Below are 115343 nucleotides of genomic sequence, written 5' to 3'. Positions count from 1 at the left end.
GTACTGGTATTCCATTTTCTTTTTACAGAAAAAATGAAAAAGCATCCAGAAACTTTGAAATTATAAAAATAGGACTGGAGCGGCCAAGAGAGGAATTATATGAAAGAATAAATCGCCGGATGGATTTAATGTTGGAAGCCGGACTGGAAGCAGAAGTGAAGGCATTAATTCCATATAAAAATATGAATGCATTACAAACAGTAGGATATAAAGAGGTTTTTGATTTTTTTGATGGAATTTATGAACGGGAAGAAATGATTCGTTTGTTGAAGCGGAACTCCAGAAGGTATGCGAAACGTCAGTTAACCTGGTTTAAAAAAGATAAAGAATATCATTGGTTTAACCCCGCACAGAAGGCTGAGATTATTGATTTTATTAAAGCAGAAAGCGGAATGCTTAAAACTTAAAGTGAATCATTATAAGGTTTTGAGATGCCATTCATAGCGTCTCTGAGAGTAACAAAAAAGCCCCCGACAGGTCAGGGGCTTTTTTTTATTATAAAATTTCTCTTTCTATGTTATGGTATTTCCTGCCATTTAAAATTTCAACTATACGAATGAGCTCTTTGTTAATTGGCTTTTTCTTAGTAATAGTATCTTTGAATGGAGTGTAGCACAATGTTCTGTTGATTACCCCAGCCATCACATTGGTTTTTCCTTTTATTAATCCTTCAACAGCGCCAAGTCCTAATCTGCTGGCTAGCACTCTATCTGCAGCTGTAGGCGCTCCACCTCTTTGTACGTGACCTAAAGTTGTAACTTTGGCATCAAGTTCAGGTAGTTCTTTTTTTACTTTATCAGCTATATTCTGAGCTCTTCCCACTTCATGGCCTTCTGCAACTATGATAATGTGAGACGCTTTTGACTGGCTTGTTCCGTGTTTTAACTTCTGGATTACCTCTTTAACTGAATTTTTAGTCTCAGGCATTACAGACATTTCAGCTCCACCTGCAATTGCAGATCTTACTGCAATATAACCTGTGTCACGACCCATAACTTCAATAAAGAATATTCTTTCGTGAGCATCCGCTGTATCTCTGATTCTGTCTATTGCTGAAAGAGCAGTATTAACTGCTGTATCATAACCGATAGTAAAATCCGTGCCATAAAGGTCGTTATCTATTGTTCCAGGAGCTCCAACGCAAGGTATCTGATATTCATTGTAAAAAATTTCCGCACCGGTAAATGTTCCGTTTCCTCCAATTCCAACTAATCCGTCGATACCAAATTTTTTAATATTCTCGTAGGCTTTCTTTCTTCCCTCAACAGTTCTGAATTCTTCACTTCTGGCTGACTTTAAGATGGTTCCACCTCTTTGGATGATGTTACTAACCGATCTGTCATCCATTTCGATAAGGTTACCATGGATCATTCCGTCATAACCTTTCAAAATTCCATATACTTCTAAACCAAAGTAATGCGCTGATCTAACTACAGCTCTTATACAAGCGTTCATACCTGGTGCATCACCACCGGAAGTGAAAACCGCAATTCTCTTCATACTTTATAACCTATATTTTCTGGGTCAATTTTAAGAAAAAAAATTATGTTTTTAAAATCCTTGTAATATAACAATCGATAAATCTGAAATTTCATAGCAATTATATATACACAAGGTCTATTTTTTAAGCCTCAACGAATGTGTTTAAATAAAATTGAAAAATCAAGCTATTCATAAAAAATAAGATAAGTGAATGATTTTGTGATTTTGCCTCCGAATTTAATCTTCATTTTATGAAAAATGCTCTCAATTATTCATGAATTATGGATATTGATTCATTATTTTCTTTTTTTCAGGAAATGGATACTATTTAAAATTTCCCAAAATGCTTCTTGATTTCTTAAATAGTTGGTAAGTAATAATTTAATAATTTTTGCTGATTGGTTTTATCGGGATGTATAGGATTCAATCTTTTCTAATGAAAATTTGGAAAGGCGTTTAATGACTAAATCGGCAATAACCTTTGAGTAAAATGTAAAATATATATTATCTTTCGGGGATTAAATAATATAATTTTTTGTTAAAATAAGATTCAACGGAAGTCTTTGTTAGATAATATTATATGGTATCCTTCAAAATAGTCCGTCACACTAAGGCTACTGAAGCTTAGGTATAATTAGAAGCTCTATTCTGAAATTTAGTAACAAAGACAAGGAAAAGTAAATAAAGTATTGAATATGAATATAGCGGTGATTACGGGCTCTGCCGGATTGATTGGAAGTGAAGCGGTTGGTTTTTTTAGCGATAAATTCGATCTTATAATAGGAATAGACAATGATATGAGGCAGTATTTTTTTGGCAAAAATGCTTCTACCAATTGGAACAGACAAAGACTAGAAACTACGTACCACAATTACACTCATCAGTCTCTTGATATAAGAAATCAGGAAGAATTAGATAAGCTTTTTGCTCAATATGGCAAAGACATTAAACTGGTTTTGCATACGGCCGCACAGCCAAGCCACGACTGGGCTGCAAAAGAGCCATTTACAGATTTTACTGTAAATGCCAATGGTACCTTGAATATGCTGGAGATGACCAGAAAATATTGTGCAGAGGCGGTCTTTATTTTCACTTCCACCAATAAGGTATATGGTGACACTCCAAATTTTCTTCCTCTTGTGGAATTGGAAAATAGATGGGAAATAAGCGAAGAGCATCAGTATTTCAAAAATGGTATAGACGAGCAGATGACTATTGACCAGTCTACTCATTCTATTTTTGGAGCTTCAAAAGTGTCTGCTGATATATTGGTTCAGGAATATGGAAGATATTTTGGAATGAAAACCGGTGTTTTCAGAGGAGGCTGTCTTACTGGGCCAAATCACTCTGGCACACAGCTCCATGGATTTCTTTCCTACCTGATGAAATGTGCAATCACCGGCGAGCATTATACAATCTTCGGATACAAAGGAAAACAAGTCAGAGACAATATACACAGTTACGATCTGATTAATATGTTCTGGCATTTTTATCAAAACCCTGGTCAGGGAGAGGTATATAACGCAGGGGGGGGAAGGTTTGCCAATTGTTCAATGAAAGAAGCAATTCTGATTTGTGAAAAAATCACTGGAAAGAAAATGAATTATTCATATTCCGATACTTCACGGGTCGGTGATCATATCTGGTATATAAGTGATTTATCTAAATTTAAGAATCACTATCCGGCCTGGAATTATAAATATGATCTGCCCAATACGCTGGAAGAAATCTTTAATGGTCTAAAAAGCAGAGTTTAATCACCGGTGATAGCGGATTATATGATCCGCTATTTCCTGATAAGCTGATATTTCCATTTTATGTAACTGATCAGCAAGTATTATTGAGTCTTTTTTCTTTCCAAGTACTTCTTCCGCTGAAATATTCTCAATAAAGTTTGTCAATTGATTTTTTAAATCTTTATTAATATCAACCAGCCAGGATGCATTGCGAAGCATAAACCATGTGTCAGCTTCTTCATTTCCGTAAAATAAAACAGTACCTCCGGTACATATTGAACTGATTGCTTTTGAAGGAACAGCAGTATGATTGAACTCAGGAAGCAAACTCACAAGATGGATATCTATATAATGTAGCTGACTTCTTGGTACATTTTTAAGCATTGTTATACCAACTTTCCCTTTTGCATACTCTTGTATTTCAGAAGCTTTTGGTCCATAGACAGCAAGGATTAAATGTTGTGTTTCCGGATTAAACGTATCAATGAATTCTTTCAGAAATTTTTTCGAATGTGGAGCTCCGAGATTCCCGCAATAACCAAAATAAATTTTGCCATCATCTTTTTTCCATTCAGGAATTTGTTCGTCTTTTTCATAATCTGTAAAGACGCCACATGGTAACACTGTAACAAGAGGGGGCCTTTTATAATTTGTCAGGATATATTCTGCCTGCTTGGGCCCTAATGAAACCAGCAACTCTGGTTTGTTGTTATAAGTAATGGATCTGATAATTCTATAAAGGAAAGAATTACTTTTCATTTTCCTGTTTGCTACAAAAGCTTCAGGAAATAAATCCATTGACCAGAAAATCCATTTTATACGAAATATTCCAAAAAAAATGGAAGCCCAAAATGGTAACAATGGAGGGCTGGTCATGCAAATTACAGGTCCTTTTTTCACAAAAAGGGTTTTAATAATCAGAAATAAACCATCAAGAAAACCTGCAAGAGATTTTAAGCCTTCATTTTTACCTTTGTATAAAGTTGGAATTGAAACGATTTTTCCAATAGGGGATCTGACTGCACCTCCGCCATCATCATTTCGTAGAACATGGACTATTTGTACATGAATATTGTAATGGTCTATCAGATATTTAGCGAGGTCCCAGGCCGATTCACCAGTTATGCCAGGATTGGGAGGATAATGTCTGTTTACAATTGTTACCCACTTCTCTTTTCTACTATTATCAGGCATAATTAATTTAATGTACTTTTGTAACTTACCATATGAGACTGAAGGCAAAGGTAATACATTTACTTAAAAGTAATTTAAGTAATGAAAATCGTCGAATCTGCTTTCCTGTATTCCAATTCGTTTTTACCTGCCCCAAAGAATTGAATTCTATGGGGAATAAGAGAAGAAGAATTATTTAAATCTGAATAGAAGAGCGAATTTTATTCAAAATTTGTAAGTTTACTCTCTTACAAAGGGTGAACTTATGGAGGATTGAATTCCTTGCTTAAATTTGAAACTATCACATTTGGCAGAGAGTTCACCTTAGGTCTAGATAAAAATTTTTGAGTCAATAGTTTAAAGACAAAATGGAGTTAAAAAACAAGAAAGTCCTGATTACGGGAGCAGACGGGTTTATCGGAAGTCACCTGGTGGAAAAGTTATTGGAAGAAGGTTGCAAGGTCAGGGCATTTGTATATTACAACTCATTTAACTCCTGGGGATGGCTTGATGCATTTCCTAAAGAAAAACTTGCTCAACTTGAAATAATTGCAGGAGATATAAGAGATCCGCATGGAGTAAAAAATGCAATGAAAGATATCGAAGTTGTTTTTCACCTTGCAGCACTTATTGCTATTCCTTACAGTTATCATTCTCCGGATACTTATATCGATACTAATGTAAAAGGTACTCTTAATATTGTTCAAGCTGCTAAAGAACTTGGTGTTGAGAGGGTATTGGTAACTTCAACTTCAGAAGTGTATGGAACTGCTCTTTATGTTCCTATAGATGAAAAACATGCCCGCCAGGGACAATCACCATATTCTGCCACCAAAATCGGAGCCGATTACATAGCAGATTCATTTTACAGAAGCTTTGGAGTACCTGTAACTGTTGTTCGTCCATTTAATACTTATGGTCCCAGACAGTCAGCAAGGGCTGTAATTCCTACAATTATCACTCAACTGCTTGCAGGTAAAAATGAGATCAAGCTTGGCTCCCTGCATCCGACAAGAGATTTGTTATTTGTTAAGGATACAGCAAAAGGATTTATTGAGATTGCAAAGGCTGATGCAACCATTGGTGAAGAGGTGAACATAGCAATGCAGGAAGAGATTTCTGTAGGAGATTTAGCGCAAAAGCTCATCAGTCAGATCAACGGGAAAGCGAAAATTATTACTGACGAGCAGCGTTTCAGACCTGAAAAAAGTGAGGTAGAGCGCTTGTTCGGTAGTAACAAGAAAATTAAGGAACTAACCAATTGGAAGCCTGATTATACCTTGGATTCCGGATTGGCAGAGACTATTAAATGGTTTTCGGAAGCATCTAATCTGGCGAGATATAAGATTGATATCTATAATATTTGATTTTAAACTAAGTAAATTGAAAAAGCTTCTTTGAAGCAATTCTAAAAATGATCCCTCTTTCAGTACCAAATATTTCAGGAAATGAATGGACATACATCAAAGAATGTCTTGATACCAATTGGGTATCTTCTGTTGGCAGTTATGTAACTAAATTTGAGAAAACTCTTGCTGAATATACCGGAGCAAAGTATGCTATTGCTACTTCCAACGGTACTGCAGCGCTTCATATAAGTCTCCAGTTGGCCGGTGTCGAGAGAGGAGATTTGATTATCATTCCTAATATTACTTTTGTCGCTACTGCCAATGCAATAAAGTATACTGGGGCTGATCCTGTCATGATAGATGTAGACAGCAACACCTGGCAAATGGATCTCGGATTGCTTGAGGAATTTCTTCAAACGCAAACTGAAATAAGAGAAGGATTTAGTTACCATAAAAAATTAAACAGAAGGATTAGTGCAATTGTACCTGTTCATGTGCTGGGCAATATGTGTGACATGGATCAATTTATCAGAATCGCTCAAACATACAGACTGATAATTGTTGAAGATTCAACTGAAGCTTTAGGCAGCAAGTTTAGAGGCAAACATGCTGGTACCTTTGGTTTATTCGGAACCAGTAGCTTCAATGGTAATAAAATTATTTCTACGGGAGGAGGAGGAATGATCCTTACCAGTGATGAGAAGCTTGCAACAAAGGCAAAACATCTCACCACTCAGGCAAAAGCTGACCCTAATGAATATTATCATGATGAAACCGGATATAACTACAGGCTTGTAAATATTCTGGCAGCCATGGGAGTTGCCCAAATGGAGCAATTAGATGTGTTTATCCAAAGGAAAAAAGAGGTAGCTCAGATGTATAAAAATGAGTTGTCTTTTATTCAAGGATTTAAAACTCAGGAGGTAATTGAAGGAGTGGAGCCCAATCATTGGTTGTTTACTGTCAAAGTTCCGCATAAAGCAGAGCTAATAGCTTATCTAAAATCAAAAGGTGTAGAAGCAAGATCATTTTGGGTACCAATGAATCGATTGCCAATGATGGAAAAAGATCTTTATTTTACCCATAATGATATTTCACAGGATGTTTATCGGGCATGTGTGAGTCTTCCTTGTTCAACATCCATTAAGAATGAAGAGGTGAGTCAGGTTATTCAATTTGTTAAAGACTTTTATTCGGGATTATAAAATTTGAAAAAACTTATTCTCATAGGTGGCGGAGGTCATTGCAAATCTTGCATAGACGTGATAGAATCAGGCGGAAGCTATGAGATAAAAGGTATTCTTGAAAAGGATTTTACTAAAGGAGAGACTATTCTAGAGTATCCTATTTTAGGTGGAGATGAGCTTATTCCTGAACTGGCACAAAAGGGATTTGAATTTTTAATTACAATTGGGCAGTTCAAATCTCCGGCATTAAGAATTAAACTTTATAATTCGATAAAACAAGAAGGTGGAAAACTAGCCACCATTATAGCTGCAACAGCAATTGTCTCAAAGTATGCTAAAATCGGGGAAGGTACAATTGTAATGCATGGTTGTATATTAAATGCCTCTTCAGAGATAGGAGATAATGTAATAATTAATACAAGGGCAATAATTGAACATGACGTGAAGATTGGAAACCATTGTCATATTTCAACCAATGCTGTGCTGAACGGAGGTGTTAAAGTAGGGGATAATTGTTTTATTGCAAGTTCGGTAATGGCCTTCCATGGCATTTCAATTGCATCGAATATAGTGGTCGGAGGGCATTCTACGGTAGTTAAGGATCTGCTTGAGGAAGGTGTTTACATAGGAAATCCTGCAGTTTTTCATAAATGAGTATTACATTTATTTTATTAAATGAAACCATCAATTTTAATCATTGCCGAAGCAGGAGTTAATCACAACGGAAGCATAGATATTGCTAAAAAACTCATTGATAAAGCTTTTGAAGCCGGTGCTGATATAATAAAATTTCAGACTTTTAAGGCATCAACGATTACAAGTAAAAAATCAGAGAAAGCCGAATATCAGAAGAAAATGACTGGTTCAGATGAAGGCCAATATGAAATGCTAAAGAGGCTTGAACTGAATGAAACACACCATCATATTTTACAAGAATATTGCGAGACCAAACCAATTCAATTTCTTTCTACCCCTTTTGATTTGCAAAGTATTGACTTGTTAAAAGATCTTGGAATTAATATTGGTAAAATACCTTCTGGTGAATTAACAAATCTGCCATACCTCAGGAAGATGGCTAAAAACTTCGAGAAGATCATTCTTTCAACGGGGATGGCAAATCTTGAGGAGGTTAAAACTGCTATGGAAGTTTTGTTGAGCAGTGGCCTTAAAAAGGAGCACCTTACCGTTCTGCATTGCACAACAGAATATCCTACACCAATGAAAGATGTCAATTTAAATGCAATGCTAACAATCCAGAAAGAGTTGAATGTAGCTATAGGATATTCTGACCATACCAATGGTATTGAAATTCCAATTGCTGCAACAGCCCTTGGTGCGACCATTATAGAAAAGCATTTTACACTGGATAGAAATATGGAAGGCCCGGATCATCAATCTTCCCTTGAACCGGAGGAATTGAATGCGATGGTCACTGCTATAAGAAACATTGAAATAGCTCTGGGAGATGGAATTAAAACACCTTCTGAATCTGAAAAAAAGAACATCGGAATTGCCAGAAAAAGCATTCATATTTTGAAAAACCTGCCTGCTGGTCATGTACTTGAAGAAGGGGACTTAATTATGAAAAGACCTGGAGATGGTATCAGCCCGATGGAAATGGATAAAGTGATTGGAAAAAAAATACTGAAGTCTATGAGCGAGGATGATAAATTAAACTGGAAGGATATCGGATGAAAATAGCTGTACTCACCAGTTCCAGAGCCGATTATGGCATCTATTATCCTTTGTTGAAATTATTAAAGGAAGATCCTTTCTTTGATCTTGAAATTATAGCTTTTGGAACACATTTGTCTGTTGCTCATGGATATACGCTTAGCTGCATAGAAACAGACGGATTTGAGGTAAAGCATCAGATTCCTACCGTTCCTGAAGGTGACAGTCCCTCTGATATAGCGTTTTCCATAGGTGATACCATAGAAAAGTTTTCTAAGCTTTGGAGTGAGCATAAATTTGATCTTGTATTTGCATTGGGAGACCGATATGAAATGTTTGCAGCTGTAAGTGCTACAACTCCCTTTAATATCAAAGTTGCACACATATCCGGAGGAGAAACAACGCTTGGCGCAATAGATAATGTTTATAGGCATTCTATTACATTAATGTCTACATTTCATTTTGTGTCTACAGATATTTATAAGAAAAGAGTTATCGAAATTACAGGTTCAGAAGAACATACTTATAATGTAGGTGCTCTAAGCATAGACAACCTGAAAAATATGAAACTCTTTTCTCCTGAAGAGTTTAAAGAAAAATTCAATATAGATCTGTCCAAACCTACAATACTTATAACATTCCATCCAGAAACAGTTTCTTTTGAAAAAAATGAAATTTTCATCAATGAGGTTATAAAGGCCTTGGCAAATTGTAGTAAATACCAATTGGTCATTACCATGCCCAATACTGATACAATGGGAAATATGATCAGGTCTAGGTTAAAGGATTTTATTGTTCACGCTGAAAATGCAATAGAGGTGGAATCTTTCGGAGCATTGGGATATTTATCTTGCATGAAGCATTGTGCTTTTATGCTGGGAAATACATCTAGTGGATTTGTCGAGGCTTCATTTTTTCCAAAATACGTTATCAATCTCGGAGACAGGCAAAAGGGAAGGCTTGTAACTCCTAATATTTTAAATGTTCCTGTCGAACATGAAGCAATAGAGTGTGCTATAAAAAAAGTAGAATCTTTGAAGCCACTTGAAAATCTTAATGTTTATGGAACAGGAGATGCTTCCGGGCAGATAGTAAATATCCTTAAACAGCTTTAAAAAATAAGTTGCTGTAATGTCTTATAAACTTGAATTTGAAAAATATGTAATCTCCGAAACGTGCACTCTTTTGCAGGCATTGGAGAAGCTTAATGCGAACGATAAGCTGACTTTAATTGTATTAAATAGTAACGGTGAAGTTGTTGGTACAATTACGGATGGCGATATACGCAGGGGTATCTTAAAGGGAACATCCCTTGAATCTCCTATATCAACTTTCATGCATGGCAATTTTATTTTTCTGAAAAACGGACAGCCAGATTTGGCACTGATTGATTCAATAAGAAAAAATAATATAAGGCTCTTGCCTGTGCTGAACAACGAAAGGAAGCTTGTTAAACTTTTCGATCTTACAAGGCAAAAGTCATTGCTTCCTGTAGAAGCTGTTTTAATGGCTGGAGGCAAAGGAGAAAGACTGAGGCCATTGACAGAAAAAACACCAAAGCCTCTATTGAAGCTGGGCAATAAAGCCATTATTGAATATAATATCAATAACCTAAGTAAATTCGGAATAGAGAATGTCTACATCTCTGTTAAATATCTTGCAGACCAGATCATCGATTATCTTGGGAATGGTGAAAAGTATGGATTGAATATACAATATATCAGAGAAGACGAGCCACTCGGGACATTAGGAGCTGTGACTCTTGTAGATAATTATGAATCAGATACAGTGCTTGTAATGAATTCTGATTTGTTTACAAATCTTAATCTTGAAGAGTTTTATAAGCATTATCTGGAAGTAGGAGCAGATATGGCAATTGCATCTTTTCCTTATGTGGTTTCAGTACCTTATGGAGTACTTAACATTGATAATTCTTCCGTTACTTCAGTTGCTGAAAAGCCAACTTATACCTACCACGCAAGTGCGGGTATGTATCTTATAAAAAAGGAATATTTTAATCTTATTCCTAGAAATACTTTCTACAATGCGACAGATCTAATGGATCTACTGTTCTCTATGCAGAAAAAGATTACTTATTTCCCTATTGTTGGATATTGGATAGACATTGGTAAGCCCGATGATTATAAGAAGGCTCAGGAATATGTAAAATATCTGGAATAAATGAAAACCTTGTTTCTTATTCCTGCTCGTGGAGGCTCCAAAGGTATTCCCGGCAAAAATATTAAAAAATTTAATGGAAAACCTCTTATCTATTACAGCATAGATCTGGCAAGAGCGTTTGCTGATGATAAAGATATTTGCGTTTCTACAGACAGTCAGGATATTGCTGAGACCGTCCGAGCATATGGGTTGGAACCTCCATTTATAAGACCTGAGGAATTCGCGACAGATACAGCTTCAGGGTATGATGTAATTAAACATGCCATTCAATTTTATGAAGGAAAAGGCGTTCAATATTCTAGAATTATTTTATTACAGCCTACTTCTCCTTTGAGAACCATTAAACATCTGAAAGATAGTCTGGAACTATATAGCGATGATGTGGATATGGTTGTGAGTGTGCAGGAGATGTATAATCCAATATACCTTTGCTATAATGAAGATGAAAATGGATTTCTTAAAAAGGCAGCAGAGAATACTTTTACGAGAAGGCAGGATATGCCAAAAGTATATAAGTACAATGGAGCGATTTATATTATGAAAGTGGATTCTCTGAAAAAAATGTCTATCTCAGAATTTACTAAAATAAGAAAGTATGTAATGGATGATACGGATTCTGTTGATATCGATACTCCTTTGGATTGGGAAATCGCAGAACTTATTTATAATAAGAAAATAAAGGGAGAATAATAATATTAATCTCAATAGAGATTATTCAAGTTCAATGAGTACAATTAAAAAACAATCCTTACACAGTGCTATCTTTTCATACCTTGGGGTTGCAATAGGATTTATCAGTCAGGGATTACTTATCCCTAATTTGCTGACCAAAGATCAGAACGGACTTTTGGGATTACTTTTATCCTTTATGTATATATTCGTGCAGTTAGCCAGTCTTGGAGTTAACTATGCAGGTAGCCGGTTTTTCCCGAGGTTTAGTGAAAGAAAGGGATATGGTGGCTTTGTTTTCACCGGACTGAGTATTTCCATGTTAGGTTTTCTGATGACATCTGCTTTAGTATTCTTATTGAAACCTTTATTTCTGTCTTCCTCTACGGAAGGATCAGCTATACTAGACCAATATTTTTATCTGCTACTTCCTATTTCCTTAGGCACTATACTGTTTAATTTTTTTGATAGTTATTCAAGGAATTTATTTGAAACAGTATCCGGAACCTTTCTGAATCAATTTGTACAAAGATTGATAATTTTAATAGGTCTCGTGCTTATAGCTGTGATTGGAATAAGTTTTGATGTCTTCATTTGGATTTGGACCTCAGCATTTATAATTCCCACAATATGGATGATAATAAAATCCATGCAATTAAGTGGATTTTCTCTTATTCCTGATTTCTCAGTATTCACTCCTAAGTTCCGGAAGGAATTTATTAATTACAGCCTTGTTACAATATTGGCCGGGTTTTCTTCTATGATTATTATGTACATAGATAAGATTATGCTGACTTATTATGGCGGTTTGGAAGACACGGGTGTTTATAACACTGCATCTTTTTTCGGAAGTATTATGGGAATGTCTTTAATTGCCATGAGCAAGGCTGCTATCCCTGTTATTGTAAACGCATTTAAAAATAATGATCTTCATACAATACAAACTATCTATCGAAAAAGCTGTGTCATGCAGCTGATAATTGGATGTCTTATATTTGGCGGCATACTTATAAATTTAGATTCCTTTTTTGAACTTATTCCGCAAGGTTATCAGGAGGGAAAATGGGTTATCATAATTCTTGGTTTGGGTAAACTCTTTGATCTGGCCACGGGATTAAACGGAATTGTAATGGCTATGTCAAAATATTACAGATACGATTTAGTTATTATGATCAGTCTGATTTTCCTGACCATTATTGCTAATATGATTCTTATACCGGAGTACAAACTGGTAGGAGCAGCATTGGCTGCCGCTTTTTCAACATTTTATTATAACTCAATAAAATATTGGCTGGTCTTGAAGAAATTGAAAATGCAGCCTTTTGATATTAACATTCTTAAAGTTATTATAGTGTCATCGGTTATCATTGCTGCGGCCTATTACATACCTTTAATAGGAGGAAGTGTGTTTAATAACCTTTTGGATATGGCTATCAGATCAAGTATTTTTTCTGTTGTGTTTATTGTAGTTATATATAAAATGAGGGTATCATTAGAAATGAATGATATTATAAACCGAGTATTAAAACCCCTGTTAAAGTCATGAGTACTTTCACCTCTGTAAGCATGTACTTAAGTGATTTTTTAACCAAAGGGATTCAGACTTGTATTTCCTTAGTAAGGGTTTTGCTCATGTCAAGACCTGTCACTCATTTGCCATCTCCTCAAAATAAAATTTGCAGTATTTTAGGAAACGGTCCTTCTCTGAGTACATCTCTTGAACAGCATCTGAATATTATGAAGGATACGGACTTAGTATGTGTTAATACCTTTGCAACATATGACTATTTTGAGCAATTAAAACCTGAGAATTATGTAATAATTGATCCTTTATTTTTTTCTGAGGAGGGGAGTAAAAGCGAAGTTATAATTTCCACTTTTAAATCATTAAAAGATAAAACAACCTGGAATTTAAATTTATTCGTTCCTTTAAAAGTTAAAAAATCAGCAATACTTCAAGAACTTCTGGCTCAGAAACCAAATATTAAAGTTGTGTATTTTAACTATACAATATTTGAAGGATTTGATTTTATAAAACATTTCTTTTTTTCAAAAGGGCTAGCAATGCCTCAGTGCGAAAATGTAATGATAGCTACTTTATATTTGATGATTAACAGAAATTATGAATACATATATCTATATGGAGCAGATCATTCCTGGCATGAGCACATTAGTATCAGAGAGGATAACATACTTACAATAAAGGTCCTGCACTTTTATAATCCGGATGCAGCTAAGGAAAAAGAGATGCCATTATATCATCAAGACAATAAAAGAAAAACAATGGCCAATCAATTTTTATCTATTTCAAAAGCATTCAGAGGGCATGAAATACTAAAAGTATACGCAGATACTAAAAAAACTAAAATTTTCAATGCAAGTACAAAAAGCTATGTGGATGCATTTGAAAGAGTTAAATTCAATTAAATATTAAGAAATGTTCGCGTTAAAATATCTCTTTAAGAGTGTATATAGAATACTGAAGTCTTCAATGGGCCGTCATTTACTCTTATTGATGGCCAAATATGGAAATGTTCCCAGGTATTCTCAAAGGAAAGTATCATTTTTAAAATACGAATTCCTGGTTCCCGATTGTTGGTCTTTCTTGTTTCAATTTCAGGAAATTTATGTGGAGCAATATTACAAGTTTGAAACAAAGGAAAAGACCCCTGTAATTTTTGATTGTGGTGCCAATATTGGTACCAGCTGCCTTTACTTTAGTTCTTTATATCCAGCATCTAAAATTATAGCATTTGAGGCAGACCCAAATATTGCCTCTATTTTAAAGAGTAATCTTGATAAGAATAATATCAAAAATGTAGATATCCTAAATAAGGCTGTGTGGATTGACAATAACGGAATTGAATTTTCAATTGAAGGGGCTGATGGGGCTTCTATCTTTGGTAATGGGAAAAAAGTAAAAGTTGAATCTGTGAGACTACGAGACCTATTGTTGCAAACTCCTAAAATTGATATGTTGAAGATGGACATCGAAGGGGCGGAGTCGGCAGTGTTAAAGGATTGTTCAGATGCTTTAACGAATGTAGAGAATATTTTTATAGAATATCATTCATTTCCCGGACAACAACAGGAGTTAAATGAAATACTGAATGTACTTTCAAAGAATAATTTTCGATATTATATAGATTCAGCTCAGGGACGTCAATCTCCTTTGGTTAACCATTTCTACAGAGACAATAAAATAATGGATTTACAGCTTAATATTTTCGGTTATAAAAATTAATTGCATCTTCAGTCAAAATAATGCGGTTCAAAATATTCTTTTTAGTCAGGACTGTAATATGAAAGTTTTAATTTTAAGCACATTTGATACTTTTGGAGGGGCGGGAATTGCAGCCTTACGTCTTCATAAAGCTTTATTAAAAAGTGGCCTGAAGTCTGAAATGCTGGTGCAGGAAAAGAAAGCCAATAACAAGAATGTTCACAGCATTGCGAATACCTGGGTTCAGAAGAAACTTGCCCTATTCCGATTTGCAGCAGACAGGCTGCAATTTTCTTTTTATGAGAAAGATAAATCTGCTCGTTTCATTTTTTCTCAAGCCGAAATTGGTGTTGATCTCAGTAATAATGCACTTGTAAAAGAAGCAGATGTTATTCACCTTCACTGGATCAATTTTGGATTCTTGTCTTTAGACTCAATACAAAAACTGATAGCAACAGGCAAACCAATCATAATAACCCTCCACGACATGTGGACCTTCACTGGTGGCTGTCATTACAGCAAAGATTGCACAAATTACCTCAGAGCATGTGGTAATTGTCTTCCTTACTTAAAACATCCTTATGAAACAGATTTGTCCAGAAAAAGGTGGAATAAGAAAGCTGAAGTTTTCGGTCAAAAAAATCTGACAATTGTCTCTTGCAGTGAATGGCTTGGATCCAAAGCGAGACAAAGCAGTTTGCTGAAAGATAAAAAAGTGGTATCTGTTCCCAATCCAATAGATGTATCAGTGTTTACGCCAGAGGATAAAACTAATGCAAGAAAATTCTTTAATCTGAATCCTGATAAAAAGTATATACTTTTTGCAGCCATGAAAGTAAGTGATGAAAGAAAGGGCTTTGCTTTCTTCAAAAATGGACTAGAGATACTGGCAAAGCAATTTTCAAATGAACTTAAGGATACAGAATTATTAATTTTTGGTCTGTATGATGAGCAGGATTTTTCAGGAATACCTTTTAAAATAAATAGTCTGGGAAGATTGTCTGATATGTCAACCATTGTCAATGCATATTCTGCAGCATCAGTATTTGTTATACCTTCTTTGGAGGATAATTTGCCCAATACAGTGATGGAGTCACTTGCTTGTGGGACACCTGTGGTAGGTTTTAATACGGGAGGAATTCCCGAAATGGTAGAACATAGGAAGACGGGCTATGTAGCTGAATATAAATCATCAGAAGATTTAGCTGCTGGCATTTATTGGACATTGTTTCAGGCTCCTTACGAAACATTGTGTATGCAATCAAGAGAGAAGGCCATTAGGGATTATTCAGAAGAATCCGTAGCAGAAAAGTATACTCATTTGTACAAAGAGGCAAAAGGAAATTAGTCAGTTAAAAATAAAAAAGGCACTTGATTTAAGTGCCTTTTTTATTTTTTATTCTTTCTTTTTTACTGAAGAAGATAGCTGGACACCAAGTAATCCTACTATTGATAATACCAATATCCAGGAGCCTATTCTTGAAATTTTTTCACCTGTAATATAAGACTTAGGTTCAAATCTGAATGAAACGGTGTGTTCTCCTGCAGGAATTTTCAAAGCACGCAGAATATAATTTACTCTGATATGCTCTACAGGTTTATCATCAATATAAGCATTCCACCCTGGCTGGTAGTAAACATCTGAGAAAACAACCAATTGGTCCTTCTTGGATTTTGATTCAAATGTAAGATGGTTAGGATGGTAATCTTTAAGTACAATAGACGCGGTGCTGTCGATTGAAAGATTTAAATCTTTCACATAGCTTTCAAATACCTTATCCACAATTGCTGTCCTTGCAGGATCAAAATTACTCAATCCTTTAAGTTCTTCATCAGGATTCGGAACAATTCTTACACTATCTACAGCCCAGGCATTTCCTAAAGCTCCGGGATTTCTTTGTACAGTTGGTTGATTGGTTTGTTTGTCTGGAACAATAAAATACCTGGTATTAAGCATATTCAAAACAGCCATATTGTTTTTGCTCAATTGTGCGTCAATAAGATCCTGATATCTGCCCAACTTTATCGCACTATATCCTCCGATTGATTTGTGGAAATAAGATGTTATTGCATCAGCAAACGGATTTGTCGTTACATTGAAAACTCTGAAATATGGATCTTTGTCTTGAGCAATGATATTATCAGCAGGACTTGGTACAAATATGGTTTCTTCAAAGTTTTCTTTGTTTTTGAAGTCTTTTGAATTCAGATATCTTTTATCTACAGTCCAAAGATCAACTAGGATAAGTACGGTAAGTAGTACATAAAAAACATTCTCCTTTAATTTATCATTGATAACTGCCCAAATCATTCCAGCAGTTGCAGCTACAAAAAATAATGATCTCAACGCATCTATTCTTAGTGCAGAAGCCCGGTCTTCCTTTAGAGAGTCAATTAACCAGGTTGGCAGCTGAGCATCAGAAGCACCGTTAAAATCAAAAAATGCACCACCTAAAATGGCAAAGAAAAGCGCAAGCCCCCCGGTAATACCGAAAGAGATTTTAAGCCCTTTCATAATTTCTTCTTTTGAAAGCTCACTATCCAATACCTTTTTCAACACAACAAACCCAAGCAGAGGAAATGTAATTTCAGCAACAGAAAGAATCATAGTAACACTTCTGAATTTATTATAAAGTGGTACGTAGTTAAAGAATAAGTCTGTAAGCAGTTCAAAATTTTTCCCCCAAGAAAGGACAATGGATAAGATTGTTACAGGGATTATCCACCATTTCAAAGGACCTTTTATAAGAATCAACCCCAAAATAAACAAGAAGCAAACGATGGCCCCAAAATAAATTGGTCCTGAAGTAAATGGCTGGTCTCCCCAGTACATTGGCATACTCTCAATATATTCCTTTGCCTGACCTTTAGCGATTCCATTATTCACCATAGTTTTGAATGTCTCAGATCCGGTGCTTAACTGTTCATTTGAACTTCCTCCATAAAATGAAGGAATCAGTATGGTCATAGTTTCAGCTATACCATTGCTCCAGCTTAATGCATAGTCCCTGTCAAGGCCGGTTCCCTGGTCTTTTTTAGCCAATAAATCTGATCCACCTCTAGGAGTTGCTTTTGAATACTCAGACATGGTCCAAAGTTTGGCCACATTAGGGGCGATACTGATAATGACACAGAACAATAACACAACTGAGCCAGTTAAAAATCTTTTAAGATTATTACCTTTCAGGGCATAAATAAATTCGGCGATTATAATGAATACCACCATGATCAGCAGATAATAAGTAATCTGCACGTGACCATAATATATCTGGAGGGCTAAGGAGATAATTGTTAAGGCCGCTCCGGTAATCATATTTTTGCGGTATGTTAATATAATACCAGCAATAACAGGGGCCATCAGCATCATGTCATAAACTTTGTTAATATGACCAGCTTCAATACTTATTAAATTATAACTGGAAAATGTATAAGCCAGAGCGCCTGCAAAGCAAAGCCATGCATTCAATCCAAATACGTGTAATAGTATATAGAATCCCGTAAACCCGAAAAGGCAAAGGAGTACAGGGTTTGGAATAAAACTATTCAAAAAGGTATTGACATAGTTTAAAATATTGGCTCCTGCTCCTCTCCAAACAGGCATACCACTGAAAGTGCTGTTTGACCATAGAATTTCCTCATTTGAGCTTTTGGCAAAGTCTGCAGATTCTTTTAAGGCTCCAAGTGTTTGGACCATATCGTTTTGAGCCAAACTTTTACCATTCAGGTAAGGGGAGAAGTAAACTAATGAGATAATTAAAAATATGACGAATGCTAAAAGGTGAGGTAAAACCTTTACTTTAAAGTTGTTTATATTCATGTGGCTTTTATTGAAAAATTATTTTTAAACCACTGCAAATATAGATTAATTCTCCTATTCCTTACATATTATACAATTTAGCAACTGCTAAAATTATATTATGTAATTATAAAAGGATGATGAGTTAATAAATTTGGGATTTATGAAGCTGAAAGAGGGAGAATAAAATCTAATTACCTTTTCGGATAATTTTTAGCTTTATGCTTGTGAGGAGCTAACTTGTGGTGCTTCAGTGAGTCTTTGTGGGTGACGTTCAATTCATCTAGTTCTGAAGAGGGGGAAGTGATTTTAGGGGAAAAAAATATAGAAAATGCAAAAATTGAAATTAAAGAAACTGCAATGGAAAGATTGTTGAAACGGTTTAATTTTAAATAAACAGGCTTTTTATGGAGCGCATCATAAATTTTATCCCAAGCATATGGATCCGGAGAGGTTTCCATCTCCTCCAGCTTATTTTTTATTAGCTCATATTTTGGATCTAGCTTTTCCATTCCCTTTCAGGGATAAATTTTTTAAAAATAATTTTCTTTTTAAAAAAGTGAACAATCAAAAAAGATGTCAGGTTCTCTTTAATTAAAACTCCTTATTACTAGATGCTTTTTTTGAGAAAAAGGTTGTATCAGTTGATTAAAGTTTTCTTTAAAAAAAGAAAAAGTGTCTAAAATTCAATTAATCAACTGAAAATTACTTCTTAAATTCTGACAGAATTCAAGGTATTTCTTAATTTTGTGGTTCAATACTGATAAAATATGTTCGAAAGTTTAAGTTCAAAAATTGATAAAGCCTTAAAAACGCTTAAAGGGCAGGGAAAAATAACTGAAATTAACGTAGCTGCTACAGTTAAGGAAATCAGAAAGGCGCTTATCGATGCCGACGTAAATTATAAGGTTGCAAAATCTGTAACAGATAGTATCAGAGAAAAAGCATTAGGCCGTGAGGTGCTTATCGCTGTTTCTCCTGGACAGCTTCTTGTTAAAATTGTCAGTGAGGAGCTTACCGAACTGATGGGAGGCACCAAAGAGGATATCAATACCAAAGGAGATCCGGCTGTTATACTAATAGCAGGTTTGCAAGGATCAGGTAAAACTACTTTCTCCGCGAAACTTGCCAGTTATTTAAAGAAACAGAATAAAAATGTATTACTGGCAGCCTGTGATATATATAGACCAGCGGCGATTGATCAGCTTAAAGTTCTTGGGGAGCAGGTAGGAGTGGAGGTTTATTCAGAGCCTGAAAATAAAAATGCTGTTCAGATTGCTAAAAATGCAATTGAACACGCAAAAAAGAATAATAAGAAACTTGTAATCGTCGATACTGCCGGTCGTCTTGCGATAGATGAGCAAATGATGAAGGAAATTGAGGAAGTAAAAGCTTCTGTTAAACCTTCGGAAACTCTATTTGTCGTTGATTCCATGACTGGTCAGGATGCTGTAAATACAGCTAAAACCTTCAATGAGCGTTTAAATTTTGATGGCGTAGTTCTAACCAAACTTGATGGTGATACTAGAGGTGGTGCGGCATTATCAATCAGAGCAGTTGTAGACAAGCCTATTAAATTCATCAGTACAGGTGAGAAAATGGAGGCGCTAGACCTTTTCTATCCTGACCGTATGGCTCAAAGGATACTGGGAATGGGAGATGTGATTTCACTTGTGGAAAGAGCACAGCAGGTTTTTGATGAAGAGGAAGCGAAAAAGCTGAATCAGAAAATAAGAAAAAATCAATTTAGCTTTGACGATTTCTTAGCTCAGATTCAGCAGATTAAGAAGATGGGTAGTATTAAGGATCTGGTTGGAATGATTCCTGGTATGAATAAAATGATGAAGGATATAGATATTGATGATAATGCATTTAAACCTATTGAAGCTATCATCAGAGCTATGACTTTAGAGGAAAGAGAAAATCCGGATATCATTAATGGTAGTAGAAGAAAGAGGATTGCGGATGGTAGTGGTACTTCTATTCAGCAGGTCAATAATCTTATCAAGCAATTCTCTGATATGAGAAAGCTAATGAAGAATATGAATAAGATGGGGAAAAAAGGAATGCCTAATATGAATGCATTCGGTAGATAGATAACTAAAATTTAATTATGAAATAAAAAGGGCCTCTTAATTATTAAGTGGCCCTTTTTATTTCATCAGTGACTTAATTATATAATTTAATTATTGTTAAGTGCTTGAACCCTTGCCATTCTGTTTCTTAAGATTCTGGTATACTTCAAGGCTAATTTAACATTATAATCTTCATAAGCTTTTTGAGCCCATTTCATTGCTGAATCTAGGTCACCATTTATTTCATGAATTATAGCATAATTGTAAGCAGCTCTTCCAGCAATTTTGGGGTCAGAATTTGAACTTTCAGTTTTCCAAATTTCTGCAGCTCCATCCCAATTGCCGGCTCTGGCTTTTCTCGTCGCAATTTTTAAAGCATTATTACCTCTTATATAATAGTCTCTGGAAACACGTGTCCAATATGGAAGTAACCTATCTGCATAAATGGTACCGGATTCTCTACCCAGACGTGTTACCACCTCTTTTCTATTTACTAATGCTTTTACAGCTTCCATTGGATTTACTCCTTGACTGTGTGAAACAAAATTTCTGTCCAGGTGATATTCATCCATTATGACTAGTGAACCCTGTGGATCATAAATGCGCCATCCTGTTTTTACAATCGTGTTCAATGTTGCGTTATGGACAATTCCCGGAACATTTCCTAAAGGGGTTGGAATAGTTGTGTTCGCTACATTAACAGCCAATTTTGAATCTGTATCAAAAAACTCAAGAGATAAAATTGCATCAACTTGATATGTCTGACAAAGTTGAGAAACAGTTGAAAGTGGAAGTGAATTTGGAAAAACTCCGGCACCCAAGGTTTTTAGATCATTTTTGTCGATTGGAACCACATTGAATCTATCACCTGCAAGTTCATTTTGGACAGCTGTGAAGCTTGCATCTGCCCCTTCTTTGTCCATATTCATGCCTTCAAGGGTTAATAACTTTTCTAAATCGTCTAGAGGTTTAGTTTTTTGAGCAGGTAGTGTTCTGTTTATTACTCCAAGCCTTTTTATGGCAGGATGTACCCTAACTACTGCCGGCTCAAGCACATTCATGGTTATAATGCCCTTTTTGCTGCAGGACGAAATTAAGACCAGAGCTAAGAGTAGGTAAATGGTTCTCATTGATAAGTAAAGTTTTATAGGGAAAGGTAATAGTTAATCTACTTAAGATTGACTAAAAAATAAATACGATGATTTGAAAATTTGGTTAGCTGGTAATATTTAAAAAGGATGGTATACAATAAAACAGGCTGCCTTTGGGGCAGCCTGATAATTATGTGATATAGAAAAACCTACTATCTGTATAATACAGACTTTGCAGCTTCTACAGTTCTCTTAACGTTTGGAAGAATTACTTCAATCAGAGTTGGTGCATAAGGTAGAGGAAGATCTCTGTTGGTCACTCTTCCGACAGGAGCATCCAGGTAGTCAAACGCATATCTTTGTACGTGGTATGCAATTTCAGATGAAATACTCGCAAGCGGCCATGCTTCTTCAACAATAACTAATCTATTTGTTTTTTTAACAGATTCTACAATTGTTTTATAATCAATTGGCCTTACAGTTCTTAAATCTACAACTTCTGCAGAAATACCTTCATTAGCAAGTTCTTGAGCTGCACTGAGGGCAACTTTCATAAACTTTCCAAATGACACAATAGTAACATCAGTACCTTCTCTTTTGATATCAGCAGTACCGATTGGAGTAAGATATTCACCTTCAGGAACAGCTCCTTTATCTCCATACATCAATTCAGATTCCATAAAAATAACAGGGTCGTTATCTCTGATAGAAGCTTTTAAAAGTCCTTTAGCATCTGCAGGAGTAGAAGGAACTACAACTTTAAGACCAGGGCAGTTTGCATACCAGTTTTCAAAGTTCTGGCTATGCTGAGAGCTAAGCATACCTGCGTTCCCTGTTGGTCCTCTGAAAACCATAGGAGCGGAATATTGCCCGCCAGACATTGACATTAATTTTGCTGCACTATTGATAATCTGGTCAATAGCGACAAGCGAAAAGTTGAATGTCATAAATTCCACAATTGGTCTTAAACCATTCATGGCAGCTCCTACACCGATACCTGCAAAACCAAGCTCTGCAATAGGAGTATCAATAACTCTTTTGGGGCCAAACTCGTCAAGCATTCCCTGACTCACTTTATATGCACCATTGTATTCAGCCACTTCTTCACCCATAAGAAACACTTTATCATCTCTTCTCATTTCTTCAGACATGGCTTCTCTTAAGGCTTCTCTAAATTGAATCTCTCTCATAGTTACTAAAATGTTTGCAACAAAAATAAAAATTTAAGGGTTTAAAACCCAATAAAATAACAAAAAGGTTATAAATATTACAGTCTGTTGTCCAATATTCCTCATAGGCCTTGATTTTAATTATTGATTTTAAAAAGGGGAATCCTTAATCATTTGGTTTACAGGATCTCGTTTGGTTAATATATGAGTAGGTGTAATTCTCAGAGAGGAATGACGGTGGATAAATACTTATTAAAATTAAGGGAATATGGGTCTTTCTTTAAGTAGAAAGATTCAGAATGAGCTATTAACAAAAAAGGCCACCATTTCTGGCGGCCCTTTTCAGTTTTCCACTTTATGCTTATTTAATAGCATTCTTAAAGTTTTCTGAGTTTTGATACTCAAGGAATTCTACGTCGTTAAGTGCTTTTTCAGTTAGTTTGCTGTCTAATTGAACCGCTCTCTTAAGATTTTTAGTAAGAGTTCCTTCGTCTTTTAATCTTGCAGCAGTAACTGCGGTTAGGTAGTATCCCCATGCGTTTTTGTCGTTACCTGCAGTTACAGCTTCGAAGCCTTTTTTCGCAGCATCGTAGTTTCTGCTTAATAGGTTAGCTAATGCAAGGTTGTATAGCACATCGTTAGTTTCGTTTGCTTTTGAAAGGCTTTGGATAGCATCATTGTATTTTGCTTGTTTGATTTCCAAAGTTCCTTTTACAGCATTGATACCTTTTTTAAGTTCTGTAGAAGCTTGAAGAGCATCAGCTTTTTGGATTTCTGCAGTTGCCTGATCTTTTAACCCTTTGATAAGATAAGCCACTGCTAGGTTTGTACGAGCTTCAGCGTTGTCTTTAATTTTTAAAGAAAGTTCAAGTTGGTTGATTGCTTTGTCAGCATTGGCAATCTTAGTTCCATTGTCAATAGCTTTTGCAGCCATTTCAAGATATACAGCTCCAAGATTGTTGTGAGCATCCCATGTATCTTGTTTTTTAATTAAAGCAGTATAAATAGCTTCTTTCTCAGTTAATATAGGAGTAAGAGTTGCAGCATATGCTAATTCATTGTAGTTAAGAGTGTCTGCATTTAAACCTTTTTCCGAGATTTCTTTAGCCAAAAGAGAAATCTGAAGATCAGTTTTCTTTGGTTTTACAGTTAATATCTCAGTTTTTGCAGTTCTTAGTTCAGGGTAAACTTTAGTGATAAGTTTCTTGAAAGATTTCAGTTTTTCAAGTTCTTTTTCTTTATCAAGAAAGTTTCCTGATCCACTGATGACTCCTAGTATTTCTGATTTTTCTTCAGCAGAAAGAGCTGTTGTAGAATCTAATTTCGCTTTCAGAGGCTCCCAATCCTGGAACACACTCTTAGTAACAAAGTTGATAGAATCTATTACATTTTTCTGGTTGAAATACTTCATTCTGTCTTTGTAGTATTTCTCAATAACCTTAGCTCTTTCTTCAGCCAATTTAGAGTTTTTAGCTTCAGTACCTTCAGGTGAGTGGTATCCAATAATTGTAACAGTTCTAGTTGCGTTTTTCTTAGCTATAAAAGCATCAAGGTTTTTTGCTTCAGAACCTTTGGTTTCTTTTTTAGTAAGTTTAGCACTTCCTTGTTCAAAGTAGAAGCCTACATTAACAGGAATTAACTCTTCTTTATTATTATATCCATGTTCAGCATAAGCTGAATAATAAATGTCTTTTACAAGTCTGGATGTTGTAATCAAACCTTTTGCAACTGGCATTTCAGCAGAGCTCTTAGATTTGCTTTTTGTAATATTTGAAGCAGTTCCTACTACAACAAGGTCTCCATTTCCGATTTCAGGTTTATAACCAAATGAAAATGCCTTGCTTACTTTTGGTTGCTCAGTTTTGGCATTCGGGAAATCAGTAGATTTAAACTCTACATCTGCTAAGTTGATTTTTTGATCTCCGTACTTGTAAGCAGTATTTAAAGTGTAAATTTTGTTCTTCTTAAGCATCTTAAGAGGAAGGGCGGCTGAAAGGTCAAATTTAACACTGTCACCATGTACCTCCAAAGGAGAAGGGGTCACAGTCAATTGTTGGTCTTTTGCCATCTTTACCATTTGCTTCAGGGCACAGCCATCTAAAAGCAAAACACCAGTCAAAAGCAATGCAACAGGAGCTTTTTTATTCAAGGTCATATTAAAAGTGTTTAATTTCATCGTTGCGAAAATATCGTTATAATTTAATTAATACAACATCTTCTTTAGGAAATTTTCATACTTATTCCAAGTTTTCAGATATTTTTTATTATATTTGAAATAGGTCAATAAAGATCAATTATATGATTAAAATTCTGGCATTCTTTGAGAAACAGGCTTTTGGCGTGTGTTCTGCTCTTGGGGAAAAATTGGGGATCGCTTCTTCCGCCGTTAGAATGTTTTTCGTATACGCCTCTTTCCTAACTTTTGGTTCTCCATTAGTAATTTATCTTTTCCTGGCATTCCTGGTCAATATACATAAATATCTTAGAAGGAAAAGAAGCACAATCTGGGATTTTTAGAAATTCAATTTCCCGAATTTATTCTTCCGATATAAAAAAAACTGCATTACCAGAGATTTTTTTAAAACAGTGGGGTCTTCTGACAGATACTGGTAACCTGCCTTTTTCAGGCGCACTCTCTTTACATATAGTTTTTTATACTGACCATATACACTGAAATGGGCTTTGATGACCGCGTTAAAATGCTTATAGGAATCAGAGAATAATAATTTAAATGCTGCTACGCCATCTAATAACATTCGGATGAAAATCGTTCTTAAAAAATGCTTTTCAGAATGATTTTTAATTAATAATGCAAGATTATTTCTGAAATTTAAATAAGTCTTTTGTGGGTTTGTCGCTGAAAGCGTACCTCCTCCTACGTGAAAGACTTCAGATTGTCCGCAATACATTATTTTATAACCCAACCTTTTCAGTCTCCAGCAGAGATCAATTTCTTCCATATGTGCAAAAAAATCGTCATCAAAGCCTCCTGCTTTATGAAAAAGCTCAGCCTTTATGAACATACATGCACCTGTTGCCCAGAAGATTTCGCGGTTGTCATTATACTGCCCTTTGTCTTTTTCCAATTTCTCAAATATCCGACCTCTGCAAAATGGGTAGCCTAAATAATCAATAAACCCTCCGGCAGCTCCAGCATATTCAAAATATTCCGGCTCTATAAATGATTTGATCTTCGGTTGGCAAGCTGCAATTAAAGGATCTGAGTCCATAAGGTCAATTATTGGTCTTATCCATCCTGAGGTTATCTGTACATCTGAGTTTAATAGTACATAATACTCAGCCTCGATTTGATTCAAGGCTGAATTATAACCTTTGCAAAACCCTTCATTTTTGGGTAATTGAATAACTTTTACTTCCGGATGATTTTCCTTGACATATTCAATACTTTTGTCAAATGAATTATTGTCAGCTACGTAAACAGTGGCTTCCGGACTATATTTTATTACGTCAGGTAAAAACTTCTTTAAAAATGTTAAGCCATTCCAATTAAGGATGACTACTGCTACTTTCATGTTAAATTAAATTTCCTAAATCCAATCCCGGTATATTTGGCAATAGGCCCTCTGTTGACTTTTTAAGACTTTCTTTGATCTTTTCTTCAATTTCTTCCATCCCTTTATTTACTGCTGCTACCACCAAGTCCTGAATCATTTCTTTGTCATTACCCTTAAGCATTTCCGGATCAATGTCCAGTTTTACTATTTTGCGGTGACCATTGATAGTTGCTTTAACCATTCCTGCTCCGGCTTCGGAAGTAACGGTGATGTTTACTAGATTGTCTTTAGCTTCTTTTACTCTTGCTTGTACTTCTTTTATTTTTCCAAGCATGTTCATCATATCAAACATGTCTATATCAATTTTTTTTCAAATCTAAGATTTTATCTTAACAATGTTACTGTTCCTTTATATACCTTTTCTCTTCCTCGATTATCCTTTGCTTTTATCAGATAAGCATAACTATCTTTTTGAGCAACATCTCCTTTATAAAAGCCATCCCAACCACTATTAATATCGGAACTGTGAAATACTATTTCTCCCCATCTGTTAAAAACTGTCATTTCAAATTCAGTAAAAAATTTACCTTTTGGTATAAAAATATCATTAATGCCATCTTTGTCTGGAGTAAATGCAGTCGGTGTGAATATCTGTATTTCGTACTTTACCGTTTTTAAATTAGACTGTGAAAAGGGGAGTAATTCAGTTCCTGCCGGCATTGCTTTTATGTAATAAGTAAACCCAACAGAAGTGTGAGGATCAATTTCCGTGTCTGTAAAAGAAAGGCTGCTACCAGCATCGATTTCTTTTACAATATTACCTGAAAGGTCTGATTTTACTATTATGTATTTTGAAACGCCTGAAATAAAACCTGAGTATGGTGTCCACTGCAGAGTGTTTTCAGTTTCTGATTCTTCCATATTGAGAATCATTGGACAAGTCTGGTTGCTCAACGGTGATTTATTTCCACAAGAGTCTGAAAATTCAGTTTGAAAACAAGCTGGATTCTGTAAATCGTATGTTGCTACGTAAAACGGAGCTTGTTTTACCTCCGCAATTTTTTCAAGTGTGCCACCATTGGTACTTTTTAATATGCTTATCTGAGGAATGGAGGAAATAGATGAACTCCATACTAATTTCACCTGGTTATTTTCAAAAGTTGAATTCAGGTTATCAATAGCAGGAGGTAGATTGGTGGAAACTCCTTTGGCACAAATGGAACCTGATTCTGATATTTTACCAGTGGAAAGATGTGTGATTAATTTATAACAATCTTCCTTGCCGCACTTGATGTCTGTATCATTAATGGATACAGTGCCATTTGCCGTAATAGTCGCTAGAGACAGGCTGTTTTTCAAGATTTCATAACTCTGAAAGTTGGGGCCATTGTATTGGCTCCAGATTATGTCGTTTACATTATTGGAAGCTGTTACAGAGAAAGTATTTGAACAGATGGTCTCGGACGAAGCAGTATTATTGCAGTCATCGAATGCTGTAATACGATAACAATATACGTCATTGGTGGTGTTAAGATTTCCATATACTATTCCTGCCGTTGAGCCATCAATAATAGTATCTATAGGGGTGAATGTTCCTGAATAATTAATATCTCTCTCTATCTTGTATTGATTAAAAGTTGGGTCCAGAGAAAGAGCCAGATTGATGCTGCCTTTAGTGGAGCTTAATTCTGTAACCGTCACTTTATTTAATCTGGGTAGAGGTAAAGCCATGTACGGCGTAACACTTTTAACAGCAGGAGCACCACATAAAGTAGGTCTGAATCTACCAGTTAAGGTAATAGCAGTTGGCCCTGATAATGTTACAATAAGCTCCTGCCCTGAATTAACAGCAACGGGGCCTATGCCATAATCAAGTAAATATTCATGATAATAAGTATCTGTTATACGAATTTTGACTTGATTACTGATACACTTGAATACTTCAAACTCAGGAAGTCTTTTATCCATAACAACTACAGTCTTCTTGGCAGTGTAGCTATTGATAATCTGATCTATGACGTATGTTCCGGATTTTTTGTAAGTATATGATTTGCAGGCAACATAATTATCATATGTAATGGCATTTGGAATGGTGCCGCAGGTGTCAGATTTTAATCCTTGAAAATTGTAATAAGTATTTGGTTTATTGTCGTCGGAAATTGTTAATAAATCTCCGACACAAATAGTGTCGGCAGATAAATCAAATTTTTCCTGTCCCAAACTATAAAAGTATTGGAAAAGTAAAACGACCATTAAAAAATACCTTACAATTTGAATCACCAGGATTTGTTATTTTAGTTTTGCGATTATCTCATCAATATTCAAAGATTCCTGTTCCCCGCTAAGCATATTTTTAATTGCAACTTTTCCCGTTTTAATCTCTTCATCACCTATAATTCCAACGAAAGTCACCTGTTTTTTATTGGCATAATCAAGTTGCTTCTTGATTTTTGCCACCTCGGGATAAATTTCACTATTGATACACTCAGCCCTTAATTTGGTAAGTAAAGGCAGCCCAAATTGTTGTCCTTTTTCGTCAAAATAGCATAGTAGAATTTTCGTTGAGTTCAGGTGTTCTTCAGGGAAGAGATTTAATTCTTCCATCACATCATAAATCCTGTCTACCCCAAAGGAAATACCCACACCGGAAACTCCCGGAAGTCCGAATACTCCTGTAAGATTATCGTAACGGCCTCCACCACTGATACTTCCTATTTGAACTCCGATTGCTTTTACTTCGAATATCGCTCCTGTGTAGTAACTCAAGCCACGAGCCAGAGTCAGGTCAAATTCAAGACTAGAGTTTGTCAATCCCATAAGATCAACTTTTTCAAGTACAGTATTTATTTCTTCAATTCCTTTTAAACCTGAGGGAGAATTTTTTAGGATCTCCCTCATTGCTTCAAGCTTTTCTTTGCTGCCACCCTGCAGATGAAGAATAGGTAAAAGCAATTCTACACTTTTTTCATCAAAGTCCTTTTCTCTTAATTCTTTCAGAACTCCTTCAATACCGATTTTGTCAAGCTTGTCAATTGCAACACAAAAGTCTGTTTCGCAACCTGGCTTGCCAATAATTTCAGTAATTCCCGACAAAATCTTCCTGTTATTAATTTTCAGAGCGAAGTTTTCAATTTTAAGCTTTTTAAAAACCTCATGAACCATCAGTACAATTTCAGCTTCGCATAGGAGTGAGTCGGTTCCTACGATATCTGCATCACATTGATAAAATTCTCTGTATCTGCCTTTTTGCGGCCGGTCTGCTCTCCAAACGGGTTGAATCTGATACCTTTTAAAAGGAAAAGTTATTTCATTCCTGTTCATAACTACATACCGAGCAAATGGTACGGTAAGGTCATATCTTAAAGCTTTTTCTGTTAGGACATCGGAGTTGATGTTTTTCTCCAGACTTTTATCAAATTCAGATTTTAGCTCCTCTTTATTTTTTGCTTCGTAAAGCCTGGAGTTCAGTATTTTAAAAATTAGTTGATCTCCCTCATCTCCATATTTCCCCGTGAGAACAGAAATATTTTCCATGGAAGGAGTTTCCAAAGGAAGAAATCCAAAGCGGGTAAATACTTCTTTAATAGTAGAAAATATATAATTTCTTTTGGCCATTTTTTCAGGGCCAAAATCTCTTGTACCTTTTGGGATTGAGGGTTTTTGATTACTCATAATTGGAATTTGCCGGCAAAAATACAAAAAGAGGTTAACAATTGGCCTTTTTTGATCGTAAATAAAGGCCTGGTTTGAGTAAAAATAAGTGTTATGAAAATTATTAAAAGCTTAGATTACATTTTAAAGAAAAGAGAAAATTACAAAATGTTATTGATTCCCATGCTGTTTCTGATTTTTGAATGCAGCGTGGCGTTATTGCTGAATTGGGAATTGTTCGGAGAACGATATAAAGTCAGTGAAAAGACATTTTTAACAGAAGCATCTACATCGGTCCATAATCCACTGATTGTAATAAAGCCTATTCATTCTGACAGAGTTACGAATCCATTTGGAATAGAGGAACATAGAGGTTTTATTAGCTTTCATAGTCCAAAGGCTGCAATAAAGGCTGTTGTATATATTCTAAGCTTGCTTTGTTCCTTCCTTGGAATATTCATTGCAATGTTGTGGATAAAAAGATTTTATGGTCAAAATTCAATAAACATCCGCTGGGAGCTATGGCCAGCAGCGTGCATGATGGCTCATGTTACATTTTACCTGATAGCCAGCGGAAATTTTAATAATATCTTTTAAAAAAGTTTTTCGGTTATAAGAAAAAAGTATATCTTTGCGGACTCAATTCTAATTTTAAGAACAATGGCAGTCACTAGATTAAAAAGAAAAGAAAAAAAGAATAAAACTGTTTCTAAAGCAAGAACTACAAGCATTAAAAGACTTACTGCTGTTCCTGTGATCAAGAAAATAGATCTAGAAGAGTTGAAAAAACAAGCTGGTGCATAATTAAGCATTCATAAAGTTATTATAAGAAAAGGTGAATTTAGGTTCACCTTTTTTATTTTATCCTCTTTTGCCTAATTCAATGGCCTTCACATTTTCCAGTTTTTTATTGTTGAGGTCAAATTTCATAATTGTTTTTATTTTGTGAAACCCTTGATTTCCAGCAGCTCCAGGATTTATTGAAATTAATTTAAGGTCAGGGTCGGAAATAACTCTCAGAATATGAGAATGACCGCAAATAAAAAGATCTGGTCTTTCCTTCATAAGTTGATCTTTTATTCCTTTGGCATAGTGCCCAGGATAGCCTCCTATATGAGTGATGAAGATTTTAAGTCCTTCTTCTTCAAAAATCAAATCTTTTGGAAATTCAAAACGAATGTCTTTGTCATCAATATTGCCATAAACACCTTTTAAGGGTTTAATTCTGGCTAATTCTAAAGCTACTTCAGCTGGTCCGAAATCTCCTGCATGCCAGATTTCATCTACATCTTTAAAATGATCAAAGACTTTTGGATCCAGAAATCCGTGCGTGTCCGAAATTAAACCTATTCTTTTCAAGGTGTTAAGACTATTTTGGGCTGAAATTCTAAAGCCTTTCAAAGTAGATCCATGTTAAATCCAGCTTCGAAAGGCTTTTTAAAATTATAAATATAAAATGATTATACTGACCATTTTTCCGGAGCTGTTCTCCAGGATTTTAATGTTTCCAGGTCGCTTTCTTTAATGTATCCAAGTTTAATCGCTTCTTTGAGCAATGCATTGTAATCTGTAAGTGATTTCAATAGAACTCCTTTGTCTTTAAAGTTTTTCTCAGCAAGATCAAAACCGTAAGTAAAAATTGAAACCATTCCAAGTACCTCAATTCCACCATCTCTCAAAGCTTCTACAGCTTTTAATGAGCTTCCTCCAGTTGATATAAGATCCTCAACGACAACAACTTTTTGTCCTGGTGTAACTTTTCCTTCAATAAGATTTTCCATTCCGTGATCTTTTGGCTTGGGTCTTACGTAAAGGAATGGCAAGTTCATCTTGTCCGCGATTAGAGTACCTTGAGGGATACCGGCAGTTGCCACACCGACAATAGCCTCTGCTTGGGGAAAATAATCTTTTACAAGAGAAACAAGTTCTTCTTTAATGATGTTTCTAACATCAGGAAATGAAAGAGAAAATCTGTTATCGCAGTAAATTGGTGAGTTCCAGCCTGATGCCCATTTAAAAGGATTTTCAGGACGAAGTTTTATCGCACCGATCTTAAGAAGGGATTCAGCTACTTTTTCTGAAGACATATAAATTTATTTGAAGGCAAATTTAGAATAATATTTAATAGCATGATACAATTCTATTTGTTACTTTGCATGATATATAATCAAAATTTACCATCCCAATTACCAATTTAAATGAAGCTTTTTTTGAATGACAAGCCTGTATGGATAGTGCAGCTTGGTGAGCAATTGGACAGCAGTGGTTATGATGCTGTGCTCGATGGCAAAAATGAGATTATTTCTAAAAACCTCGTAGGTAGTGTCATTATTATGGGAGCATCTCCTTCCCATATAGACCGTTTGCTTAAGCTTCTGGAGGTAAAAAAACTAAAGAAACTTAAAGAGATAACGTTTGCCGTTCCGGATAAAAAATTTGCTATTGAATTTGTCAAGGATCAATTTAAGATTGTCAAAGCGGCAGGTGGAATTGTTGTGAAGGAGGATAAAATTCTCATGATTTTCCGGCTTAAAAAATGGGATTTGCCAAAAGGAAAATTAAGAAAGAAAGAGGATACGGAAAAAGGGGCCAAAAGAGAGGTAGAAGAGGAGTGTAATATCAAGGTAGAGGTTAAAGAAAAAATTTGCAAAACCTGGCATACTTATGTACGCAAAGGAAGGAGAATTTTGAAGAAAACTACCTGGTATCTCATGGAAAATGTAAATGACACTATGATGCGTCCTCAGATTGAGGAGTATATTGAAGACGTCAGGTGGATGGATAAAAAAGACGTGAAAAAAGCTACCAAAAACTCCTACAGATCTATAGAAGAGGTTCTGGATAACTTTTATAAGGAAAAAACTATTTTGTAGGATAGTTTAATTCATAAGGCAGAAAATGATCTGCCTTTGCTCCATATCTGTGCAAGTCTCTTATAATAGACGAGCTTAATGCTGCTAGTTCAGGCGAAGTAATAAGGAATATAGTCTCCATTTCATTCCAAAGAAATTTATTCGCCTGGGCTATACCGCATTCGTATTCAAAATCTGTAGTATTTCTTAATCCTCTGATTAAAAATTTTGCATCTCTTCTCTTTGCAAAATCAGCAGTAAATCCCTCATAAGATTCTACACTTACCTGTGGATAGTCTTGAAATACACCTTTAATTTTTTCCTCCATAAATTCTAAAGGAAAGTACCTGCTTTTATTGGTGTTTTTTCCTATTCCTATAATTACTCTATCGAACAAACTGATACTGCGCATAACAATATCCAAATGTCCTTTGGTAAATGGGTCAAATGATCCCGGAAATAGTGCTGTTCTTTCCATTAGTTTAATTAGAGCTATTCACAAAGGTGCATGGTATATAGATCAAAAAACTTATGGTCGAAAACTTCATCAAAGTTATATCCAAAATGAAGGTTAGATGGTTTATCCCCGAACGAAATGTTTTTGATATATTTATAAAGCTTTTTATATAAGGTTGAATCAGGACTGATTTCTCCGAAAATAGTAACAGGTACTAATTCCGGATTGATCTGAAGCTGATCCATCACAAACATAGTGAAGTAAACAAAATCTTCTGGACTTATATAATTAAATGAATTACAATATTCGAGATTTTTACTGCGCTTTACCAGGATGGTCATGTATTGATTTTCTACATTGATCACTACTGATAAATCCTGCTTGTTGGTTCCGGTAAGTAAAACACCTTCAATCAATGGGCTTGTATGGTGTACAATCTTTACCTTTTTGGACGGGTACCTTAAATTAAACCACTCTATTATTTTTTTATCCGCAGAGAAGATGTTCACTGCATCCAGTCTGTTTTGACGATAATAATAAACTTCGTCATTATTGTCATCAGAGAAATGACAATTGATATGGAGATAGTCTTTTAAATATTGTTTCTCAAATAGGGAGAAAGGTATTAAAGAAAAGCAGGTATTTTTTATGGCTAGCCTTACATCCTTCCAGAATCCTGCTTGCAACAAAGCATGATCTTCATATAAAAGTCCCAATTGTTCAAGCAACTGATCAGGTGTGCGGATATTTTGTAATTGGTAATCTTCAAGCAATAGACATCTGTTTTTTACAGAATCAGTAATGCAAATTCTGAAAAGGTCTTTACTTACTTGAAGTGATAGGGTATACCTTGCAATCAAGTCCACATTGAACTGATCGTCTTTTATTCTTTTGTTTAACTTGTACTGTGCTGTTAGTTCTTCCATCTTAACAAGATATTCACATTGATTGGGGGATAATGTGGATAAATGGTTAATAATCTATTTCTCTTTAAAATTAACCAAATTTTTACTGTTGAAAATATTTTTTCCACAAAAATGTTAAAATGTGGAAAAACAATCGTTAAATATTACCCTTCTGAAGAAAATAGCCTTTTAGGTTTAATAGTTCCGTATCGGTTTTTCCCAGGCGAAAAATATTATGGAACAAACCGGCATCTTTTTTTTGAATCTCTGAAATGTTCCAGAACTTAACTTCTTCTATAATTTGATTGTCTGATTCCATCTCAGGATCTTTCCCCAATTTCAATTTTCCTCCAGTTTCTTCTATCTCGAAGAAAAGTTCCACCTCATGAAATGGTGGACTGAGGTATTCATGAGTGAAAAGAAATTTTTTGATCTTTACTCTAAGTCCAGTCTCTTCATAAAATTCCCGAATCAGAGATTCTTCAGCCGATTCGCCGAAGTCTATACCACCTCCAGGAGGAGCGTAATAGAACTTGTTTTCTCCTATGGTAAGGTGCTTGATAAGCAGTACCTCCGAATGGTCTCTGATTAACAAGCCTCGAACTTTAACCCTGGTTTTATTTCCATAGATATCGATAATATCCTGTTGAAGTTCTTTAATGTTTTCCATACCCTCTAATCATTCCCTCTTTGAAGAAAATAACCTTTTAGGTTTAATAGTTCAGTATTGGTTTTCGCCAGACGGAAAATATTATGGAACAAACAAGCATCATTTTTTTGAATCTCGGAAAGGCTCCAGAATTTAACTTCTTTGATAATCTGATTCTCCAGCCCCATCTCGGGATCTTTTCCCAATGTCAGTGCTCCTCCGATTTCTTCTACCTCAAAGAAAAGTTCTATAGCATGCAATGGAGGTTCTAGGTATTCATGGGTGAGAAGGAACGCCTTGATTCTTACAATTAACCCCGTCTCTTCGTAAAATTCACGGATCAAAGACTCCTCAGCAGATTCACCAAAATCTACTCCTCCTCCCGGTGGAGCATAAAAGAATTTATTTTTCCCAATAGTCAAGTGCTTGACTAATAGTATTTCGGAGTTTCTGAATAGTAACCCACAAACTCTGACTCTGATTTTATTTCCGTATGTACTAATTATTTCCTGTTGATGCTCTTCCATATTACTGCAATTTATCGGAAATTTGTATCCTGTGCGACCTTCAGCTTTAATTTCCTCTAACTTCCCATTTGAACCAACCTACGGTCAGCAAGCTGTATTTAAAATGCTTGATGATTTCCTCTTTTCAAGGCAATTGAAAAAGCCTGTTTTTCTTCTGAAGGGGTATGCAGGTACCGGTAAAACTACTTTGGTAAGTGCCCTGGTAAAAGCTTTGGATACTTTAGAGATGCCGGTAGTCCTAATGGCTCCGACAGGAAGAGCCGCTAAGGTAATGGGCAACTATTCGGGCCGAAAAGCTTTTACCATTCATAAACAAATCTATGTAAGGGAAGAGGATTCTGTCAGCGGAAACCTACAGTTCAGGAGAAAAAAGAATCTTTTTGCTAATACACTATTCATAGTTGATGAGGCTTCTATGATTTCAGACGATGGAGATTTTGGAGAAAGGAAGCTCTTGACTGATCTTATGGAATTTGTCTTCGAAAAAAAGTCTAACCGTTTAATGCTTATTGGTGATAATGCACAGCTTCCTCCAATAAAGAGAGAAATAAGTCAGGCGCTGGAAGGTGATTATCTTCAACACAATTTCGGGATAGATCTTGTTGAATACGAACTCAGTGAAGTGGTAAGGCAGGAGCAGGCTTCCGGTATTTTGTTCAATGCGACTTCTCTGCGTACTAAATTAACTAAAGAAAATTTCGATATCCGATTTACCACAAAAGGGTATAAAGACTTTTACCGAATGACAGGGGAGAAGCTGGAAGAGGGATTGAGGTATGCTTATGATAAGTACGGGGAAGAAAATACAGTCATTATTTGCAGATCTAACAAGTCAGCTACACAATACAATAATTATGTTCGCAGAGCTATACGCTTCTGTGAAAGTGAAATAGAGGCGGGAGATCTGCTTATGGTTGTCAGAAACAACTATACCGTACTGGAAGAAGGTACAACTCCTGGCTTTATTGCCAATGGCGATTTTGCAGAGATCAGGAAAATCAGAAGTATTATAGATGCTCATGGCTTTCGCTTTGCAAAAGTGGAACTCCAGCTGATTGATTATCCTGATTTACCAGCCTTCGAAACCCTTATCTTTCTAGATACTCTTCATAGTGTTACACCTTCTGTATCACAAGAGGAAAATAAAAAGCTATATGACTCTGTGCTTCAGGATTATCTTGACATTAAGAGTAAGAAGGACAGGGTTGATGCTATCAGGAAAGATCCATACCTTAATGCTCTTCAGGTAAAATTTGCTTATGCATTGACTTGTCATAAGTCACAAGGGGGGCAGTGGAAAGCAGTTTTTGTTGATCAGGGGTATCTTACAGAAGAACAAGTCAACAAAGAATTTGCAAGATGGTTATATACAGCAGTCACCAGAGCATCAGAGGAATTGTTCCTGGTGAATTTTAACAGTAAATTTTTCTGATAAATGGCAGGAAAATTGTTAGTTTTAAAAGAAAAAATTGGAATATGAATATGAAACCCTTTTTAATATATAGCCTTACACTCTTTTTAGCGTTAATTTTAAATTTTCAGGGGAGAGCTCAAACTGCCAACGGTGCGATCCTGGAATTTGCCGAAAAGTCATTTGAGTTTGGAGATATCGTTCAGGGGGATTCGGTAAAGCATGTTTTTAAGTTTATAAATACAGGAAATGCACCACTGATGTTGAGAGAAGTACTTACAACATGCGGATGCACAGTTCCCAAATTTTCTAAAGACCCAGTAATGCCTGGTAAAGAAGGGGAAATTCTTGTGAAATTCAATTCTGAGGGAAAAGAAGGCCGGTTAACCAAAGTGATTACTATACTGAGTAATGCAACTAACAATCCTGCGAGAGTTAATATTGTGGTTAATGTCCAGCCTAAGAAATAACCTTTACTTTATCAGAAGTTTTTCACGATACTGATCAAAGCAAATATCCATCCGGCAATCAGAAATAGCCCGCCGATGGGAGTTACTGCTCCCCATTTAGATACATTTGTAAGGCAAAGCACATAAAGGGAACCACTAAATATTATAACTCCCGTTATAAAACAATAACCTGAGTAATTAAGGGATTTGATATCTCCTTTAATCAAGAGCAACAGCCCGATAAATAACAGAGCAAAAGTATGGTAAAACTGATATTTTACAGCTGTTTCAAATACATCTGTTCTTCCAACTTTTAGGAGATAATCTTTTAATTTATGAGCGCCAAAAGCTCCGATCATTACAGATAAAGCCCCTGAAATGGAACCTGCCGCTAGGAATAATTTATGCATAATATTTCATTTATAAGTAATTTCTGGATCCGAATATAGCGCTTCCAACACGAACCATGGTACTTCCGGATTTACATGCTAATTTATAGTCAGAACTCATACCAATAGATAATTCTTCCATTTTTATCTGATCTGTCTGAAAAGAAGATTTAATCTTATTAAAGAGTTTTTGTATGTGCTGAAATTCTTTCTTTATCTGCTCTTCATTCTCTGTGTTACTTGCCATTCCCATCAAACCAGAAATTCTGACATTCTTAAGTTCTTTAAGTTCTTCAGATTGAATAGTATGTAAAAGTTCTTCTTCTGAAAAGCCAAACTTAGTTTCTTCCTGAGCAATATGTACCTGTAAGAGACAGTTGATAGTCCGGTTACTTTTTTCAGCTTCTTTATTTATTTCCTTTAATAATTTGAAAGAATCTACTGAGTGAATTAAGTGGATAAATGGCGCAATGTATTTGATTTTATTACTTTGCAGGTGGCCAATCAGGTGCCAACGGATTTCTTTAGGGAGAACTTCATATTTTGACATAAGTTCCTGAACTTTATTTTCTCCAAAATCTGTTTGTCCTGAGTTATAGGCTTCTAAAATAGTTTCGGAAGGATAAGTTTTAGAAACTGCAATCAACTTGGTTTTATATGGATCTAAAAAAGATCGGATTATCTGAAGATTTTCTGAAATACTCATTTGGGGTTCTTTTGCTCGTAAAACCACGTAATTTTACTAAAAAATAGATAAAAGTTTAAATTCTTCAATTTATCTTAGCATTATTATTGCAATGGGTTGGAGAGATAATTAGTTTAAGTTAAAAATCTTTTAAAAAAACTGGCAGGAATGGCGTTATTTGGTGCTATATTAAACAAAGGGATTAAGCTAGGCAAAAAGATTGAGAGTGAGCAACGTTCTGCATTTGAAATGCAAAAGAAAGAGCTGAAAAAGCTTTTGAAGAAAGCCTCAGAAACACAGTTTGGGGAGCATTATCATTTTCAAAGAATACTTCAGAGTTTTAACAACGAGGGAGAAAGTTTTTATACAGAATATAAAAAGAATGTACCCGTCTGGAATTATAATAAGTTATTTAATCAGTGGTGGCATAAGAGTAAGGCTGGAGAGCGCGATGTCACCTGGCCGGGAATAGTTAGATATTTTGCGCTAAGTTCCGGTACTTCAGAAGCTTCAACCAAGCATATTCCTTTAACAAAGGATATGATCAAATCCAATAAGCGAACTGGAATTCAACAGATCCTATCTCTTTCGGCATATGACCTTCCAAGTGAAGTTTTTGAAAAAGAAATTCTGATGCTTGGAGGAAGTACCGAGCTACTTAAAGCAGGTTCATATTATGAAGGGGATCTGAGCGGAATTCAGGCTAGTAAAATACCTTTGTGGTTTCACCTTTTTTACAAACCAGGTAGAAAGATTGCTAAAAACAGAGATTGGGATAAAAAGCTGAATGAAATCACTGAAAATGCCAGAAACTGGGATATTGGCTTTGTTGTAGGTGTACCTGCATGGATCCAGATCATGATGGAGCGGATTATCGAATACCATAAGGTTAAAAATATTCACGAAGTCTGGCCGAACCTGAAAATATTTGTACATGGTGGAGTTTCGTTTGAACCTTACAAAAAGGGATTTGAAAAACTGCTGGGAAAGCCTTTGATCTATATGGAGACCTATCTGGCTTCCGAAGGTTTTATAGCCTACCAGTCAGTGCCAAACAGTAAGTCTATGAAGCTTGCTCTTGATAATGGTTTGTTTTTCGAATTTGTCCCGTTTAACGAAAAGAACTTTAATCAGGATGGTGACCTGGTAGATAACCCTGAAACATTGATGATCCATCAGATAGAAGAGGGAATAGATTACGCTTTATTACTGAGTACAAACGCCGGAACCTGGAGATATCTGATCGGTGATGTGATCAAATTAGTATCCAAAGCCAAATCCGAAATAATCATTACAGGAAGGACAAAGCATTTTTTGAGCCTATGTGGAGAACACCTTTCTGTTGAAAACATGAACAAGGCGATACATCAAATTTCAGAGGAGTTCAATATTGAAATAAGAGAATTTACAGTTTCCGGTATCGAGCATGAATCACTATTTGCTCATCAATGGTTTATTGGTACTGATCAATCAGTGGATCATGAACAACTTAAACTTCGATTGGATGAGCATCTGAAACAATTGAACGATGATTACAGAGTAGAAAGAGGGCATGCACTGAAAGATATTTTTGTAAAAGTAATCCCCTCTGCTGTTTTCTATAAATGGTTCAAAAGCAAGGGTAAAGAAGGAGGGCAGAATAAGTTTCCAAGAGTAATGAAAAAAGCTTTGTTTGACGAGTGGTCAAAATTTGTAAAGCAGGAAACTGAAAACACTCATTGATGGCTGAAATAATTGCAAGTGCTTTAGGGTTTGCAGCTTTGCTTGCATTGCTTCCCGGTCCTGTATTCTTTGCTCTTATTCAGACAAGTATTCAGAAAACTTTTAAATATGCTGTTTTTTTCGCTTTGGGAGTTGCTTTAAGCGATGTATTTTTTATTCTCGCATCTTATCTGGGGATTTCAAACTTCATAGATAATGCACACTTCGAAAAAATTATAAAATCTGCAGGAGGTTCAGTTTTGTGTCTTTTTGGATTGTTTTATTTTTTTAAACCTGAAGATAAAAAGGTTGGCCTGGCGCCTATTCAAAAGGAATATAAAAAAGGTAACTTTATAATTAAAGGAATAGCGTTAAATTTCTTGAATCCTTCAACATTCTTTTATTGGCTTGCTCTTACCAGCGTTGTAAGTGTTAAATACAGTGATAATCAAGTTGACGTATTTACTTTTTTTTCTATTTTGATTCTTTCGATTTTCGGAATGGACGTGCTTAAGTCTTACCTCGCTAACCGAATTAAAAAGGTTTTTACCAATAACACAATTTTGATTTTGAATAAGCTGTTGGGAGGAATATTGATTTTAATCGGAGTGAATTTTCTGGTTTCCGCCTTTACTGGAAGAACATTTGTTTAATACATTTAATGTCCTAATCCTCTAGTGCATTAGAGATAAAAGTAGATTTTAAAAACAGCCATAACAGGTAAATTATCATTGCCCAGAATAAATAAACCTGATAGTAATCACGAGTATTTTTGAATCTGTTTTCCCTGATTATTCCTTTTTCGTAAGAATCTATAAGTGTAAAGGTTTGTTCCAAAGCTTTTCTATTCGAAGCTCTGAAAAATCTACCGTCGCTGATTTGGGCAATTTTTCTTAATGTAGATTCATCCAGATGAGAATCTACATATGCTTTTTTCCCTTTCGTATCTTTTCCCCAGGCAACCTTTCCTTCACGGCCTATTGCAATAGAGTATATTTTTATTCCGAAGGCTTTTGCAAGTTTAGCCGCCATGAGTGGGTTCAGGTTTCCTGCTGTATTCTCCCCATCACTAATAACAATCATCACCTTTGATTTTGATTGTGATTCCCGCAGTCTGTTTATTGCTACACCTATTGCATTTCCTATGGCAGAGCCTCCGCTTTCAATCATTCTCGAAGACAGTTCTGCAATGAAGCTCTGCACTAACTGATGGTCTGTTGTTAATGGTGATAAAGAAAAGGCATCACCTGAGAAAACTACAAGACCTATTCTGTCTTCCTTTCTTGATTCGATAAAGCGAGAAGCAATATTTTTTGCAGCTGAGAGCCTGTCAGGATGCAGATCCTCTAATTCCATTGATTCAGAAATGTCAAGGACTAGAACGATATCAATACCTTCCTTAAAAACTTCTGCGGTTTCGTTCGCCTTTTGCGGACGAGCCAATGCGATAAGCAAAAGCCAAATACTGATGATGATAAAAAAGTATGGAACAAACCTCAGCTTGCCGACAAACCAAGAGTAATTGAGATCCTTTAACGGAAAAGCAACATCCATCTTTTGCCTAAAACGATAGTAAAACGCCCATCTAAGTAAGACTAAAAGGGGAATCACCGGAATCAGATATAGAAAATAAAGAGACTCCCAGTGGTATGACTTCAAAGTGGAAGGAAAAAGCCAATTCCAGGAAAACCAGTCTGATATATCTTTTAAAAAATCAAACATTGCTCAATTTATTCTTTACTTCAAGAAATCTTTTATTGGTAAACTTTTTCAGGATAGTCAGAGACCTTGCAGGCGCGGCCGATACCAGCCCTCCGTAAATAGCCCGATCAATATCCTGCAATCCTTGCTGTAAATCTTCCTGCTTGTAAAGGTCAATAATTTCTGTAGTGGTATAAGTATTTACAGGAATATTTTCTAGTCTGGTAAGATAAACCTTCCATAGATTTAAAGCTCGTTCTACAATATCAGGATCATTTTCTGTTTTAAATTCTTTTTCATGTTTTTCAAAGTTTCTCAAAAATGTGAGATGTGCTTTTCTGATCACATAAAGTTTGTAACTCCTGACAATTGCCTTCCCAAAAAGCATATAGAACAGGAAGAGGAAAAAGAAAACAATTGCAGCTATTCCAAGAATCAACGGATAGTTAATAGTACGCTTTACGCTGGAATATTGTGTGTCACTTAAGAGCCTTTGATCTGCCAGTGTTTTAATGTTTTGAATGATTGCAACTGAGTCGGGCTGACTATACATCTTAACACTGTCGCCATTGCGGATGTAAAAAACCGGAAGGCTTAATTTTTGTATGCTATCTGTTTTAAATGTTTCAAAAATGTAAATGACACAATCTTTGCTGATCCCATTTAGGGTTTTAGTTGGAAAATAATTTTTCCCAATAAGCTCAAACGGTTTGAAATTGTAATTGGAGTCTGGGAATAAAACCTGTTCATTAGCATTATAGGAAAGACTTAGCGCGAACCTAAACGGAGAGCCTATCTGCACGGAGTCTTCCTGGAAGAATCCATCAGGAGGCAAAGTCTGACTCTTTAAAAACGATGGAAATATTATAATAAGAATTAACACCAAATACCTTTTCATCACTATCTTTTACTTCGCATTCTTCTTATTTTAAATAGCTGAACTAGTTTGGTTAAATAGTCTTCGTTTGTATTTACCCAAAGATAATTAGCTCCATTTCTCCTGCAAAATTGCTCAAGTTTAAGTTTGTTTTCAGCATATCCTTTATTAATTTTTTCTCTGAATTTGGAAGAAGAAGAATTAACCCAGATTGTCTTTTTGGTTTCTTTATCATAAAGGGGGATGATGCCTAAATTGGGAAATTTAATCTCTCTGGGATCATTGAGGTGAATAACAACCAGGTCATGCTTGTGTGCAAGAGCGGAAAGGTTGGTGTTATAACCCTCGTCTATAAAGTCTGAAATAAAGATTACCACGCTTTTTTTCTTTAGCATGGTTAATGTAAATTTTAAAGATTTCTGCAGGTCTGTTTTAATTGAATTGGGAGTCAGGTTAAAAAGGGTACCAATCATTTGATAGGCATGACGCATACCTTTATCAGGTTTTATGTATGCCTCTTTCTGATCACTGAAACATATCAGTCCAACACTTCCATTATCTTTGACTGCAGATAGAGCCAATACTGCGCATATTTCCCTGGCAATGTCAATTTTCCTGGTATTTTTTCCTATTTCCTGAGAAGCACTTACATCCAGAATGAAGAATACATTTTGTTCTTTTTCTTCCTTAAACGTCTTGACAAAAGTGCCATGGCCTTTGGCTGAAACGTTCCAGTCAATTGTCCTGACATCGTCTCCATACTGATAAGAGCGCACATCGTCAAATTCCAAACCTGATCCTTTAAATACAGAATGAAAATCACCATGCATGTGATTATTCACTGCTTTTCTTATCTGTATTTCGTATTTCCGTATTTTCTTCAGTAGTTCTTTCATTGCTGAACTTAGACAAGGGAAAGAGACTTTTTAAAATTAGCATTAAAATAAGTAATTTTCGACGTGAAAAAGTTTTTTTTGGTTTTATTATTGGCTGCTGCATCTTGCAAGGGGCCTGCAGAAGAAATTCCAGAGGATATTCTTCCAAAGGAAAAGATGGTTCAGCTACTTATAAGAATTCATATTGCAGAAGCTGCAGTAGGAATTAAAAATCTATCTTCGGACTCAGCTTCAAAGCTTTATAAGTCTTACCAGAATAAAATCTTTAAAGAAGAGGCTGTCGGGGACTCGGCTTATGCCAAAAGTTATTCCTTTTATGTGACCAGGCCTGAGCTGATGGATCAAATTTATGGTGCAGTAGTAGATAGTCTGAGTCTTCGGGAGACAAGAGGTAAACTGGAGTAGTTTACCTTTCTTTTTCCTGTTTCTGATTCTCAAGAGGTCTTTCCGAGGAATTATCTTCATTTTCGGAAATCCACATTGCAAGAAATACTACTAGGATAATCAGGATCAATCCAAGAAATTTTTTGTCTTTGTATAATGGTTTTACTGCCTTTTTATAGTCAGTCAGCTGATTATAATTTTTTATTAACTGGTCAAAGTTTTGATGGCCGGCAATTTTATCGTCAGAGGGTCGGGGTTTATTTTTGTTAATTTTAAATTTTCCCATGATCAGGCTTTAAATCTTTGATTAAGGATTTCCCTTAATTTATCTAATATTCTGTACGTTTTTACTTTTGCGTTATTTTCAGTTATTCCTAGAATATATCCAACTTCTTTGAACGATTTCTGATCAAAGAACCTCAGTTCTATCAACTGAATTTCTTTCTCATCCAGATATTCCATGGCTTTGAGCATTCCATCTTCAAGGTCTTCGGTTTTATCCAGGTGAAGCTCTTCCTTCAGTTCCAGGATATCAGCCTCTTCAATGTTAATAGAACGTACCGCTTTTGTTTTTCTGTAATACAAATTCACTTCGTTTGTGGCTATGCGAAAAAGAAATGCCGAAAAGGGGAGCCCTTTAAACTCATACTTTTTGATGTTTATAAGTGCCTGAAGAAACACATGACTTGCAAGATCTGCCGTCAGGTCCTCATTGTCGGTTCTTTTATATATAAACAGAAAAATCTTTCTATAATATTTATTATATATATGGGAGAAATGTTTTGGGTCAGACCTGGAGGCCTGTATCCATTCCAGTTCCCTGGCAATTTCTTCTTTGGTCTGATGGTTAATCAAAATAAAAAGTTTATACCATAATACGAAAACTATAAAAAGATACAGTTTTATCCTTAGATTTTTTTTATTTCATTTAAAGCTCCGCGAGCCTTGTTGTCAATACTGTTTTTGTAGTAATAGTCTTTATAATTAAGAGCCTTTTCGAAGTAAAAAATGGCCTGTTCTTTATTGTTCTGATTTCTGAATATGTAACCTAATTGAAGTGCTGCGTTTGGGGCAAAATATAATTTTTTGAAGCCCGAAAGGGCTATTGTCTTTTTATAATACTTTATAGCCTCTGAGATTTTATCTGTTTTGTGATAAAGTCTCGCAAGCCTGTAATAATATTCAATCTCATCTTTTGTGGAGTGAAAATTCTTAGGGGATAATTTTTCCAGTATATCTGCGGCAGAATTGAAGTATCCTCCATCAATGGCCAGTCGAGCTTTCATAATATTTTTATCAGAAAAATCTCTGTTTTCCGCAAAGTAGAGTGCATGCTTATCTCCATCGTAAATAGCATTGCCTTCTTTTATTATCTGAGGCAGTATAAGCATTGCTTTGCTGTCTTCATTATTAAGCCAATAACAAAGGAAAATTTTATAATAGGCTTCTTTTTTAAAATTAACACCCCTGTATTCACTAAGAAATTTTTTATATAGGTAAAATGCTTTGGTATAGAAACCTTTTTGTAGATAAATATCTCCAAGCATTAATCGGAGATAGGCAAAATTGAGGTAAGTACCATTATCGGGACAGTTTTCCAGAATATTGAATGCTTCCTCCGAATGTGCATTTTTCATGCTAATTGATGCATATAAAAAAGTGTACAGTAAGTTATCTTTATCAGTGAGATATAATTCTTTTACAGCCTTCTCCGATCCACTTTCCTTTCCTAAGATATAGTTTAATACAGCTATCCGAAGTATTTTTGCCTCCGTGGCAAAAGGGTTTGAAGATTCGGATAATGTCCGAAGCATTTCTAGTCCTTCTTTAACACTTCCTTCCATGCCCATAAGATTTACAATCCATGTATATTTTTCAGGAATTGAACCAATTAAAATTTTTAAAAGACCGATCGATTTGTTGTTGGGAAGGAAATCGGGATGTTTAACTGCATTTTCAGCCAGAGTTTTATAGGCCTGTCTTAATTCCCACATGGAACTGATTTCTTCTCCAAATTTGAGCTTTACAAATGCCCTTTGAAGTTTTATTTCACCTATAACGAATAAATAGTATGGAGAATGAGGGTTTAATTCTGATACAGTGATTTCCGCAGCTCCAGATTGTTGTATGTATCTTTCAAGAAGTGCCGGATTTTCTTCCACAAGCATTTTAATAGTTTCGGCCAGATGTTCAATATATATATTAATTCCATTTTCAGGTTGGTCCTGTTTTGTCAGGGTTAAGCCTGTTCCGGATCTTAATTGAAGAACTTCATGATATTTAGCTTTGCTGGCTTCGGAAAAGGAAAATTGTGCATGTAGAATGGGAGAGAGGGTAATGAGAAAAAATATAAAAAAAGGGCGTACAAAAATTGTCGCCCTTTTTTTATAGGTTAGATTATTAGAAACTTTAATCTTCAAATTGTTATTTTTTTGCAGATTCAAGCACAACAGTTTCAACATCTGCGAAAATACGACCGCAATGTTCGCAAACAATCAGCTTTTTCTTATCTCTGATATCTACTTGTCTTTGTGGAGGAACAGTGTTGAAGCATCCGCCGCAGGCATCTCTTTTAACAGAAACAACAGCCAGACCATTGTTTGCGTTAAGACGGATTTTGTTGTAAGAATTGAGTAGTCTTTCTTCTATGGATTTTGAAGCTTTTTCTCTTTCTTTTAAAAGTTTAACTTCTTCGTCTTTGCTTTCTGAGCTTAAGGTTTCAAGCTCATCCTTTTTTTGCTTAAGATCTTTCTTTCTATCATCGAGAATTCTTTGGGTATTCGCGATATCGTCGTTTTTCTGATTGATCTTGTGCTGGTATTCTTTGGTTCTTTTTTCACTAATTTGAATTTCAAGCTGTTGTAGCTCAACTTCTTTAGTGATCGCATCGTATTCCCTATTGTTTCTTACATTTTTCTGCTGATCTTCATATTTTTTGATATTTTTCTCAGCATCCTTGATTGCAAGCTTGTTTTTTGTGATTTCGTCATTTAGGTTTTGGATATCACTTTGATACTTGCCAACCCTTGTCTCGTATCCTTCAAGCTCATCCTCAAGATCCCTAACTTCTTCGGGTAAGTCTCCTCTTATTTTTTTTATTTCCTCGAGTTTAGAGTCGATGGTCTGAAGTTTTACCAGAGCCTCAAGTTTTTGTGCTATCGTGGTTTCCATTTATTCTAAATATAACTTATGGGGTTTGTGTTAATTTTTGACAAAACGACTGCAATATTAGTAAAATTTTTGTTCAAAAGCTCGTAAATTAGCTCTTTTGTAAAAACTTCACTTTCATAATGGCCAATATCAGCTATGATTATTTTTCCATCGGCATCAAAATACTCATGATACTTGAAATCTGATGTGATAAATACATCGGCTTTTTGCTGAATTGCATTCTTTAAAAGAAAGTTTCCAGCGCCTCCACAGGCCGCCACTTTTTTAATTTGTCCTGAAAGTAATCGTGTAAATTTAATTACTGACAGATCCATTCTTTCTTTTAAATATTTCAGAAATGCTTCCGGATCCATAGCTTCGTGCAGCTCTCCTATAACACCGGATCCTGTTTCTAAGTTCTCATTCTCTAATAATAATATGTCAAAAGCCGGTTCTTCATACGGATGAGAAGCACGCAGCGCCTGAACTACCTGTCTTTGGAGATGTCCTGGAAATATGACCTCGATTCTCGTTTCTGTTATAAATTCGGGTTCATTGGCTTTTCCTATATGGGGATTAGCCTTGTCATTCGGCATAAATGAACCTGTTCCCTCAAGCTGAAAGCTGCAATTGCTGTAATTCCCAATATTACCTGCCCCGGCTTTATAAAGGGATGATAAGACATTTTCTTTATTGGCAACCGGTACAAACGATATAAGCTTTTTTAACAATCCGGTTTTGGGTGCAAGGATTTTTGGATTAAGGAGTGATAGTTTTTCCGCTATTTTAAAGTTTACTCCATTTTTGACATTATCCAGATTTGTATGAATGGCATACAGGCAAATATCATATTTAATGGCTTTGATCACTGTACGTTCCACATAATTGCTTCCCGTAAGTCTTTTTAGGCCTCTGAATATAATTGGATGATGAGCGATAATCAGGTTATATCCCAAAGATTTGGCTTCCTCTATAACCTCTTCAGTTAGATCAAGGGTTATTAAAACCCCTGAAAGCTCAGCAGCCGCATTGCCTGTGAGGAGCCCTGAATTGTCATAATCTTCCTGATAGACCAGCGGGGCAAAAGATTCAAGAAAGGTTATAACGTCTTTAATTTTGGTCATTTTAATACCTTTTAAAAAATAACATGCTATTTTACTAAATTGCAGCCTTGACAGCAATTAAATTGAGATGTTTGTTTTGAAAATATTACTTTGGCCTTTTGCAGTTCTTTATGATGCTGTCACAAGAGTAAGAAATTACCTTTTTGACATTGGCAGAAAGCCCTCTTTTTCTTTTGAAACATTTGTTATCAATGTTGGAAATCTTACTGTTGGAGGTACAGGTAAAACTCCTCATATAGAGTTTCTTATAAGGGTATTGGCTGATCAGTATAAGACTGCTACTCTTAGTCGTGGCTATGGAAGAAAGTCGAAGGGATTTTTGCTTGCAGATAAAAATTCCGATGCGGATTTATTGGGTGATGAGCCAATGCAGTTTTATCATAAATATGGAGGGAAGATCACTGTAACCGTTGGAGAGGAGAGAGCTCATGCGATTCCTTGTATTTTGCATGAAAGAGAAGATACAAAAGTTATTTTGCTTGATGATGCTTATCAGCATCGATATGTCAAACCTGATATAAATATTCTTTTGTCGGATTATTCCCGACCTTTTTATAAGGATATGGTTTTGCCGGCAGGAAGACTGAGAGAATCCAGAAAAGGAGCTAATAGGGCGGACGCTGTAATTGTCACCAAATGCCCTGACCAAATGTCCCAAACTGAGCAGGATCTTATCAGCAATGATATAAGAAAATATGCTGGTAAAGAAAAGCCTGTCTATTTTTCTACTATAAAGTATCTAAAACCTAAACCTGTTTTCAAAAAATCTGAGGATATCCCGAAGAAAATAGTTTTTTTTGCAGGTATTGCCAACCCATCCCAGGTAATTGAAAAACTCAGTAATGAGTATAATCTGCAGGAAAGTGTCAGATTTTCGGATCATCACACTTATACAGTAAAAGATGTAAAGCATTTAATAGCAAAAGCAACAGAATTTGGTAATGATACTGGGTTGCTTACAACAGAAAAGGATATGGTACGACTTTTGACCCCGGAGTTTTCCGAAATGTTGAAAGCTATCCCTTTTTTTTATATCCCTATTGAAGTAAAATTCCTTGAGGGAAAACAAAAATTTGAAGAATGGATTTTAAATTCTGTCCATTCTAAATACAGTTCTGACAAGATTTGATTAATATTGAAAGTGACTCTTAGACTACTTTTTATTTTATCCATTAGTTTATTCATGTTTCTGCACAACGCCAGTGCACAAATTCTGGATGATTCTACCAAAAACATTTATGGGCCAACCACTACCAGATACATTCTGGAAGAAGATTTATATAATATAAAAGGCGGACCTCATGGTTTGGATACTTCCCTTACCAATGCACATCTCTATGATTATCTTTATGGGGCAAACCCATATCAGAATCTGGGTATGATTGGTACACCTTTAAATCCGATCTATTATACACCTCCTCAGACCATTGGAAAAAATCTGGGTATTACCATTTTTGATGCTTATGCCTATGATCCCAGCGGAATAAATTATTACGATACCAAATCTCCTTTCAGTAAACTAAGGTATGTTCAAGGTAGCAGAGGGCAGCAGATTCTTGAAGCTGATTTTGCCAGAAATGTCAATCCTCGATGGAATCTTGGGGTTGATTTCAGAAGAGTAGCATCTGTGAAGCAGGTAGGATCTACCATTGCCCGAGATCCTCAAGCCAGCGGCTATGCTGCTGCTGTATATACCAGATACTTTACGAAAAATCAAAGGTACCAGCTCTTATTTAACTATACCCATTTACACCAAACTAATAATGAGTATGGCGGAATAAGAAATATTGATTCGGTTAAAATTGAGGGACTAACTAATTACAGGGGGATTGATGGTCAGTTAAATAGTGGTGTAACAAGGGAAAGGCGAAATAACTTTCATTTATATCATCAGTACGGAATTCTAAAGGATTCAGTGTTGCAAATCTTTCATATAGCAGATTATCAATATAGAGATAACAGGTATCGGGATCTTGCCATGGCTGGTAGTGATACATTATTTTACCGTAATCTGAAGGTGCAGCCGAGAAACTCCCTGCAAATGACAGACAGAACCGATTTAGATCTTTTGGAGAATAAAATCGGGTTAAAGGGACAAATCAAAAGATTAAATTATAAAGCTTATTTCCGAGCAAAGCAATTTACTTATGAGCAGGTTTCGGATACTCTTAGAAACAAGCTTAAATACACAGAAAACTTTCTGGGGGGCGAACTTGCATACGTTTTTAAAGATACATCTATATTATCCTTTTCTGGTCAAAAGTATGTGGGGGGCGAAGATTATTACCTAAAGGCATATTATACAGGTAAGTTTTTGTCCGGAGGATTTTATAGAGTAAACTATTCACCAACATTGGTTCAGTTAAATTATTTAGGTAATTTTTTGAGCTGGAACAATGACAGTCTTAAAAATACTACTACAGATAACCTCTGGCTGGATTTAAATTTGAAAGTTGGAAGGATATTGAGGATTAATCCGGGAATCCGATACACTGGCATAACAGATTATATATACTTTAATGAAAGCTTTGTTCCGGCTCAGGAAAAGAGCAATATCAAGCTGTACATGGCAAGTATGAATTTTTTCCTACGTTTAGGGACTTTTAATATTAATGAAAGATTGATTTACACCAAGTATGACGGCGCCCCGGTATTGAATGTTCCTGAAATTTACAGTCACACCAGAGCCTATTTTCAGACGAGAGCATTTCATAAGGCTGCAGTTTTGCAGTTGGGACTTGACGCATTCTGGAGATCGACTTACAATGCCAATGGATATATGCCTGTCATAGAACAGTTTTATCTGAATAATTCAATACCTGTAAAGAATTATATGCTGGTTGATTTATTTTTTGACGTAAGAGTTAAAAGAGCAAACGTATTTGTGAAAATATCCAATTTACTTCAGGGGGCAGGCTCTCCATCCTCGCCGTTTAGAAATACTTATTATACAACCCCAGGCTATCCGGGGCTACCAAGGTCTTTTGATTTTGGAATTATGTGGATGTTTTTTGATTAATAAATTGATGTTTGCATTAGCTATAAAAAGGAAGGCCGGAAGCAAATCCGGCCTTTTTACTTTTTATGAAGAGTCTTATCTTTGTGGTTTATTTAACGAATTATGCTTGGTTTAAAGCTTCCTACAGATCCGCGCTGGGTTAATCTTGCGGAGAAAAGTATTGAAGAGATCTTGATAGATCATGCCTATTGCGAGCAAAAGGCTGCTTCTACCTGTATCTCGCTGATTATTCAGTTTCCAGAGAAAGAAAAAATGGTTGAAACGCTTATGCCGATTGTCACTGAAGAGTGGGGGCATTTTCGTATGGTTCTTAAGGAGCTAAAAAAAAGAGGCTATTCACTCGGCCCAAAAAGAATTGATAAATACGTTGTAGAGTTAATGAAGCTGGAAAGAAAAGGCAACAAGCTTGAAAGGCAACTTATGGATAAATTACTGATTAGTGCTTTAATTGAGGCCAGATCTTGTGAACGATTCAGACTTTTGTCAGAAAGCATTTCAGATTTAGAATTAAGAGATTTCTACAGAGAACTTATGATTTCTGAAGCGGGTCATTACCGCACCTTTCTGGACCTTGCAAAAGAATACATGCCGGAAGATGTAGTGAAGACAAGATGGCAGGAAATGCTGGATGCAGAAGCAGAAATTATCAGTAATCTGGAGATCCGAGGTGACAGAATGCATTAATCACTAAGAAAATATTTAGTGAATTTAAAAGCAAAAAACAATCAGGTTTTTTGCTTTTTCTTTTTAGCTGCAGGAAATAAAATGTTGTTAAGAATCAATCTGAAGCCCGGAGAATTTGGATGTAAATTCAGATCGGTAGGTTCTTCACCTACAAAATGTTGATAATCTTCAGGGTCGTGACCACCATAAAACGTCCAGGTCCCTTTTCCATATGAACCGTGAATATATCTGGCTTCGTTTATGGATTTGGTTTCACCAAGCACCAATACGTCAGTTTTTAGTAATTTTTTCTTAAATGCCGTTGTTTGGCCCATAAAACCTTTAATGTTGGATTCATGAGACTGGGTCAGCATTGTAGGCACAGGATCCCACTTTGCAGAAAACTGGAACAAGTTAAAAAAATCATTGTTTTCAGCCAGATTCCTTTCCTGAGGAATGTTATCGATATTGGAATACTCATACTCATAAGGATCCATACTGATGGTAAAATCTTTGAAAGCAAACGTTTTTGAGTAGTCCAGCTTCCTTTGTGCAGATGGATCTGCCTGATCTCCGTCATACATTGACTCGCAAATATCTACGCCTTCTGCAGAGAGTGCTATGTCATAGGTATCAGTTGCAGAACACATAGCAAAGAGAAATCCCCCACCAGCACAGAAATCGCGGATCCCTTTTACTACGGCCAGTTTTAGCTGAGAAACCTTATTGAATCCATGTTTCCTGGCAGATTCTTCATATTCCTGTTGTTGTTTGACATACCAAGGTTGAAATTTATACATGGAATAAAATTTCCCATATTGTCCTGTAAAATCTTCGTGGTGGAGGTGAAGCCAGTCATATTTTGGCAAGTCTCCATTAAGAACTTCATCATCAAAAACTACGGTGTATGGGATTTCAGAGTAGGTAAGTACCATGGTTACGGCATCGTCCCATGGTAATTTTGTTTTAGGGCTATAGACAGCAATTTTCGGAGCTTTTTCCAGTTTAACAACGTCCATGTTAACATCAGGACTACTGATTTCTTCAAGAATGGAAAGTTGCTGTGCATCTGAAATTACCTCATAACTTACACCTCTTATCACAAGCTCATTCTGGAATTCCTGATTTTGTTTGAATAAAAAACTACCACCTCGATAATTCAATAGCCAGTTTACTTCTACTTCTTTTGTGAGAATCCAGTAAGCTATACCGTAAGCTTTTAAGTGATTTTTCTGAGTATTATCCATTGGTACCAGCAGGTAGGATGCTTTAACCTGTGAGAGGATAAATAGTAAAGAGAAAAAAAACATCAGTCGTTTTAGCATAAACTATAAATCAGAAGTTGTGGAAACTGTTAACCCAAAGAAAAAAAATATGTAGTTTTTTTTCTAAAAATAGAACGATTTTTTAGAGAATACGATATAAGACTAAAAATATTTTAAACGAATTAAACTCCACTTTTAAAAGAAATAGCTTCTGATTTGTCAAAAGAAAAGTAAAGGCTAAGCAAATAGGTCCATTAATTTCTCAGGTAATTGAAAACTTTTTTTTAAAATTTTTGTCTAACAAAAGTGATAAAAATAATAAGTTTTGTTACTTGTAAAATTATTAAATAATGCGCATTTTTGTTTAGATTTGTATTTAATGGATAAGTTTAGCTTATACAAATTCTTTTGCTTATCAAGAACTGAATGAAATTTATGAAAACCAAATTTTTGTTATTGTCGCTGATTCTCTTTGTTACCGGAGCAAAGGCTGGGATTTTAACAGTTTCAGGCGTTTATCAGGGAAAAAATCTCTATGTGCAGAATCCTTTCACAGGGAACATGAAGGATTTTTGTACGAACGACGTTTTTGTGAACGATGTAAAAGTCATGTCTAATATTCAGTCTAGTGCTTACGAAATTGACCTTTCAAATTTAAAGTTGAATGATCCGGTTACCGTAAAAATTACTCACAAAGATGATTGTAAACCTAAAGTTCTTAATCCTCAAGTAATTAGGGCGTCTAGCAGCTTTCAGTTCAGTTCATTTAATATCGATCCGGAAAATATCATGTGGGCTACTAAAGGAGAAAAGCCAAGAGGTAAATTCTTTGTAGAGCATTTTATAAATAACAGCTGGGTTACCGTGAAAGAAATTTCAGGTAAAGAATCAGGAATGTTAAATAACTATGATATTAAATCTGCTCACCATTCAAAATTAAATAAATATAGAATCAAGTATCTTGAAAATGATGGTCAGGTGTTTTACTCTCAGGTTCTAGAGTTTAATTCTGATCTTGCTCCAATAACCTGGTATCCAAAAAGAGTTACAGATAAGATTTATCTTTCAAGAGAATCTGATTTCGAAGTACTAGATGCTTATGGCAATGTGGTGAGAAAAGGTGCTGGGAAAGAAATAAACATGGCTGACTTATCTTCAGGTGTTTATTATCTGAATGTTGATAATACAACTAATAAGGTTTTGAAAAAGTAAGCTTATAGAAAGCAATAAAAAAGAAGAGGCGACCTAATTCAGGTCGCCTCTTCTTTTTTATACTAATATTAAATCATCTTAAATTAATAAGATTTTTGATCAGCCGACAAGCTTATTCGGATTGAATCTAACTAGTTTAATTTCAATAATAAATTTTTATTTGTTGTCAAGTCGTTTTATTTGGATAATCTTAAAATTAATATTCAACACTTAAGTAAGAGAAATGAGAAAAGAAGGCCTATTTATTTGGAAGGGATGAAAAATATAATATCCCAGATGAAAATTAAGCGGAGAGATTTTGAAGAGGGATAAAAAAAACTCCGGAGCAATTTGCTCCGGAGTTTTTGTGAATATTATCTTAAGAATAACATTTCTCTGTATTTAACCAAAGGCCAATCTTCATCATCAACCAATAGCTCTAATTTGTCAACAGCGTATCTGATAGTCTCGAAATGACCTTTTACTTCGCTACCGTACATAATCGCTCTTTTTCTTGCTTCCTCTATATTATTAGCTTTCTTTCTAGCTTCAGTCATTTCCTCAACTTCTGTCTGGATTGTGCTGATATGTTTAGAAATTTCCTTGATAATATCGATTACAGGCTTAGACTCTTTTTCAAGACCAAGGTCTTTCAAGCCTTTCACGTTAGTGATAAGTTTGTTTTGGTAAGCGATAGCCGTTGGTATGATATGATTTAAAGCAAGGTCTCCAATTACACGGCCTTCAATCTGGATTTTCTTGATATAGTTCTCCAGCATGATTTCATGTCTTGCATGAACTTCACGCTCGTTCATTACATCATGTTTTGCAAATATTTTAACAGCTTTCTCTGTAGAGAAGAAATCAAGAGCTTCAGGAGTTGTTTTTACATTTGACAATCCTCTTTTCTCAGCCTCTTTTACCCACTCTTCAGAGTACCCGTTAGCTTCAAATCTGATCTTTTTAGAAGCAACAATGTAATCTCTCAATACATTGATGATGGCTACTTCTTTCTTAGTTCCTTTCTTAATTTGCTTGTCAACATCTTCTTTGAACTTAGTAAGTGTTTCAGCAACTATAGTATTAAGAACAGTCATAGGAAGAGCACTGTTCTGGCTTGAACCAACTGCTCTGAATTCAAATTTATTTCCTGTGAAGGCAAATGGAGAAGTTCTGTTTCTGTCAGTATTGTCCAAAAGGATTTCTGGAATCTTGTTGATTCCAAGTTTCATATAAACGTTATCACCTTTGTCAATCTTGATGTTACCATTTTTCTCTAATTCATCAAGCATTTCACCCAAAGTCTGCCCTACGAAAACAGACATAATTGCCGGAGGTGCCTCATTAGCGCCTAGTCTGTGGTCGTTACCTGCAGTTGCAATAGATGATCTTAATAAATCTGCGTAATCATGTACAGCCTTAATTACGTTCACAAAGAAAGTAAGGAAGATAAGATTCTCCTTTGGTTTGCTGGTAGGTCCAAGAAGGTTTTTACCAGTGTTGGTGCTTAATGCCCAGTTATTGTGTTTACCGCTTCCGTTAATTCCTGAGAATGGTTTCTCATGGAAAAGAACTTTCAGGTTATGTCTTTCTGCAACTTTCTGCATCACATCCATTAAAAGCTGGTTGTGGTCACAGGCAAGGTTACACTCTTCGTAAGTTGGAGCTACCTCGAACTGGCTTGGTGCCACTTCGTTGTGACGGGTTCTTACGGGAATACCAAGTTTTAATGCTTCGATTTCAAAATCGACCATAAAGTTGTTTACTCTTGGAGGAATTGATCCGAAGTAGTGATCTTCAAGCTGCTGACCTCTTGCTGGTGAATGACCGAATACAGATCTTCCAGCCATAATAAGGTCTGGACGGACCATATATAAAGCTTTGTCAATCAGAAAATATTCCTGCTCAGCGCCAAGGGTTGCAGTAACTTTAGTAATATCTTTATCAAAATAATCACAAACATCAACTGCAGCTTTGTCAATTGCAGCGAGTGATTTTAAAAGCGGAGTTTTATAATCAAGAGCCTCACCAGTATAAGATACAAAGATTGTAGGGATACAAAGGGTGTTGGTTCCTGAGGAGTTTGGCATTAAGAAAGCGGGAGAAGACGGATCCCAGGCTGTATAACCTCTGGCTTCAAAAGTATTTCTGATACCACCGTTTGGAAACGAAGATGCATCAGGCTCTTGCTGAACAAGTGCAGATCCTTTGAATTTTTCAATAGCCCTTCCATTTTCATCAGCTTCAAAAAAAGCATCGTGCTTTTCTGCAGTTGCGTCAGTCAAGGGTTGAAACCAGTGAGTGTAGTGGGTAGCACCTTTTTCGATTGCCCAGGCTTTCATTGAAGCTGCTACAGCATCTGCAGTAGGACCGTCAATTTTTTCGCCTTTTTCAATCGCTGTTATTACTTTTTTATGAACAGCATTTGATAATGTCTGTCTCATAGCTTCAGTGCCATAAACATTGGTGCCGTAATAGTCAGAAACCTTAATTGAAGGTACTGTTACTTTCACAGTTTCCCTGTTTCCTACAGTTTCAAGCGCCTTAAATCTTAAATAAGCCATATTAGGATTTTTGAATTTTGGTTTTGTGGTAAAAATATAAAATTTTTATTATTTGGTCGGTTTTTCTGGTATTTTTTTGTCGATTTGACCTAAAAACAGTTTTTTTTTGGAAAAATTCCATCAAAAATAAATGAGTTTTTCAAAAAAAATACATTTTTGTGAATATCTCCCTGCCATAATTGCTTCTCTGTCAGCTTTATCTTTTTAAAGGCCAGAGTATTAGTTTTTTAATATTTTTTCTAATTCTCATAACAAATTTTATGATTGAATTATTTTATCCTCAACTTTGTAATCTAATTTCAAATAATATTTAACTGTGAAAGCTAGAATTGAATATATTTTCAGATACCTGTTTTTCTGGGTAGCTTTTTTCCTTATTGCAAAGGTTTTATTCTTGATTTATCATTTTAAAACCTATTCGGAATTTGGTTTGATTAATAGTCTGAAAGTCCTTTTTTATGGACTTAGGCTTGATTTGTCTATTACGGCATATTTCTCAGTATTGCCTTTTCTGCTTATTGCTGTTTCTTCTTTTTTTCAAAATTTTAATCTTTTTAAAAAGATTATAAAAATATACACACTATTGTTGGCTTCCCTGGTGACTTTTCTCCATATAATAGATCTGGAGCTCTTTTCATTCTGGGGCTATCGTCTGGATGCGACCCCATTAAAATATATAAATACCCCGGGAGAAATGCTTGCTTCGGCAGGTGCTTCTCCTGTAAGTCTTCTATTGGGAATGCTGGCATTATTAATCTTTTCTTCTTTTTTTCTATTCCATTTAGTATTTAAAAATGTTGATACCAATAAGAAAAGTTATGGAGCAATCTTTCTGGTACTTCCTCTTACGGCATCTCTGATTATCCTTATAAGAGGTGGTTTACAACTTGCACCTATCAATCAAAGCGCAGTTTATTTCTCTACCAATAGTTTTCTAAATCAGGCGGCTGTTAATGTTCCATGGAACCTTACTCATTCGCTTCTTGAGAAAACTTACAGTACTAAAAACCCTTTTGTGTTTTTGAGTAAAGAAGATAGTGAGAATGTTGTCAATTCATTATATCAAAAAGAGAATAACCCCTCTATAAGGATTTTAAAAGAAGGGAAGAAAAATATCATTCTTATCATATGGGAGAGCTTTACTGCAAAGGCTTTGAATGATGTAGAAGGAAAGCAGATTACTCCAAGGTTTAAAGAGTTGATCAAAGAAGGGGTTTACTTTGATAATATTTATGCAAGCGGTGATAGAAGTGAAAAGGGAATCATCGCTTTGCTGAGCGGATATCCGGCACAGCCAACAACATCTATCATAACATTTCCCGGAAAGACGACCAAATTGTCAACCCTTCCATTACAATTTAAGAAGGATAAATACTATACTTCTTTTTATTATGGAGGAGAAATGGAGTTTGCGAATATCAAGTCCTACCTTTGTCACTGCGGTTTTGACAAGCTTACAGGGATTGAAGCATTTGATAAAAAAGAACAAAACTCCAAGTGGGGAGCGCATGATGAAGTAGTATTAAACAGAATGCTACATGATACAAAATCATTTAAAGAACCATTCTTTAATACTTTGTTTACATTAAGCAGTCATGAACCCTTTGAGATTCCCGACAAACCTCTTCTATCGCCTGATACCAGAGAAAGAATGTTTCTAAATTCTCTTCATTATACTGATGCAAGTATAGGAGCATTTATAGATGAAGCAAAGAAGCAGCCTTGGTGGGATAATACACTTATCATTATTACTGCTGATCACGGGCATGCTATGCCTGGAAATGATATCGCAACTCATCAACCTCAGGAATTCAAAATACCGATGCTTTGGTTGGGAGGTGCACTTGGGAAAAAAGATACAGTTATCACTCAGATGGGCTCTCAAACGGATCTTGCAAGCACACTTTTAACTCAGTTTGACAAAACTTCTGAAGGATTCCGCTTTAGCAGAGATTTGTTTTCCCCGTGTAAAAATCCATTTGCATACTACGCATTTAATAATGGATTTGGCCTTATGAATGACAGTTGTAAAGTGGTATATGATAATGTTTCCAATCAGCCTGTATTTAAAGAAGGAACAGGTGATACTCAGTCTATTAAAAATGGAAGGGCTTATTTGCAGGTTTCTTTTCAGGATTATCTGAATAAATAAGTAAATTTGCAAAATGAAAAAAGTAGCTTTTTATACCCTTGGCTGCAAATTAAACTTTTCTGAAACCTCTACCATTGGAAGGCTCTTTGAAATGAATGGCTTTCAAAAGGTTGAATTTCAGGAAAAAGCAGATGTATATGTCATTAATACATGTTCGGTGACCGAAAATGCGGATAAGAAATGCAAAAAGGTTGTAAAAGAAGCGCTTAAATATTCTCCTGATGCATTTATTGCAGTGATAGGCTGTTATGCCCAATTAAAGCCTAAAGAAATTTCTGAAATCCCCGGAGTTGATGCCGTATTGGGAGCTGCTGAAAAATTCAGATTGATTGAATTGCTTGGCACTTTTGAGAAAAAAGATAAAGGCGAGGTATTCGCTTCTGAAATAAAAGACGCAACTTCATTTAATCAGGCTTATTCTTATGGAGACAGGACAAGAACCTTTCTTAAAGTGCAGGATGGCTGCGATTACTCTTGTTCATTCTGTACTATTCCGCTCGCACGTGGGAATAGCAGAAGCGACACTATAGAAAATATTCTTGCAGGTGCACGTGAAATAGCAGCAACAGAAGTTAAGGAGGTTGTTCTTACAGGAGTAAATATTGGCGATTACGGAATTATTAATGGTGAAAAAGTCAATACTTTTTTTGATTTAGTTAAAGAACTGGATAATGTTGATGGAATTGAAAGAATAAGGATATCCAGTATTGAACCTAATTTGCTCACCAATGAAATCATTGACTTTGTATCTAGGTCAAATAGATTTGTACCTCATTTTCATATACCTCTTCAATCTGGAAGTAACAAAATGCTGAAACTGATGAGAAGAAGATATCAAAGAGAATTGTATAAGGAAAGGGTTGAAGCTATAAAAGCTGTGATGCCTGATTGTTGTATCGGTGTTGATGTTATTGTCGGATTTAATGGCGAAACACATGAAGATTTTCTTGATACCTATAATTTTCTAAATGAACTTGATGTTTCCTATTTGCATGTATTTACCTATAGCGAAAGAGCCAATACCCATGCTGTGAAAATGGCAGGTAAAGTACCAATGGCTGAAAGAAATGAGCGTTCCAAAATGCTGAGAAGCCTTTCAGAAAAGAAAAGACGCAAGTTTTATGAAGAGCAGTTATCAAAAACAAAGACAGTACTTTTTGAAGCGGATGAAGAAAATGGTATGATGTTCGGGTTTACTGAAAACTATGTTAAAGTTACAGCCAAATATGACCCGGTACTTGTAAATGAAATGAAAAAGATAAGGCTTACTGGAATTAATAGTGAAGGGATAGCTGAAATTGAAGAGGCAGAAACTGAACAATTGATTCATAAATAAAACTAAAAGCTGAAGGACACTTCAGCTTTTAGTTTTTTATCTATTTTGTATTGATATTTTTTGCGGTTAAAGCGGAAGCTCCGGTAATATTTTTTGCAACAGCTCTTTGATTAGCTTATGCAGCAAAGAAATAAGATTCAAAGATTGAAGAAAATATCTAAACTATAAATGCTGCAACTGCTTTGTTAACTCTCATCTATGAGGGCTTGAGTTCAAAGATTAAATTTAAGTAAATCCCTATTTAAAATCAGATAAATTTTTTAAAAATAATCCTGCCTTCATCGGAATAATTGTATAAAATTTATTATTGTTGAGGTATACTTACTTAACCTGTCCAATTCAACTTATGAACATTCCGCAGAATTATCTTCCTGTTATGCCTTACCTTATTTTGAAAGAGTCTAAGGCTTTTATGGGTTTTACTAAAATTGTTTTTGGTGCAAAGGAACAATTGATTGTTCCGGGAAAAAAAGATACAATTATGCACGGCGAACTAAAGATTCATGACGCCGTAATCATGTTTGCACAAGCAGGGGAGACCTGGACGGAAAAAACTGCTGGTATGTATATCTACGTGACAGATGTAAACAACGTATATCAGAAGGCTTTGGAAAACGGAGCCACAGCACTGATGGCTCCAGAAAAGAAAGAATATGGATATTCAGGCGGATTTGAAGATCCTTTTGGAAACCATTGGTGGATTGTAGAAGGCTGATCTGAATTTTTCATTAAGCCAAAGCTTCTTTTTTGATGTTTTCTGGCAAAATAGGATCTAACTTATTACATTTAAGGAGAATATTCTGTTTAAATGTTCCATTTTTAATTCAACCATATTTTTGATTCTTGGCAAAGAAAGTTAAAATACCGGTAAAAGAAGATACCCGACAAAATTCCACCCAATATGGATATCAGGGCAATGTCAGGAATCAATATGGATATAGTCCTGCTGATGTTGATTTCTATGATCATAAAGATGTCGTAGAAAAAAAAGATAGCAGACAATCTCAGGTTGTAGATGATTCTCATGAAGAGAAATTATATCGGTTATTATTCAGGATATCAAAAAAACTGAAAGAGGAGGAAGAGAAAGCGGCGGCATCCTCAACAAAAGAACCGGAGATTAAAGCACCTCAAACACCTGCAGCTTCAGATCCAGATCCACAATCAGCCGCCAGTCCTGATTCAAAGACATCAGCAGAGCCGGATGGAAGGGAATCAGTAGTACCTATTTCAGCTTTAAGTCCTAAAAAGACTGAGGCCAAAGATCTTGAAGAACCTCAAAATACAGCCAGTCCTGCCAACGGTTCCAGAGATAGTGTAACTGCTCCTCCAGCTACCGCTGAGGCAGCAGCTGGAGCCAATGCAAAGGCAGAAACGCCAACAAACAAGGAAAAGGCTGCTGTTCCAAATTCAAATACCTCGGAGGAAACCAAATCTGAAGAGAGCGAATCAGCGGAAAGCAAATCAGAAGAAAGCGATTCAGAGGAAAAGGCTGATGTTGCAGAACAGCCTGAACATGCTCAGTCCGCAACTCCTTCGGATAATAATGCAGATAATTCAGGAAAGGCACAAGAGCTACCTGCTCTTGCAGGTGCAGAGAGTAAGGCAAGCACTGCTTCTGTTGAAGAGAAGTCAGCACCAGCAGAAGATCTTCCGGAGCCAGAGAAAAAAGCAGCAAGTGGTGGTGGAAGCGGAGGAAGAATTATCGATATGGCTGATGCCTCTATGGATGGAGGACCTGAGCGGGTTGAACAAGAAAATACTGCTCTTGATAAAAAAGAAAAGACCCATCTGGAAGCTCATTCCAAAGCTAAGGCAGCTCAGGCGGGCTCGAAGATAGGAGGCTTAAGCACTAATCAGAAAAAGAAAGAAGATGCTACAACCAAGCTGGATAAGACCAAAGGTGCTGTTGTAGAAAAAACATCAGAGAAAGAAGCAGAGGTCAATGCCGGACAGGTAGGTAAAGTTGCCGAAGCCGAAGCTCCTGAAGTAAATAAAGACGAAGCAAAGTCTACGCTCAATCAATCCTTACAGGCATCTTTGCCTCAAAAGGTAGAAGATGTAGATAATTTCAAAGACAATCGTGTAGCATCAAAAATAGGGGATAAGGTAAAAGCAGCGATTGATGCCAAAGCAGGTGAAGTGACAGGAACCTTTGAAGTACTAGATAAGACTCCCAAGCCTGATGAGCCTCGCAAATCTGTTCCTTTTGCAGACATAGAACAAGCTCCTGCAACTCCTGAGATCAATGCAGGAAATAATCTTATACCTAAAGTAGATGAAAAGTCTATAGATCTTAACTCTTATCTTACCGAGTCTGATAACCTCCTGAAAAAAGAAGGTATCAAACAGGAACACCTGGATTTGGTTGATTCCGGTGATCTTTTTGAAGCCAAAAAGATTCAGAAAGATATAGATAAAAAAGCCAAAGAAGAGCCTGGTAATTTACGTGCGGAGGAGAAAGAACTGCACGGTAAAAATGAGGCAGAGCTTCAGAAGAAAGAAGCTGACGAAAAAGGCAAAATGGAAAAGGAGCGTGCGGCCGGCTTAGGCAGCGCACGTGGAAGTCAGGTTGGAACGAAGGGAAGTCTGGAAGACAAGAAGAAAGAGGTTACCGACCACATCAACAAGATTTATGAAGATGTAAACAAACAGGTTCAGGATAAACTCACCAAACTCAAGACCGATTCGCTTGCAGCCTTTGACAGAGAGGAAGCAGCTGCTTCTTCTGCATTTGAGAACAATGTCAATACCAAGATGGATAAGTTCAAAGATGAACGTTATTCAGGTGTGGGTGGTAAGTTCAATAAAGTGCGTGACTGGTTCCTTGGAATAGATGATCTTCCTGAAGTAAAGCAAATATTTGAAGAAGAAAAAGCAATCTATATTACCAGGATAGATGGAGCAATTTCTAAAATAATAAACGACAGCCAGAAAGTAATTGACGAATGTAAAACATTAATTGCCAATGCAAGGAAAGAGATTGAGGAATATGTAAAAGGCCTTAGTCCCGCTCTGCAGAAGATAGGAGAAGAGGCTGAAAAGGAAATCAAGAAAAAACTTGATGAGCTTGATGAGAAAGTAAACAAAGCTGCGGAGGAGCTTAAAGAAGAACTTGCCAAGAAACGTGCTGAAGCCATAGCCAATATTGACAAGAAGATCGAAAAGATGAAAGAGGAAATGTCTGGTTTCCTTTCTAAAATGGGCGATCTTTTAGTGGATGCAGCACTTAAATTTTTTAAATGGGCCCTTGAAACTGCAGGCCACAGTGCAGATGAGATCATGGGCATCATTAACAAGGGGAAAGCTGTTCTTACTGCTGTAGTAAGTGATCCTATACAGTTCCTTAAAAACCTTGCTGCTGCTGTTGGTGGTGGTGTTAAGAACTTCGGAGCAAATATCATGAAGCACCTTGGTGAAGGCTTCATGAACTGGCTTACCGGTCAGCTTAACTCCCTTCCGATACAGTTACCGGAAAGATTCGACCTGAAAGGGATTGTATCATTGACTCTTCAGGTACTAGGTCTTACTTATGCAAGCCTTAGAAGCAAGCTTAGCAACAAGGTTGGAGAAGACAAAGTGCAGATGGCTGAGACAGGTGTCGAAATGATGATGGAAGTGAAAGAGAAAGGTCCTATTGCAATGTACGACATGATGGCTGATAAGGCAGACTCTATCAAAAACGAATTCATTGAAGGCGCCAAAGAGTGGGCTATCACCAATATGATCAAGCAAGGTCTAATCAGACTTGCGACGATGATTAACCCTGCCGGAGCTATTGTTCAGGCTGTGTTGGGGATCTACAATGGAGTTATTTTCCTTGTCAATAACTGGGACAGAATACTTGCCTTCGTAAACTCTGTCTTCGACTCTATTGCAGCGATTGCCAGCGGTGCTATTTCACAGGCATCAGCGTTTGTCGAGAAGACAATGGCTCAGACCATTCCTCTGATTCTTGACTTCATTGCACAACAGCTAAACCTTAGTGGTATTGCTGAAAGAATTACGAAGATCATTCATAGGATAAGGAAGCCGATAGATCAGGTGATAGATAAGGTTATCGACTTTATTACGAATAAGGTTAAGAAGATAGCAGGAAAGCTGTTAGGCAAGGATAAAGACAAGGCAAAAGATAAGGACAAGCATAAAGAGAAAACAGAAGATACGAAGAAGGATTTTGAGAAGGATAAGGGAGATGATAAGACGACTGATGTTGATAGGAAGGAGCATGAAAAATATGTAAATGAAATAGCTACAAGATTAAGTGGAAAAGCCAAGTCTAAAGATCTTCAGGAAGCTTATAATGAAAAATTAAGTCTGGCTAAAAGTTTAGAAACTGAGTATGGAGCAAGACTAAAGTCGGGTCTAAAAGTTACAATAAATTTTGAAACATTTGATAAAGTTCAAAGCGACAGTAATATTAAGTTTAAAATAACGATAGCTCCTAACACAACTAATCGAGACGGGGAAATAGCATTATTTAAAGGCAATCATGTACAGCTGGAGGGGGGATTTGAGAATTTAGAAAGTTTTGAAGGTCAAACTGTATTTGCAAGTAAAAAGAATGGTGATCCCATGAAGGTTCACCTCTTTACTAATCATGGAGCAAATGGTGACCTTGAAAAGAGATTAAGAGAGGAAGTTGTTCAGGCTGCAGAGGACTTAAGATTAAATAGAATTAAAAACCTGACAGACAACCTGGAAAAAGAAAAAAATAGATTAATTAAATTAAATAAGTCCAAAACGCCGGATCCTACCAAGGAGGCAGAAATTAATTTGAATATTTCAAATATAGAAGGGCTTCTCATAGATTTAAAAGGACGATTTGTAAATTTAACAGGAGACTACGACCTATTAAGACAATTTTTAAATGACCCTGCAGCAGGGAGTGGTGGGAAGGACATAATGCAAAAAATAACTGTTTCTAAATTTAAAGATAATGCTAAATTTAAGGAAGTAATGTCTACGGCATTAAAAACTGATGCAACTAAAATAGATACAGAGTTGGCGGCTGATACTGTTCCTTTAGGTCAGAGATGTGTAATTGAAGTCAATATAGACAAGATAGGAACATTTGTCGAAGGTTTGACACTTGGGCCAGGAGCAACTTACATAAATGCTACTAAAACATTTACTAAAATCGTGATGGTATTAAGAAAGTCAAGTGTCGATCCTCCTTTGTTTAGAATTGAAACTGCTTATCCTAATTAAGATAATAGATGGAATTAAAACAGATATCTTGGGAAAATTTATTCCCCAAACAGTACAGTATTGAAGAAGCTATTGCGGCAGATCCTTCAGCAGTTAATGATGTCTTAATTAAGAATGATTCAGATTATAATCAACTCAAAAACTTTCCTAAACTAAAGCAATTAAGTTTTGTAAATGTTGGCTTTACTCAAATTCCTGAAGTTATTTTTAATATCGAAAGCCTTGAGTCTCTTAATATCATTAATAATTTGAAGCTTACAGATTTAACATTACCCAATGTAGCATTTAGTAAATTATCTCGTCTAAATATTAATAATTGCAGGCTTACAGAAATTCCCAAAGGCATTTACCAATTGAGTAATTTAAAATATCTTAATGTAGAGGGGAATGAAATATCATATTTAGGCGAAGAAATTCTGGATTTGCATTTAGAATATTTAAATGTGGGTAGAAATAAGTTAACGATTATATCTGAAGAGCTATCAAAATTACTTAGTTTACAATATTTGTATGCATATGAAAATCAGATTGAGCGTTTGGACTTGCTTTACAAAAGAGATTGCGATTTAAAGGTTCTTGAGCTGTTTAATAATAATATTAATCATTTTAATATAGAAACTGATCCTAATAATAGCTCTCTTATTCAGATTAATATTAATAAAAATAATATAAATGAAATACCAGATTGTTTAAAGAATGTAGCTTCATCACTTAAAAGTTTTTCTTGTTCCTATAACTATTCTTTGGAATTTGTTCCTGAGTGGCTATTTACAAATTTTTCAAAACTTGAAGAATTGAATTTAAGTGGCATTTCATCCACACAACTTTCTTCAAATATTTCTGATCTTGCTAACCTTAAAAAGCTTTCTTTTTGTTGCAACGAAGCTGTTTCAATACCAAATTCTCTGGGTAACTTAGAGAAATTGGAAGAAATAGATTTAAGTGTTAATAATTTAAGTGATTTGCCATCCAACTTGTCTAATCTAAAAGATTTAAGAAAAATAGATTTAAGTTCTAATAATCTTACTCAAATTCCAGTTGATTTTTTTCAATTACCTCAAGTTGAATACATAAATGTAAACGATAATCCCATTGCAGATGAAATACTTACTGCAGGAAAAAGAGCTTCTCAAGAAAAGGGGTTTGAATTTATTTTTTAATAATAATGAAATACAATGTTAGCTGAACTAGAATAATAACTTTATTACATTCTTGCAATAATTGGGAACTTACGAAGAGACTTCGCTTCAATAAAAATCCTAATCTTGTAAAATGATCAACCTGGAGGAGCTATAGTTCAGGCTGTGTTGGGTATTATAATGGAGTTATTTTTCTTGTCAATAACTGGGACAGAATACTTGCCTTTGTTAAACTCTGTCTTCGACTCTATTGCAGCTATTGCCAGCGGAGCCATCTCACAAGCATCAGCGTTTGTCGAGAAGACAATGGCTCAGACCATTCCTCTGATTCTTGACTTCATTGCACAACAGCTAAACCTTAGTGGTATTGCTGAAAGAATTACGAAGATCATTCACAGGATCAGGAAGCCAATTGATCAGGTGATTGATAAGGTTATTGATTGGATTACAAAAAAGGTAAAGCAATTATTTGGAAAAGGGAAAAATGAAAAGAAAGAAAACAAGGATGCCAATAAGGAAGAAAAAGAAAATAAAAATAAAAATGAAAAACTAAGCGCTGAAGTAGCTGTCAATGAAATATCTTCTCGACTCGAAGGATTTCTTACCAAATTTAGCAACAAAACAAAATGATCAAATTGGATCCGTAATGTATGCTAAACTGCTAGAAGAACAGAAATGGGTAGAAGCCCATGTTGACAAAGTGAATGGCAAAAATCCGGAATTGCTTTTAATACCAGAATATAATGCAGATCAATGGTGGATAAAAGTAAAACTAAATCCAGAACAAGTAACAAAAAGACTTGATAAAGTAGTAAAGGGTACTGGTGGATCAGTAAACTTAAATGGTGAAAATTATTTAGGTTTATTTCACGGTTATAGTTTAGATCTGTCTTAAATTAAGCTATATGAACTTAAATTTTTTACTCAATTTTTTATACGACACAGAACTACCTCACGAATAATAAATACAAAAAAATCGAAACTCTTTGGAGATTTTGGGTTGGGCCCAAATTAGTCATTTCACAATAATATAATATTGTGTAAAAAATAAATGACTTATAATAAATTTCTTATATTGAGGCACTTATCGATTTATATATTCTTTTGTGGCGACAGTTCAAAATGTATCAACAGGAGATTTAGTTGTGTTGAGTTTTCAGCACGTTTTTGGCCGAAACCCGCAACAATGTATAACCATTCATCATCAGGATGATGTTTCAAGATCGCATGCTACGATTTTTTGGCAAACAGGACATTGGTATTTAAAGGATCACAGCAGGAACGGGACTTTGTTTTCCGGAGAACATTTGAGAAATAATGTTAGAAAGTTGTCTAAAAACACCTGGTTCCAATTGGGGACAGATGATAATACAAAATGGAAAATTGTTAATCTTGATCCTCCTGTAAGCTATTTTAAGGCACTTCAGGATCAAAGTAAAATTATCAACTTAAGCCCTTGTACTGCCTTACCCAATGAAGAGGTAATGGAATTGCAAATATTTCATTCTCCTTTGGATCATAAGTGGATTGTAGAAAAGAATGGCTATACTAACGTTATAGAGCATGGTGAGGTCTTGCAATTTGAAAACACTTCTTGGGAGTTTATACAAAATGACCCCCTTGAAGAAACCATGACGGTAAAGGCCATTAGCGAGTTTTACTTTTTATTTCATCTTAGCAAAGATGAAGAGCATATCAATCTGAGTTTAGTTTTTACGAATCAGCTTTCTGTGGACTTGGAAAGCAAATCATGCCATTACATACTACTGTCACTTGCAAGAAAGCGATTGGCAGATATGGAACTTGGACTAAGTGAGGAAGATCAAGGCTGGACTTATACAGACGATTTGATCAAGGATGTTTCTAAGGAATTGGGCAAAGAAGTGGATGTGTATTATTTGAATCTACAAATCTATAGAGTAAGGAAACAGTTCGCCGATTACCAGTCATACGGCATAGTATTTAACCATATCATTCAAAGAAGGACGGGAATTATACGTTTCGGACATCCTTATTTGAAAATTGTTAAAGAAGACAAAGTAAGTGGAGCAAAGCTCCCTAATTAACCAGATATAATTTTTCATTTCCTATGAACACTTTTAACTCAGAAGAGCATGCTCTTCATGAATTAATCCATTATACCATACAGGAAACTATTGGAAGAGGTAGTTTTGGTACGGTTTATAAGGCTATCCAAAAGAGCACAGGGCAGGCTGTTGCTATTAAATTTTTCAACATAGATACCTCGAAAGGCGATTCCCTTTATAAAATAAAAACTACCAGACTAGAAAGGGAAATTGACATTTACAAGGAAATCAATCATCCTTATATAGTAAAGCTTTTAGACAAAGGCTATACACCTACGGGGCTGCCCTTTGTAGTATTTGAATATTTGGAAGGGATTACTTTAAAAGAATTGATCCTTCAAAAGAGAGGTCTGACTGCTTTGGAGACAAAAGAGCTCCTGAATCAGGTATTGGATGCGCTGGCCTGCACGCATGCCAAGGGTATCATACATGGGGATTTAAAGCCTCAAAATATTATGGTATCCCAAACAGGAGCGAAAGCTTTTGTCAAGGTATTGGATTTTGGAGTTGGCAACCTCACACAAGATATGAACAGAACATCTTCCCAGGATGCGCTGGTCACATTTGGAACTCCGCTATACAGCGCTCCAGAACAATTAAGAGGAGAGTCTGCATCTGTAAAATCAGATTTATATGCCTGGGGTCTCATAGTCTTAGAATGCCTTTCAGGCAATGCAGCTATTCAGGGAGGAAGCATCTCTGAAATTTACCATGAGCAACTGAATACTTCCAAAGTACCGATTCCTTTTAATATCAAAGAGCATTCACTTGGAAAATTATTGGAAAGAGTTTTGGATAAAAATCCTTTAACCCGCTTCGCTGAGACCTTAGTGCTCTTTCAGGAAATGAGCAAACTGGATGTAAGTACCCTTCAATTGACTAAAAATAATCTCAATAATTCTGCTCCAGAACTTGACCATACTTTGGAAAATGAACTTTCATGGAAGGATATTGAAAAAAACAAAAAACTGATCACGATACTTGGCTTCAAGCTCTCTTTAACCGCTACAGAGGAATGTCATCTTGATGAGGAAACCATAGAGACTATACGGCAAGATCAATTGCAATCATGTATAGATACTGCTTTAAGATTTGATGGTTATCAGACAAACGGATTAGCTGACTATAGACTTATTTACTTTGGTTATCCTCAAACAAGTGATCAGGACGCAAGGCTTGCAGGCAGAACAGCTTTGGAAATCCTAACCCAAGTAAAGAAGAGGAGCCAGGCTTTAAATAAAATATATGGATTGAATCTTGATATTAAGCTTTCGCTGCATTCTGGCAACATTTTTACCAAGTCCGGTCTCAACACTGACGGACATACAGCCAACCTTGCTTTGGATCTTTTACAATATTCTCAAGACCGGAAAATATTGGTGAGTGCACAGACTCGTCAACTTCTGGAGCCTTTTATTGAATTTGAAAGTCCTATTAACATTAATTCTCAATATGCTAAAATGCCGAGTCAGGCAAGTTATCTGGTTGGAGAACTTCCCTTGGAAGCCTTTTCTCAATTACGGTCCACAAGTGCAGACAGAAAAATGTATGGTAGGGATGAGGAACTTGGAAGGATATTCAACTTGTGGGAGGCAACAGCAAATACTGATCAATGCCAGATGTATTTGATAGAGGGCGAAGCAGGAGTTGGCAAGTCTAAGTTAGTTTTCGAATTCAAAAAGAAGCTTAGAAATGAAGACTGCAGTATTATTGAATCAAGATGCTTGCAGGAACATTCTAATAATTCATTTTTCCCCATTCTTGAAACCTTCAAAAAAGCCATTGGAATCAGACAGGGATCAAATCCTTCAGACAGCCAGAAACTATTGACCCAGATATTGACAGATGCTTCTTGTAATTTAGAGACTGCAATACCAGTATTGGCTTCCTGGTTGGGTATTGATTTGGAGACACTTCAGGAGAGCTCTCCTTTTAACCCATTGGAACAAAAGACACTTTTGTCAGATACTCTAACCAAGTGTTTTCTTTTTTTAGTCAGCAGACAAAATTATTTGTTTGTTTTCGAAGATATTCATTGGGCCGATCCAAGTACCATAAATTTCTTAAAAGAGTATCAGTCTCAGTCTGTATCTCAAAGGCATATGATACTATGTACTTCCAGACCTAATGATTCATGGAGTTTTGACAAGTTAGGTTTTAATTCAATACGACTAGCTCCTCTGGATCTTCAATCAGGTGCATTATTAGTAAAAGAAATTGTCGAATTCAAAGAAATTTCAGAGAATGCATTGAAGTACATTTTAGACAAGACTGATGGCATACCAATCTTTATCGAAGAACTAACAGCCATGTTAATGGCAAAAGAACAGATAGTCTGTAAAAATGAGATCTACCATCTTAAAGAACATTTCAATTCAGAAACGGTACCTTTTACGCTCAAAGGATTACTAAATGCCAGGTTAGATCAATTGGGTCATGCTAAAGAAACCGCCCAATTAGCAGCAACAGTTGGTAAGGAAGTAGACTATTCACTTTTAGCAAATGCGGGCATCAAGGATGAAACCACTCTTCTGTCACATTTGAATAAGATGATCGATGCTGATTTAATGTACAAGATACAGACAACCCATGGAGATCAATACATATTCAGACATTCTTTGTTCAGGGAAGCCGCTTATGAAAGCCAGGCTAATGCTAAAAGAATACAAAATCATGAACATATTGCTGAAGTTCTAACATACAATATTCAGTTAAAAGAAGCTAGATATACAGCAAATGAAGCTGAAAGATTGTCACATCATTTATATGAATCGGGAAAGGTATCTCAAGGTGTGGTTTGGATGCATAAAACAGCAGAAGTTCTGGTAAGGAAGTCTGACAGCTTAGAAACAGTGGAAGTTTGTAAAAAGGCTATTCATTGGCTTTTGGAATTACCCGAAAGTCAAGAACGTTTTCAAAGGGAATTTAATCTAAGGCAGATTCTTATTACCAATCTTGTAGCTACTGAGAGTTACGGATCGGAGGAAGTAGGTAAGCAATTAGATGCTATTTCAACTTTGTTTGTGAACCTTGACGATCAGGAGCAACTCTTTCCTAGTATGTTTTTGTATAGCAACTATTATACCCTTCGTGCCAATGCAAAAGCAGCCATGGAAATTTCTAAAGTCCTTGCAGAAAAAGCAGATAAAAATAAAAATAACAAATGGATATTGGTAGCTTATACACTCTTAGGATATCAACTCATGAATAATGGTCAATTTATTGAAGCTGCAACAGCGGTTAAATATGCCCTTGATCATTTTGATCCACTTGTTCATAACACATTGGCTTATGAGTTTGGCATAGATCAAGAGATCATAGCCAAAGGATTACTAGCAAATATTTACACCTTTTTGGGAAACCATGCTGAAATTGCTCTCTTGGAAAATAATCTACTTAAAAAAGCGCATCAGCTCAATCATCTCCATAGCACGGCTTCAACGTATTTGGGACTCAGCTGTACCTATTTCTATTTGGGTAATAAAGATAAGGTTAAGGAATACAGCAAGGCGTTGATGGATCTTAATCATCATCATAGCTCACACATATTTGGCAACTATGGTCTCATCTTAAATGCCTGGGCATCGAAGGACCTGGAAAGCGCCCAAAAAGCAATGATCGCAGAGGAAGCTATGGGTATTCTTTCGATGCGTAGTTTTTGGTATACCATCATAGCATGTATAGAATTGGAGTCGGGAATGTACATAGATGCACATAAACGATTACATCTTGCCTTATCCTTAATTGGGAAAAGCGATGGTCCGTTGTATGCTTCCGAAATTCATAGACTTTTGGCTAACATACATCTTGAAAGTTCAGAGACGGACCTAGTCAAAAATCATTTTCAGAATTGTCAGTCTATCGCTACCCAGCAAGGAGCTAAATGGATCCTTGAAAAAGCAGAAAGTCTTGCAATGACATTTTAATTTTTTAATACTTTATAACTATTTAATATAAATTTAAATAAAATGAAATTAAAAGATTCACAGAAATGGATGTTAGTGTTGTCGCATGCAATGGCAGATGCGTGGGGCAACGAACAATTTAGAAAAGATCTCGTCACTGACCCTAAAGAAGCTTTGCGGGGCCGATATCAATATCAATGGCCAAATCATATTACCATTGAATTTGAGGAAAGAAATTCTGGAGGCAGTTATAATTATGCTGATGTAGATTTTAGCGCTTTTGATAATCCTTACTTACAAACGACATATAAATTGTCATTGTATATACCAAATGATCTTGAAGATTTTGCGGATAAATTTACTCTTTCTAATAAAACTTCAGATGATGTGCCTTGTCAAGTACAATGCATGTGTGCCTGTTTGTAAAATGATCAATAACCTCAAATACTATAATTTTTCTATATGAATCAACATAAAAAAATAATAGCTAATCAGATTATCGAATTAAGTGACCTTAATAACAATCTTGTAGCATTGCTCTGTGTTTATCAAAATTTCCATAATAAAGAAATTTCTAATTCATACATAGAGCATTGGGCATTTGTTGAAAATAATGATTTTTATAGTCTGCAACATAAGGATATCAAAGGGAAACTTGTAAAAGAAGAGAAACCTGGCGAAATTATTGATCGAGATGCTTATGTAAAGTATATCAATGCGTGCTATCCAAATAAGTTTAAAAGTATTGCCCATAGAAATAACCTTGTTTTAAAATCAGATCAATTCCTGGAGATATTAGAAGACTCCTTGACTTACGATTTGACTCAAAACATAGGATGGGCCCATACTTATGATATTTGGACGTCAGATCCGGACGATAAGATTAAAATGGAAAACTGGAAAGTAATACAAGGATCCCAAAATATATGGTCTACAAAAATTGCTAAACACTTTACACAAATATCCTTAGCGATAGACCTGGATACAAAATGTACCGGTAACATCATAACTTTTTCAGAACTGAGAGAAACGTCATTAAAGTTTGACTTAGGCAATTTCATTCAAAAAGAAAATAGTAGTTTTCAATATAAACATTGTCTTGTACAAAAAGTGATGACGGCTAACATACCTCCATCAAATGAAACAATCCCACGTGATCGTAAAATGAGATTGCCCGGTACTGTAGCTCTTCAACCTATGTCTCCAAAACAGTAGTGGGAAATTATAATCTCAATGAAACATTCCATCTCTGCCCGAATTTTCATTTAATCATATTAAATGAAAACTCGGTATGTTTAAGAAATCAAAATAATTTAATGAAGACTTTTGAGGGGATCAATGCATCAATCTTGAAAGAGTTGAGCTGGAGGCCTTTCTCTACCTTGGAATTGATAGAAAAATACATCCAACGGTTTCCTTCTCCTTACATTGTATATGCGCTAAAAACACTTGAAAATAATAAACTGATTGTTACTGAAGACAAGTTTAAGACTTTAAAATATACGGAGAGATCATTACTGTCCGAGGCATTACAGTGGCCTAGACAATATCGAGTGCAACAATTACCTCAGTTATTTTTTGCTGGCACATGGGAACAAGTTAAAAGCAAATTGGATTCAGGTTTATCTGAACCTATTTTACCCATCGTAACACATATAAATGGGGCTTTGATAGGTCCTGTATTGAAGGATCAGAATGCTGTGTGTGTGGAATGTCTGCTTTTTAAAATCAATCAAAATAATAGTTTTCAAATTTGGTTGAAACGTCATAGTGTTGATCCACTCATTTCTTTCTATGTGTCAGATTCATTAATTGAAGGCATCCAAAATGTTCTTGGGGAAATTGCAAAAGATCCATTACAGCTAGCTCAACAGATGGTATTTGTGGATGAAAACGGAAAGAGGTCTTTACATCAAATCACCCGCCGACCCAACTGTCATCATTGTGGAGATCCACTTTTAATGACTAAGTTGATGGAGAGCCCTATTCAGTTAAAAAACGATTCCAGTGTGTTTAATTATGCCTATGGCTATAGAACTACTAAACCAGAAGTTACCTGGGATCGATTCAAACACCTTATAGATCCTGTCTTGGGTACCATTCATCAAATGGATACTGTTTGCAAACTTGACAATGAAGGGATATTTGTCTATTCAGCACGATATCCTGTTGTTCCAATGAAGGAACGGCCTCATAGCTCTGAATTTCAGACGGAAGCTTATGGTAAGGGTATTACTCCCATCGCATCCCAAGTCAGTGCACTATGTGAAGCAATAGAACGTGCTAGTTTACGCTATTATGGAGATGAACCTGTTATATATGGCACAGCTCATGAAATGGGGAAAACTGCCTTACTCCCACAGTCTTTTCAATATTTTCACCCACATCAGTCAGAATATCCTAATGCCACTCATGCTTTGGGGCCAGTACCAAAAGAGATATCTGATCAGGAAGCCATAGCCTGGCTGCCTGCCTGGTCTTTACGTGATCAGGAACGCAGGTTTTTGCCGATGGATGCAGTACTTTACGGACATGACAAGCTTGAGCAAGAGCGAGTAGCTGTTTTTGAATCTAATGGACTTTCTGCAGGCAACAATATGGAGGAGGCGATTCTTCAAGGTCTTTTAGAACTTATAGAACGTGACGCAGTGTCCATCTGGTGGTTTAACAAGCTATCAAGACCTTCTGCAGATGTTTCCATCATGACATTGGATGTTTGGTTTACCAAGGCACTAAAGGCACTTCAAGACCAAGGTTGGAAGATAACCTTTTTGGACTTGACCATAGATACTGGCGTACTTGTAATAGCAGCTGTGGGAGAGATGAAGGGGAGTTACCTGACAGGCTATGGCTGCCATACCGATCCGTGCTTGGCCTTCAATAGGGCTCTGACAGAATTGATCCAGGTAAAGGAACTCATGCAACCAGTGAAACCTCCCAAAGGATATGAGGATACGGACTATTTATGCCCCAGTCAATACGGTAAAAGATTTCCAATTCTATCAGATGTTAATGCTTCAAGGGGCTTGGGAAACTTAATACAAAATATTGTCGACCATCTGGCTCTATTGGATATAGATACCATAGTGCTTAATAGCACTCGACCTGACATAGGACTTCCTGTTGTAAAAGTGGTATGTCCTGGTCTTAGGGCTTTTCGGCCAAGGTTTGCAGCAGGAAGACTTTATGAAGTACCAGTGAAGCTAGGGCTAAGAAACCAATGTACAGCCTATGAACAATTAAATCCTATGTGGCTGACCATACAGTCTTTTAAGCAAGAAGTGACAATAGAAAATCATATTGAAAAATGATGAAAAATTTTATACTAAAGGAATTTTACATACTACACATATAATCAAATCCAAAATTCTTCTTATTAGCAGATAGTCTTGATATAAAGCATGGTCGCAGACTATTTAATTGTGATTTAGCTTTTCCAATTATTTTTAGAAACTACTCCTTAATTCATCAGATTAAAATAACCTCTAGTCAATTTATGATTTTGCCTTCATTCCAAAGTCGTGAAATATCGTGAAATATTTATTTCAATACCCTTACTCCATATTTGTATTAAGCTTTTGATCAAGACGCTTTAGTGGAGCAGAACCCACTTTAATCAACGAACTGACTTGCCCAGTCACCGGCAAGGGCGGAAACCGAAAAGCCTTATGAGTAGGGATAATTTTAAATATAAATCTATGTCTAATTCGGCTCTACAGGAAAATAAAGTAAATTCACTAACTGTCCCTTCAGGATACCATCGTGTTGCATGTTATATTGGTTCTGAAAAGATCGGCTATTTAGCATGTTCATGGGACAATTTTGTCTACATAGAAAAGGATGCGAACTCTGGCAAGATTGCTTCTTGCAAATGGTGCTTCGATAATTCAAGACGTTACCTGGAAAAGGCAACAGCTCCATTTGATAGATTTTTAGGTACTGGTAGCAACAGTTCTGCTGGTTGGGGACTAGCAGGGGGGGGGTATGTTTCTGAAGTTGTTTATAACGAAGCTGATCATACGATATCCCTTGCGGGAACAAACCAGAAATTATATGCACCAAATGGCACAGGTAGCTGGGTATATTGGACAAATGGAAATGATAATGGAACAATTATAAAATGTATTCTGGAATAATCAAGTCATTTTGACCCTTGGAACAGCCCATATTGATGTAAATGAATGTCTCAGAAATATGGGTTTCCATTTTCATTCTATTTTTCTCACTTAAACCTGTCAATTATATGACACATATAACAACAACATGGTCGACAAACTGGATGTCGGCAATTAATGGTTCTGCAAAAATTTCAGAAATAAGTATCCCTGGAACACATGATTCATGCGCAAGACATGAGACTATAAGGTCACAATGTCAATGGTTCTCGATCATTCAGCAGCTTAACAGAGGAATCAGGTTTTTGGATATTCGCTGTCGATACAAGGCAGATGCTGAATCTGGCAGGTCACAAGGAATTTATTTTCCCATTCACCATGGTAGTGTATTTCAAAACATCTTCTTTGAAGAAGTGCAGGCACAATGCATTGCTTTTTTAAATGAAAATCCTTCTGAATGTATCATCATGAATGTACAGATGGAGTATGATGGTGATGGAAATGAGTTCAGAAAGAAATTTTTAGAACTCACGAGTGCGTATAAAAACTATTGGTACACTAAAAACAGTATACCAACTTTGGATGAATGCAGGAAGCGTATCGTGTTGGTTCGTTCATATGATTCTAAGGCCAACAAAGGCTGGAGTAAAGGTAGTGACAAGGATTGGCCAGAGGGTGTAAGTGGTGGAGGTTTGGAATGGAATGGTTTCAATATTAATGGGGAATCGTCAAACTCCATTTTTAGCACACAAAATGGCTGGACTGCTTGGCACGGAGGTCAGAAAGGGGATGAGGTCGAAAAATATATCAAGTCAGCAAAGGATAATGCCCCCAAACTCATTACCTTAAATTTTGCAAGTTATGCTAATGATAATGGACCTGGCCCAAATGCAGGAGGTATGAATAGCAGGCTACAGAAGTTTTTGCCAGCATATAATATTACTCAGTGGGGTTTAGCATTGGGTATTATAGTGATTGATTTTATGGGTAATACAGGAAATGATGGCAAGTCGCTGGAAAACTTAATCATTGAACGTCAAAAATATCAGGGTAGTAATTACTCCTATGGAGGAATAGTTCCTTGGTTGCAAAAAGAAAGTGCTACAGCGGCTGCAATCGTGTAAATGCTACTTCTGTGGTTTTATTATCCACTTTATGTGGTAAAGCTTTTATTCTTTCGAAGCTTTACCATAATTTCTTTTAGATCAACTTTAGGCAAACAATTTTTACTTAGTTTAAAGAAGATTGGAAAATTGTTTAGGTTTTCATGTGATTCAGTGATGAAAATAATTGGAGTAGTTGGGCTCAAACATAAATTAAGCCGTTTAAATGACTGAGAGCTTTTTCTCTTTTTTTATTTATTCTGAGAAGCATTGTATTTTTATCCAGCTTTAATATTTCTGGAAAGTTTTTTATATCGAATAAACTTTATGACTATTCCGTTTTTGCACTTTATTGATATGTATGAGGTGAAATTTAATGAATTTCAATAATAGTATTGTAAAATATTGTAAAGCTGAATTTTTCTTCTTTATTAGTAAAACATACTTTTTCTCACCACTTCATTCTAGTTTTATGGCAATAAAAGTCGCAATTAATCATTGTACTACTTACAGATATGACAGGCTGGTATCTTTGTCTCCTCATGTGTTCAGGCTGAGGCCAGCAGTGCATTCAAGGACTCCGATAGAAGCATATTCTCTAAAGATTACTCCGGAACAGCACTTTATCAACTGGCAGCAGGATCCTTTTGGTAATTATATGGCAAGGGTAGTTTTCCCGGAGCAGACAAGGGAAATGACAATAGAGGTGGAAGTAATATCCAATCTCGTAGTAATAAATCCATTCGACTTTTTTGTAGAAGAATATGCAGAGTCTTATCCTTTCAAATATCAAGGGCAATTAGAGAAAGAGCTTTCTCTGTATATGGAGAAAAAGGAAAGTGGCCCTTTGCTGAGAAAATGGCTTGACGAGCTTGATTTAAGTAAAGAGATAGGTATTGTTGATTTTCTGGTGATGATTAATCAGAAGTTAAACAGTGATATTAATTATACCATCCGCATGGAGCCAGGCGTACAGAGTTGTGAAGAAACGCTTGGAAAAGCATTGGGATCTTGCCGGGACACTGCTTGGTTGATGGTACAGGCTTTAAGACATCTCGGACTCGCTGCTCGCTTTGTCTCCGGATACCTGGTTCAGTTAACTGCTGATATTAAATCCCTGGATGGCCCCTCAGGTCCGGAAGAGGATTTTACAGATCTGCATGCATGGACTGAAGTCTATATCCCTGGAGCGGGCTGGATAGGTCTTGATCCTACTTCCGGGTTATTTGCAGGAGAAGGGCATATACCTCTTGCATGTACACCCGACTATGTGAGCGCAGCTCCTGTAGTAGGAGCAACAGGGAAATGTGAAGTTGACTTTTTCTTTGATAATAAAGTTACCCGCATTCATGAAGATCCCCGGGTAACAATGCCCTATACTGAGGAGCAATGGGCTGCTATTAATGCTGTGGGAAATAAGGTTGATGATGATCTGGAGAAGTGGGACGTAAGAATGACGATGGGAGGAGAGCCTACCTTTGTTTCCATTGATGACATGGAATCTGCTCAATGGAATACGGCAGCAGATGGACCTCATAAACGATTGCTTGCCCATGATCTGGTATTCAGGCTCAGAGAAAAGTTCGGTCCGAAAGGGATGTTGCATTACGGACAAGGCAAATGGTATCCCGGAGAACCCTTGCCACGCTGGCAGTATGGACTTTTCTGGAGAAAAGACGGTTATCCTATCTGGAAGAATACAGAACTTATAGCTCACGAAAAGACCAATAAAACATACACTGTTGAAGATTCCAGGATTTTTATGGAAGAACTTGCCAGGCATCTTGCAGTCAGCAGATATAATATTTCCCCGGCATATGAAGATGCATTTTATTTCCTTTGGTCAGAAGGAAAGACACCTATTAATATAGATCCTCTAAAATACAATCTTAAAGATAGTCTTGAACGACGGACGCTTGCCACGCTTCTTGATAAAGGGCTGAATAATCCCGTTGGTTATTCTCTTCCGGTAGAATGGAATTACTGGACTGGAAAATGGAAAAGCTGCAAATGGCAGTTTACTCGTGACTACCTGTTTCTCATACCAGGCAATTCTCCTATAGGTTTCAGATTGCCTCTCGAATCTCTTGCTTTTGTTTCCAAAGGTCTAAGACCACAGGAAATAGAAAGAAGTTTATTTGAAGAATTACCTCCTTTGGAAAATTACCATGAGAAAATAGCCCTAAGGTATGGACGAATTTTTGAACATGTAGCTCCTCCTCAGAGAATAAGACATCAAGAGTTAGCAGTTAATGATGGAGATGGCAAAAGTATCGGAAAAGACAGAAGAAGTCGCAATGCTGTTAAAACAGAGGATGAAGAGGATGAGATAAAACCAATGTTTGAAACAGACGTCATAAAGACCGCTATTTGTACAGAGGTTAGAGAGGAATACCTTTATATATTTCTTCCGCCTGTTAGCTATCTTGAGCATTATCTGGATTTGGTAGCTTCAGTAGAGGCAACTGCGGAAAAATTAAATATGCAGGTAAGAATAGAAGGTTATGAACCACCGCGTGACTATAGGGTTGAAAGACTTGTTGTATCGCCCGATCCTGGAGTTATAGAAGTTAACATTCATCCTTCCAAAAACTGGAAAGAACTTAATAATATTGTAAATACGCTTTATGAGCAAGCTTATCTTTCCCGACTGGGTACCGAAAAGTTTATGCTTGATGGAAGACATACCGGTACTGGGGGAGGCAATCATATTACTATAGGCGGAAGCACTCCTTCAGACAGTCCGCTTCTCAGAAGACCAGATCTTCTCAGAAGCTTAATTGCTTATTGGCAGCATCACCCAGGCCTATCGTATTTATTTGCAGGAGCTTTTGTAGGACCTACAAGTCAGGCACCGAGGATTGATGAAGGAAGGGACGAAAAATTATATGAGATGGAAATTGCTTTTGATCAGGTACCTGAAAGCGGTTTTGTTCCATATTGGCTTGTTGATAGAATATTCAGGCATTTGCTTACGGATATTACTGGAAATACTCACAGAGCAGAGTTTTGTATAGATAAATTATATTCCCCTGACTCTTCTTCAGGAAGACTGGGGATACTTGAATTCAGAGCATTTGATATGCCTCCTCACAGACAAATGAGTATGGTGCAGATGCTGCTTATTCGAGCTTTGGTAGCTCGCTTTTGGAATAAACCATACAAACATGAACTTGTAAGATGGGGGACGGAGCTGCATGATAAATTCCTGCTTCCGCATTTTGTATATGAGGATATAAAAGAAGTGGTGAGTGAATTGAATGATGCAGGATATCCTTTTCAAATGACATGGTTTGATCCGTTTTTTGAATTCAGATTTCCAAGATATGGATCTGTGATGGTGAGAGGAATAGAAATGGAAATCAGGATGGGTATTGAGCCATGGCATGTGTTGGGTGAAGAAATGAGTAGCTCTGGCACAGCCCGTTTTGTAGATTCTTCTTTGGAAAGGATACAGGTAAAATTAAAAGGATTAAATAATTCAAGATACATATTGTTGTGCAATGGCTGCAGAGTGCCAATGAGACCAACTGATGTAAGAGGTGAATTTGTAAGTGGCGTGCGCTACAGAGCGTGGCAACCTCCATCTGCATTGCATCCTTCCATAGGAACTGACACTCCTTTGGTTTTTGATATAGTAGATACCTGGAACAATAGGTCAGTAGGAGGATGCACGTATCATGTTTCTCATCCGGGTGGAAGAAGCTATGATACATTCCCGATTAATACGTATGAAGCAGAATCCAGAAGAGGAAATCGTTTCTGGGAGTATGGACATACTCAGGATGTGATGAGACCAGCTCCTTATTTATCACCGATTTCTCATTATATCAAACAGGACAGGCCTCCTCTTGTGAAATATGATCCACCAGTGGTTGAAATAAACAAAGATTACCCAAGTACTTTAGATATGAGAAAATATCGAAAAGTTAACAGGAGTGAGTAAGTAGGGGATGTTAAGGGGGAGCGAATTTGCTCCCTTTTATTTTAATGAAAAGTCGAACTTTGCTCTTCTTTGTTTTTAAGTAATAAAATATTCTGATCTAAGAGAGAAATTTTACCAATAATAAAGAGTTCTCTGTATCTACTCCATGTTTCTCAATGTGATTTTTTTTAAAGTTAGATACAGATGAACTCATGGTGTTACAATGAGAATATTATATTATGACCTTTTTACATCCACTTCCACACTTAGTTTATGACTACCACTGCTGAAAATAACACCTTTTAAAGGAACTATATCCCTGTAATCCCTGCCCCAACCAATAGTTATATGTTTCTGAGATGGAGTCATATTATTTGTTGGGTCAAAATCCACCCATCCAATGTTAGGAACAAAAATAGAAAACCAGGCATGAGATGCATCTGTACCAACAAGTTTCTCTTTACCTTTTGGTGGAACAGTTTCGATATATCCGCTTACATATCTGGCAGGCAAACCCAATGAGCGAATACAGGCCAATGCAAGATGAGCAAAATCCTGACATACTCCTTTTTTATGTTTCATTACTTCTGATGGTGGAGTAGTAATAGTTGTAAATCCAGGCTGAAACTTAAAATCATTGAAAATTCTTTGCATCAGATTTTTAGATGCCTCAATAAAAGGTCTTCCCTTAATGAAGGATTTTAGAGTATATTCAACAATAGTCTGGTTGGATGAAGTCATGGCTGTTTCCTGAATAAACTGACGAGCTTCAAAATATTCCTGCTTTGGTTCATATAACATCCCCTTTACGACCTCCCAGGTGAGTTGATCATAAAAAGATTTATCAGGCTCTTTATTATGTTTTTCAATGAGAGAGTTAACAGTTACAGTTAATTCTTCATGTGCTTTCTGTAAAGAGAAATAAACTGATTTATTACCGAAATAGTCTTCATATTTATTTATGACATCAGGCTCTGGATGTATTTTAATTTCGCTTTGGATGCAAATCTGATTATCCGTATTGCGGGGAAATAGCTTGGCTATATTCTGACATAAGCTTACTTGTTCATTGTAAGTATATTTTGTCTTATGGGAAATGCTGTACATCATAAATAAGTATGCTTAAGCGATATCTGAAGAATATAATTGCTTTTGGCTTTGTGCATGTTTGAAAAATGTCCTGGAGATTTCAAACGGAACAGATGACATAATTGTGTTCAATTTCAAAAGAAGTTCATCAAGGTGCCTGTATTCCTTTGTTTCTGGATCAGGTTCTGTCAGAATTTTTTTATTAGCAATTTTAAGGATTGTGATGGCTTCAATTACAAGTTTTTCATGAAGATGCAATTCATGTACATTGCTTTTTTTAGGTAAATCCTCAAAATGAACTTTTAATTTTTCAAGCAAATGAATCAATGAATGAGGATTGTGATTGTTGAAAAGCATCAGATCAAGTACAAGCGGCATTTGAATGTTTGTCTTATAGGAGTATCTGTAATTTACCAGGCTTTCGTTACTGGATAAAAATGTTTCCATTATATCATGTTGACTTGATGCTCCATGGTCCCCGATTAACAGAGATCTCAGAATAGTAATCAAAAGAAGACTCTGTTCTATTTTTCGTCCGCTGTCCAGAAGCAACCACCCATGCTCTCTTGAAATGCTTTCTCTGTTTAGGCCAATAAATGCAACCATGGATGTAATCAGGTTATCCAGAGAACTGATCAGTTTGTGACGATTTTTAAGTGTTTCCTGATTTTCCCAATTTTCTTCGAGACTTTTTAAAATTCTCCAGGTATCAGCAGACCAGTAATCCCGAACCGCATCAGCGGATCTTAGTATCATGTGGACATTATATTTGATGCCTCCGATCCTATCTCCATTTATAAAGAGATCAAAAATTTCTGTCCATGGATTTTTTATAATTTCTATATTTTTTTCATCAGTAAATCCGGGATAGGTATATGTATAATGAGTTAAAGCATTAAGCAGAATTTTTTCTGTGTGGTTGTCCTGATCTGTAGAGAAGCCGCCTTTGCTGTTGATATATTGAATAACAGCTCTGATGTATCGGGCATTAGCTAATATTCTGTCTGCATATCTTCCTACCCAGAATAAGTTTTCAGCAGTACGGCTTGGAAGGGCATCATTATGCAGATGAGGTTGCTGAAGATCTTTTGGTGCTTCTTTAGTGCGATTCTTTTCTGATGAAATGATCCATGTATCTTTACTGAATCCTCCGGCCTGATTTGAAATAATAAAACTTTTGGCATCAGAGGATATTCTTGTTAGACCACCAGCCATAGCTTCGTAAGAATCATTATTACTTACAAGGAAACTTCTGAACATAACATTCCTTGGTTCAATTTTACCATTTATGTAAGAAGGAACAGATGAAAAAAGAATTTTTTCCTGACCGATATAAAGATAGGGTTTCATTTTAATTTGATTCTTTAATTCTTTCAATGCTGTAGAAGATAAAGAAGATGCATCGATGGAAGAACTTGTAGTGGTGTCTCTATATATTCTGCGGATAACGAGAGAGCTCAGATTATCGAGTACATATTTCAATTCCCTTGGTTGCCCGCACCACCAGGAGGCAAGAGTAGGAAGGATTAGCTCTTCTCCGGTAAAGTAGTTAGAGATGTTTTGTAGAAAAGGAAGCAGACCTGGATTTTCCAAAATGCTACACCCAAGCGGGTTTGCAAGACTTACGTTGCCGGCCCGCATTACCTGTAGGAGCCCGGGAATTCCCAGTTGAGAATCTTCTTTCAGTTCCAGAGGATCACAATAAATATCATCCACCCTTCGAATAATAACATCAACCTTTTCAAGTCCTGCAATAGTCTTAATCCATACATAGTTATCCTTTACCATCAGGTCATCTCCCTGGACAAGAGAAATTCCCAGATAAGAAGAAAGATAGGAGTGTTCGAAGTATGTTTCGTTCCTGGGGCCAGGTGTTAAAAGAACTATACGAGGCTGAGTATTGGATGATGGAGCAATTGAATTGAGTGTATTTCTTAGTGAGTTAAAATAGGAAGAAAGTCTTTTGACTTTTACCTCATTGAAAAATTCAGGAAATATTCTGGCCATTGCTGATCTGTTTTCCTGAGAATATCCAGATCCGGAAGGAGCTTGAGTACGGTCATTCAAAACCCAAATATTTCCGTCCGGGCTTCTTGCCACATCAGCAGAATACAAGATTAAACCATGTTTATTCTTAAATGAAATTCCTGCACATTCTCTCAAATAACCTGCATGATTGTATATAAGCTCAGCCGGCAGCAAACCATTTTTGATTAGTTTATTTTCTCCATATATGTCCTTAAAAATAAGATCTAATAAATGAGCTCTTTGCTTTAAACCTGATTCAATTTTTCCCCATTCTTCATTATCTATTAAGTATGGAATAGGATCGAGATTCCAGGTTCTGCTTTGCCCAGTAGGGTCTCCATAAACATTATACGTGACTCCATTCTCCTGCAATAACTTTTGAAGATATTGATTTCTGTTAACGAATTCTTCGTAACCCAGCATTTTATAAACTTCAAAAAACTCTTTCCAATGGGCGTACATATTCCCATCCTTATCGAGTAATTCATTATACGAAGGCTGTTTGCTTATATAATTTTTAAATATCGCTTCTTCTGTATTACCTAAAAGCATGGATGTGGTTTATAGTAATTCGGAATTATGTAATTATTCAATATACATTTTAATTTGGACAAAAGGTTAGTTTCTGTTCTGAAGGATTTAATCTTCATAGTTAAATCAAAGGATTTCAGGATAAGTTTATATATGATTGAATGGTGATTTATATTTTATGTATCAAGTCGAAAAAAGCAAGGCTTGAAAAATCATAGCCTTGCTTCTCAATATTTTAGATATGATATGGATTTAATATTATTTCCTTATCACTATTTTTTCAGTAATGTTATGAGTATTAGATCTGAAAGTAATGAAATATAGTCCGGATGATAATCCTTCATTAGCGGGATTAACACTCACTGATTGGTCACCGTTTGAAGTCCCTTTATAAAGCATTTTTATCAGTATTCCTTTTTGATCCAGCAATTCTATTGTTGCTATGTCCTCATCGGGCAGATTAAATTCAATTGTAAGACTTTCTTCAACGGGTTCTGGGTAATGCTTGAAGTAAAACGGCGATGTTATATTTGTCAATGCCGCTGTTCGCAATGCTGCAGATCCTGTTTGGGAGAGTTCAATTCCGTCTATTTTTGCGGAATTAAGAGTTGCAGTTAAGCTGAGATCTAGAGATCCATCATTTATATCAATGGCGAAATTCTGTTGTCCACCGGCCTCTCCAAATGTTTTATGAATATCGAATTCATGAAGGATTTCATTCCCTTCAGCTTGAACGTTAATCAACCTGGTTCCATCTTTCTTTCCTGCATCAGAAAAGTATAGTTTTAATATGTATTGTCCGGGATTTACAGGGAAACTCCACTGCATTGGGGTATTGTTCTGAAAAGAGTATCGGTTATTCCCAAAAACATTATTAGGCGCATCGGAATTGTTAGGTCCTTTCCAGTAATCACTTCCCGTCGTAAGCGTTGTGTTTAGGGTTTCAAGATATCCAGAGGGGGTAAGCTGTTTGTCCAAAGACCAGTTTAATATGGAATCCTGAATTTCTGAGCCACCGCAATTAATTCTATAGAGAATAGAGGCTTCTGTCATCGGCCTGTTAACAAAAACTTTAATAATGTCGGAGCTGGAAGCACCTTCATTATCAATAGCTCTGAATTCGAATGTATATTCCCCATCAATAAACCCATATGCATTGGTAATAATGTCATTACCATTAGATAGAGTAATCTGGCTTGGGCCTGTAATCTGTGTCCAGGAGTATTGTTCGATTATGCCGTCTTCATCTGATGCTTTACCTGTAAGTTCAATTTTATCAATGGGTAGCTCCGTTAAAATATCCTCTCCTGCAAAGGCCAGTGGATAAATATTGGGAGTTGTATGATTAGTACTGTAACTTAATAGCCAGTTGTATATAGCATTCCGATAAAGGCCCGTAGAATCATTTGAAGGTGATAGTGGAAGGTTTTGATATACTGTTCCCCAAAGGGAAGTGTTATGGCCTGCACCAGTGATGACAGTAAGTTTTCCTGGGATAGGAGGATTACATTTGTTATATGCCGTGTTCCAGTAGGTTGCGCTTTTGCCATCATTCTCACCCTGGAATGACCATACAGGTATTTTTTTAGCATTACATACATTGGAATTGACGGTTACTGCTGCAATGGGAAGGATTGCAGCTACTTTATCAGGGTAGGCAATAGCATAATCCCAGGTCCCTCTGCCTCCAGCACTTAAGCCAGTTACATATATTCTGGATATATCAATTCTGTATTTGGTTTTTGCCATTTCGATAAATTCATCAATAAATGAAGGGTACCAGTATGTCCTTGGGCTTTGGGGAGACAAAACGATGAAATTGTCGAGCCCATCTGTCTTTCCATCTGCAATGAGTTTTGGAGGTACTCCGGGAACGAGTGTCTTTGAAAGTACAGTCCCTGCTTCACCTGTACCATGCAGGAAAATTAATAATGGAAAAGAATTACCGGAGGTTGAATAAGAGGGAGGTAGGTATTCATAGTAATTTATAGTAAACCGAAAGAATTTAGAAGGATAAGATGCTGCTATTTGTTGGCCATAGGAGATCTGTGATGTTAAGATTAAACAAAGGATCACTCCTGCTTTGAAATAAGGCAGGGTAAAGGCCAATGATTTTTTTAGTGACATTTTTTTCATGTTTGTAAGTGAGATTATGTGTCAGGGTTAGCTAAAAGAAAGCTTCAAGAATCTTGATTATTAGATGATTAATTACCAATGGGAGCCGCAAATCTGAGATTTGATTTTTCATCCACTGGAACGTGCGGAAACTTACCTGTATTTGTAAAGTACAGTAATTCAGGTAAGTAAAAGGGGATAAGCAGAAAATGTTTAAACCTGGAATTTGCGTTCGATAGGTTCCAACAAAAGATTTAAATATTGATGAGATAATACATGATTATCCATATTCTATAGTATCCCTAAATCGATTTCTCATAATATTTTATTTAGGATTATTTAATGAAATAATTAAAATAAAGCATTATTTCCTAATTTTTATTACATTTACCTAAATTCCTTTAATAATATTTTATTAATAAAAAATATGAATAAAATTCTACCGTCTATATTGATATTCTTTATAATCTGCTCATTTTCAGTAAATGCTCAGATGTGTCCTCCGAAAGCCGGCTCTACTGAATATATTCCTGAAGGTAACTTTGAAAGTACGACTACGGTAGCCAATGATTTTACTCAATGTACATCTGGCTGTAATCCTCTTGGTGGGGATCAATATGTTATTGGTACAAATCCCAAAGATCACAACTCAGGATATTTTGCGAATATGCAAGACCATACGCCGGGGGCCGGGAGTAAAATGCTTATTTTTGATTTTAATGACGCATCTACAGGAAGCGTTGTATTTAAAAAATCTATAACTGTTACAGCTGGCAAAACATATTTTTTCTCTGCCTGGTTTGCCAATGTTGGGGTTAACAACTACGTAGCATGTCCAACTTGTCCAGGTGGGCAGTATATTAGAAATTCGCCAACGCTTAAATTTACTATTGATGGAAAAGATGCAGGAGTTGTGAAAACGGATAGTCTTTCCAACAATTGGACTCAGTTTTTTTCTGAGTACACAGCGCTTACTACTAAAACTATTGAGATTACGATTATTAATACAAGAGGTGGAAATCAAAGTAATGATCTTGCATTGGATGACATATCTTTTACTGATGGATGTGATAAAATTACGAATCTTTCTTCTTTAGGGCAAAGCAGTGCATTGCCGGATACTATATACAATTGCAATGTAGCATTTCCTTATTCATTAAATCCAGGTCTGCCAGCTTCTTATGGATATGCCTGGAAAAAAGTTTCGGCCACTACATTGTCTACAAGTACTACTTATAGTGAGCCTCCAACCCCAGCCGATGGAACATGGCTATATTTATGCTATGAATATATCCCAGGTTGTCCAAGAAAGGATTCGGTTATCTTTAAAAACACACCAATAAAGATGGAACTCGGTTCAGATAAAGTAATGTGTGCTCCCGTTAATTTTACTATCACTTCAGGGATTTCTACACCTCCGGCTGTTATGGAATGGTATAAAGATGGAGTTTTATTGCCTACTGAGACTGGCTCCAATTATATAGCAACGGATATTGGAACCTATAAGGCAATAGCAACCAGATTAAATTGTGGTACAGCTACCGATCAGTTAAAAATTTCTTCCCCTGTTTCTTCTTTTTCAGGAACAGGAAGCTATTGTGATGTAAATGACAAAGCCACATTTACAACTACAGCATCAAAAGCTAAATGGTATACTGTGCCAACAGGAGGGATTGCTCTTAATCCATCCAATACCGATAATACAATAAATTTAACTTATACAGCTACCAACAGAACAACTCCGGGTTGCCCTTCTGGACTTTATGTGGAGGATGTTTCCAGTTATCCAGGGGCAGCAATGCCAACAGCTCCCTGTGCAACTACAAATGCAAATGATGGGTTTGTGGAGGTTGAGATAAATCAACAGATTGAGCTAACATCCTTTGATTTTTATCAAAATACAGGTTGGGGGGATCCGGCTACATTCACATTTGATATTTATCCCAACGATCCTACTAAAGGTCCATACAATGGATTTGGAAACCAAGGTGGGCCTGGAGCTGGTGCTTTATTTCCAACAAAGTCTATCGGTCCACTAAGTGCGAGTACTAATACTGTGAGAACGATGCCGGTAGGGGTTACTCTTACACCAGGGAAATATTGGTTTAAACTTGCTTCGACAGGAGGAGCATTGGGCCTATTTAATTGTTCGCCTACAAGACCGGCAAATTCAAGTGAATGGGGAACACCAATTACAGATAATACAGGAAATAACGTAATGAATTTGATTTCTGCAATTACAGGCGGAAGTCCTGGTACAACCAATGGAAGTTTTGGAAGTTCAGGTCCACTTTTCAATATGAAATTCCAGGTAGGATCTAATAATGCATGCAGTCGACTTTTTATATGTGCTTCTAAAGCTTGTGCCGCCCCAGTTGATTTTCTGAGCTTTGATGTAAAAAAAGTATCAAATGGAAATATACTTTTATGGAAGACAACTTCAGAAACTAACAGCTCTCATTTTGTACTGGAAAGAAGTATTGATGGCATAAATTTCGAATCAGTGGGAAGGGTCAAAGCGGCTGGAAATTCTGGTAGTGTATTGTCTTACAGCTATCTTGATAGTAGAGTTTTTTCAAGCTATGAAACTGTTTATTACAGAATTCAAGAAGTTGACTTGGATGGTTCATTTACTTATTCAAAGCTAAAATCGCTAAGTGATAAGTCTTCCGGATTTGCATCAGTATTTCCAATTCCAGTAAAAAGAGGTCAAATATTAACTTTAGAGTATTTTAGTGAAGAGAATTCTGATCTTAATATTGCTTTATATAATAATATGGGCTCATTTATATTAAATAAGGAATTTAAAGTTGAAAAAGGTTACAATACGATCGAAATTTCAACCAGCGATTTAATGAGTGGATTTTATCTGTTAAAATCAGATTCATTTACTGACAAGATTTTCGTAGAATAAATAAATTAATTAATATATAAATGAATTGATGAAGGCCGGATAGATTCCGGCCTTTTTCATTTTATTACCATTTTAAATAATAGTTCTATATTTTAAAGCAAAACCTAAAAACATTCATGAAGAATATATTTGGGGTATTAACAGGAATATTTTTAGAAATATTATAAAACTCAGATTGAAAAATAATATCCTTCTTTGTTATTTGTTTGATTTTTAGTGTTTTTGCCTGTTTGCTGATGCGGCAAGAGAAGAGTGCTATTTTAAAGATAGTATTAGATAAAATACATTTTTTTGATAAAAGGGGTTGAAATTAAAGGTATATGCTTGAAAAAATGTCAATTATTCATCTAAAAGAAGTATTTTTGTGGTGTGGATAAAAAAAAATAAAAAAAATGAGTTGTTCTTTTGTTTTTTGACTAAAATTCACAAAATTTATATAAGTTTTCAAAGTAACCCTCATAAAAGAGGGTGAATTAAATAAAATCTTTACTAATTAATCAAAAATAAGCTCATTTAGCAATGGCAAAATCGAAATTAGAGTACATCTGGCTTGATGGTTACAAACCGACACAAAGTCTTCGTAGCAAAACTAAAATTGTTGCTGATTTCAGCGGGAAATTGGAAGATTGTGAAATGTGGTGTTTTGATGGTTCTTCTACAGAGCAAGCTCCGGGAGGATCTTCAGACTGTTTGTTGAAGCCTGTTTTTATCTGTCAGGACCCGCAAAGAAAGAACGGTTACCTTGTAATGTGTGAAGTTTTAGCTCCAAACGGAACTCCACATCCTACTAATGGTCGTGCTACTATTGATGATGATGATAATGATTTCTGGTTTGGTTTTGAGCAAGAGTACTTCTTGTGGAGCCCTGAAACAAATAAGCCACTAGGTTTCCCTGAAAATGGATATCCAGCTCCACAAGGTCCATACTACTGCTCAGTTGGTGCGAAAAATGCATTTGGTCGTGAAATCGTTGAAGAGCATCTTGATGTATGTCTAGAGGCGGGCTTGAACGTAGAAGGTATCAATGCTGAAGTAGCAGCAGGACAGTGGGAGTTCCAGATTTTTGCTAAAGGTGCTAAAGAAGCTGGAGATCAAATCTGGGTTGCTCGTTATTTACTTGAAAGAATTGGGGAGAAATATGGTGTTTCTATCAACTGGCATTGCAAGCCTCTTGGATCTCTTGACTGGAATGGTTCAGGAATGCATGCTAACTTCTCTAACTCTGCGCTTCGTACATCAGGTAAGAAGGAAGTTTATGACAGCATCTGCAGCGCTTTTGCTCCTGTGATTAAAGAGCATATCGAAGTTTATGGCGCTGATAATCACCTTCGTTTAACTGGTAAGCATGAAACTCAATCAATCGATACATTCTCTTACGGTGTGTCTGATCGTGGTGCTTCTATCCGTATTCCAATCGCTACAGTTGAGCGTGGATGGAAAGGTTGGTTAGAAGATCGTCGTCCAAATTCTGCTGCTGATCCTTACAAAGTAGCATCAAGAATTATTAAGACAGTAAAAACTGTTTCTAGTAACTAACAATTCTTTTATATAAGAATTTTTTAAGGGAAAGGTGCATTCTGCCATCTTTCCCTTATTCTTTTTATGCAATTCATAAGGTAAAGTAGAGTAGTGTATGTGTTTTTAGACTAAATTTTTTCTGATTATTTTGCACTATGGATGTAAAAGAATTTATTACCTGGGCTGACTTTGAAAAAATTGAAATTCGTACAGGTACAATTTTGACCGCAGATGATTTTCCTGAAGCTAAAAATCCCTCATTCAAGTTGAAAATTGATTTTGGCGTATTAGGCGTGAAAAAAACATCCGCGCAAATAACCAAACTTTATTCCAAAGAAGAGTTAATCGGAATGCAAGTTGTGGCTGTTGTTAATTTTCCTCCAAAACAAATAGCAAATTTTATGAGCGAGTGTCTGGTATTGGGAGCAATTAATGATAAAAAAGAAGTTGTATTGCTTCAGCCAAATATGAAAACTGAAAATGGCCAAAGGATAGCATAAACCTGGATTCCCAAAAGGGTCGAATTTGCAATTTTGGTCTGAAGAGCCTATTTTTAGAGCCGAATTTTAAATTCAACGACTGGCTGACTTAATTTAACCATCGCAAAATTGACAAAGAGCATTATAATTGATATTCATCTCAGGGGGGGGCTTGTGTGCTCACGAATATTCATTCCTTACGTTATACACCACTATATTCTTCGTCTGATCTATGAAAATACTTTTTGTAAATGATTCGGGAACTTTAAAAGGGTGGAATTACGTAGAAGTGTTTCAAATTAATTTGTATTGTTCTTTTGGAGTGATTTGTAATAGAAATTGAATTACCAGAAAAATAAAATTGTATAAAGAAATATATCACTTTATAAGCATCGCTTAAAGAAGTAAGAATCAGGGAATATTCCTTGTAATCATAATTTTAAAAATGAAAAGAGTAGTAATTACGGGTATTGGAGCTTTAACTCCGATTGGAAACACAGCAGAAGAATTTTGGAAGTCTCTTATAGAAGGAAAAAGTGGAGCAGCCCCAATAACAAAGTTTGATGCACAAAATTTTAAAACAAAATTTGCATGCGAACTTAAAAGCTTTGATCCTCTTAAGTTTATTGAAAAAAGTGAAGCCAGAAAATATGACATGTTTACCCAATATGCATTGATTGCAGTTGGAGAAGCTGTTAAAAACGCCAATATATCATTTAGTGAACTTAGTCCTCATCGAATTGGTGTAATCTGGGGTTCTGCAGATGGTGGAGTTATTACTTTTGAAGAACAATACAGCGAGTATATTACCAATAACAGAATGCCAAAGTTTAATCCGTTTTTTATTCCAAAAAGACTGGTAAACATTGCTTCTGGAATCATTTCCATAAAATATGGATTAAAAGGGATAAACTTTACCACAACTTCTGCCTGTGCAGCTTCTAATACTGCGATGATTGATGCCTTCAATTATATTCGTTGGGGAAAAGCAGATATGATCATTACCGGTGGTTCAGAAGCTCCTGTGAACCAGAGTTCTATCGGTGGTTTTAATGCTCTTAAAGCTCTTTCAACGAACAATGAGAATTACTCTTGTGCTTCAAGACCATTTGATGTAAACCGAGATGGCTTTGTTATGGGAGAAGGGGCAGGAGCTATTATTCTTGAAGAATATGAATCTGCTAAAAGAAGAAATGCTCCAATCATAGCTGAAATAGTAGGAGGTGGAATGGCAGCTGATGCATATCATCTTACAGGAACCCATCCGGATGGTGATGGTGCTTATAATGGAATCATGCTTTCTCTGGAAGATGCAGGTGTCAAGCCTTCAGAAGTTGGATATGTAAATGCTCATGCTACTTCTACTCCGATGGGAGATATGAGTGAGCTAAAAGCGATTGAAAGGGTTTTTGGAGTTAATTCGGGATTGAATATCAGTGCAACTAAATCCATGACAGGTCACTTGCTCGGAGCAGCAGGTGCTATTGAAGCGATAGTGTGTATTAATGCAGTGAGAAATGACATTGTGCCTCCAACCATTAACACAGAAAATGTTGATGGTGATTTTGGAAATAAATTTGATCTTACGTTGAGTAAAGCTGTGAGTAAAAAAGTGAACTATGCAATAAGTAACACCTTTGGTTTCGGGGGACATATTGCAACTGCTTTGTTTAAAAAATACGACAATTAAATTTTCCCAAGTTCATAAAAAAAGAGGGCACTTCTTCAGTGACCCTCTTTTTTATATAAATTGATCTTTCTTTTTTTACAGGAAACCAGTTATTTAGTTTTTAAGAATAGTTCTGGTGTAACTTCCTTTGAGAGTTGTGATGTGAAGAATATATAAACCCTGACTTAGATTTTCTCCTATCTCTATAGCTTCAGAATTTAATGGGCCAGAAGAATAAACTTCCTTTCCTTGAAGATCGCATATTTTTATAGATAAAATGTTGTCTCCATTATCTACTGATATATTTGTTGTAGATATGAATGGGTGAGGAGCTGAATTTACAGCTGTTCTCTTGTTGTCAGAGCAGTTTCCTAAAAGAATCAATTTGGAATATTCTTTATAGAAAGGAGCTGTTGTATAGCTCACTCCTGCATACAATGAAACGGAAGGGTAATTGTACTGGCTAAAATTGACATATACTTTTTTATAATCGGAGCCATCACGAGTTATTTTCACGTCACTAGTTGACCACCAGGAGATATTGGTGGTTGGCAAATCATTCTTAAAGGTATAGGTGTACGAAATGCCTGTTGCTATGCATGAAGGACCATTAATACCAACTGGTAATTCAGGAGATACAACCTTAATTATAATCACTTCTGAAGATACGGACGCACCCTTATTATCTGTCGCTACAGCCTTAAAATTGTAAGTTCCGGCAGCGATTTTAGATATCGTGTAAGTGTATGGAGCAGTTGTAGAAGCGTATAGTTTTTCCTTTTCTTTGTAGAAGTTTACAACAGTTACTTGTCCGTCAGAATCGGTAGCCTCTGCAGTTATAGTAAGATCTGCTCCTTCTGTAATAACTGTCCCTGTTTTTGGAGAAGTGATAACAATGGAGGGAGGAATATTGGGAATCTCTCTGATTATTAATGATGAAATGGAGTCATTTAGTTTGTTGTCATACAAACAATTATCGTTTACTCTTAGTGAAATAGATGCTCCGCTGAAGTTGTTTTTTTGATAAAGTGTAATTTCATATCCGGCAGCAATCTTAACCGCTGAGATATCCTTATCTTTAATACCTAATGATGATAACCTTTCTGTTGTGTATTGACCTGTATCCAGACCAATTGCATAGCCAGTTAACTGAAAGCTGCAATGTTGATAGATTGTAGCGATAGGATTTTTTATTGTAATGGTGATCTCAGGTGAGATGGTGTAAGTTCCTTTGTTGTCAGTAGCTTTGGCGGTTAGCTTGCTTACTCCTGCAATAGCAGTTTTCCAGGTAAAAGAGAAGGGGGCAATTGTATCTTCTCCAATCTTGGTTTTTCCATTATAAAATTCAACTTTCATCACTTTGCCGTCAGTGTCAATTGCATCAGCAGTTAATTCAATTGATGGGGCTAGATATATGCTTCCATTAACCGGTAGAAGTAAAGATACGGAAGGAGCCTTATTGATAGTAGGGGTGAAATTTATAGTGCCTGAAATAAAATATTCTCCGACTGAGCCATACTCAGAATAACTTATCGATGTAGGATTAATTTTCCCTGATCCTTTAATATGAAGGTAGTAAGTTCCTGCATTGAGGTTAATACTTAGTTTTGAAGAAAGGCTATCTAAGGGAGATGAGTATGCAATGATCTTTCCTTCTCCATCAGTAATACTTGCATATATATCAAGATTAGGATTAGATGAGGAAGGATTGATAAGCAAATTGGTTGGACCACCAGATGTTGTAAAATAATATATATCTTCATCTGCAGCACTAGTAACAACTCCGGAATTTTGACCGGCATATACATCTCCTGCATCTGTGTACATGAGTTGTTTGGATGAACCTGAAGTCGCACCTGCTTCGTCTTCTCTGAATCCCAGATTGGCTACGCCGGAAGATATAATAGCAATATCGTCTTGCTGGTTACTAGCGTCAGCATATTCACCTTTACTCCATTGCACTACTTTGGAGTAATATCCTACTCCCATTATAGGCGCCCATTCTTCCGTACCTGAAAAGTATTCTTCTTGTGCTGATATTCTTCCGTCATGGCTGAGGCCCAGAGTATGGGCGATTTCATGAGAAGCTGCTTCTCCGGCACCTTTAATTCCATCATTAAATACCCAGCAAGGAGTATCTGTACCCCAGCTGAAAGAACCAATATATGCAATGCCACCCGAACCTGGGGAGGCTGTAGTGGTAGGAGTAAAAATGCATCTCATTCTTTTGTCTGCAGGTGCAGCCTGATAAACACTTTCACTGGTAGTTATATTAATTTTAAAAGGTCTGTAATCTTCACTTACTAGTTTCCAGACTTCTATCATTTCACTTTCGGATAAAACAGAAGGAAGTGCATCAATAGGATTTCCTCCATTCCAGTATGTTCCTGAGACATATTGGCCGTCAAAGTCAAGTAGTATAACTCCTTGAGCACCAGGTAAACTTTGTAAGCTGAGTGCTGGAGCTGAAATGGTAGATGAGCTATTTGTGTTAATCTGAGAATTGACAGGCTCACTATAGTTTATGCATACCACTTTATCTATTGCCACTTCTTTTACATAAACATCACCCAATTGATCAGAATAGTATTCATAAGCTTTTTCAATTTCAGGAATAATGGTTTTTCCTTCAAGCTTTTCATTTTCAATAACGAAAAAGAAATTAGATGTTGGAAAATTTTTGAGTGTACCAATAGCCTTATTTCTTTGTTCCACTGATGATGTGTAATGGAAAAATCCTGTATAAGATGAATCAGTAGTAAGGATTATTTTTTCAGATATCCCAGATCTTTTCTGCTTGCTTATTAAATTTATGAAAGAGTTGACAGTACCTATTTTCTTATGGTTTTGTGAAAAGGAAGCAAGAGGTATGATGAATGATAAAAAAAATATAAACGTGATATTAAAGAAGGGTAGCCTTCTCTCAGGTAGCGGATTTCTCATGTTTGTTGTGTTAGTTGTTCTTTAAGTTTTTGTCTGTGTTTTGATTAAGAATTATTTCTTGTTTTTTCTTGAAAAGGAGATGTTTTGCAAACTGATGTATTATTTAATTTGGAAATTTATAATAAATGGGTCGATTGTATATTCTATTTGATAATGAAGTTTAATGTTTGTTGCTTGTAATTCGACGAATATTTATTTTATTTAGATGTAAAGTGATTTTGTGATTTTTCTTGCTTTTGTTGTTGTGTAATAATTTTTATTGAAAGTTATTTTTTAAAATATGGTCCGTTTTATCAATACACCTATGTTGATTATTTGGGAAAGCTTGATTAGAAGGCAACTATGAAAATTTAGTTGAATTGAATGTGAGTGCTTTATTTAAATCAATCAGGGGTAAAATGGATTATTCTAATATAAGTTTGATTCATTGGAAATCACTGCTGGTTTTAATCTGATTTTAATAGCTGAATATTATAAGTGATTCAAAGGTCTTGAGGATATTAGTTAATAAAAATATTAAAAGTGTATTTATTTAAGGTTTAGCCGATTTTTTTTTATATTTGATAAGCAATTCTTTTCATGAGATCATTCAATTGATGGTACTTTTCAATGCTTTTCTGGGAGTAGTATTTATTTATGTATCAATTTCGGTTTTCTATGCTTTTATTTTTGCTTTGGCAGGAAGGCTAGTTAAAACGAAGAGCACCCCATATTCAACAAGTTTTAAAAAATTTGCTGTATTTATACCATCTTATAAAGAAGATGAAGTGATTTTGAATACTGCAAAGGAGGCGTTAAAGCAGACATATCCGGCTGAATGTTTTGATGTTATAGTTATTGCAGATTCTTTAAAGCCAGCGAGTATAGAATTACTGAAAGCAATGCCAGTAAAATTGGTGGAAGTTAGTTTTGATCAAAGTACTAAAGCTAAATCCATTAATGAAGCATTTAATGTCCTGCCGGAAATATATGACTACGTGTTGATTCTTGATGCAGATAATATAATGGCTCCGGATTTTATCGATAAGCTAAATTCAAGACTTGTCTATACCGGTGTAAAAGCTATACAGGGGCACAGAGTTGCGAAGAATCTTAATACTAAATTTGCTATACTAGATGCTATCAGTGAAGAAATAAATAATCATGTTTACCGGAAAGGACATAGAGTACTGGGCTTATCTTCCGGACTGATAGGGTCAGGAATGGCATTTGACTACAGGTATTACAAATCTTTAATGAAGACCAATAATGCTATTGGTGGTTTTGATAAAGAGTCTGAGTTAAAAATACTAAGAGACGGATTGGAAATTGATTATGTAGAAGACGCATATGTCTACGACGAAAAAGTAGAGAATTCAGAGGTTTTTAAAAATCAAAGAAGGAGATGGATTTCAGCTCAGCTTCATTATTTTAGAAAATATTTTTTATCGGGTTTTTACCACCTTGTGACAAGAGGTAATTATGATTTTTTTGACAAAGCATTTCAGCAATTTTTATTGCCAAGAATGTTATTGCTGGGTTTTGTATTCTTAATGGCCTTTATTTCAATCTGTTTAAAAGGTCTATTTACATTTGATTTGTTTCCCGGAGTTTATTTTTGGGTTGCCATTGCATTGGTTAAGTGCAGTAGCGTGTTTTTGTCTATTCCCAATAAGTATTATAATAAACAAACTCTCAATGCCGCATTAGAACTTCCAAAGGTTTTGATTTTGATGTTTCTGACTTTATTTAAGCTGAAAGGCGCTAATAAGAAATTTATTCATACTCCTCATTCAGGAAATATTATCATCAACGCTGAAGAAGAAGTCGAGTCAGAGATAAAATAATACACAGAGATCTGTTTTCTAAAAAGATTGGGGCGCTAGCATTAGATTCTTTATTTTACTCATTGGTCAGATAATACATTGTCTTTATCAATTATATTTTTTTTTTTTTTTTAACTATTCTCTTAATGTAATCAAAGACTTTTCTTTAAATATAAGTTTGCTTTATTTAGACAAGTGTTGTGCAGTAGGATATACTTTCTTTCCTTTCTGTTAGAAAGACTTTTATGAGGATTGAAGTCTATTGAATTAATAAAGTGCAGATGTAAAGATTGATGATAAATAAAAAGGACTTTCAAATGTAATTGAAAGTCCTTTTTATTATGAGTATTGATTATTCTTTGATTAAGCTCTTTTTGCTTTTTCCCAAACTGCTGATTGTTTTCCTTTCAGGTACCTAAATAAGCCTAGATAAACAGCATAATTCATGATAAAGAAATAGTAAGGAACAAATAATGCCTTTATTCTGATTTGTTTATTTTCTAAATACCAACCTAGAAGAGCCAATGCATAAAAGGATAATTGCCCGGCAAGTATAACCTCATACAAGGGGGAATTATTGATTAAAAGAAAATTGAGAGGAATCAGCATAAGTAAAAATAAAGGGGCAAGCGTCCATCTTAAAACCCTATGAGAGATATATTGAAATGTAAGGGTAAAATGTTTGAATGGATTTAATACATAACTAAGACGCACCATCGACTGCCAGGCTCCAGCACTGATTCTTATTTTACGTTTAAGTTCTTCAGTAACACTTTCAGAAGCTGTTTCCATAGCATAAGCTTTAGGTTCATATATAACTCTATACCCCTGTGAAGCAATTCTCATTGATACCATAAAGTCATCCAGAATGGTATCTTCTTCCAGGTCTGAAAATAATTCTTTTCTAAAAGAGAATAATTCTCCTGCCGCACCTACTATTGTTAGCAGTTCGGAATCCATACGTTTTAAAAAAGACTCATATTTCCAATAGATTCCTTCACCTGCGCCAGATGCCGAATCCTTTTCTTTCTTTAAAATTCTTTTTTCACCTGATACAGCTCCAACAGCAGGGTCAGCATAATGCTTAACGATTTCCCTGATAGCATTGGCGGGTAATATGGTATTAGCATCAGAAAAGATGACAATAGGAGTATTCACAAATTTCATTGATCGATTTTCCGCTGCAGATTTACCACCTCTTTTGGCTTCATGAAGTACAGTTACTCCTTTATATCGCGAAGCAATTTCTGGAGTTCCATCATTAGATCCGTCTGTAATAAAAATTACGTTTAGTTTTTCTGTAGGATAATCAAAAGAAAGACAGTTTCTGATTTTGTCTTCAATTATGCCAGCTTCATTGTATGATGGGACTATAAAGGAAACTTCAGGTTCAAAATCAGGATCTGAAGTAGAGGTAACAGGATTGAAAATACGTTTGATTTTAACCAGTGCAAATAACAAAATGCCATACCCTATATAAGAATAAAAAATTGTGAAAATTCCTAGCCAGAATAGTACTTCAAAAATATTCATGTTAAATTAATTAAAGTTCGAAATTTAGGCTTAATTTAAGTAAATATTAGTAAAGAACATCATAAGTTTAATGAATATAATTTGTTAAATTTGTAATAAGCGATAAATAATAAAATTGTATTTAGCATGGATTTTAAACTTTTTTTAAAGGTTTTATTGAAAAGAAAATGGCTGATTTTAGGTATTACCATTTTGAGTTCAATGGCAACATTTTTACTTGTATCAAGAGCTCCTAAAATTTACGTTTCATCAGCTCAGCTGGCCACCGGGTTTACAGAAAGAAATGATGAGAAAAATGAGAATGCGGTTACTATTACCAATAAATTCAATAACCTTACTGAAATAATAAACTCTCCACATTGTATGAGTCTTGTGTCGTACAGGCTTGTATTAAATGACCTGCGTTCTGAACAACCATTCGGAAAGGTTTATAAAGTAAAGGATGAATTTAATACTGAAGAGTTAACAGAAATTGTAAAGGTTTACAAAGCAAAGTATGATTCTCTTGATATCATTTATGGTAATGATGACCGCGAGATGAATGCAGTTAAAGTATTGAAAATCCTTGGATACGAGTATCCGACACTTACGGATAACTTTACTGTTACTAGGGTTCCTAACAGCGACTATATTGAAGTGAAATTCTCTTCAACCAATCCTAAATTATCTGCTTATGCTGTAAACGTGTTATGTGATGAAGTTACAAGATATTACGCATACATAAAAAATCAGAAAAGTGAGTCATCATTAAATTACTATTCTAAAATTCTAGTAGAAAAGAAAGAAGAGTTGGATAGTAAAATTGATTCTTTGAATAAATTCAAAGAGCTGCATGCTGTTACCAACTATGGTTTGGAAACTCAGGCGAAACTTGATCAGGCAGCACGATTGGAATTAAGCAGGGAAGAGGAATACAAAAAAATACAAGCATTAAAGAGAGCTCTTGCATTAATTAAAAAGGAACTGAACAGAGGTGGTATAGATGAATCTGAAGTGTCAAGTGGTAGCTCCAATTCAAAAATTTATGATTTGAAAGGTAAAATTTCGGACCTCAATAATAGATATGTAGTGTCCGGTATGACTAACAAAATACTTAGAGACTCCCTTAATTCTCTAAGAAATCAGTTGGAGAATCAGATATCAAGATCTCTTAATGAGAATACAGGTGGCAGTATCAGCAATGCTGGAATAGATCTGATGGAGAAAAAGATCAATACTGAAATTGAACTAGAGATAGCTACTGAAAATCTTAGTTCTATTGAAAGTTCGATTATAAGTTTGAAGGGAAATCTTTCAAATTTTGCGACTAAGGAAACAGCGATATCCAGGCTTGAATTGGCTGTGTCTGTTGCGAAAGAAGAGTATCTGAGAATTCTGGATAAATTTAATGCAGCTAAAAGTACTTCGGCCAATGCGGGTAATATTCGTCAATCAGAGCTAGGACTTCCGGCAAATGGTCCGCAACCAACTAATAAGTCACTGCTCACAATACTCGCGGGTGTGATAAGCTTTACATTCTGCATTGTGTTTGTATTTGTGCTTGAATATCTGGATGTGAGTGTAAGGACTCCTTCAAATTTTGTAAATCTTACAAACTTTGTTCTTTTGGGCAGCCTTCAGAAAATTAACATCAAAAAGGGAAACCTTTTAACAGCTATAGATGCTAGTAATTCCAATGATGCATTCAGAAACCAATTAAGAAAAGTGCGCTTCCAGATGGAGCAATCGAATTCAAAAGTTTTCCTCTTTACCAGTACACAAAAAGGACAGGGGAAATCATTTTCTATACTAGCACTGGCAAATACTTTAAGTCTTAACAACAATAGAATTCTGATTATTGACAGCAATCTGAAAGGTAATAATATTACAAGAGCTCTTTCTGCTAAAGTTAAAATTGAGAATTATTTAAATCTGGATGATACCAATAGTAATAAAGATTTGGCTCAGTGTGGATTTAATCTTATTACTAAAACGGATATAAATGGAGTTGATCTGATTGCATCAAAAAATACATTAGCATCACCTTCGGAATTTTTTGCTGGCAGAAACTTTGTTGAATTTCTGAATATGGCTAAAGAGAAGTATGATTTCATACTGCTTGAAGCATCAGATCTTAATGAATATCCGGATGCATATGAGTTCGTAATTTACGCCGATAAGGTAATCGGTGTGATATCAGCAGACTCTGAAATTAAAAATGTAGATAAAAGATCCTTCGATTTCCTTTCAAGTTTGAATGGAAAATTTGCGGGATTTGTACTTAATAAGGTTGAACCGGATCATATTATTTTATAATTAATGAAGTCTTATAAAAGTAACAATATAGATTTTTGCGCACAGAACCATTGCTTATAGGGGATAAGGTTCAGATTATATAATTTATTTTTAATATTCAGAAGAAGAATGAAATTTTCTAAAGATTCATACTGGATTCAGTCGGGTATATATACGACCCTTCAAAAGTTTGCCATCATATTTTTTAATTTTGGCGGGTTCTACTTTCTTGTAAGAACATATTCTAAAACTGAGTTCGGTATATATGCCCTTTTTACTACAATATTTTATCTGATTGAAACAGCCAGAGCCGGATTAATCAGAAATTCTCAAGTAAAGTTTTTGGCTTCAGAACCAGAAGCTGAACATCCTTTTATTAATACAGCTTCCCTTGTAATGAATGTTGTATTTACTCTGGCTACCTCAGTTATTATTGCAGCTATTGCATCTTACCTAACAGATTTATGGAAGGCACCTAACCTGGATGTAATGCTTTATTATTCATTGCTTACTTCTTTTGCTTTGATTCCTTCAACGCAATTTGAATTTATACAACATGCAAGGGGGGACTTTAAAGGTGTTTTTATCGCAACACTAGCGAGATATGGTACTATTTTCCTATTCATTTTAATAAGTTACCTCTTAGATTTTCAGTATAGTCTTGTTACTCTTGTAAACGTTCAGACAATTGCTGCTCTGATTGGGTCTCTGGTAAGTTATCTGGCAGTAAGGAAAGGGCTTGAGTTTTCTGCTTCGTTAAGTAAAGAATGGTTTAATAAAATTTTTCACTACGGTAAATATACCTTTGGCACAAACGTGAGTGCAATGGTAAATAAAAATATAGATCAGGCAATGCTTGGCTCTATGATATCTACAGCCTCTGTAGCAACATACACCGCTGCTCTGCGTATCTCAACACTCATTGAAGCTCCTACTTTATCTGTAGCAACAATTGTATTTCCACAGAGCGCCAAAAGAATGCAATCTGAAGGCCCCTCAGCTGTAAAGTATTTATATGAAAAATCAGTTGGAATCCTTATAGCAATCATGCTACCTGCAATGATATTTGTTCTTGTCTTTCCTAAATTTATTATTCAGGTGATCGCTGGAGATAATTATTTGGATACTGTGCCAATTCTGCAAGTGACAATCATATATAGCTTTTTTGTGCCTTATGCTCGTCAGTTTGGAACTGTGCTGGATTCAATAGGGAAGCCCAAAGTTAACTTCTATTTCGTAATCTTCGGAGCATGTTTGACTGCGCTGTTTAATTACTTGTATATATCCCGATTTGGCTTGATAGGAGCGGTGTATGGAACATTAACCACATATGCAATTGTATTTACCCTGAATCAAATTATATTAAAAAGATTACTGGATATCAAGACAATCAATACCTTCATGTATGCCAGGAATTTTTATATAGATGTTTTTAACATCGTAGTTACAAAGATGAAGCTTGGCGGATTACAGATAAATATAAAAAATTGATTTATGAATCGTGATTTAGATATTATCTTTTTTGCCCTTCCAAGATGGGATGGTAATTATTCATCAACTTCATATTCGCTAGCAAAGGAGTTTTCAAAAAGCAATCGGGTTTTTTATATTGACAATCCGTTTACCATAAAAGATTTTATAACACAAAATAGAAGCCCAAAAATTCAAACAAGAAAATCGGCTTTAATTTTTGGTAAAAACATATATAAAAAAGTTAAAGGGGTATCTGATAACTTTACAGCAGTTACACCTCCATTAACAATACCCAATAATTTTCTTCCTTCAGGATATTTTTATGATGCATTGTCATTCGCAAATGACAAGCTGATTTCTATGACCATATCCAGGATCATAAAGGATTATGATGTAAAGAAATATATCTTTATAAATTCCTTTAATCCATTTTATGTCAGACAACTTCCTGAAAAGATAAGGCCCTTACTAAAGATTTATCAAACTGTAGATGATATTGCTCAGAGTGGTTATACATCTAAGCATGGGCCAAGGTTAGAAAAGAATGCTGTCGCTTCTGCGGATCTTACACTAGCTACTTCTCAGCAATTGACAAAACTAATGAAGGTGTATTCTTCAGATGTGCATTACCTTCCTAATGCAGCGGATGTGGAATTATTCAAAACTGCCGCATTCACTAAACTAGATAAGCCGAATGAGTTGGAAGGTAATAACAAAAAAGTAATTGGTTATGTAGGTAACCTTGATAAGCTGAGAGTAGACTACTTGCTACTGAAAAAAATTGCAGAATTTCATAAGGATAAAATTCTGTTGCTTGTTGGTCCTAGTAAATATGAAACATATAAGGACTTCGGTCTGGATAAATATCCTAATGTTGTCATTACAGGAGGGAAAAAGCTGGAAGAATTGCCTGGCTATCTTCAAAACATTAATTGTGCTATCATTCCTTTCGTGTGCAATGATCTGACAAAAAGTATTTATCCTCTTAAAGTGAATGAATATCTGGCTACAGGAACACCAGTAGTTTCATCGAGGTTCTCTGATGATATCAACGACTTCAGAGAAGCAGCTTACCTTGCAGACACGCATGAAGACTTTCTGAACAAGATTGAAGAAGCTATAAAAAGCGACAATGAGGAAAATAGAAAGTTCAGAATTCAATTTGCTGAGAAAAATACATGGTCAGCAAGAGTAAATAGTTTTTGGGAAATCGTATACCCTTATATAGAAAGTAAATAATCAGAATTACAATGAAAAAAGAGGAGGAGAGAGAAAATGAAGCTTTTAATAAGGCTTTGGAGAAGTTTATGATTCTTTTCTGCCTTGTTACATGTGTATTTTTCTTTATTAAAATACTATTCTTTTGATGATGGAAGGACTATTAAAAGAAAAGTTGGGTGAAGCAAAAGAATGGTTTACGAGAAAAACCATTATTGAAAAATTTAATAATGTACCAGGGTACATATTGCTGGTATTTATTGCCCTTTCATTTGCTTTCGTCGTCAGCAAAGGTGGCCTTTTATCAGGGGCGGTTTTGTTGTGTCTGATAGTTGGTGTGCCAGTGATTTTTACATGTCTTTTTCAACTTGAAATAGGGGTCTTTATAGTTTTAATACTCTCATTTTTCATATTAACAGTGCTTCGATTTGTCAATGCTCCATTAGGTTTAACAATGGATGCGTTGATTTTTTTTATGTTTTTTGGTCTTTTTATAAAACAAACCAGGGAACGCGACTGGAGCTTCGCTCAAAATCCAATTAGTTATGTGATCCTTGTCTGGATTTTCTATAACCTGATACAGGTGCTTAATCCTGGAGCTGCCTCCCGTCTGGCCTGGTTTTATACTATCAGAAGTATGGCGGGCATAATGGTATTGTTTTTTATTGCCTTATATTCCTTTAAAACAATCAATCATGTAAGCATCTTTATTAAGATCTGGCTGTTTTTGTCATTTCTTGCAGGAGCTTACGGAATATTTCAGGAAGTGCATGGTTTAATGCAGTTCGAGTTGGATTGGATCATGGAGGATGAATTGAGGTATAATTTATACTACAATTGGGGGCGTTTCAGGAAATTTTCCTTTCTCAATGATCCAACTACTTTTGGAATTGTAATGGGATTTTCAGGGCTGGCTTGCTTTGCTTTATTGGCAGGGCCCTTTTCTGATTTTAAAAAGATTTTATTGACAATAGCTGGAGGTACGATGCTCGTTTCAATGATTTATTCAGGGACAAGAACAGCCTATGCACTCGTACCCGTAGGTTTTATGTTTTTTACATTGTTAACATTCAGAAGAAATATATTAATCATTTCAGGAATAGTATTTTTTCTTGGCACTTTAATAATTGTTAGTCCGATTAAGAGTTTAGGGCCATTGGGATCCAACAGTCTTACCAGGATACGATCAACCTTTCAATTTGAAGAGGATCCTTCTTATAATGTTAGAGCTGTAAACCAAAAGAATATTCAACCTTACATCCAGACGCATCCCCTTGGTGGAGGCTTGGGAAGTGTAGGAGTTTGGGGGCAACGCTTTTCACCAAATTCGCCGTTATCAGACTTTAAACCAGATAGCGGATATATGAGAGTTGCAGTGGAAATGGGATGGATAGGCTTAATTATAAATCTATGTGTGTTTTTTACAATTTTAAAGGTTGGGGTCAAAAATTATTATAGTGTAAAAGATCCGAAGATAAAAGCATACCTTGGAATGATTTTGACAGTCGTATATAGTCTTATCGTTGCAAACTTTCCTCAACAGGCAATAACAATATATCCGACTATTGTTATTTTCTATGTGCTAATAGCACTTTTGGTGAAATTAAAAGAATTTGACGGAGCATTAAAAGTAGGATAATTTTTAGTTTTTAGGTGGAAATTGTTTAATTTTATAAGATATCATAGAATTATGAAGAGGATATTTTTCTTGGTTTTGTTGGTGCTTTCAAATCTTTCGTTTAGTCAAACGATTAATTATAACAGAGAATTCTCTGCTCAGGATTCATTATTTGAAGAGCAGTTAGTTGATATTGCCTGGAAAAATTATCCGGAAAATGAAGAATTCAGGTTGCTTTTGGAAAAGAGCAGAAAAGAAGTATACCCAGAACAAATGCGCTTCACTCGAAATCTGAGACTTACTTATAATTTCAATAATAAAGTTTTGGGAGATGGTACTATAAGTCAAAAACCAATTTTTGGTTTGGGGGTAAGCTTAGCCATAGGTGATTTACTATTACTGCCGAATACATCCAAGCAGGCAAAAAGGGATGTTGCAATAGCGGAGACAAGACTTAATACTCAAAGGTTATCAATAAGAAGTGAAGTCCTGAAAAGATATTATACCTATGTACTTGCGCTCGATCTGCTTAAATTAAGAACTGCAAGTTTTGAAGATGCGGCCTTAATGAATAAAATAGTTAAGGAAAAGTATAAAGGTGGAAAAGCTACTTTAAATGAATTTAATGAATTTGATGCTATCTATAATAACAAATTAGAAGACTTATTAACTCAAAGAACTCAGCTGGCTATCGCCAAATCCTCTCTGGAAGAATTACTGGCAATGAAAATTGAAAATATTCCGGGCTATAAGGAAATGCTTGAGCAGCATAAGTAGAAGCCCATTTTTTTTCTCGCATTTACCTTCCTTTTAAAAATTTAATTTTTCAAAGACTAAACTTCATATTCCTTATATAGTACAATATTCTGGCTGTCTTATTCATGTGAGGACATAGATTAAGTAGTGTAATATTTTTGTTATTTTTTTTAAAATCCTGAAGTGTGGAATATTTCCACAGATTGTAAGAAAACTAGTTTTATAATTTATCGACGATTTGTAACTTTTGGTCGGAATAAGAATTAAGTGATAAAATAATGTTCATCCCTTAAATTTCAATTTGTTTTGTAGGAGTTATTTAATGTTTTATCCAATTAATCACAATTTTGGTCTGTTTTTTTTGTTTGGCATATCTTTTGATTTTGATTTTAATGTGTTGGTAATTAATTGGTTTTAACTAATATTTTGTATGAAAATTAGAAATATTAGGATAGGAGTTATATTTGGTTCATAAATTGTTACATTTTCTCAGTTGGATTATTTTTTTTCAAGGATTAGTACTATTTGTCTTTTTTTTCGACGAATAATTATGGTAATGTAATTTTTGTATTAAAAAGAGGAGATATTGAAGGTATGATAGATCTTACTTTTGTCTTATCGGGACATATTATAAATTTTTAGATTCAATCATTTTAAAATTTTAGTTTGAAAAATCAATTTTCACTAAACGTTTACAAAACTTTATGAAAAAATTTTTATTCTTCATCCTCTGTTTTTGGGGGATAGGTATTATCCATTCCAAGGCGCAGTATAGCGGAATTTCCTGGAGTTGGAATACAAAAGCGTTTGATTCTCTCTTCTTTAAAGGGTCAGCTGCGGTAGAAAATTATACAATGCCGTACAGATTATTGAAGCCTTTAACTTATAACCCAATAGATCAGGTAACGCGCTATCCAATGGTGATAATGTTACATGGAAAAGGTGAGGGGATGAGTACCGATTGCAGTACACAAAGAGGAATAAACATTTGTCAACTTGGTTGGGGTGGAAAAATGGAGCTGGATTCTGTAGGAAAGTATCCGGCTTTTTACGTTCATCCGCAAACGTTTGGAGGTGGTTGGTCTTCTTCTGATGGTAGTGGTGATTACTCTGTGACACCCGAAAGACCAATGGCCGTTTTGGTCGAACTTTTAGATTATCTGTTCAGAACTTATCCAGTAGATATAAATAGAGTATACATCCACGGATTATCTGGTGGTGGACAAGGTGTGTGGGAAATGTTATTCAGATATCCTGGCTTATTTGCTGCAACATCTCCTCATAGTGCTACAGGAAATTTATATTTAGCTAAAAATATCATTTATAATCCGATATGGACAGTTCAAGGGCAACTTGATACCAATCCTCGTCCTGAGAATTCGATTAAAATGATGGACTCATTAAGAAAATATGGAGCTTCTCCTATTCTTACTTATGATGCAAATACCAATAAGCAGGTTTGGCCTGTAGTCAATAACATAGCCGGAAACCCTCTATATACTTATGTACCCAATGTCGGTCACGATGCATGGACAACATTATATAATAGCCCGGTTTGGTTAAAGTGGATGTTTTCGCAAAGCAAACTTAAAATTAAAGTCTGGAACAATGGTGATTTAGGTATTTGTCAGAATGTGAATGATAGCAGATTGTTGGGTATTTCACCTGGATATGAAGCATATGAGTGGAGAAAGGATGGAGTTGTTATTGCTAATTCTAACTCTAATACATATTCAGCTACTGAACCTGGTGCTTATTCTGTAAGATTTAAACAGAAGAAATATTACTATAGTGGAGAAAGCGTTTGGACAGACTGGTCAGAACCAGCAAATATTATTTTTAAGGCTCCTACAGCTCCGGTAACTATTACTCAGTTTAGCAGTGTCGTTCTTCCATCTCTTGATGGTAAAACTTCCGTTTCACTAGGTGCTCCGACCGGATATTCATATTTGTGGTCAACAGGAGCAACGACTCAAAATGTTACAATTTCTGCAGCAGGTTCCTATACTGTAAAGGTTACCTCTCCTGGAGGATGCCAAAGTGAGGCTTCTGCACCAGTATTAGTGACAGTTGGAAATCATCCGAATACACCAACAGCACCTGCAAACCTTACAGCTGTTGGAATCTCTACTAAAAAGATCAAGCTTTTCTGGGAAGATAAATCCGATAATGAAAATGGATTTGAAATCTATCACGCAACAACTTCGGGCGGGCCATATATCTTCAGAAAAGTTGTTCCTGCCAATACAGTTACTTATGAAGATGATTTGCTTATTCAGGATAAAACCTATTACTATAAAATAAGAGCCATAAATAATAATGGAGGTTCTGCATACTCTTTAGAAAAATATGGAAAAACCGCTCAGGATAATGTTATCCCGACAACTCCTCTTAATTTAGCTATTACTGCTAAAACAAGTACAAGTGTAAGTTTAAGTTGGACCGCAAGCACAGATAATTATGGACTGAATAAATACCTTATTTACGCTGGTAATACTGTAATCGCAGAGGCAAGTGCATCTCCTTTTACGGTTACCAACCTTAATAGGGATACTTATTATGCAATCACTGTAAGAGCAATAGACAATGCAGGGTTGTTGTCAAATCCAAGTAATCAGGTTTCTTTCTCTACTAATCTTAATGGTTTAGATTATTCTTATTATGAAGGTACCTGGACTGTGCTTCCAGATTTCAGCACATTAACCCCTGTAAAGACAGGTTCTGTAACTTCATTCTCTTTATCTCCAAAAGTAAAATCTGATTATTTCGGATTTAGATTTACAGGATATATTAATATAACTACAGCCGGAACTTATACTTTTTATACAAATTCGGATGATGGTAGTAAACTTTATATCAACAATAATCTGATTGTTAATAATGACGGTGCTCATGCTCCGCAGGAAAGATCAGGAACTGTAACTTTACCTGTTGGTAAACATGCTATTAAAGTAGATTTCTTTGAAATAGGTGGTGGCGAACAATGTGATGTAAGTTATTCTGGTCCGGGTGTTTCCAAAATGATTATTCCAAGTTCTGTATTATTTACAGGAACAAGTGCTACAGCTTCCACACCTCCGGCAGCAATAACTTCTTTATCAGCAGCAGCCGTAAGTTCTTCTAAAATTAAAGTTACATGGACCAACTCGGCTCCAAATGTAAATTTTGAGTTGTATAGAACTAACGCTGGAGGAACGACAAATACACTTATTTATACAGGGAATGCATTGACCTTTACTGATTTCGGATTAAGTGCTTCGACAAAATATTACTACAAAGTAAGATCGATTACTGCGAATGGGGAAGCTGCTTATCCTACAATCGTGAATGCAACTACAACTGCCAAACCTGCAGCGCCTAGTAATCCAGGCTCTCTTGTAGCGCAAGTGTTATCTTATTCTCAGGTTAAATTGACTTGGACTGACTCAAATAATGAAGATAACTTTGTTATCGAAAGAGCCGAGTTTAATTCAAATAACTTCACAGTTATTGATAATGTTCCTGCAAATACTTTAACATATACCAATACTGATCTTGAATCTAATACTTCATTCTATTATCGTGTAAGAGCGCAGAATGACGGAGGTTATTCAGGATATACTTCTATTGTAAATGCGGTAACATTGATAAACATCCCTAAGGTTCCAACTAACCTTGCTGCGGACGTGAAATCTGTTTTGAAAATTAACCTTTCTTGGACGGATAATGCTACTAATGAGGATGGATTTATACTAGAGAAAAGTTCAGATATAAATTCCGGATACGTGCAGTTAGCTGCATTACCGGCAAATACAACTACCTATACTGACGGTGGTGTTGAAGGCGCAACTTATTACTACAGATGGAAGGCATATAATGCTCATGATGGAATTTCAGAATATTCTGCTGTGCTTACAGTAAATGTTCCTCAGGCTCCATATGCTCCTAATTCAGGTAACTGGAGAATTGCAGCTGTCGAAGCTGCAGATAATGGTGGAGATGCTACCTTTGTTACTGCACTTAAGAACAAACAAGATTATCTGACGAAACTTACAGTTGCACCGGGTGCTACAAGAACTGTCTCTGTTAAACTTCCTGCCATGACAAATGATGGTATGTTTGTATTTAACATAGAGAATAACATAGAGTCTGTACCAGTAGCAGCCTTTACGTCTGATAATTCAACAAACGGTGTGGATGGAACCTGGACAGCAGTTGCTAGTCCTTATGTATCAGCGTTTGAAAATGACCTTCAAAAGTTTGATATCCCTCAGGCTTATGGTGGAAAGTGGATCAGACTTTCATTTACTAATAATTTCACAGGAAATGTATTGCTGAAAGAATTCGGTCTGTATCAGTTTTCTCAAACAGGAAGAGACAATTATTTCTTAATCTGTGGTGCTTCTATAGAGGAAGCTTGGGGTAGCCATGATGAAGTGAAAAAAGAAATTGAAGCAGCATTTCCAGGTCAAGGTTATGAACCTGTGATATTCAATATTTCAGTTAGCGGTCAGAATGTAGGCGGATTGGCATCAACAATAGACGCTATTCTTGCCAGACATCCTCATGCTTCATATGTATTTATACATCAGGGAGGTAATAACGTTACACCTAAGAGACCTTTACTTTATTCCGACTTATACAACTCTTATACTAAGAATCAGTTTGTAGCTCAATTCAATAAGATCGCTGAATCAATTATAAACGCTGGAAAACTTCCTTTCTTCTCAAGAATTTCTTACCGCGATTATAAGACTGATCCTAAAGTTAATGGTGGTCTTAACCAGGAAGTAGGTTCGTTACCTTTTAACATTTTAGTAGATAACCTTATAAAGAAGTATACTCCTGAACTTTACAATTTCGCAGAGAAAAAGGGAAGATTGGATATGTACGAACTTACTCTTAATAATCAGGGGCTGCTTACTCCTTATGATGGAATTCACCCATTGGTCGGTCAAACTGATAAATTTATTAAGAACTTTGTAAACACAACTGTTAAATATATTTATAAAGGGGTATGGAATACACCAACTCCATATACTGAATTTGTACCAAACCTTCAGGCTAAAGCTACAACAGCTGTTGAAGCTGCTGAATATAGCTATAAAGGAATTGACTGGTACAGCGCAAGAATACTTACAGAGCAAATCGGAAATTCTTCTGTAAGGGTTCCATTGCTTCAGAGACTTGAGGCTATTGATACAAACTATGTACCTCCGGTACCTACAATTGCTAATGATCTGGTTGCATCTGCTATTTCATATAATAAGATCAGTTTGACATGGAGTGATGCAGCTAATAATGAGCTAGGATATGAATTATATAGATCTTCTACACCTGCAGGTACATATACTAAAGTTTTAATTTCAGATAGAAACGTTGCATCTTACTCTGATTCGACTTTGAATCAGACTACTACCTATTATTATAAACTAAAAGGGTTTAATAAGGGTGGATCTTCAGTATTTTCAAATGTAGCATCTGCTACTACATTGGTAAAACCATTTATCAATACACCTCCTAAATTTACAGCAATTGTTAACCCTACTGTGAAGGAAGCGAACACTTTAGTTATTTCGATTCAGACAAATGACATTGATCCGGATCAAATTACACTTAAAGGTTATGGAATTCCTTCATTTGCAACATTTGTTGATGACCTTAATGGTAAGGGAAGGATCATTGTAAATCCTGGATTAACTGATGCAGGAACTTACAATATCTCTTTGTCTTCTAATGATGGTCAAGGTGGAAAGGATAGTATATCTTTTGTTTTGACTGTTACTAATAACGTAACAGAGACAACTGTTTACAAAGTACATACTGGAGGACCTGCATTAAGTACACCTCCTTTTGACTGGGCTGCAGATACCAAAGAAGCTCCGTCTCCATATCTGGATCCGGCTACTCAGAATTTGAATCAGACGTTTACATTTAATGCAGTCAATACAACCGATGCACCTAATCAATTATATTCTATCTACAGATATGTTCAGAACAATGTTCCTATGCAATATAATTTCCCTGTTGCCAGCGGTTATTATAAAGTGAAGTTATATTTCTGGGCTAGAGTTACAGGCGTTGGACAAAGAGTGATGAACGTAAAGCTTGAAAACACTCAAATGTTAACAAACTTTGACGTTTATGCAGAAGGTGGAAATAATCCAATAATGAAAACTCTTTACGTAAATGTTACCGATGGTATTTTAGATCTTGATATTGTAAGAGTTACAGGTAACTCTGTTATTAGTGGAGTAGAAATAGTTAAAGTTGAAGAACCTGCTCCAAATCACAATCCTGTAATAATACCAATTGCTGATCAGATATTAAATATTTTCAATAGTGTAAGTGTTGCAATCAACACAAGCGACGCTGATGGTGATATTGCTTCTCTATCTGTTTCAGGACTCCCTTCTTTTGCTTATTTCATTAATAACGAAGATGGAACAGGAAGCATATTATTTAATCCTTCAGTAGAAAATGTAGGTAATTATGTTATAGTAGTTAATGCTAACGATAATAAGGGTGGAATATCAACTAAGGCGTTTACGGTAAATGTTAGTACAACCGCTCCGGTTAATCATAACCCAATAATTCAAGCCATTGCTCCACAAAGCGTGACAATTCCAAATGTTCTTGCCTTCGGGGTTTCTGCAACAGATGAGGATTTAGATCCTCTTACCCTTTCTGTTACAGGATTACCATCTTTTGCTACGTTTACAGATAATGGAAATGGAACAGGAAATGTAGTTGTTACCCCTGGTACGAATAATGCAGGAGCTTACACATTGACATTAACTGCTGCTGATAATAATGGTGGCATAGCTACTCAGGACTTTACAGTTACTATTAATCCTGCACCAAATCAGAACCCGGTTATTGCTCCGCTGTCACCTCAAACTGTAACGATACCAAATGCCCTTATTGTAGGTCTTTCTGCAACTGATGCCGATGGGGATGCAATTACCTTATCAGTAAGTGGGCTTCCTTTATTTGCAACCTTTACAGATAACTTAAATGGAACCGCATCTATCGTATTAAATCCAGCAGTGGGTAATGATGGTTCTTATGAGGTTACTTTAACTGCTACAGATAGCAAAGGTGGCATAGCTACTCAGGTTATATCAATAGTAGTAAATGCAGCTGCAGTTAACAATAATCCTGTCATTGCAGCAATTGCTCCTCAGACAGTTTCTATTCCTAACAGTCTTACAATAGGAGTTTCTGCAACTGATGCAGATGGAGATGCAATTACTTTATCAGTAAGTGGTCTTCCATCATTTGCAACCTTTACAGATAATTTAAATGGAACCGGATCTATTGTTGTAAATTCAACAACGGGGAATGAAGGTGCTTATGAGGTTTCCTTAACTGCTACAGATAGCAAAGGTGGCGCAGCTACTCAGGTTATATCAATAGCGGTAAATGCAGCTGCAGTTAACAATAATCCTGTCATTGCAGCAGTTGCTCCTCAGACAGTTACTATTCCAAGCAGTCTTACAATAGGAGTTTCAGCAACAGATGCAGATGGAGATGCAATTACTTTCTCAGTAAGTGGTCTTCCATCATTTGCAACCTTTACAGATAATTTAAATGGA

The 115343-nt window shown here is 35.8% G+C and carries 87 protein-coding genes (1 of these 87 running past the window's edge); 53 read left to right on the top strand and 34 right to left on the bottom strand.

The window, feature by feature from the left end:
- Window positions 1-407 carry the 3' end of a tRNA (adenosine(37)-N6)-dimethylallyltransferase MiaA gene (gene miaA / locus K350_RS0125475; protein WP_342665067.1) on the top strand. Its footprint begins 511 nt before the window's first position, so the window shows 407 of its 918 coding nt (coding positions 512-918); its start codon lies off the left edge, out of view; the stop codon is at window positions 405-407.
- An 88-nt stretch (window positions 408-495) separates the two neighbouring features.
- On the opposite strand, the gene pfkA is transcribed toward miaA, so the two are convergent.
- Window positions 496-1500: a 6-phosphofructokinase gene (gene pfkA, locus K350_RS0125470; RefSeq protein ID WP_028982334.1), complete on the bottom strand. Its 1005-nt coding sequence runs from the start codon at window positions 1498-1500 to the stop codon at window positions 496-498.
- Window positions 1501-2177: 677 nt separating this feature from the next.
- Here pfkA and K350_RS0125465 point away from each other — a divergent pair.
- Complete coding sequence (locus tag K350_RS0125465) at window positions 2178-3239, top strand: NAD-dependent epimerase/dehydratase family protein (RefSeq protein ID WP_028982333.1); 1062 nt, start codon at window positions 2178-2180, stop codon at window positions 3237-3239.
- Here the strand turns inward: K350_RS0125465 and K350_RS0125460 are convergent, their stop codons facing one another.
- Window positions 3240-4412 carry a glycosyltransferase family protein gene (locus tag K350_RS0125460; protein ID WP_028982332.1) on the bottom strand — a complete coding sequence of 391 codons (1173 nt, stop codon included), beginning with the start codon at window positions 4410-4412 and terminating at the stop codon, window positions 3240-3242.
- Window positions 4413-4759: 347 nt separating this feature from the next.
- On the opposite strand from K350_RS0125460, the gene K350_RS0125455 reads away from it, so the two are divergent.
- From K350_RS0125455 to K350_RS0125405, 11 genes are read left to right on the top strand one after another with little or no spacing between them, the layout of a single operon-like run.
- Window positions 4760-5758 carry an NAD-dependent 4,6-dehydratase LegB gene (locus tag K350_RS0125455; RefSeq protein WP_028982331.1) on the top strand — a complete coding sequence of 333 codons (999 nt, stop codon included), beginning with the start codon at window positions 4760-4762 and terminating at the stop codon, window positions 5756-5758.
- Window positions 5759-5805: 47 nt separating this feature from the next.
- Window positions 5806-6945, top strand: a complete 1140-nt coding sequence (locus tag K350_RS0125450) for a LegC family aminotransferase (RefSeq protein ID WP_028982330.1) — start codon at window positions 5806-5808, stop codon at window positions 6943-6945.
- A 3-nt stretch (window positions 6946-6948) separates the two neighbouring features.
- Window positions 6949-7581: an acetyltransferase gene (locus K350_RS0125445; protein ID WP_028982329.1), complete on the top strand. Its 633-nt coding sequence runs from the start codon at window positions 6949-6951 to the stop codon at window positions 7579-7581.
- 21 nt (window positions 7582-7602) lie between these two features.
- Entirely contained in the window at window positions 7603-8622 is a 1020-nt protein-coding gene (gene neuB / locus K350_RS0125440; protein WP_028982328.1) for an N-acetylneuraminate synthase, read from the top strand.
- Window positions 8619-9716 (top strand): UDP-N-acetylglucosamine 2-epimerase, encoded by a 1098-nt coding sequence (neuC, locus tag K350_RS0125435; RefSeq protein WP_037577280.1) that lies wholly within the window; start codon window positions 8619-8621, stop codon window positions 9714-9716. Before neuB ends, neuC begins: the two co-directional genes overlap by 4 nt.
- A gap of 16 nt (window positions 9717-9732) precedes the next feature.
- Window positions 9733-10782, top strand: a complete 1050-nt coding sequence (locus K350_RS0125430) for a nucleotidyltransferase family protein (protein ID WP_028982326.1) — start codon at window positions 9733-9735, stop codon at window positions 10780-10782.
- Window positions 10783-11472, top strand: a complete 690-nt coding sequence (locus K350_RS0125425) for an acylneuraminate cytidylyltransferase family protein (protein WP_028982325.1) — start codon at window positions 10783-10785, stop codon at window positions 11470-11472.
- Window positions 11473-11506: 34 nt separating this feature from the next.
- On the top strand, window positions 11507-12997 hold the full coding sequence (locus K350_RS0125420; RefSeq protein WP_028982324.1) for an oligosaccharide flippase family protein: 1491 nt from the start codon (window positions 11507-11509) through the stop codon (window positions 12995-12997).
- On the top strand, window positions 12994-13878 hold the full coding sequence (locus K350_RS0125415; protein ID WP_051313683.1) for a hypothetical protein: 885 nt from the start codon (window positions 12994-12996) through the stop codon (window positions 13876-13878). Before K350_RS0125420 ends, K350_RS0125415 begins: the two co-directional genes overlap by 4 nt.
- Before the next feature lie 10 nt (window positions 13879-13888).
- Window positions 13889-14695 carry an FkbM family methyltransferase gene (locus K350_RS0125410; RefSeq protein WP_028982322.1) on the top strand — a complete coding sequence of 269 codons (807 nt, stop codon included), beginning with the start codon at window positions 13889-13891 and terminating at the stop codon, window positions 14693-14695.
- 58 nt (window positions 14696-14753) lie between these two features.
- A complete protein-coding gene (locus K350_RS0125405) occupies window positions 14754-16022 on the top strand; it encodes a glycosyltransferase family 4 protein (protein WP_028982321.1) in 1269 nt (422 codons plus the stop codon).
- Between the two features lie 48 nt (window positions 16023-16070).
- Here K350_RS0125405 and K350_RS0125400 read toward each other — a convergent pair whose 3' ends face one another.
- Together K350_RS0125400 and K350_RS0125395 are read right to left on the bottom strand one after the other, a co-directional pair.
- A complete protein-coding gene (locus K350_RS0125400; RefSeq protein ID WP_028982320.1) occupies window positions 16071-18491 on the bottom strand; it encodes a YfhO family protein in 2421 nt (806 codons plus the stop codon).
- 173 nt (window positions 18492-18664) lie between these two features.
- Window positions 18665-18982: a hypothetical protein gene (locus K350_RS0125395; protein ID WP_028982319.1), complete on the bottom strand. Its 318-nt coding sequence runs from the start codon at window positions 18980-18982 to the stop codon at window positions 18665-18667.
- Window positions 18983-19240: 258 nt separating this feature from the next.
- Between K350_RS0125395 and ffh the strand changes: the two genes are divergently transcribed.
- Window positions 19241-20566, top strand: coding sequence for a signal recognition particle protein (ffh, locus tag K350_RS0125390; RefSeq protein ID WP_028982318.1), 1326 nt, complete (start codon window positions 19241-19243; stop codon window positions 20564-20566).
- 86 nt (window positions 20567-20652) lie between these two features.
- On the opposite strand, the gene K350_RS0125385 is transcribed toward ffh, so the two are convergent.
- The 3 genes from K350_RS0125385 to K350_RS0125375 form a co-directional block, all read right to left on the bottom strand.
- Window positions 20653-21675 (bottom strand): DUF6340 family protein, encoded by a 1023-nt coding sequence (locus tag K350_RS0125385; RefSeq protein WP_037577278.1) that lies wholly within the window; start codon window positions 21673-21675, stop codon window positions 20653-20655.
- Between the two features lie 173 nt (window positions 21676-21848).
- Window positions 21849-22826, bottom strand: coding sequence for a pyruvate dehydrogenase complex E1 component subunit beta (locus tag K350_RS0125380; protein WP_028982316.1), 978 nt, complete (start codon window positions 22824-22826; stop codon window positions 21849-21851).
- Window positions 22827-23166: 340 nt separating this feature from the next.
- Window positions 23167-24960, bottom strand: coding sequence for an OmpA family protein (locus tag K350_RS0125375; RefSeq protein ID WP_028982315.1), 1794 nt, complete (start codon window positions 24958-24960; stop codon window positions 23167-23169).
- Window positions 24961-25103: 143 nt separating this feature from the next.
- Here K350_RS0125375 and K350_RS0125370 point away from each other — a divergent pair, with 143 nt between their 5' ends.
- Window positions 25104-25322: a PspC domain-containing protein gene (locus tag K350_RS0125370; RefSeq protein WP_028982314.1), complete on the top strand. Its 219-nt coding sequence runs from the start codon at window positions 25104-25106 to the stop codon at window positions 25320-25322.
- On the opposite strand, the gene K350_RS0125365 is transcribed toward K350_RS0125370, so the two are convergent.
- From K350_RS0125365 to hisS, 4 genes are read right to left on the bottom strand one after another with little or no spacing between them, the layout of a single operon-like run.
- On the bottom strand, window positions 25319-26338 hold the full coding sequence (locus tag K350_RS0125365; protein ID WP_028982313.1) for a glycosyltransferase family 2 protein: 1020 nt from the start codon (window positions 26336-26338) through the stop codon (window positions 25319-25321). The two genes, K350_RS0125370 and K350_RS0125365, sit on opposite strands and share 4 nt — an antisense overlap.
- 1 nt (window position 26339) lies before the next feature.
- A complete protein-coding gene (locus tag K350_RS0125360) occupies window positions 26340-26672 on the bottom strand; it encodes a YbaB/EbfC family nucleoid-associated protein (RefSeq protein ID WP_028982312.1) in 333 nt (110 codons plus the stop codon).
- A gap of 32 nt (window positions 26673-26704) precedes the next feature.
- Window positions 26705-28573, bottom strand: a complete 1869-nt coding sequence (locus K350_RS0125355; protein ID WP_081671144.1) for a T9SS type B sorting domain-containing protein — start codon at window positions 28571-28573, stop codon at window positions 26705-26707.
- Window positions 28574-28609: 36 nt separating this feature from the next.
- The gene (gene hisS, locus K350_RS0125350) at window positions 28610-29992 is read right to left on the bottom strand and encodes a histidine--tRNA ligase (protein ID WP_028982310.1); all 1383 of its coding nucleotides are present in this window, start codon (window positions 29990-29992) and stop codon (window positions 28610-28612) included.
- Between the two features lie 93 nt (window positions 29993-30085).
- Here hisS and K350_RS0125345 point away from each other — a divergent pair, with 93 nt between their 5' ends.
- On the top strand, window positions 30086-30568 hold the full coding sequence (locus K350_RS0125345) for a hypothetical protein (RefSeq protein ID WP_028982309.1): 483 nt from the start codon (window positions 30086-30088) through the stop codon (window positions 30566-30568).
- Between the two features lie 63 nt (window positions 30569-30631).
- Window positions 30632-30775 (top strand): hypothetical protein, encoded by a 144-nt coding sequence (locus K350_RS32645; RefSeq protein ID WP_169716572.1) that lies wholly within the window; start codon window positions 30632-30634, stop codon window positions 30773-30775.
- A 57-nt stretch (window positions 30776-30832) separates the two neighbouring features.
- On the opposite strand, the gene K350_RS0125335 is transcribed toward K350_RS32645, so the two are convergent.
- Both K350_RS0125335 and pyrE read right to left on the bottom strand, forming a co-directional pair.
- On the bottom strand, window positions 30833-31330 hold the full coding sequence (locus tag K350_RS0125335; RefSeq protein ID WP_028982308.1) for a metallophosphoesterase family protein: 498 nt from the start codon (window positions 31328-31330) through the stop codon (window positions 30833-30835).
- Window positions 31331-31431: 101 nt separating this feature from the next.
- The gene (pyrE, locus tag K350_RS0125330) at window positions 31432-32058 is read right to left on the bottom strand and encodes an orotate phosphoribosyltransferase (RefSeq protein WP_028982307.1); all 627 of its coding nucleotides are present in this window, start codon (window positions 32056-32058) and stop codon (window positions 31432-31434) included.
- Window positions 32059-32169: 111 nt separating this feature from the next.
- Here pyrE and K350_RS0125325 point away from each other — a divergent pair, with 111 nt between their 5' ends.
- Window positions 32170-32844: an NUDIX hydrolase gene (locus tag K350_RS0125325; RefSeq protein ID WP_028982306.1), complete on the top strand. Its 675-nt coding sequence runs from the start codon at window positions 32170-32172 to the stop codon at window positions 32842-32844.
- Here K350_RS0125325 and coaD read toward each other — a convergent pair.
- The 4 genes from coaD to K350_RS0125305 all read right to left on the bottom strand — a co-directional run bounded on the left by coaD (window position 32834) and on the right by K350_RS0125305 (window position 35361).
- On the bottom strand, window positions 32834-33301 hold the full coding sequence (gene coaD / locus K350_RS0125320; protein ID WP_028982305.1) for a pantetheine-phosphate adenylyltransferase: 468 nt from the start codon (window positions 33299-33301) through the stop codon (window positions 32834-32836). The two genes, K350_RS0125325 and coaD, sit on opposite strands and share 11 nt — an antisense overlap.
- 14 nt (window positions 33302-33315) lie before the next feature.
- Complete coding sequence (locus K350_RS0125315; RefSeq protein ID WP_028982304.1) at window positions 33316-34206, bottom strand: DUF3822 family protein; 891 nt, start codon at window positions 34204-34206, stop codon at window positions 33316-33318.
- A gap of 136 nt (window positions 34207-34342) precedes the next feature.
- The gene (locus K350_RS0125310) at window positions 34343-34855 is read right to left on the bottom strand and encodes an NUDIX domain-containing protein (protein ID WP_028982303.1); all 513 of its coding nucleotides are present in this window, start codon (window positions 34853-34855) and stop codon (window positions 34343-34345) included.
- A 5-nt stretch (window positions 34856-34860) separates the two neighbouring features.
- Window positions 34861-35361, bottom strand: coding sequence for an NUDIX domain-containing protein (locus K350_RS0125305; RefSeq protein WP_028982302.1), 501 nt, complete (start codon window positions 35359-35361; stop codon window positions 34861-34863).
- 31 nt (window positions 35362-35392) lie between these two features.
- On the opposite strand from K350_RS0125305, the gene K350_RS0125300 reads away from it, so the two are divergent.
- The gene (locus K350_RS0125300) at window positions 35393-36793 is read left to right on the top strand and encodes an ATP-dependent DNA helicase (RefSeq protein ID WP_028982301.1); all 1401 of its coding nucleotides are present in this window, start codon (window positions 35393-35395) and stop codon (window positions 36791-36793) included.
- A 50-nt stretch (window positions 36794-36843) separates the two neighbouring features.
- A complete protein-coding gene (locus tag K350_RS0125295; RefSeq protein ID WP_028982300.1) occupies window positions 36844-37242 on the top strand; it encodes a DUF1573 domain-containing protein in 399 nt (132 codons plus the stop codon).
- A gap of 11 nt (window positions 37243-37253) precedes the next feature.
- On the opposite strand, the gene K350_RS0125290 is transcribed toward K350_RS0125295, so the two are convergent.
- Window positions 37254-37631 (bottom strand): DUF423 domain-containing protein, encoded by a 378-nt coding sequence (locus tag K350_RS0125290; RefSeq protein WP_037577272.1) that lies wholly within the window; start codon window positions 37629-37631, stop codon window positions 37254-37256.
- A gap of 10 nt (window positions 37632-37641) precedes the next feature.
- Window positions 37642-38316 carry a YggS family pyridoxal phosphate-dependent enzyme gene (locus K350_RS0125285; RefSeq protein WP_028982298.1) on the bottom strand — a complete coding sequence of 225 codons (675 nt, stop codon included), beginning with the start codon at window positions 38314-38316 and terminating at the stop codon, window positions 37642-37644.
- Window positions 38317-38463: 147 nt separating this feature from the next.
- Between K350_RS0125285 and K350_RS0125280 the strand changes: the two genes are divergently transcribed.
- Together K350_RS0125280 and K350_RS0125275 are read left to right on the top strand one after the other, a co-directional pair.
- Complete coding sequence (locus K350_RS0125280) at window positions 38464-40017, top strand: GH3 family acyl-acid amido synthetase (RefSeq protein WP_028982297.1); 1554 nt, start codon at window positions 38464-38466, stop codon at window positions 40015-40017.
- On the top strand, window positions 40017-40649 hold the full coding sequence (locus tag K350_RS0125275) for a LysE family transporter (protein WP_028982296.1): 633 nt from the start codon (window positions 40017-40019) through the stop codon (window positions 40647-40649). The genes K350_RS0125280 and K350_RS0125275 overlap by 1 nt, the downstream gene beginning before the upstream one ends.
- Before the next feature lie 13 nt (window positions 40650-40662).
- On the opposite strand, the gene K350_RS0125270 is transcribed toward K350_RS0125275, so the two are convergent.
- From K350_RS0125270 to K350_RS0125260, 3 genes are read right to left on the bottom strand one after another with little or no spacing between them, the layout of a single operon-like run.
- A complete protein-coding gene (locus K350_RS0125270; protein ID WP_028982295.1) occupies window positions 40663-41718 on the bottom strand; it encodes a vWA domain-containing protein in 1056 nt (351 codons plus the stop codon).
- Window positions 41711-42595, bottom strand: a complete 885-nt coding sequence (locus K350_RS0125265; RefSeq protein ID WP_028982294.1) for a hypothetical protein — start codon at window positions 42593-42595, stop codon at window positions 41711-41713. The genes K350_RS0125270 and K350_RS0125265 overlap by 8 nt, the downstream gene beginning before the upstream one ends.
- Window positions 42596-42597: 2 nt before the next feature.
- Complete coding sequence (locus K350_RS0125260) at window positions 42598-43470, bottom strand: DUF58 domain-containing protein (protein ID WP_028982293.1); 873 nt, start codon at window positions 43468-43470, stop codon at window positions 42598-42600.
- Between the two features lie 63 nt (window positions 43471-43533).
- Between K350_RS0125260 and K350_RS0125255 the strand changes: the two genes are divergently transcribed.
- Window positions 43534-43875, top strand: coding sequence for a DUF4296 domain-containing protein (locus tag K350_RS0125255; protein WP_028982292.1), 342 nt, complete (start codon window positions 43534-43536; stop codon window positions 43873-43875).
- A gap of 1 nt (window position 43876) precedes the next feature.
- Here K350_RS0125255 and K350_RS0125250 read toward each other — a convergent pair whose 3' ends face one another.
- From K350_RS0125250 to K350_RS0125230, 5 genes are read right to left on the bottom strand one after another with little or no spacing between them, the layout of a single operon-like run.
- Entirely contained in the window at window positions 43877-44140 is a 264-nt protein-coding gene (locus K350_RS0125250) for a hypothetical protein (RefSeq protein ID WP_028982291.1), read from the bottom strand.
- A 2-nt stretch (window positions 44141-44142) separates the two neighbouring features.
- Window positions 44143-44709: an RNA polymerase sigma factor gene (locus tag K350_RS0125245; protein WP_051313679.1), complete on the bottom strand. Its 567-nt coding sequence runs from the start codon at window positions 44707-44709 to the stop codon at window positions 44143-44145.
- Window positions 44710-44762: 53 nt separating this feature from the next.
- Complete coding sequence (locus K350_RS0125240; RefSeq protein WP_162144212.1) at window positions 44763-46274, bottom strand: tetratricopeptide repeat protein; 1512 nt, start codon at window positions 46272-46274, stop codon at window positions 44763-44765.
- 4 nt (window positions 46275-46278) lie between these two features.
- A complete protein-coding gene (locus tag K350_RS0125235) occupies window positions 46279-47025 on the bottom strand; it encodes a zinc ribbon domain-containing protein (RefSeq protein WP_028982288.1) in 747 nt (248 codons plus the stop codon).
- A 5-nt stretch (window positions 47026-47030) separates the two neighbouring features.
- Entirely contained in the window at window positions 47031-48128 is a 1098-nt protein-coding gene (locus K350_RS0125230; protein ID WP_028982287.1) for a Nif3-like dinuclear metal center hexameric protein, read from the bottom strand.
- A 67-nt stretch (window positions 48129-48195) separates the two neighbouring features.
- On the opposite strand from K350_RS0125230, the gene lpxK reads away from it, so the two are divergent.
- The 3 genes from lpxK to K350_RS0125210 all read left to right on the top strand — a co-directional run bounded on the left by lpxK (window position 48196) and on the right by K350_RS0125210 (window position 51831).
- Window positions 48196-49257, top strand: coding sequence for a tetraacyldisaccharide 4'-kinase (lpxK, locus tag K350_RS0125225; RefSeq protein WP_028982286.1), 1062 nt, complete (start codon window positions 48196-48198; stop codon window positions 49255-49257).
- A gap of 54 nt (window positions 49258-49311) precedes the next feature.
- On the top strand, window positions 49312-51147 hold the full coding sequence (locus tag K350_RS0125220) for a putative porin (protein ID WP_028982285.1): 1836 nt from the start codon (window positions 49312-49314) through the stop codon (window positions 51145-51147).
- A gap of 102 nt (window positions 51148-51249) precedes the next feature.
- A complete protein-coding gene (locus K350_RS0125210) occupies window positions 51250-51831 on the top strand; it encodes a MiaE family protein (protein WP_028982284.1) in 582 nt (193 codons plus the stop codon).
- A gap of 41 nt (window positions 51832-51872) precedes the next feature.
- Here K350_RS0125210 and K350_RS0125205 read toward each other — a convergent pair whose 3' ends face one another.
- The gene (locus tag K350_RS0125205) at window positions 51873-53135 is read right to left on the bottom strand and encodes a hypothetical protein (RefSeq protein ID WP_028982283.1); all 1263 of its coding nucleotides are present in this window, start codon (window positions 53133-53135) and stop codon (window positions 51873-51875) included.
- Window positions 53136-53510: 375 nt separating this feature from the next.
- Between K350_RS0125205 and K350_RS0125200 the strand changes: the two genes are divergently transcribed.
- Window positions 53511-54287 (top strand): T9SS type A sorting domain-containing protein, encoded by a 777-nt coding sequence (locus K350_RS0125200; protein WP_245598698.1) that lies wholly within the window; start codon window positions 53511-53513, stop codon window positions 54285-54287.
- A 353-nt stretch (window positions 54288-54640) separates the two neighbouring features.
- On the opposite strand, the gene K350_RS0125195 is transcribed toward K350_RS0125200, so the two are convergent.
- A complete protein-coding gene (locus tag K350_RS0125195; protein WP_028982281.1) occupies window positions 54641-56830 on the bottom strand; it encodes a glutamine synthetase III family protein in 2190 nt (729 codons plus the stop codon).
- Window positions 56831-57146: 316 nt separating this feature from the next.
- Between K350_RS0125195 and K350_RS0125190 the strand changes: the two genes are divergently transcribed.
- The 15 genes from K350_RS0125190 (at window position 57147) to K350_RS0125120 (ending at window position 81824) form a co-directional block, all read left to right on the top strand.
- The gene (locus K350_RS0125190) at window positions 57147-58982 is read left to right on the top strand and encodes an LTA synthase family protein (protein ID WP_051313677.1); all 1836 of its coding nucleotides are present in this window, start codon (window positions 57147-57149) and stop codon (window positions 58980-58982) included.
- A 13-nt stretch (window positions 58983-58995) separates the two neighbouring features.
- A complete protein-coding gene (mtaB, locus tag K350_RS0125185; protein WP_028982279.1) occupies window positions 58996-60318 on the top strand; it encodes a tRNA (N(6)-L-threonylcarbamoyladenosine(37)-C(2))-methylthiotransferase MtaB in 1323 nt (440 codons plus the stop codon).
- A gap of 346 nt (window positions 60319-60664) precedes the next feature.
- On the top strand, window positions 60665-61033 hold the full coding sequence (locus tag K350_RS0125180; RefSeq protein ID WP_028982278.1) for a VOC family protein: 369 nt from the start codon (window positions 60665-60667) through the stop codon (window positions 61031-61033).
- 128 nt (window positions 61034-61161) lie between these two features.
- Window positions 61162-65529, top strand: a complete 4368-nt coding sequence (locus K350_RS0125175) for a hypothetical protein (protein ID WP_028982277.1) — start codon at window positions 61162-61164, stop codon at window positions 65527-65529.
- A gap of 8 nt (window positions 65530-65537) precedes the next feature.
- On the top strand, window positions 65538-66689 hold the full coding sequence (locus K350_RS0125170; protein WP_028982276.1) for a leucine-rich repeat domain-containing protein: 1152 nt from the start codon (window positions 65538-65540) through the stop codon (window positions 66687-66689).
- A 159-nt stretch (window positions 66690-66848) separates the two neighbouring features.
- Window positions 66849-67298, top strand: a complete 450-nt coding sequence (locus tag K350_RS0125165; protein ID WP_156027197.1) for a hypothetical protein — start codon at window positions 66849-66851, stop codon at window positions 67296-67298.
- A 16-nt stretch (window positions 67299-67314) separates the two neighbouring features.
- Entirely contained in the window at window positions 67315-67563 is a 249-nt protein-coding gene (locus K350_RS0125160) for a hypothetical protein (RefSeq protein WP_028982274.1), read from the top strand.
- A gap of 211 nt (window positions 67564-67774) precedes the next feature.
- Entirely contained in the window at window positions 67775-68734 is a 960-nt protein-coding gene (locus K350_RS0125155; RefSeq protein ID WP_028982273.1) for an FHA domain-containing protein, read from the top strand.
- A gap of 23 nt (window positions 68735-68757) precedes the next feature.
- Entirely contained in the window at window positions 68758-72681 is a 3924-nt protein-coding gene (locus K350_RS0125150; protein ID WP_028982272.1) for a TOMM system kinase/cyclase fusion protein, read from the top strand.
- Between the two features lie 42 nt (window positions 72682-72723).
- Window positions 72724-73086 carry a hypothetical protein gene (locus K350_RS0125145; RefSeq protein ID WP_028982271.1) on the top strand — a complete coding sequence of 121 codons (363 nt, stop codon included), beginning with the start codon at window positions 72724-72726 and terminating at the stop codon, window positions 73084-73086.
- Between the two features lie 36 nt (window positions 73087-73122).
- The gene (locus K350_RS0125140) at window positions 73123-73875 is read left to right on the top strand and encodes a hypothetical protein (RefSeq protein WP_028982270.1); all 753 of its coding nucleotides are present in this window, start codon (window positions 73123-73125) and stop codon (window positions 73873-73875) included.
- A 101-nt stretch (window positions 73876-73976) separates the two neighbouring features.
- Window positions 73977-75971 carry a TOMM precursor leader peptide-binding protein gene (locus K350_RS0125135; RefSeq protein ID WP_028982269.1) on the top strand — a complete coding sequence of 665 codons (1995 nt, stop codon included), beginning with the start codon at window positions 73977-73979 and terminating at the stop codon, window positions 75969-75971.
- A 387-nt stretch (window positions 75972-76358) separates the two neighbouring features.
- On the top strand, window positions 76359-76796 hold the full coding sequence (locus K350_RS0125130) for a hypothetical protein (protein WP_028982268.1): 438 nt from the start codon (window positions 76359-76361) through the stop codon (window positions 76794-76796).
- A gap of 107 nt (window positions 76797-76903) precedes the next feature.
- Window positions 76904-77899, top strand: a complete 996-nt coding sequence (locus K350_RS31725; RefSeq protein WP_162144211.1) for a phosphatidylinositol-specific phospholipase C — start codon at window positions 76904-76906, stop codon at window positions 77897-77899.
- Between the two features lie 451 nt (window positions 77900-78350).
- Window positions 78351-81824: a transglutaminase family protein gene (locus K350_RS0125120; protein WP_028982267.1), complete on the top strand. Its 3474-nt coding sequence runs from the start codon at window positions 78351-78353 to the stop codon at window positions 81822-81824.
- A 216-nt stretch (window positions 81825-82040) separates the two neighbouring features.
- On the opposite strand, the gene K350_RS0125115 is transcribed toward K350_RS0125120, so the two are convergent.
- The 3 genes from K350_RS0125115 to K350_RS31720 all read right to left on the bottom strand — a co-directional run bounded on the left by K350_RS0125115 (window position 82041) and on the right by K350_RS31720 (window position 87578).
- Complete coding sequence (locus K350_RS0125115; RefSeq protein WP_028982266.1) at window positions 82041-82913, bottom strand: transglutaminase family protein; 873 nt, start codon at window positions 82911-82913, stop codon at window positions 82041-82043.
- Between the two features lie 12 nt (window positions 82914-82925).
- Window positions 82926-85472: a circularly permuted type 2 ATP-grasp protein gene (locus K350_RS0125110; RefSeq protein ID WP_028982265.1), complete on the bottom strand. Its 2547-nt coding sequence runs from the start codon at window positions 85470-85472 to the stop codon at window positions 82926-82928.
- 237 nt (window positions 85473-85709) lie between these two features.
- Complete coding sequence (locus tag K350_RS31720; RefSeq protein WP_162144210.1) at window positions 85710-87578, bottom strand: PKD domain-containing protein; 1869 nt, start codon at window positions 87576-87578, stop codon at window positions 85710-85712.
- Window positions 87579-87993: 415 nt separating this feature from the next.
- Between K350_RS31720 and K350_RS0125100 the strand changes: the two genes are divergently transcribed.
- The 4 genes from K350_RS0125100 (at window position 87994) to fabF (ending at window position 94167) form a co-directional block, all read left to right on the top strand.
- Window positions 87994-90480 (top strand): T9SS type A sorting domain-containing protein, encoded by a 2487-nt coding sequence (locus K350_RS0125100; RefSeq protein ID WP_028982264.1) that lies wholly within the window; start codon window positions 87994-87996, stop codon window positions 90478-90480.
- A gap of 519 nt (window positions 90481-90999) precedes the next feature.
- Window positions 91000-92016 carry a glutamine synthetase beta-grasp domain-containing protein gene (locus K350_RS0125095; RefSeq protein WP_028982263.1) on the top strand — a complete coding sequence of 339 codons (1017 nt, stop codon included), beginning with the start codon at window positions 91000-91002 and terminating at the stop codon, window positions 92014-92016.
- Between the two features lie 137 nt (window positions 92017-92153).
- On the top strand, window positions 92154-92498 hold the full coding sequence (locus tag K350_RS0125090; RefSeq protein WP_028982262.1) for a tRNA-binding protein: 345 nt from the start codon (window positions 92154-92156) through the stop codon (window positions 92496-92498).
- A 424-nt stretch (window positions 92499-92922) separates the two neighbouring features.
- Window positions 92923-94167 carry a beta-ketoacyl-ACP synthase II gene (gene fabF / locus K350_RS0125085; protein ID WP_028982261.1) on the top strand — a complete coding sequence of 415 codons (1245 nt, stop codon included), beginning with the start codon at window positions 92923-92925 and terminating at the stop codon, window positions 94165-94167.
- 93 nt (window positions 94168-94260) lie between these two features.
- Here the strand turns inward: fabF and K350_RS0125080 are convergent, their stop codons facing one another.
- Window positions 94261-97089, bottom strand: a complete 2829-nt coding sequence (locus K350_RS0125080) for an Ig-like domain-containing protein (protein WP_028982260.1) — start codon at window positions 97087-97089, stop codon at window positions 94261-94263.
- A 596-nt stretch (window positions 97090-97685) separates the two neighbouring features.
- Between K350_RS0125080 and K350_RS0125075 the strand changes: the two genes are divergently transcribed.
- Window positions 97686-98915 carry a glycosyltransferase family 2 protein gene (locus K350_RS0125075; RefSeq protein ID WP_028982259.1) on the top strand — a complete coding sequence of 410 codons (1230 nt, stop codon included), beginning with the start codon at window positions 97686-97688 and terminating at the stop codon, window positions 98913-98915.
- 342 nt (window positions 98916-99257) lie between these two features.
- Here the strand turns inward: K350_RS0125075 and K350_RS0125070 are convergent, their stop codons facing one another.
- Window positions 99258-100427: a glycosyltransferase family 2 protein gene (locus K350_RS0125070; protein WP_028982258.1), complete on the bottom strand. Its 1170-nt coding sequence runs from the start codon at window positions 100425-100427 to the stop codon at window positions 99258-99260.
- Between the two features lie 126 nt (window positions 100428-100553).
- On the opposite strand from K350_RS0125070, the gene K350_RS30360 reads away from it, so the two are divergent.
- From K350_RS30360 to K350_RS0125035, 6 genes are all read left to right on the top strand, one after another.
- A complete protein-coding gene (locus K350_RS30360) occupies window positions 100554-102722 on the top strand; it encodes a GumC family protein (RefSeq protein WP_037577265.1) in 2169 nt (722 codons plus the stop codon).
- A gap of 108 nt (window positions 102723-102830) precedes the next feature.
- Window positions 102831-104192: a flippase gene (locus K350_RS30355; protein ID WP_051313671.1), complete on the top strand. Its 1362-nt coding sequence runs from the start codon at window positions 102831-102833 to the stop codon at window positions 104190-104192.
- A 3-nt stretch (window positions 104193-104195) separates the two neighbouring features.
- A complete protein-coding gene (locus K350_RS0125055) occupies window positions 104196-105413 on the top strand; it encodes a glycosyltransferase (protein ID WP_028982257.1) in 1218 nt (405 codons plus the stop codon).
- Window positions 105414-105540: 127 nt separating this feature from the next.
- Window positions 105541-107031 (top strand): O-antigen ligase family protein, encoded by a 1491-nt coding sequence (locus K350_RS30350; protein ID WP_051313669.1) that lies wholly within the window; start codon window positions 105541-105543, stop codon window positions 107029-107031.
- 51 nt (window positions 107032-107082) lie between these two features.
- Complete coding sequence (locus K350_RS0125040) at window positions 107083-107787, top strand: TolC family protein (protein ID WP_028982256.1); 705 nt, start codon at window positions 107083-107085, stop codon at window positions 107785-107787.
- A gap of 683 nt (window positions 107788-108470) precedes the next feature.
- Window positions 108471-115343, top strand: a 6873-nt coding sequence (locus K350_RS0125035; protein ID WP_028982255.1) for a fibronectin type III domain-containing protein, incomplete at its 3' end; no start/stop codon positions are given.

It is taken from the genome of Sporocytophaga myxococcoides DSM 11118 (genome assembly GCF_000426725.1).
Classification (GTDB): domain Bacteria; phylum Bacteroidota; class Bacteroidia; order Cytophagales; family Cytophagaceae; genus Sporocytophaga; species Sporocytophaga myxococcoides.
This window is presented reverse-complemented; position numbering and strand designations above follow the sequence as displayed.

Bases quoted from the DNA above. Each gene is read 5' to 3' on its own strand.
- pfkA (WP_028982334.1), bottom strand. From the start codon at position 1,500: ATGAAGAGAATTGCGGTTTTCACTTCCGGTGGTGATGCACCAGGTATG.
- K350_RS0125465 (WP_028982333.1), top strand. From the start codon at position 2,178: ATGAATATAGCGGTGATTACGGGCTCTGCCGGATTGATTGGAAGTGAA.
- K350_RS0125460 (WP_028982332.1), bottom strand. From the start codon at position 4,412: ATGCCTGATAATAGTAGAAAAGAGAAGTGGGTAACAATTGTAAACAGA.
- K350_RS0125455 (WP_028982331.1), top strand. From the start codon at position 4,760: ATGGAGTTAAAAAACAAGAAAGTCCTGATTACGGGAGCAGACGGGTTT.
- K350_RS0125450 (WP_028982330.1), top strand. From the start codon at position 5,806: ATGATCCCTCTTTCAGTACCAAATATTTCAGGAAATGAATGGACATAC.
- neuB (WP_028982328.1), top strand. From the start codon at position 7,603: ATGAAACCATCAATTTTAATCATTGCCGAAGCAGGAGTTAATCACAAC.
- neuC (WP_037577280.1), top strand. From the start codon at position 8,619: ATGAAAATAGCTGTACTCACCAGTTCCAGAGCCGATTATGGCATCTAT.
- K350_RS0125430 (WP_028982326.1), top strand. From the start codon at position 9,733: ATGTCTTATAAACTTGAATTTGAAAAATATGTAATCTCCGAAACGTGC.
- K350_RS0125425 (WP_028982325.1), top strand. From the start codon at position 10,783: ATGAAAACCTTGTTTCTTATTCCTGCTCGTGGAGGCTCCAAAGGTATT.
- K350_RS0125420 (WP_028982324.1), top strand. From the start codon at position 11,507: ATGAGTACAATTAAAAAACAATCCTTACACAGTGCTATCTTTTCATAC.
- K350_RS0125415 (WP_051313683.1), top strand. From the start codon at position 12,994: ATGAGTACTTTCACCTCTGTAAGCATGTACTTAAGTGATTTTTTAACC.
- K350_RS0125410 (WP_028982322.1), top strand. From the start codon at position 13,889: ATGTTCGCGTTAAAATATCTCTTTAAGAGTGTATATAGAATACTGAAG.
- K350_RS0125405 (WP_028982321.1), top strand. From the start codon at position 14,754: ATGAAAGTTTTAATTTTAAGCACATTTGATACTTTTGGAGGGGCGGGA.
- K350_RS0125400 (WP_028982320.1), bottom strand. From the start codon at position 18,491: ATGAATATAAACAACTTTAAAGTAAAGGTTTTACCTCACCTTTTAGCA.
- K350_RS0125395 (WP_028982319.1), bottom strand. From the start codon at position 18,982: ATGGAAAAGCTAGATCCAAAATATGAGCTAATAAAAAATAAGCTGGAG.
- ffh (WP_028982318.1), top strand. From the start codon at position 19,241: ATGTTCGAAAGTTTAAGTTCAAAAATTGATAAAGCCTTAAAAACGCTT.
- K350_RS0125385 (WP_037577278.1), bottom strand. From the start codon at position 21,675: ATGAGAACCATTTACCTACTCTTAGCTCTGGTCTTAATTTCGTCCTGC.
- K350_RS0125380 (WP_028982316.1), bottom strand. From the start codon at position 22,826: ATGAGAGAGATTCAATTTAGAGAAGCCTTAAGAGAAGCCATGTCTGAA.
- K350_RS0125375 (WP_028982315.1), bottom strand. From the start codon at position 24,960: ATGACCTTGAATAAAAAAGCTCCTGTTGCATTGCTTTTGACTGGTGTT.
- K350_RS0125370 (WP_028982314.1), top strand. From the start codon at position 25,104: ATGATTAAAATTCTGGCATTCTTTGAGAAACAGGCTTTTGGCGTGTGT.
- K350_RS0125365 (WP_028982313.1), bottom strand. From the start codon at position 26,338: ATGAAAGTAGCAGTAGTCATCCTTAATTGGAATGGCTTAACATTTTTA.
- K350_RS0125360 (WP_028982312.1), bottom strand. From the start codon at position 26,672: ATGTTTGATATGATGAACATGCTTGGAAAAATAAAAGAAGTACAAGCA.
- K350_RS0125355 (WP_081671144.1), bottom strand. From the start codon at position 28,573: ATGGTCGTTTTACTTTTCCAATACTTTTATAGTTTGGGACAGGAAAAA.
- hisS (WP_028982310.1), bottom strand. From the start codon at position 29,992: ATGAGTAATCAAAAACCCTCAATCCCAAAAGGTACAAGAGATTTTGGC.
- K350_RS0125345 (WP_028982309.1), top strand. From the start codon at position 30,086: ATGAAAATTATTAAAAGCTTAGATTACATTTTAAAGAAAAGAGAAAAT.
- K350_RS32645 (WP_169716572.1), top strand. From the start codon at position 30,632: ATGGCAGTCACTAGATTAAAAAGAAAAGAAAAAAAGAATAAAACTGTT.
- pyrE (WP_028982307.1), bottom strand. From the start codon at position 32,058: ATGTCTTCAGAAAAAGTAGCTGAATCCCTTCTTAAGATCGGTGCGATA.
- K350_RS0125325 (WP_028982306.1), top strand. From the start codon at position 32,170: ATGAAGCTTTTTTTGAATGACAAGCCTGTATGGATAGTGCAGCTTGGT.
- coaD (WP_028982305.1), bottom strand. From the start codon at position 33,301: ATGGAAAGAACAGCACTATTTCCGGGATCATTTGACCCATTTACCAAA.
- K350_RS0125315 (WP_028982304.1), bottom strand. From the start codon at position 34,206: ATGGAAGAACTAACAGCACAGTACAAGTTAAACAAAAGAATAAAAGAC.
- K350_RS0125310 (WP_028982303.1), bottom strand. From the start codon at position 34,855: ATGGAAAACATTAAAGAACTTCAACAGGATATTATCGATATCTATGGA.
- K350_RS0125305 (WP_028982302.1), bottom strand. From the start codon at position 35,361: ATGGAAGAGCATCAACAGGAAATAATTAGTACATACGGAAATAAAATC.
- K350_RS0125295 (WP_028982300.1), top strand. From the start codon at position 36,844: ATGAAACCCTTTTTAATATATAGCCTTACACTCTTTTTAGCGTTAATT.
- K350_RS0125290 (WP_037577272.1), bottom strand. From the start codon at position 37,631: ATGCATAAATTATTCCTAGCGGCAGGTTCCATTTCAGGGGCTTTATCT.
- K350_RS0125285 (WP_028982298.1), bottom strand. From the start codon at position 38,316: ATGAGTATTTCAGAAAATCTTCAGATAATCCGATCTTTTTTAGATCCA.
- K350_RS0125280 (WP_028982297.1), top strand. From the start codon at position 38,464: ATGGCGTTATTTGGTGCTATATTAAACAAAGGGATTAAGCTAGGCAAA.
- K350_RS0125275 (WP_028982296.1), top strand. From the start codon at position 40,017: ATGGCTGAAATAATTGCAAGTGCTTTAGGGTTTGCAGCTTTGCTTGCA.
- K350_RS0125270 (WP_028982295.1), bottom strand. From the start codon at position 41,718: ATGTTTGATTTTTTAAAAGATATATCAGACTGGTTTTCCTGGAATTGG.
- K350_RS0125265 (WP_028982294.1), bottom strand. From the start codon at position 42,595: ATGAAAAGGTATTTGGTGTTAATTCTTATTATAATATTTCCATCGTTT.
- K350_RS0125260 (WP_028982293.1), bottom strand. From the start codon at position 43,470: ATGAAAGAACTACTGAAGAAAATACGGAAATACGAAATACAGATAAGA.
- K350_RS0125250 (WP_028982291.1), bottom strand. From the start codon at position 44,140: ATGGGAAAATTTAAAATTAACAAAAATAAACCCCGACCCTCTGACGAT.
- K350_RS0125235 (WP_028982288.1), bottom strand. From the start codon at position 47,025: ATGGAAACCACGATAGCACAAAAACTTGAGGCTCTGGTAAAACTTCAG.
- K350_RS0125230 (WP_028982287.1), bottom strand. From the start codon at position 48,128: ATGACCAAAATTAAAGACGTTATAACCTTTCTTGAATCTTTTGCCCCG.
- lpxK (WP_028982286.1), top strand. From the start codon at position 48,196: ATGTTTGTTTTGAAAATATTACTTTGGCCTTTTGCAGTTCTTTATGAT.
- K350_RS0125220 (WP_028982285.1), top strand. From the start codon at position 49,312: ATGTTTCTGCACAACGCCAGTGCACAAATTCTGGATGATTCTACCAAA.
- K350_RS0125210 (WP_028982284.1), top strand. From the start codon at position 51,250: ATGCTTGGTTTAAAGCTTCCTACAGATCCGCGCTGGGTTAATCTTGCG.
- K350_RS0125205 (WP_028982283.1), bottom strand. From the start codon at position 53,135: ATGCTAAAACGACTGATGTTTTTTTTCTCTTTACTATTTATCCTCTCA.
- K350_RS0125200 (WP_245598698.1), top strand. From the start codon at position 53,511: ATGAAAACCAAATTTTTGTTATTGTCGCTGATTCTCTTTGTTACCGGA.
- K350_RS0125195 (WP_028982281.1), bottom strand. From the start codon at position 56,830: ATGGCTTATTTAAGATTTAAGGCGCTTGAAACTGTAGGAAACAGGGAA.
- mtaB (WP_028982279.1), top strand. From the start codon at position 58,996: ATGAAAAAAGTAGCTTTTTATACCCTTGGCTGCAAATTAAACTTTTCT.
- K350_RS0125180 (WP_028982278.1), top strand. From the start codon at position 60,665: ATGAACATTCCGCAGAATTATCTTCCTGTTATGCCTTACCTTATTTTG.
- K350_RS0125170 (WP_028982276.1), top strand. From the start codon at position 65,538: ATGGAATTAAAACAGATATCTTGGGAAAATTTATTCCCCAAACAGTAC.
- K350_RS0125165 (WP_156027197.1), top strand. From the start codon at position 66,849: ATGGAGTTATTTTTCTTGTCAATAACTGGGACAGAATACTTGCCTTTG.
- K350_RS0125160 (WP_028982274.1), top strand. From the start codon at position 67,315: ATGTATGCTAAACTGCTAGAAGAACAGAAATGGGTAGAAGCCCATGTT.
- K350_RS0125150 (WP_028982272.1), top strand. From the start codon at position 68,758: ATGAACACTTTTAACTCAGAAGAGCATGCTCTTCATGAATTAATCCAT.
- K350_RS0125145 (WP_028982271.1), top strand. From the start codon at position 72,724: ATGAAATTAAAAGATTCACAGAAATGGATGTTAGTGTTGTCGCATGCA.
- K350_RS0125140 (WP_028982270.1), top strand. From the start codon at position 73,123: ATGAATCAACATAAAAAAATAATAGCTAATCAGATTATCGAATTAAGT.
- K350_RS0125135 (WP_028982269.1), top strand. From the start codon at position 73,977: ATGAAGACTTTTGAGGGGATCAATGCATCAATCTTGAAAGAGTTGAGC.
- K350_RS0125130 (WP_028982268.1), top strand. From the start codon at position 76,359: ATGTCTAATTCGGCTCTACAGGAAAATAAAGTAAATTCACTAACTGTC.
- K350_RS31725 (WP_162144211.1), top strand. From the start codon at position 76,904: ATGACACATATAACAACAACATGGTCGACAAACTGGATGTCGGCAATT.
- K350_RS0125120 (WP_028982267.1), top strand. From the start codon at position 78,351: ATGGCAATAAAAGTCGCAATTAATCATTGTACTACTTACAGATATGAC.
- K350_RS0125115 (WP_028982266.1), bottom strand. From the start codon at position 82,913: ATGATGTACAGCATTTCCCATAAGACAAAATATACTTACAATGAACAA.
- K350_RS0125110 (WP_028982265.1), bottom strand. From the start codon at position 85,472: ATGCTTTTAGGTAATACAGAAGAAGCGATATTTAAAAATTATATAAGC.
- K350_RS31720 (WP_162144210.1), bottom strand. From the start codon at position 87,578: ATGTCACTAAAAAAATCATTGGCCTTTACCCTGCCTTATTTCAAAGCA.
- K350_RS0125100 (WP_028982264.1), top strand. From the start codon at position 87,994: ATGAATAAAATTCTACCGTCTATATTGATATTCTTTATAATCTGCTCA.
- K350_RS0125095 (WP_028982263.1), top strand. From the start codon at position 91,000: ATGGCAAAATCGAAATTAGAGTACATCTGGCTTGATGGTTACAAACCG.
- K350_RS0125090 (WP_028982262.1), top strand. From the start codon at position 92,154: ATGGATGTAAAAGAATTTATTACCTGGGCTGACTTTGAAAAAATTGAA.
- fabF (WP_028982261.1), top strand. From the start codon at position 92,923: ATGAAAAGAGTAGTAATTACGGGTATTGGAGCTTTAACTCCGATTGGA.
- K350_RS0125080 (WP_028982260.1), bottom strand. From the start codon at position 97,089: ATGAGAAATCCGCTACCTGAGAGAAGGCTACCCTTCTTTAATATCACG.
- K350_RS0125075 (WP_028982259.1), top strand. From the start codon at position 97,686: ATGGTACTTTTCAATGCTTTTCTGGGAGTAGTATTTATTTATGTATCA.
- K350_RS0125070 (WP_028982258.1), bottom strand. From the start codon at position 100,427: ATGAATATTTTTGAAGTACTATTCTGGCTAGGAATTTTCACAATTTTT.
- K350_RS30360 (WP_037577265.1), top strand. From the start codon at position 100,554: ATGGATTTTAAACTTTTTTTAAAGGTTTTATTGAAAAGAAAATGGCTG.
- K350_RS30355 (WP_051313671.1), top strand. From the start codon at position 102,831: ATGAAATTTTCTAAAGATTCATACTGGATTCAGTCGGGTATATATACG.
- K350_RS0125055 (WP_028982257.1), top strand. From the start codon at position 104,196: ATGAATCGTGATTTAGATATTATCTTTTTTGCCCTTCCAAGATGGGAT.
- K350_RS30350 (WP_051313669.1), top strand. From the start codon at position 105,541: ATGATGGAAGGACTATTAAAAGAAAAGTTGGGTGAAGCAAAAGAATGG.
- K350_RS0125040 (WP_028982256.1), top strand. From the start codon at position 107,083: ATGAAGAGGATATTTTTCTTGGTTTTGTTGGTGCTTTCAAATCTTTCG.